At 70.4% G+C, this 112,924-nt stretch carries 109 protein-coding genes and 5 pseudogenes (1 of these 114 only partly in view); 49 read left to right on the top strand and 65 right to left on the bottom strand.

The annotated features are described in order from the left end of the window. Positions 1-670: 670 nt before the first annotated feature. Positions 671-1,432 (bottom strand): phosphoglyceromutase, encoded by a 762-nt coding sequence (locus tag ABZ915_RS22865; protein ID WP_361805964.1) that lies wholly within the window; start codon positions 1,430-1,432, stop codon positions 671-673. A 157-nt stretch (positions 1,433-1,589) separates the two neighbouring features. Here ABZ915_RS22865 and ABZ915_RS22870 point away from each other — a divergent pair, with 157 nt between their 5' ends. Then, a complete protein-coding gene (locus ABZ915_RS22870; protein ID WP_361805967.1) occupies positions 1,590-2,843 on the top strand; it encodes an MFS transporter in 1,254 nt (417 codons plus the stop codon). A 32-nt stretch (positions 2,844-2,875) separates the two neighbouring features. Here the strand turns inward: ABZ915_RS22870 and ABZ915_RS22875 are convergent, their stop codons facing one another. Then, the gene (locus ABZ915_RS22875) at positions 2,876-3,346 is read right to left on the bottom strand and encodes a DUF2000 domain-containing protein (protein ID WP_361805970.1); all 471 of its coding nucleotides are present in this window, start codon (positions 3,344-3,346) and stop codon (positions 2,876-2,878) included. A gap of 49 nt (positions 3,347-3,395) precedes the next feature. Here ABZ915_RS22875 and ABZ915_RS22880 point away from each other — a divergent pair, with 49 nt between their 5' ends. Beyond that, positions 3,396-4,193, top strand: coding sequence for an AraC family transcriptional regulator (locus tag ABZ915_RS22880; protein ID WP_361805973.1), 798 nt, complete (start codon positions 3,396-3,398; stop codon positions 4,191-4,193). On the opposite strand, the gene ABZ915_RS22885 is transcribed toward ABZ915_RS22880, so the two are convergent. Next, positions 4,172-5,827: a glycosyl hydrolase family 28-related protein gene (locus tag ABZ915_RS22885; protein ID WP_361805976.1), complete on the bottom strand. Its 1,656-nt coding sequence runs from the start codon at positions 5,825-5,827 to the stop codon at positions 4,172-4,174. The two genes, ABZ915_RS22880 and ABZ915_RS22885, sit on opposite strands and share 22 nt — an antisense overlap. A 255-nt stretch (positions 5,828-6,082) precedes the next feature. Here ABZ915_RS22885 and ABZ915_RS22890 point away from each other — a divergent pair, with 255 nt between their 5' ends. After that, positions 6,083-6,532 carry a hypothetical protein gene (locus ABZ915_RS22890; protein ID WP_361805979.1) on the top strand — a complete coding sequence of 150 codons (450 nt, stop codon included), beginning with the start codon at positions 6,083-6,085 and terminating at the stop codon, positions 6,530-6,532. A 19-nt stretch (positions 6,533-6,551) separates the two neighbouring features. Here the strand turns inward: ABZ915_RS22890 and ABZ915_RS22895 are convergent, their stop codons facing one another. Both ABZ915_RS22895 and mshA read right to left on the bottom strand, forming a co-directional pair. Continuing rightward, the gene (locus ABZ915_RS22895) at positions 6,552-7,061 is read right to left on the bottom strand and encodes a YbjN domain-containing protein (RefSeq protein ID WP_361805982.1); all 510 of its coding nucleotides are present in this window, start codon (positions 7,059-7,061) and stop codon (positions 6,552-6,554) included. Continuing rightward, positions 7,054-8,391, bottom strand: coding sequence for a D-inositol-3-phosphate glycosyltransferase (gene mshA, locus ABZ915_RS22900; protein ID WP_361805985.1), 1,338 nt, complete (start codon positions 8,389-8,391; stop codon positions 7,054-7,056). The genes ABZ915_RS22895 and mshA overlap by 8 nt, the downstream gene beginning before the upstream one ends. A gap of 357 nt (positions 8,392-8,748) precedes the next feature. On the opposite strand from mshA, the gene ABZ915_RS22905 reads away from it, so the two are divergent. From ABZ915_RS22905 to ABZ915_RS22920, 4 genes are all read left to right on the top strand, one after another. Then, entirely contained in the window at positions 8,749-9,486 is a 738-nt protein-coding gene (locus tag ABZ915_RS22905; protein WP_361805988.1) for an LAETG motif-containing sortase-dependent surface protein, read from the top strand. A gap of 97 nt (positions 9,487-9,583) precedes the next feature. Continuing rightward, complete coding sequence (locus ABZ915_RS22910; RefSeq protein ID WP_361805991.1) at positions 9,584-10,369, top strand: class I SAM-dependent methyltransferase; 786 nt, start codon at positions 9,584-9,586, stop codon at positions 10,367-10,369. Positions 10,370-10,631: 262 nt separating this feature from the next. Further along, the gene (locus ABZ915_RS22915; RefSeq protein WP_361805994.1) at positions 10,632-11,711 is read left to right on the top strand and encodes an NlpC/P60 family protein; all 1,080 of its coding nucleotides are present in this window, start codon (positions 10,632-10,634) and stop codon (positions 11,709-11,711) included. A gap of 296 nt (positions 11,712-12,007) precedes the next feature. Continuing rightward, positions 12,008-13,315, top strand: a complete 1,308-nt coding sequence (locus ABZ915_RS22920; protein ID WP_361805997.1) for a fused response regulator/phosphatase — start codon at positions 12,008-12,010, stop codon at positions 13,313-13,315. Positions 13,316-13,614: 299 nt separating this feature from the next. Here the strand turns inward: ABZ915_RS22920 and ABZ915_RS22925 are convergent, their stop codons facing one another. The 6 genes from ABZ915_RS22925 to ABZ915_RS22950 all read right to left on the bottom strand — a co-directional run bounded on the left by ABZ915_RS22925 (position 13,615) and on the right by ABZ915_RS22950 (position 17,920). Beyond that, positions 13,615-13,959 (bottom strand): DUF2516 family protein, encoded by a 345-nt coding sequence (locus ABZ915_RS22925; protein WP_361806000.1) that lies wholly within the window; start codon positions 13,957-13,959, stop codon positions 13,615-13,617. A 99-nt stretch (positions 13,960-14,058) separates the two neighbouring features. Continuing rightward, positions 14,059-14,664: a hypothetical protein gene (locus ABZ915_RS22930; protein ID WP_361806003.1), complete on the bottom strand. Its 606-nt coding sequence runs from the start codon at positions 14,662-14,664 to the stop codon at positions 14,059-14,061. Between the two features lie 77 nt (positions 14,665-14,741). Next, positions 14,742-15,221: a helix-turn-helix domain-containing protein gene (locus ABZ915_RS22935; protein WP_361806006.1), complete on the bottom strand. Its 480-nt coding sequence runs from the start codon at positions 15,219-15,221 to the stop codon at positions 14,742-14,744. A 126-nt stretch (positions 15,222-15,347) separates the two neighbouring features. After that, positions 15,348-16,406, bottom strand: a complete 1,059-nt coding sequence (locus ABZ915_RS22940; RefSeq protein ID WP_361806009.1) for an ROK family protein — start codon at positions 16,404-16,406, stop codon at positions 15,348-15,350. A 177-nt stretch (positions 16,407-16,583) separates the two neighbouring features. Further along, complete coding sequence (locus ABZ915_RS22945; protein ID WP_361806012.1) at positions 16,584-17,270, bottom strand: SDR family oxidoreductase; 687 nt, start codon at positions 17,268-17,270, stop codon at positions 16,584-16,586. Then, complete coding sequence (locus tag ABZ915_RS22950) at positions 17,267-17,920, bottom strand: hemerythrin domain-containing protein (protein ID WP_361806015.1); 654 nt, start codon at positions 17,918-17,920, stop codon at positions 17,267-17,269. Before ABZ915_RS22950 ends, ABZ915_RS22945 begins: the two co-directional genes overlap by 4 nt. Positions 17,921-18,026: 106 nt before the next feature. Here ABZ915_RS22950 and ABZ915_RS22955 point away from each other — a divergent pair, with 106 nt between their 5' ends. Then, on the top strand, positions 18,027-18,647 hold the full coding sequence (locus ABZ915_RS22955) for a TetR family transcriptional regulator (RefSeq protein WP_361806018.1): 621 nt from the start codon (positions 18,027-18,029) through the stop codon (positions 18,645-18,647). A 63-nt stretch (positions 18,648-18,710) separates the two neighbouring features. Here the strand turns inward: ABZ915_RS22955 and ABZ915_RS22960 are convergent, their stop codons facing one another. The 3 genes from ABZ915_RS22960 to ABZ915_RS22970 form a co-directional block, all read right to left on the bottom strand. Continuing rightward, complete coding sequence (locus ABZ915_RS22960) at positions 18,711-19,757, bottom strand: methyltransferase (protein ID WP_361806021.1); 1,047 nt, start codon at positions 19,755-19,757, stop codon at positions 18,711-18,713. 320 nt (positions 19,758-20,077) lie between these two features. After that, entirely contained in the window at positions 20,078-21,661 is a 1,584-nt protein-coding gene (locus ABZ915_RS22965) for a serine/threonine-protein kinase (protein WP_361806024.1), read from the bottom strand. 159 nt (positions 21,662-21,820) lie between these two features. Next, entirely contained in the window at positions 21,821-22,684 is an 864-nt protein-coding gene (locus tag ABZ915_RS22970) for an alpha/beta hydrolase (RefSeq protein WP_361806027.1), read from the bottom strand. 181 nt (positions 22,685-22,865) lie between these two features. Between ABZ915_RS22970 and ABZ915_RS22975 the strand changes: the two genes are divergently transcribed. Then, on the top strand, positions 22,866-23,813 hold the full coding sequence (locus tag ABZ915_RS22975; protein ID WP_361806030.1) for a helix-turn-helix transcriptional regulator: 948 nt from the start codon (positions 22,866-22,868) through the stop codon (positions 23,811-23,813). Here the strand turns inward: ABZ915_RS22975 and ABZ915_RS22980 are convergent. The 3 genes and pseudogenes from ABZ915_RS22980 to ABZ915_RS22990 all read right to left on the bottom strand — a co-directional run bounded on the left by ABZ915_RS22980 (position 23,776) and on the right by ABZ915_RS22990 (position 26,735). Further along, entirely contained in the window at positions 23,776-24,288 is a 513-nt protein-coding gene (locus ABZ915_RS22980) for an HAD domain-containing protein (RefSeq protein WP_361806033.1), read from the bottom strand. The genes ABZ915_RS22975 and ABZ915_RS22980 overlap by 38 nt on opposite strands. A 21-nt stretch (positions 24,289-24,309) precedes the next feature. Next, positions 24,310-25,936: pseudogene (locus tag ABZ915_RS22985) on the bottom strand (IS200/IS605 family accessory protein TnpB-related protein). A gap of 166 nt (positions 25,937-26,102) precedes the next feature. After that, the gene (locus ABZ915_RS22990; protein WP_361806036.1) at positions 26,103-26,735 is read right to left on the bottom strand and encodes an RraA family protein; all 633 of its coding nucleotides are present in this window, start codon (positions 26,733-26,735) and stop codon (positions 26,103-26,105) included. A gap of 155 nt (positions 26,736-26,890) precedes the next feature. Here ABZ915_RS22990 and ABZ915_RS22995 point away from each other — a divergent pair, with 155 nt between their 5' ends. Further along, a complete protein-coding gene (locus ABZ915_RS22995; RefSeq protein WP_361806039.1) occupies positions 26,891-27,766 on the top strand; it encodes a nitroreductase/quinone reductase family protein in 876 nt (291 codons plus the stop codon). Positions 27,767-27,811: 45 nt separating this feature from the next. Here the strand turns inward: ABZ915_RS22995 and ABZ915_RS23000 are convergent, their stop codons facing one another. The 3 genes from ABZ915_RS23000 to ABZ915_RS23010 form a co-directional block, all read right to left on the bottom strand. Further along, positions 27,812-28,948, bottom strand: coding sequence for a phosphotransferase (locus ABZ915_RS23000; protein ID WP_361806042.1), 1,137 nt, complete (start codon positions 28,946-28,948; stop codon positions 27,812-27,814). Between the two features lie 141 nt (positions 28,949-29,089). After that, positions 29,090-29,833, bottom strand: coding sequence for an HAD family hydrolase (locus tag ABZ915_RS23005; protein WP_361806045.1), 744 nt, complete (start codon positions 29,831-29,833; stop codon positions 29,090-29,092). After that, positions 29,833-30,711, bottom strand: coding sequence for a winged helix-turn-helix domain-containing protein (locus tag ABZ915_RS23010; RefSeq protein WP_361806048.1), 879 nt, complete (start codon positions 30,709-30,711; stop codon positions 29,833-29,835). The genes ABZ915_RS23005 and ABZ915_RS23010 overlap by 1 nt, the downstream gene beginning before the upstream one ends. Positions 30,712-30,859: 148 nt before the next feature. On the opposite strand from ABZ915_RS23010, the gene ABZ915_RS23015 reads away from it, so the two are divergent. Further along, on the top strand, positions 30,860-31,048 hold the full coding sequence (locus tag ABZ915_RS23015; RefSeq protein ID WP_361806050.1) for a hypothetical protein: 189 nt from the start codon (positions 30,860-30,862) through the stop codon (positions 31,046-31,048). 29 nt (positions 31,049-31,077) lie between these two features. Here ABZ915_RS23015 and ABZ915_RS23020 read toward each other — a convergent pair whose 3' ends face one another. Next, positions 31,078-31,992, bottom strand: coding sequence for a GntR family transcriptional regulator (locus tag ABZ915_RS23020; protein WP_361806053.1), 915 nt, complete (start codon positions 31,990-31,992; stop codon positions 31,078-31,080). 380 nt (positions 31,993-32,372) lie between these two features. Beyond that, positions 32,373-32,984 (bottom strand): aerial mycelium formation protein, encoded by a 612-nt coding sequence (locus tag ABZ915_RS23025; RefSeq protein WP_361806056.1) that lies wholly within the window; start codon positions 32,982-32,984, stop codon positions 32,373-32,375. Between the two features lie 156 nt (positions 32,985-33,140). Here ABZ915_RS23025 and dtd point away from each other — a divergent pair, with 156 nt between their 5' ends. After that, positions 33,141-33,566 carry a D-aminoacyl-tRNA deacylase gene (gene dtd, locus ABZ915_RS23030; protein ID WP_361806059.1) on the top strand — a complete coding sequence of 142 codons (426 nt, stop codon included), beginning with the start codon at positions 33,141-33,143 and terminating at the stop codon, positions 33,564-33,566. Between the two features lie 21 nt (positions 33,567-33,587). On the opposite strand, the gene ABZ915_RS23035 is transcribed toward dtd, so the two are convergent. From ABZ915_RS23035 to ABZ915_RS23060, 6 genes are all read right to left on the bottom strand, one after another. Continuing rightward, positions 33,588-34,553 carry a folate-binding protein gene (locus ABZ915_RS23035; protein WP_361806062.1) on the bottom strand — a complete coding sequence of 322 codons (966 nt, stop codon included), beginning with the start codon at positions 34,551-34,553 and terminating at the stop codon, positions 33,588-33,590. Between the two features lie 9 nt (positions 34,554-34,562). Then, positions 34,563-35,000: a transcriptional repressor gene (locus ABZ915_RS23040; protein WP_361806065.1), complete on the bottom strand. Its 438-nt coding sequence runs from the start codon at positions 34,998-35,000 to the stop codon at positions 34,563-34,565. A gap of 72 nt (positions 35,001-35,072) precedes the next feature. After that, positions 35,073-35,738: a hypothetical protein gene (locus ABZ915_RS23045; protein ID WP_361806068.1), complete on the bottom strand. Its 666-nt coding sequence runs from the start codon at positions 35,736-35,738 to the stop codon at positions 35,073-35,075. A gap of 263 nt (positions 35,739-36,001) precedes the next feature. Next, entirely contained in the window at positions 36,002-36,577 is a 576-nt protein-coding gene (locus ABZ915_RS23050; protein ID WP_361806071.1) for an FABP family protein, read from the bottom strand. A gap of 209 nt (positions 36,578-36,786) precedes the next feature. After that, positions 36,787-37,062, bottom strand: coding sequence for a DUF397 domain-containing protein (locus ABZ915_RS23055; protein WP_361806074.1), 276 nt, complete (start codon positions 37,060-37,062; stop codon positions 36,787-36,789). Beyond that, entirely contained in the window at positions 37,050-37,886 is an 837-nt protein-coding gene (locus ABZ915_RS23060) for a helix-turn-helix transcriptional regulator (protein WP_361806076.1), read from the bottom strand. Before ABZ915_RS23060 ends, ABZ915_RS23055 begins: the two co-directional genes overlap by 13 nt. A gap of 170 nt (positions 37,887-38,056) precedes the next feature. Here ABZ915_RS23060 and ABZ915_RS23065 point away from each other — a divergent pair, with 170 nt between their 5' ends. The 3 genes from ABZ915_RS23065 to ABZ915_RS23075 all read left to right on the top strand — a co-directional run bounded on the left by ABZ915_RS23065 (position 38,057) and on the right by ABZ915_RS23075 (position 40,233). After that, entirely contained in the window at positions 38,057-38,398 is a 342-nt protein-coding gene (locus ABZ915_RS23065) for a hypothetical protein (RefSeq protein WP_361806079.1), read from the top strand. A 157-nt stretch (positions 38,399-38,555) separates the two neighbouring features. Further along, the gene (locus ABZ915_RS23070) at positions 38,556-38,918 is read left to right on the top strand and encodes a DsrE family protein (RefSeq protein ID WP_361806082.1); all 363 of its coding nucleotides are present in this window, start codon (positions 38,556-38,558) and stop codon (positions 38,916-38,918) included. A 61-nt stretch (positions 38,919-38,979) separates the two neighbouring features. Further along, positions 38,980-40,233, top strand: coding sequence for a hypothetical protein (locus tag ABZ915_RS23075; protein WP_361806085.1), 1,254 nt, complete (start codon positions 38,980-38,982; stop codon positions 40,231-40,233). On the opposite strand, the gene ABZ915_RS23080 is transcribed toward ABZ915_RS23075, so the two are convergent. The 8 genes from ABZ915_RS23080 to ABZ915_RS23115 all read right to left on the bottom strand — a co-directional run bounded on the left by ABZ915_RS23080 (position 40,230) and on the right by ABZ915_RS23115 (position 45,525). Then, on the bottom strand, positions 40,230-40,493 hold the full coding sequence (locus tag ABZ915_RS23080) for a DUF3099 domain-containing protein (RefSeq protein ID WP_361806088.1): 264 nt from the start codon (positions 40,491-40,493) through the stop codon (positions 40,230-40,232). The genes ABZ915_RS23075 and ABZ915_RS23080 overlap by 4 nt on opposite strands. A 118-nt stretch (positions 40,494-40,611) precedes the next feature. Further along, positions 40,612-40,899 carry a DUF1416 domain-containing protein gene (locus ABZ915_RS23085; RefSeq protein ID WP_010351646.1) on the bottom strand — a complete coding sequence of 96 codons (288 nt, stop codon included), beginning with the start codon at positions 40,897-40,899 and terminating at the stop codon, positions 40,612-40,614. A gap of 48 nt (positions 40,900-40,947) precedes the next feature. After that, positions 40,948-41,793 (bottom strand): sulfurtransferase, encoded by an 846-nt coding sequence (locus tag ABZ915_RS23090; protein WP_361806091.1) that lies wholly within the window; start codon positions 41,791-41,793, stop codon positions 40,948-40,950. A 130-nt stretch (positions 41,794-41,923) separates the two neighbouring features. Continuing rightward, on the bottom strand, positions 41,924-42,004 hold the full coding sequence (locus tag ABZ915_RS23095; RefSeq protein ID WP_350751515.1) for an Ms5788A family Cys-rich leader peptide: 81 nt from the start codon (positions 42,002-42,004) through the stop codon (positions 41,924-41,926). Positions 42,005-42,201: 197 nt separating this feature from the next. After that, positions 42,202-42,939 carry a DUF2993 domain-containing protein gene (locus tag ABZ915_RS23100; protein WP_361806094.1) on the bottom strand — a complete coding sequence of 246 codons (738 nt, stop codon included), beginning with the start codon at positions 42,937-42,939 and terminating at the stop codon, positions 42,202-42,204. A 145-nt stretch (positions 42,940-43,084) separates the two neighbouring features. Next, positions 43,085-44,350, bottom strand: coding sequence for a hypothetical protein (locus ABZ915_RS23105; protein WP_361806097.1), 1,266 nt, complete (start codon positions 44,348-44,350; stop codon positions 43,085-43,087). Positions 44,351-44,353: 3 nt separating this feature from the next. Further along, entirely contained in the window at positions 44,354-44,608 is a 255-nt protein-coding gene (locus ABZ915_RS23110; protein ID WP_361806101.1) for a MoaD/ThiS family protein, read from the bottom strand. A gap of 80 nt (positions 44,609-44,688) precedes the next feature. Continuing rightward, positions 44,689-45,525, bottom strand: a complete 837-nt coding sequence (locus ABZ915_RS23115) for an alpha/beta fold hydrolase (RefSeq protein ID WP_361806104.1) — start codon at positions 45,523-45,525, stop codon at positions 44,689-44,691. A gap of 171 nt (positions 45,526-45,696) precedes the next feature. On the opposite strand from ABZ915_RS23115, the gene ABZ915_RS23120 reads away from it, so the two are divergent. The 6 genes from ABZ915_RS23120 to ABZ915_RS23145 all read left to right on the top strand — a co-directional run bounded on the left by ABZ915_RS23120 (position 45,697) and on the right by ABZ915_RS23145 (position 51,804). Then, entirely contained in the window at positions 45,697-46,476 is a 780-nt protein-coding gene (locus ABZ915_RS23120) for a response regulator transcription factor (protein ID WP_361806107.1), read from the top strand. 85 nt (positions 46,477-46,561) lie between these two features. Then, positions 46,562-47,584 (top strand): LacI family DNA-binding transcriptional regulator, encoded by a 1,023-nt coding sequence (locus ABZ915_RS23125; protein WP_361806110.1) that lies wholly within the window; start codon positions 46,562-46,564, stop codon positions 47,582-47,584. Between the two features lie 595 nt (positions 47,585-48,179). Further along, the gene (locus tag ABZ915_RS23130) at positions 48,180-49,289 is read left to right on the top strand and encodes a trypsin-like peptidase domain-containing protein (protein ID WP_361806113.1); all 1,110 of its coding nucleotides are present in this window, start codon (positions 48,180-48,182) and stop codon (positions 49,287-49,289) included. Between the two features lie 34 nt (positions 49,290-49,323). Further along, positions 49,324-49,533, top strand: coding sequence for a hypothetical protein (locus ABZ915_RS23135; protein ID WP_361806116.1), 210 nt, complete (start codon positions 49,324-49,326; stop codon positions 49,531-49,533). A gap of 85 nt (positions 49,534-49,618) precedes the next feature. Continuing rightward, a complete protein-coding gene (locus tag ABZ915_RS23140) occupies positions 49,619-50,353 on the top strand; it encodes a response regulator transcription factor (protein ID WP_361806119.1) in 735 nt (244 codons plus the stop codon). Further along, positions 50,350-51,804 (top strand): HAMP domain-containing sensor histidine kinase, encoded by a 1,455-nt coding sequence (locus tag ABZ915_RS23145; RefSeq protein WP_361806122.1) that lies wholly within the window; start codon positions 50,350-50,352, stop codon positions 51,802-51,804. The genes ABZ915_RS23140 and ABZ915_RS23145 overlap by 4 nt, the downstream gene beginning before the upstream one ends. 5 nt (positions 51,805-51,809) lie before the next feature. Here ABZ915_RS23145 and ABZ915_RS23150 read toward each other — a convergent pair whose 3' ends face one another. Next, positions 51,810-52,406 carry a Uma2 family endonuclease gene (locus tag ABZ915_RS23150; RefSeq protein ID WP_361806125.1) on the bottom strand — a complete coding sequence of 199 codons (597 nt, stop codon included), beginning with the start codon at positions 52,404-52,406 and terminating at the stop codon, positions 51,810-51,812. Between the two features lie 253 nt (positions 52,407-52,659). Between ABZ915_RS23150 and ABZ915_RS23155 the strand changes: the two genes are divergently transcribed. Further along, positions 52,660-53,421, top strand: coding sequence for a GNAT family N-acetyltransferase (locus ABZ915_RS23155; RefSeq protein ID WP_361806128.1), 762 nt, complete (start codon positions 52,660-52,662; stop codon positions 53,419-53,421). A 154-nt stretch (positions 53,422-53,575) separates the two neighbouring features. Further along, the gene (locus ABZ915_RS23160; protein WP_361806131.1) at positions 53,576-55,684 is read left to right on the top strand and encodes a pectinesterase family protein; all 2,109 of its coding nucleotides are present in this window, start codon (positions 53,576-53,578) and stop codon (positions 55,682-55,684) included. On the opposite strand, the gene ABZ915_RS23165 is transcribed toward ABZ915_RS23160, so the two are convergent. From ABZ915_RS23165 to tnpA, 15 genes and pseudogenes are all read right to left on the bottom strand, one after another. Continuing rightward, positions 55,671-57,050 carry a DUF6177 family protein gene (locus ABZ915_RS23165; protein ID WP_361806134.1) on the bottom strand — a complete coding sequence of 460 codons (1,380 nt, stop codon included), beginning with the start codon at positions 57,048-57,050 and terminating at the stop codon, positions 55,671-55,673. The genes ABZ915_RS23160 and ABZ915_RS23165 overlap by 14 nt on opposite strands. Continuing rightward, complete coding sequence (gene eccCa, locus ABZ915_RS23170) at positions 57,047-61,033, bottom strand: type VII secretion protein EccCa (protein WP_361806137.1); 3,987 nt, start codon at positions 61,031-61,033, stop codon at positions 57,047-57,049. The genes ABZ915_RS23165 and eccCa overlap by 4 nt, the downstream gene beginning before the upstream one ends. Next, a complete protein-coding gene (locus ABZ915_RS23175; protein ID WP_361806140.1) occupies positions 61,030-62,154 on the bottom strand; it encodes a hypothetical protein in 1,125 nt (374 codons plus the stop codon). Before ABZ915_RS23175 ends, eccCa begins: the two co-directional genes overlap by 4 nt. A 12-nt stretch (positions 62,155-62,166) precedes the next feature. After that, on the bottom strand, positions 62,167-63,549 hold the full coding sequence (gene eccD / locus ABZ915_RS23180; RefSeq protein WP_361806143.1) for a type VII secretion integral membrane protein EccD: 1,383 nt from the start codon (positions 63,547-63,549) through the stop codon (positions 62,167-62,169). 13 nt (positions 63,550-63,562) lie between these two features. Further along, positions 63,563-63,856, bottom strand: coding sequence for a hypothetical protein (locus tag ABZ915_RS23185; protein ID WP_361806146.1), 294 nt, complete (start codon positions 63,854-63,856; stop codon positions 63,563-63,565). Positions 63,857-63,888: 32 nt separating this feature from the next. Next, complete coding sequence (locus tag ABZ915_RS23190; protein ID WP_361806149.1) at positions 63,889-64,752, bottom strand: immunity 49 family protein; 864 nt, start codon at positions 64,750-64,752, stop codon at positions 63,889-63,891. Further along, a complete protein-coding gene (locus ABZ915_RS23195) occupies positions 64,749-67,346 on the bottom strand; it encodes a hypothetical protein (RefSeq protein ID WP_361806152.1) in 2,598 nt (865 codons plus the stop codon). The genes ABZ915_RS23190 and ABZ915_RS23195 overlap by 4 nt, the downstream gene beginning before the upstream one ends. Further along, positions 67,343-67,720 (bottom strand): DUF6507 family protein, encoded by a 378-nt coding sequence (locus ABZ915_RS23200; protein WP_361806155.1) that lies wholly within the window; start codon positions 67,718-67,720, stop codon positions 67,343-67,345. The genes ABZ915_RS23195 and ABZ915_RS23200 overlap by 4 nt, the downstream gene beginning before the upstream one ends. A gap of 39 nt (positions 67,721-67,759) precedes the next feature. Beyond that, a complete protein-coding gene (locus tag ABZ915_RS23205) occupies positions 67,760-68,071 on the bottom strand; it encodes a pore-forming ESAT-6 family protein (protein WP_361806158.1) in 312 nt (103 codons plus the stop codon). A 66-nt stretch (positions 68,072-68,137) separates the two neighbouring features. Then, the gene (locus ABZ915_RS23210; protein WP_361806161.1) at positions 68,138-68,470 is read right to left on the bottom strand and encodes a hypothetical protein; all 333 of its coding nucleotides are present in this window, start codon (positions 68,468-68,470) and stop codon (positions 68,138-68,140) included. A gap of 151 nt (positions 68,471-68,621) precedes the next feature. Continuing rightward, a complete protein-coding gene (locus tag ABZ915_RS23215) occupies positions 68,622-69,203 on the bottom strand; it encodes an RDD family protein (protein WP_361806164.1) in 582 nt (193 codons plus the stop codon). A 103-nt stretch (positions 69,204-69,306) separates the two neighbouring features. After that, the gene (locus ABZ915_RS23220) at positions 69,307-69,507 is read right to left on the bottom strand and encodes a DUF397 domain-containing protein (protein WP_361806167.1); all 201 of its coding nucleotides are present in this window, start codon (positions 69,505-69,507) and stop codon (positions 69,307-69,309) included. After that, positions 69,504-69,920, bottom strand: a pseudogene (locus ABZ915_RS23225) (DUF5753 domain-containing protein); the annotation flags it as partial. The pseudogene ABZ915_RS23225 and the gene ABZ915_RS23220, both read right to left, overlap by 4 nt. Before the next feature lie 39 nt (positions 69,921-69,959). Then, positions 69,960-70,151, bottom strand: coding sequence for a hypothetical protein (locus ABZ915_RS23230; protein WP_361806170.1), 192 nt, complete (start codon positions 70,149-70,151; stop codon positions 69,960-69,962). Positions 70,152-70,254: 103 nt separating this feature from the next. Beyond that, positions 70,255-70,683 (bottom strand): IS200/IS605 family transposase, encoded by a 429-nt coding sequence (tnpA, locus tag ABZ915_RS23235; protein WP_361806173.1) that lies wholly within the window; start codon positions 70,681-70,683, stop codon positions 70,255-70,257. 51 nt (positions 70,684-70,734) lie between these two features. Here tnpA and ABZ915_RS23240 point away from each other — a divergent pair. Then, positions 70,735-71,949 (top strand): annotated as a pseudogene (locus tag ABZ915_RS23240) (transposase). 33 nt (positions 71,950-71,982) lie between these two features. Here ABZ915_RS23240 and ABZ915_RS23245 read toward each other — a convergent pair. Further along, a pseudogene (locus ABZ915_RS23245) lies at positions 71,983-72,258 on the bottom strand (helix-turn-helix transcriptional regulator); the annotation flags it as partial. A 25-nt stretch (positions 72,259-72,283) separates the two neighbouring features. Between ABZ915_RS23245 and ABZ915_RS23250 the strand changes: the two are divergent. Then, positions 72,284-72,598, top strand: a complete 315-nt coding sequence (locus tag ABZ915_RS23250) for a hypothetical protein (protein ID WP_361806176.1) — start codon at positions 72,284-72,286, stop codon at positions 72,596-72,598. Between the two features lie 18 nt (positions 72,599-72,616). On the opposite strand, the gene ABZ915_RS23255 is transcribed toward ABZ915_RS23250, so the two are convergent. The 3 genes from ABZ915_RS23255 to ABZ915_RS23265 all read right to left on the bottom strand — a co-directional run bounded on the left by ABZ915_RS23255 (position 72,617) and on the right by ABZ915_RS23265 (position 74,821). Next, a complete protein-coding gene (locus ABZ915_RS23255) occupies positions 72,617-74,407 on the bottom strand; it encodes an ABC transporter ATP-binding protein (protein WP_361806179.1) in 1,791 nt (596 codons plus the stop codon). An 82-nt stretch (positions 74,408-74,489) separates the two neighbouring features. Further along, positions 74,490-74,612 carry a hypothetical protein gene (locus ABZ915_RS23260; RefSeq protein WP_361454236.1) on the bottom strand — a complete coding sequence of 41 codons (123 nt, stop codon included), beginning with the start codon at positions 74,610-74,612 and terminating at the stop codon, positions 74,490-74,492. A gap of 86 nt (positions 74,613-74,698) precedes the next feature. Continuing rightward, on the bottom strand, positions 74,699-74,821 hold the full coding sequence (locus ABZ915_RS23265) for a hypothetical protein (RefSeq protein ID WP_361806182.1): 123 nt from the start codon (positions 74,819-74,821) through the stop codon (positions 74,699-74,701). Positions 74,822-75,072: 251 nt separating this feature from the next. On the opposite strand from ABZ915_RS23265, the gene ABZ915_RS23270 reads away from it, so the two are divergent. The 12 genes from ABZ915_RS23270 to ABZ915_RS23325 all read left to right on the top strand — a co-directional run bounded on the left by ABZ915_RS23270 (position 75,073) and on the right by ABZ915_RS23325 (position 90,217). Continuing rightward, the gene (locus ABZ915_RS23270) at positions 75,073-75,384 is read left to right on the top strand and encodes a trypco2 family protein (RefSeq protein WP_361806185.1); all 312 of its coding nucleotides are present in this window, start codon (positions 75,073-75,075) and stop codon (positions 75,382-75,384) included. A gap of 37 nt (positions 75,385-75,421) precedes the next feature. Next, positions 75,422-80,296, top strand: a complete 4,875-nt coding sequence (locus ABZ915_RS23275) for a trypsin-like peptidase domain-containing protein (RefSeq protein WP_361806188.1) — start codon at positions 75,422-75,424, stop codon at positions 80,294-80,296. Between the two features lie 143 nt (positions 80,297-80,439). After that, positions 80,440-81,366, top strand: a complete 927-nt coding sequence (gene mshD, locus ABZ915_RS23280) for a mycothiol synthase (RefSeq protein ID WP_361806191.1) — start codon at positions 80,440-80,442, stop codon at positions 81,364-81,366. A gap of 109 nt (positions 81,367-81,475) precedes the next feature. Beyond that, complete coding sequence (locus ABZ915_RS23285; RefSeq protein WP_361806194.1) at positions 81,476-81,862, top strand: GntR family transcriptional regulator; 387 nt, start codon at positions 81,476-81,478, stop codon at positions 81,860-81,862. Further along, a complete protein-coding gene (locus ABZ915_RS23290; protein WP_361806197.1) occupies positions 81,859-82,749 on the top strand; it encodes an ABC transporter ATP-binding protein in 891 nt (296 codons plus the stop codon). The genes ABZ915_RS23285 and ABZ915_RS23290 overlap by 4 nt, the downstream gene beginning before the upstream one ends. Beyond that, positions 82,746-83,774, top strand: coding sequence for an ABC transporter permease (locus ABZ915_RS23295; protein WP_361806200.1), 1,029 nt, complete (start codon positions 82,746-82,748; stop codon positions 83,772-83,774). The genes ABZ915_RS23290 and ABZ915_RS23295 overlap by 4 nt, the downstream gene beginning before the upstream one ends. Next, positions 83,771-84,625 (top strand): hypothetical protein, encoded by an 855-nt coding sequence (locus ABZ915_RS23300; RefSeq protein WP_361806203.1) that lies wholly within the window; start codon positions 83,771-83,773, stop codon positions 84,623-84,625. Before ABZ915_RS23295 ends, ABZ915_RS23300 begins: the two co-directional genes overlap by 4 nt. A gap of 307 nt (positions 84,626-84,932) precedes the next feature. Next, positions 84,933-87,164 carry an RNA degradosome polyphosphate kinase gene (locus ABZ915_RS23305; protein WP_361806206.1) on the top strand — a complete coding sequence of 744 codons (2,232 nt, stop codon included), beginning with the start codon at positions 84,933-84,935 and terminating at the stop codon, positions 87,162-87,164. Then, positions 87,145-88,215 carry a CHAD domain-containing protein gene (locus ABZ915_RS23310; RefSeq protein WP_361806209.1) on the top strand — a complete coding sequence of 357 codons (1,071 nt, stop codon included), beginning with the start codon at positions 87,145-87,147 and terminating at the stop codon, positions 88,213-88,215. The genes ABZ915_RS23305 and ABZ915_RS23310 overlap by 20 nt, the downstream gene beginning before the upstream one ends. 58 nt (positions 88,216-88,273) lie before the next feature. Further along, positions 88,274-88,693 (top strand): NUDIX hydrolase, encoded by a 420-nt coding sequence (locus tag ABZ915_RS23315; RefSeq protein ID WP_361806212.1) that lies wholly within the window; start codon positions 88,274-88,276, stop codon positions 88,691-88,693. A gap of 352 nt (positions 88,694-89,045) precedes the next feature. Next, complete coding sequence (locus tag ABZ915_RS23320) at positions 89,046-89,933, top strand: hypothetical protein (RefSeq protein ID WP_361806215.1); 888 nt, start codon at positions 89,046-89,048, stop codon at positions 89,931-89,933. A 92-nt stretch (positions 89,934-90,025) separates the two neighbouring features. After that, positions 90,026-90,217, top strand: a complete 192-nt coding sequence (locus ABZ915_RS23325) for a hypothetical protein (RefSeq protein WP_361806218.1) — start codon at positions 90,026-90,028, stop codon at positions 90,215-90,217. A gap of 17 nt (positions 90,218-90,234) precedes the next feature. Here ABZ915_RS23325 and ABZ915_RS23330 read toward each other — a convergent pair whose 3' ends face one another. Further along, on the bottom strand, positions 90,235-90,567 hold the full coding sequence (locus ABZ915_RS23330) for a metal-sensitive transcriptional regulator (protein WP_361454274.1): 333 nt from the start codon (positions 90,565-90,567) through the stop codon (positions 90,235-90,237). Between the two features lie 206 nt (positions 90,568-90,773). Here ABZ915_RS23330 and ABZ915_RS23335 point away from each other — a divergent pair, with 206 nt between their 5' ends. Further along, positions 90,774-91,394, top strand: a complete 621-nt coding sequence (locus tag ABZ915_RS23335) for a DUF47 family protein (RefSeq protein ID WP_009326469.1) — start codon at positions 90,774-90,776, stop codon at positions 91,392-91,394. Between the two features lie 7 nt (positions 91,395-91,401). Next, complete coding sequence (locus tag ABZ915_RS23340; protein ID WP_361806222.1) at positions 91,402-92,400, top strand: inorganic phosphate transporter; 999 nt, start codon at positions 91,402-91,404, stop codon at positions 92,398-92,400. Positions 92,401-92,764: 364 nt separating this feature from the next. Here ABZ915_RS23340 and pstB read toward each other — a convergent pair whose 3' ends face one another. The 4 genes from pstB to pstS all read right to left on the bottom strand — a co-directional run bounded on the left by pstB (position 92,765) and on the right by pstS (position 96,933). Then, positions 92,765-93,541: a phosphate ABC transporter ATP-binding protein PstB gene (gene pstB / locus ABZ915_RS23345; protein ID WP_361806225.1), complete on the bottom strand. Its 777-nt coding sequence runs from the start codon at positions 93,539-93,541 to the stop codon at positions 92,765-92,767. Positions 93,542-93,609: 68 nt separating this feature from the next. Then, entirely contained in the window at positions 93,610-94,671 is a 1,062-nt protein-coding gene (gene pstA, locus ABZ915_RS23350; protein ID WP_361806227.1) for a phosphate ABC transporter permease PstA, read from the bottom strand. Continuing rightward, positions 94,668-95,675 carry a phosphate ABC transporter permease subunit PstC gene (pstC, locus tag ABZ915_RS23355; RefSeq protein ID WP_361806317.1) on the bottom strand — a complete coding sequence of 336 codons (1,008 nt, stop codon included), beginning with the start codon at positions 95,673-95,675 and terminating at the stop codon, positions 94,668-94,670. The genes pstA and pstC overlap by 4 nt, the downstream gene beginning before the upstream one ends. A 130-nt stretch (positions 95,676-95,805) precedes the next feature. After that, the gene (gene pstS, locus ABZ915_RS23360) at positions 95,806-96,933 is read right to left on the bottom strand and encodes a phosphate ABC transporter substrate-binding protein PstS (RefSeq protein WP_361806230.1); all 1,128 of its coding nucleotides are present in this window, start codon (positions 96,931-96,933) and stop codon (positions 95,806-95,808) included. Between the two features lie 293 nt (positions 96,934-97,226). Between pstS and ABZ915_RS23365 the strand changes: the two genes are divergently transcribed. Further along, on the top strand, positions 97,227-98,822 hold the full coding sequence (locus tag ABZ915_RS23365) for an FAD-binding oxidoreductase (RefSeq protein WP_361806233.1): 1,596 nt from the start codon (positions 97,227-97,229) through the stop codon (positions 98,820-98,822). A gap of 111 nt (positions 98,823-98,933) precedes the next feature. Here the strand turns inward: ABZ915_RS23365 and ABZ915_RS23370 are convergent, their stop codons facing one another. From ABZ915_RS23370 to ABZ915_RS23380, 3 genes are all read right to left on the bottom strand, one after another. Then, complete coding sequence (locus ABZ915_RS23370; protein ID WP_361806236.1) at positions 98,934-99,644, bottom strand: phosphatase PAP2 family protein; 711 nt, start codon at positions 99,642-99,644, stop codon at positions 98,934-98,936. Between the two features lie 243 nt (positions 99,645-99,887). Next, positions 99,888-100,832, bottom strand: coding sequence for a bifunctional lytic transglycosylase/C40 family peptidase (locus ABZ915_RS23375; RefSeq protein WP_361806320.1), 945 nt, complete (start codon positions 100,830-100,832; stop codon positions 99,888-99,890). 238 nt (positions 100,833-101,070) lie between these two features. Then, complete coding sequence (locus ABZ915_RS23380; protein ID WP_361806239.1) at positions 101,071-101,853, bottom strand: trypsin-like peptidase domain-containing protein; 783 nt, start codon at positions 101,851-101,853, stop codon at positions 101,071-101,073. Positions 101,854-102,108: 255 nt separating this feature from the next. Here ABZ915_RS23380 and ABZ915_RS23385 point away from each other — a divergent pair, with 255 nt between their 5' ends. Beyond that, positions 102,109-102,372 carry a DUF397 domain-containing protein gene (locus ABZ915_RS23385; RefSeq protein ID WP_361806242.1) on the top strand — a complete coding sequence of 88 codons (264 nt, stop codon included), beginning with the start codon at positions 102,109-102,111 and terminating at the stop codon, positions 102,370-102,372. Here ABZ915_RS23385 and ABZ915_RS23390 read toward each other — a convergent pair. After that, a complete protein-coding gene (locus ABZ915_RS23390) occupies positions 102,369-103,292 on the bottom strand; it encodes an oxidoreductase (RefSeq protein WP_361806245.1) in 924 nt (307 codons plus the stop codon). The genes ABZ915_RS23385 and ABZ915_RS23390 overlap by 4 nt on opposite strands. An 89-nt stretch (positions 103,293-103,381) precedes the next feature. Between ABZ915_RS23390 and ABZ915_RS23395 the strand changes: the two genes are divergently transcribed. The 8 genes and pseudogenes from ABZ915_RS23395 to ABZ915_RS23430 all read left to right on the top strand — a co-directional run. Beyond that, positions 103,382-103,984 carry a TetR/AcrR family transcriptional regulator gene (locus tag ABZ915_RS23395; protein ID WP_361806247.1) on the top strand — a complete coding sequence of 201 codons (603 nt, stop codon included), beginning with the start codon at positions 103,382-103,384 and terminating at the stop codon, positions 103,982-103,984. Between the two features lie 105 nt (positions 103,985-104,089). Next, positions 104,090-105,073, top strand: a pseudogene (locus ABZ915_RS23400) (transposase). Positions 105,074-105,746: 673 nt separating this feature from the next. Next, entirely contained in the window at positions 105,747-106,055 is a 309-nt protein-coding gene (locus ABZ915_RS23405; protein ID WP_355155411.1) for a hypothetical protein, read from the top strand. A gap of 186 nt (positions 106,056-106,241) precedes the next feature. Beyond that, positions 106,242-107,063 (top strand): hypothetical protein, encoded by an 822-nt coding sequence (locus ABZ915_RS23410; protein ID WP_361806249.1) that lies wholly within the window; start codon positions 106,242-106,244, stop codon positions 107,061-107,063. Continuing rightward, complete coding sequence (locus ABZ915_RS23415) at positions 107,053-108,378, top strand: hypothetical protein (RefSeq protein WP_361806251.1); 1,326 nt, start codon at positions 107,053-107,055, stop codon at positions 108,376-108,378. Before ABZ915_RS23410 ends, ABZ915_RS23415 begins: the two co-directional genes overlap by 11 nt. After that, positions 108,375-109,934 (top strand): SCO6880 family protein, encoded by a 1,560-nt coding sequence (locus ABZ915_RS23420; RefSeq protein WP_361806254.1) that lies wholly within the window; start codon positions 108,375-108,377, stop codon positions 109,932-109,934. The genes ABZ915_RS23415 and ABZ915_RS23420 overlap by 4 nt, the downstream gene beginning before the upstream one ends. A gap of 14 nt (positions 109,935-109,948) precedes the next feature. After that, entirely contained in the window at positions 109,949-111,373 is a 1,425-nt protein-coding gene (locus ABZ915_RS23425) for an ATP-binding protein (protein ID WP_361806257.1), read from the top strand. A 10-nt stretch (positions 111,374-111,383) separates the two neighbouring features. Continuing rightward, positions 111,384-112,924, top strand: partial view of a type IV secretory system conjugative DNA transfer family protein gene (locus ABZ915_RS23430; protein WP_361806260.1) — the 5' portion only. It continues 1 nt past the right edge of the window; 1,541 of the gene's 1,542 nt are visible here — the first part of the coding sequence; its start codon is at positions 111,384-111,386; the stop codon is cut by the window's right edge — 2 of its three bases fall inside, at positions 112,923-112,924.

Below are 112,924 nucleotides of genomic sequence, written 5' to 3' on the forward strand. Positions count from 1 at the left end.
CCCGGTACCCACATCTTCGACGAAACCGCAGATGGGTGAGCGAGGAGACGTCCCGATGGCCCCCACCCGCCCATCTGCCCGGGCGGCCGGGCGGCCGGGCGGGAGACCGGTCGAGTGAGCAGGCGGCCAGGCGGGCGGACTACGGCGAGCTCTGAGCAGATATCGGAAATTGCGGCACAGTGGGCCACCAGTGCGCTTAGCGTGACTCTGGCTGACCGCGAAGTCGCGATTATCGACGCGTTCCCCCCGGGGGTATCCGCCAACGATTTTGACGACTAGGTGATCCGTGGTTAAGTTCTGCTCGCGGATTGGAAAGGCCGCCCCCGTTGCAGCGGAGGCGGCCCTATCTCCATCCGTGCTCGCAAACCTGGGGAACAGATTCTCGAAACATCGGAGAGGACAAGCATGCCACGATTCGGCGTGACCATCGACATCTGCCCTCGCGGCCTACCGTTCTGCATGATCGGTGTGAGCGAGGCTGGGTACGGCTCGTGGGTCAACGTCCCCGCAGCGGTCTCGCTTCCGCTCGCCTTCCTGATGACCTTCCGAGTGACAGTCCGGTTCTGGCGCCACCAGCGTCCGTAGTCCCACGGCCCACGGACGGCCCCAGCCCGTGAAGAAGCCCCCTGCCGACGGGAAACCCGCAGGCAGGGGGCTTGATCGTTGCTGCTTACTTCTTCTTGCCCTGGTTCTTGACCGCCTCGATGGCTGCCGCGGCGGCCTCCGGGTCGAGGTACTTGCCGCCGGGGGTGACGGGGTTGAAGTCGGCGTCCAGCTCGTAGTAGAGGGGGATGCCGGTGGGGATGTTGAGGCCCGCGATGTCGGCGTCGGAGATGCCGTCGAGGTGCTTGACCAGGGCGCGGAGGCTGTTGCCGTGGGCGGCGATCAGGACCGTGCGGCCGGCCAGGAGGTCGGGGACGATGCCGTCGTACCAGTAGGGGAGCATGCGGACGACGACGTCCTTCAGGCACTCCGTGCGAGGGCGGAGCTCCGGCGGGATCGTCGCGTAGCGCGGGTCGTCCGACTGGGAGAACTCCGTGCCGTCCTCGAGCGGCGGCGGCGGGGTGTCGTAGGAGCGGCGCCAGAGCATGAACTGCTCCTCGCCGAACTCGGCCAGCGTCTGGGCCTTGTCCTTGCCCTGGAGGGCGCCGTAGTGGCGTTCGTTCAGGCGCCAGGAGCGGTGGACGGGGATCCAGTGGCGGTCAGCGGACTCGAGGGCCAGCTGCGCGGTGCGGATCGCGCGCTTCTGGAGGGACGTGTGGACCACGTCGGGGAGGAGGTCGGCGTCCTTCAGGAGCTCGCCACCGCGGACTGCCTCCTTCTCGCCCTTCTCGTTGAGGTTCACGTCCACCCAGCCGGTGAACAGGTTCTTCGCGTTCCACTCGCTCTCGCCGTGGCGGAGGAGGATCAGCTTGTACGGTGCGTCGGCCATGCCCCAGAGCGTAATCGACGTATTCGGACCCTCGCTCGAGTCGCCCGGAGGGTGGACGACCCCACCGCGCTCACTTAATTGAGTGGCTCGGCCCTACACCCTTCACGTAAGTTGTGCTCGCCACATGAGCCACTTACATAACGGGGGACCCCAGCCCATGACCGCCGCCAGTCTCAGACGCGCCGCCCGCGAGAGCGTCTCCGGTCTCCCCCGCGAGTTCTGGTGGCTGTGGACCAGCACCCTGGTCAACCGGCTCGGGGCGTTCGTGGCCACCTTCATGGCGTTGTACCTGACCATCGACCGCGGGTACTCGGCGTCGTACGCCGGTCTGGTCGCCTCCCTGCACGGGCTCGGCGGGGTGGTCTCCTCGATCGGCGCGGGTGTGATGGCCGACCGGTTCGGGCGGCGGCCGACGATGCTCGTCGCCCAGGTGTCCACGGCCGGATCCGTGGCGCTGCTGGGGTTCGTGAGCGGTCCCGTCGCCATCGCCGGCGTCGCCTTCCTCGTCGGCATGGCGTCGAACGCGTCGCGACCCGCCGTGCAGGCGATGATGGCGGACATCGTCCGGCGGGAGGACCGCGTACGGGCCTTCTCGCTCAACTACTGGGCGATCAACCTCGGCTTCGCCGTCTCCTCCATGGCCGCCGGCTTCGTCGCCGAGGTCAGCTACCGGGCGGGCTTCCTCATCGAGGCGGGGATGACCCTGGCCTGCGCGATCGTCGTCTTCGCCCGGCTGCCCGAGTCGCGGCCCGCGCCCACCGCCAAGGAGAGCGGGGCCGACGTGGGGCTCGGGACGGTGCTGCGCGACGGGCGGTACATGGCCGTCGTGGGGTTGTCCTTCCTCGTCGCGCTGGTCTTCCAGCAGGGCTCGGTCGGCCTGCCGGTGGCGATGGGCTCGGCCGGGTTCTCGCCCGCGGACTACGGCATGGCGATCGCCGTCAACGGCGTGCTGATCGTCGCGCTCCAGATCCCCGTCACGCGGTTCATCGAGCACCGGGACCCGCGCAGGCTCCTCGTCCTGTCCTCCCTCCTCGCCGGGTACGGCTTCGGGCTCACCGCCTTCGCCGGGTCGGTCGGCGTCTTCGCCCTCACGGTCTGCGTCTGGACGCTCGCCGAGATCGTCAACGCCCCCGTGCAGACCGGGCTCGTCGTGCGTCTGTCGCCCGTGCACGGGCGCGGCCGCTACCAGGGCATGTACACGCTGTCCTGGTCGGTCGCCGCGCTGGTCGCCCCGCTGATGTCCGGCGCGGTGATCGACCACCTCGGGGCGGAGTGGCTGTGGGGGATGTGCGCGGTCGTCGGTACGGCCGCGGCGCTGGGGTACGGGCTGCTCATGCGGCGGCTGCCGGAGCAGCGGCGGCCCGCGTCCCAGGTCTCGGCGGACACCGGGCGCGAGGTCTCCGCCGCCTGACGGCGCCCGCCCTCACCCACCCTCACGCCCCCTCACGGGTGCAGCCGCGCGCCCTTCACCACCTTGTCCACCGCGTTCCTCGGCCCGTACACGGCCAGCCCCACCAGGTCCAGATCGCCCGTCCCCACGGCCCGTACCGCCGCCCGGTTGTCGCGGTCGTTGCCCGTGGCGAAGAGGTCCGAGGTGAACGCGGCTCGCGGCAGGGCGCGGGACAGGGTCCGGCCGTGCGCCGCCGTCAGGGTCTCCTTCGTGGCCTCGAAGACCAGCACCGGCTGGCGGAACATCGGCAGGTACGGCACCCCGTCGGCGTCCTCGTACGGCTCCCCGATCACCTCGGGGACCGTCGTACCGAGGCCGCTGACCAGGAAGGAGGTGACGTTGAGGCGCTGCCAGGGTTCCAGGTCCTCGCGCAGCAGTACGGCGATCTTGGTGTCGAAACGGACGGGTTCGGTACTGATGGACTCGGTACTGATGGGTTCCGTGCTCATGGGTTCCGTGCTCATGGGATGAGACTGCCGACCGGCGCACGGCGGCGTCTTGTACGTTCTTTGCATGACCGCCCGGCAGGAAGTCAGCGCCTGGCGCCCCCGCGTCCCCGGCGTCACCGAGGTCTTCCACGCCCACTTCACCGAGTACGCCTACCCGATGCACGTCCACGACGCCTGGACGCTGCTCATCGTGGACGACGGGGCCGTGCGGTACGACCTGGAGCGGCACGAGCACGGCACGCCGCACGACACGGTCACCCTGCTTCCGCCGCACGTGCCGCACAACGGCTCCCCGGCCACTCCGGACGGCTTCCGCAAGCGGGTGGTGTACCTGGACAGCAGCCGGCTGGGCGAGGAGCTGATCGGGGCGGCCGTGGACGGGCCCGATCTCAGGGATCCGGTGCTGCGGCTGCGCGTGGGGCAGTTGCACTCCGCGCTCGCCCGGCCCGGCGACGAGCTGGAGGCGGAGAGCAGGCTGACCCTCGTCGGGGAGCGGCTGCACGACCATCTGCGGCGCGGGGGCGGGGTGCCGCGGGCCCTGCGGGATCCGGGGCTCGCCCGTGAGCTGCGGGAGCTGCTCGACGCCCGGGTCGTCGAGGGGGTGTCGCTGGAGGAGGCGGCGGGGGTGCTGCACGCCCATCCCGCGCATCTGGTCCGGGCGTTCAGCGGGGCGTACGGCATCGCGCCGCACCAGTACCTGATGTCCCGCAGGGTCGAGCGGTCCCGCCGGCTGCTGCTGGACGGGGTGCCGCCGGGCGAGGTGGCGGCGGCGGCCGGGTTCTACGACCAGGCGCATCTGACCCGGCACTTCAGGAAGCTGGTGGGCGTGACGCCGGGGCGCTACCGGCCGAGGTCGCGCTGAGCCTCGTACAGGTTGCGCGGGCGGACGGTGTCCGTCGTGGGGTACAGCTCCAGGCGGGAGTGCAGGTCCCCGGCGAAGTCGGGCACGTCGATCTGGTCGAACTCGGTGCACTCGTCGACGCCGACGGTGGCGCTGTAGGGAGCCAGGCCGTCGATCTTGACGAGGCCCGCGCGGTGGTTGGTGTCCCTGATGTTCCAGTGGGTGAAGCGGGCGCCGAACAACGGTCCGGCGTTGGCGTCGCCGCCGTGGCGGCCGTTGTTGTCGACGGTGATGTCGGTGCGGACGTTGGCGAAGGGCAGGCCGCGGTGGCTGTCGAAGGTACCCATCCGCATGTCGCCGCGTGACCAGACGTTGTACGACGACAGGCCCTCCACGTTGATGCCGTGCAGCTGGGTGTCCGCGGGCGCGGGGACCGTGCGTTCCTCGATCGTGAAGTCCTCGACGAGGTTGTCGTGCGAGCCCTCGCGGCAGAAGTAGGGGTGGTGTTCGCCCCGGCCGCCGACCCGGGTGCGGCGCAGGGTGCAGGAGGACGCGGCGACCAGTCCGAAGCCGTTGTCGACGTTGCGGACGGTGACGTCGTCCGCCCAGCAGTCGTACGCGCACTGCATGACGACCCCGTTGTAGCCCTTGTCGAGGAGGTGCGTGGACTGCGGGGTCTCCATCACCTCCAGGGTGAGGCCCTCGACTCCCGCGCCCGTCAACTCCCGCACGTGTGTGGTGAACTGCGGGTTCCACTCGGGTCGCAGGTCCAGCGGGAGGGGGCGTTCCAGGGTGACCCGGTGGCCGCGGACGTGGGTGATGCGGACGGGCCATTCGTAGGGGACGTAGGAGAGCAGTTTCGTCTTGTCGTCCCAGTTGTACGCCGCCGGGCCGGGGCCGCCGCCCGACATGTGCTGGAGCAGGGTGTGTGCGGTGTCGTCGGCGATGCGGAGCAGGACCAGGCGGCCGGGGCGCAGCCGTGCGGGGTCGGCGACGGTGACGGTCCAGTCGCCCTGCCGGGCGGGCTCGACGGCCGTGAGGGTCGTCCACTCGTCCCGTTTGTTGCCGGTCCAGCCCTCGAAGGGCCATGCCTGTGCCTGGATGGCGGCGACCAGGGAGTCCCAGCGTGCCGTGGGGGCGAGCCAGATGAGGCCGCCCGCCCATGACCAGGCCGACTTGGTGCCGCCGTAGCGGGAGCCGTAGACGCCGATCAGTTCGGTGAGGCTCTTGGTGGCGTAGAGCGTGGTGCGGGAACTGCCGGCGCCGCGCAGTACGACGTCGTCGTGGCCGATGTGGATCAGGCCGTCGATGCGGAAGGTGCCGGGCGGGATGGTGACCGTGCCACCGCCGGCCCTTCCGGCGGCGGCGATGGCACGGTTGATCGCGGGGGCGCAGTCGGTGGTGCCGTCCGGTACGGCGCCGAAGTCGGTGACGTCGGCCACGACGGGGTGGCGGGGGAAGCGGGTGGTACCGCGTCGGCAGCCGGCTCGGCCGACGTACGGGATCTGTGGGTGGGTGCAGGGGGTGCGGGTGAACTCCCGCCAGAGCGTGGGGACTTCCCCCGTCGTGGCGGTCGCCGTGCCGGTCGCCGCGGTGAGGGCCACGGCGGTGGCGCCGGCGAGGAGTGTTCGTCTGCTGACGTGCCCGTGGTTCATGACCAGCCACCCTCACATTCATGAATGTGAACGATATTCAGGATTGCGTCGGCGGTGAGCATGCCACTGCAATCTGGCGCAGGGAAGAGGTCATGCAGGGATCATCTGACCGGACTCTTGTTCATGTACTTGTACATGTCCCGCTGCTCGGGGAATCAGCGGAAGTCCCCCGTCCGGCGATCACCGCGGGCTAGCGTCCCCTCCATGGATGACACACAGAAAGCACAGGAACCACAGACTCCTCGCGATCCATCCATGAAGACCCGCTCACTGCCGGTCGGACGTCTCGCGACCGCCGTCGCGGGTGCCGCGGCCCTGGTCGCCCTCAGCGTCGGCGTGGCCCTGGCCGCGACCTCGGGCGACGGCTCCGGTCCCGGGCAGAGCGTCACGACCACCGCCGCGCCGGACCCGGGCTCCGCGGGCGTGTCCGACGGGGGCACGGACGGTGGGGCCACGGGCGGTGGCGGCACCGTGGGCGGCACCGGCGGCACCGATCCGAGCCCGACACCCACCTCTCCCGACGACCCGAGCGAGCCCACGCCCACTCCCCCGGGCGACCTGGACGAGCTGAACCGGCGCATCACGGAACTCGACAAGAAGGTCGACCAGTTGCCGACCAAGAAGGAACTGGCCGACGCCCTGCGGGCGTTCGCCGACGAACTCGACAAGAGCGGTGGCGCACAGCCCGAGCCGGACCCCTCCTAGCGACCCGCCGGGCCCGGGGTCAGTCGGCCGAGCGCCGCGTCAGGTGCGCGAACGCGTCGAGGTTCCGCGTCGACTCGCCCCGGGACACCCGCCACGCGTACTCCTTGCGGATCGCGGAGGCGAAGCCGAGTTCGAGGAGCGTGTTGAAGCTGCCGTCGGCGGCCTCGAGGACCTGGCCGAGCAGCCGGTCGATCTCGTCGGCGGTGACGGTGCCGAGGGGGAGGCGGGCGGTGACGTAGATGTCACCGAGCCGGTCGACGGCGTAACTCACGCCGTACAGCTTGAGGTTGCGCTCCAGGAGCCAGCGGTGGACGGCCGCCTCGTTCTCGTCGGGGTGGCGGATGACGAAGGCGTTCAGGGAGAGGGAGTGGCGGCCGACGAGGAGCGAGACGGTCGTCGACAGTTTGCGGGTGCCGGGGAGCTTCGCGACGTAGTTGCCGGGCTCGGGGTTCTCCCATTCCAGTTCGGCGTCCTTGAGGGCATCCTCGACGACCTGCGCCGCCCGTTTCTGTTCCGCGACCTCACCCATGGTGGGAGCGTACGCGACGGCGATGCGACTGGGTCGCGGCCGCGTACGCGTCGGCGGTGGCGGCGGCCGAGGCGTCCCAGCCGAAGGACCGCGCGTGCCGGGCGGCGGCCGATCCCATGTGGGCCGCGAGCTCCGGGGCGTCGGCGAAACGGCCGAGCACGCGCGCGTAGTCGGCCGGTTTGTGGCCCCGTACGAGGAATCCGGTCTCCCCGTCCCGCACGGCCACCGGAAGACCGCCGACCGCCGCGGCCAGCACCGGCGTGCCGGTTGCCTGCGCCTCTATGGCGACCAGGCCGAAGGACTCGCTGTAGGACGGCATGACCAGCACGGAGGCGGCCCGGAACCAGTCGGCGAGCTGCTCCTGGCCGACGGGCGGGCGGAACCGTACGACGTCGGCGATGCCGAGCCGCGAGGCGAGCTTCTGGAGGCCCTCGGGCTTGGCGAGGCCGCTGCCGCTGGGGCCGCCGACTATGGGGACGACGACGCGGGAGCGCAGCTCGGGGCGCTCGTCGAGGAGGGCGGCGACGGCCCGCAGGAGGACGTCGGGGGCCTTGAGGGGCTGGATGCGGCCCGCGAAGACGGGGATCACGGCGTCCTGCGGGAGGCCCAGACGGGCACGGGCGGCGGCCCGGCCGTCGGCGGGACGGAAGCGGTCGAGGTTCACGCCGGGGTGGACGACGGCGACCTTGGCGGGGTCGGCCGCGTAGTGCCGGACGAGCTCGTCGGCCTCCTCGGCCGTGTTGGCGATCAGCTGGTCGGCGGCGGCCACGATCTGGGTCTCGCCGATGACCCGGGCGGCCGGTTCGGGGGTGTCGCCGTCGGCCAGGCTGGCGTTCTTGACCTTGGCCATGGTGTGCATGGCGTGCACCAGGGGGACGCCCCAGCGCTGGGCGGCGAGCCAGCCGACGTGGCCGGAGAGCCAGTAGTGGGAGTGCACGAGGTCGTAGTGACCGGGGCGGTGGCCGGCCCAGGCCTGCATCACGCCGTGGGTGAAGGCGCACAGCTGGGCCGGGAGGTCCTCCTTGGCGAGACCCTCGTAGGGGCCGGCGTCGACGTGCCGGACGAGGACGCCCGGGGCCAGTTCGACGCTGGGCGGGAGGCCGCCGGCGGTCGCCCGGGTGAAGATCTCGACCTCGATGTTGATCGCGGCGAGGCGCTGGGCCAGCTCCACGATATAGACGTTCATGCCGCCGGCGTCGCCGGTGCCGGGCTGGTGGAGCGGTGAGGTGTGCACGGAGAGCATGGCGACGCGGCGGGGCCTGCGGTGCAGCCTGAGCCGCGAGGGGGCCGCCGGAGAGCGACGCCCGAGCCTGCTGACGTACTGGCTCACGTGGCGTTCCTCCTTGCTGCGGGCATGCCGTCCGGAGGACCGACCTCACCCTCCGAAGGGATGCAACAGCCGAGGGCTGCCCGCCATTTCCCGATCAAGCGTCTTTACTCAATCATGACCGTTCATCGCTCAACCGTTCGAGCGCCTGCTGCGTGGCCGACAGGTCCGCGGAACGGCTCGGGGAGCGGCTCGCACGAACCTCCGGCGGCATGCTCATGACCGCCGCTTGACCAGCCGGAAAGCAGCCGCCGACCACCCCTTCAACGGCTTTTGACCTGCGCCGATACAACCTTTGACAGCGGAGTCACAGGGCTTGTACACGTGACGGGCCTGCTCATCGAGACCGTAAGGACAAGCGTGTCCCTCTCCCGTCACGCCACCAGGGCGGCCCGCGTCCTGGGCACCCCGGCCGCCGCGGCCGCCCTCTCCGTCGCCGCCGCCCACACCGCGCTCGCCTGCACCATCGGCGACTTCTCCGCGGAACCCGTCTGCAACGGCAAGGACAAGGGCGTCATCCGCGTCACCGACAAGGACGCTTCCGGCACCCCGGCCACCATCACCCTCTACGTGCAGCTGAGCATGCCCGGAGGGGAGCGGTCGGTCGACACCAGGACCATCGAACACCCGACCGCGGAGGGCGTGAGCGTCGACCTCACCCCCCTGGACTGGTACCCCGGAGAAACGTTCCGGGTCCACGTCAAGGCGGGCGACCAGGTCGACGAGGACATCAAGCCGATGGTGGTCGTGCCGGACGTGACGTGCGAGGCATCCGCATCCGCCTCCGCCCCGGCTTCCGCCTCCGCCCCGGCTTCCGCCTCCGCCTCGGCGTCCGCCCAGCCCCCGGCGTCGTCGAAGCCCTCCACCGGCTCCGTCGCGACACCGACCCCGCTCACGATCCCCTCGCGGAGCAGCGGCGCCGCCCCCACGCCGGCGGCGAGCAGCGCCCCGTCGCCCGCGGGCGGCGGCACCCACCTCGCCGAGACCGGGGCGGGCAACGGCACCACGATGGTCGCGGGCACCGCCGCCGCACTGGTCGTGGCCGGCGGCGGTATCGTCCTCGCCCTGCGCCGCAAGGCGGCACACCGCTCGCGCTGACTCGCACCGAGTCCGCCCGCATACCCTCATAGGTATGACAACCCGCGCGGCATCCCTCCCCCGCCCTCGGCGTAGCCCGAGCGGGGGGACCCCCGTCGTGGGAACGGTGACGCGCGGGACGACCAACCCCAACCGGCTGCGCCGCATGGACCGCTGGATCGCGGCCACGCACGGCGCGGCACTGCGCCGGGCCGCCGACCCCGTGGCCGTCGACCTCGGCTACGGGGCGGCGCCCTGGACGGCGGTCGAGCTCCTCGGCCGCCTCCGCACCACGGCGCCCCGCGCGCGCGTCGTCGGCGTCGAGATCGAGCCCGCCCGGGTCGCGGCCGCCAAGCCGTACGAGCGGGACGGGCTCGCCTTCAGGCACGGCGGGTTCGAGATCCCCGTATCCGGGCGTCCGCAGCTCATCCGGGCCGCCAACGTCCTCAGGCAGTACGACGAGGACGCGGTGGCCGGCGTCTGGGAACGGCTGTGCGCGCGGCTCGCGCCCGCGGACGGGCATGCGCGGGGCGGGCTGCTGGTGGAGGGCACCTGCGACGAGATCGGGCGGCGGCACGTGTGGGTCGCGCTCGGCCCCGAGGGGCCGCGGACGGTCACCTTCGCGGCTCGGCTGGGCTCCCTGGAGCACCCGTCGGACCTGGCCGAGCGGCTGCCGAAGGCGCTCATCCACCGCAACGTGCCGGGCGAGCCGGTGCACGCCTTCCTGCGCGACTTCGACCGCGCCTGGGCCGCCGCCGCGCCCTACGCCTCCTACGGCGCCCGCCAGCGCTGGATCCGCGCGGTGCGGGACCTGGCGGCCGACTGGCCGGTGACGGACTCGCCGGCACGGTGGCGGCAGGGGGAAGTGACCGTGGCGTGGGGGGCGTTGGCGCCGCGCCGCTGAGCCGTACCGCCGAGTCGCGTCGCTGAGCCGTACCGCTGATTCGCGTCGGCCACCCGCAGGTCACCGGACGGTCAGCGGATGGTCAGCGGCCCCGGGGAACGATCTCCGTGAGTCGTACGTCACAAAGACCGGGAGATCGTCATACCGGGGCGGGGAGGGGGGCAGGCACCCCATCGGGCGTGGCCTCTGTCGTTTTGCGCCGCATCGTGGCACGATCCCCCAGGCGTAAGTTACTGACGGTAAATCAGTTTGGGGGCAGGGTATGGGGACGGGCAAGCGCGGTCTGCTCACGGCCGCCGTGACCGTTGTCTGCGCGGTCACCGTGCTGGCGGCGCCGGGCACGGCGTTCGCGAGCCCCACTCCCAAACCGAAGGCCTCCCCCAGCGCGCCCCCGGCCCTCCCGCCGAACAAGGACCTCGAGAAGATCCGCGAGAAGCTCGACGACCTCTACCACGACGCGGCCGTCGCCACCGACGCGTACAACGCCGCCGAGGAGAAGGCCGACAAGCAGTCCACCCAGATCGTCGAGCTGGCGAAGAAGATCGTCAAGGGCCAGAAGAAGCTGGACGAGCTGAAGGACCGCGCGGGAGCCGCCGCCCGCGCCCAGTACCGCACCGGAGGGCTGCCCGACGAGGCCCAGCTGATGCTCAGCGACAACCCGGAGCAGTTCCTCGACGGCGCCGGGCGGGTGCTCCAGGGCCAGCGGGCCACCAAGGGCCTGATCACGGAACTGACCCGCACCCAGGCCGACTTGAAGCAGTACGCGAAGGACGCCTCCGCCCAGTGGGACAAGCTGGAGGCGAACCGCAAGGACAAGGCCGCCGCCAAGAAGAAGATCAAGAAGCAGATCGCGGCCGCCGAACAGCTCGAGGGCCGGCTGGAGAAGAAGGAGAAGGAGAAGCTCGCCAGGCTGGAGCAGCAGGCCGCCCTCAAGGCGCAGACCGCCTGGCTGGACACCGGCGTCCTCGACGAGATCAAGGGCAAGGCGTCCGAGCAGGGCAAGAAGGCGGTCGAGTTCGCGACGAACCAGATCGGAAAGCCGTACGTCTGGGGCGCGGAGGGCCCCGGCTCGTACGACTGCTCCGGACTGACCTCGCAGGCCTGGGCGGACGCCGGGCACCCCATCCCGCGCACCTCGCAGGAGCAGTGGAAGCAGCTCAAGCACGTCGACGTGAAGGACATGCGTCCCGGCGATCTGATCATCTACTTCGACGACGCCAGCCACGTGGCGATGTACGTGGGCGACGGCGCCATCATCCACGCCCCGCGCCCGGGTCGGACGGTGACGCTCGCGGGAGCGGGGACGATGCCGATACTCGGGGTGGTACGGCCGGACGCGTGAGGCAGGATGCACGGAAAGCGCGGAATGCCCCAAGACTGGCGTGATGTACACCATGTGACCCAATGCACCCCCAACAGCCGCGCAAACCCCGGCGGGACGTGACCTTCGTCATCACCGCTCCGCCCCCACCCTGTCCAACTGCGGTACGGATCGCGGCATATGACTCCGGCGGGCTGCCAAGCGGCCCAGCTCACACCATTCCGTTGCGGTGGCGAGTACCGCTATGGTCCCCAGTCGGGTGGGTCGAGGTCCCTCGCCCCGCCACGCCCTCGGGGGGAGGGAAGGAACCCAGGACGATGCCCGCACCCATACCGCGGCAGAGAGCGATCCCGGCCGCGGAGAGTGGTCAGGCGCAGACCGCCGCGCCCAACGCCGGCGGTCCCCTCAAGGAAGAGGCCAACCGCGACACGGCCGCACACACGGCCGCAGCCGGCACCACTCTCACGCTGCTGCTGATCGAGGACGACCCCGGCGGCTCGCCGATCGTGCCCGAACTGCTGGACTCGTCCGGCAAGCCGATCCGGGTGCGCACCGCGCGCAACCTCACCGAGGCCGGGCGGCTGCTCACCGACGACGTCCACTGCATCCTGCTGGACCTGGCGCTGACCGCCCCCGGCGGCAGCGACGCCGACGACGAGCTCGCCGTGCTCAGGCACGTCCTCGAGCTCGCGCCCCGGCACGCCGTGCTCGCGCTCACCGCCTCCGGTGACGCCGAGCGCGGCGCCGAGGCCGTGCGCGTGGGCGCCCAGGACTACCTCTTCCGGGACGAACTGGACGGCCGGCTGCTCAGCCGCGCCATCCGCTACGCGGTCGAGCGCAAGCGCTCCGACTCGGCCGAGCGACGCCTGGCCGAGGGCCGGGTGCGGGCCCAGGAGAACCGCCGCCTGGAGCGGGGCCTGCTGCCCACTCCCCTGCTGGAGGGCTCCTCGCTGCGCTTCGCCGCCCGGTACCGGCCCGGCCGCTCGCGCGCCCTGCTCGGCGGCGACTTCTACGACTGCGTGCGCACGCCCGACGGCACCGTGCACGCCATGATCGGCGACGTCTGCGGCCACGGCCCGGACGAGGCGGCGCTCGGTGTGGAGCTGCGCATCGCCTGGCGGGCGCTGACGCTGGCCGGACTGTGCGGGGACGAGCTGCTGAACACGCTTCAGCAGGTGCTGGAGCACGAGCGCGCGGACGACGAGATCTTCGCGACGCTGGTCACAGTGGACATCTCCCCGGACGGCCGCCGCGCCGGCATGTGCCTGGCGGGTCACCCCTCCCCGCTGATCGCCCGCCCCGGCCGGCCCGCGGAGCTCCTCCCCTACGACAACAACGGCCCCGCACTCGGTCTGCTCCCCGGCGCCCGCTGGCCGCGGATGCAGGTGGAGCTGGGCTCCGAGTGGAGCCTGATGCTCTACACCGACGGCCTGATCGAGGGCCGGGTCGGTGAGGGCGGGGAGCGCCTCGGCCAGGAGGGCATGGTGGCGATGGTCCGCCGCCAGCTCGACCGGGGCCTGACCGGCGAGGACCTGCTGCGGACCGCGGTCAGCGAGGTCCGCGACCTCAACGGCGGAGAACTGACGGACGACGTCGCGGTGGTCCTGCTGGACCGCGTGCCGTAACGCTCGCCGCTGGGCCTGTTCATCTCGGCCGCTGAACCTGCTCCCGCAGGCTCAGCGGCCGCGTTGCGTGTCCTGTACGGTCCGTACGGCCTGGCGGCGGGGAGATCACGGACGACACGGCAGCGCCCCTGCCGGGCCGCGTGCCGCAAACCGACGGAAGGCCCAGCACCCGTGTCGTACGGACCGTACGGCCCAGCGGCGATCGCACGCCGCCCGGCTTGGGCAGGGCCTGACCGGGGAGCTCACGGATGACGTGACGGGGCCCTGCCGGGGCGTGTGCCGGGATTCGGTGGGAGGGGTCAGCGGCCGCCGTTGTACGGGCCGTACGGGCCGTCGCTGCTGCTGCCGCGGCGGCGGCCCCAGCCGTTGCCGCCGGAGACCTGCCGCAGCGCGGGGCGCACGTCGACGATGTAGACGATGCTGCCGACCAGGCCGGCGATCGGCAGGATGGACAGGATCGAGAACAGGTAGCTCACCACGAGCGCGATGCTCAGGATGATCAGCCAGAACACCTTGTTCTGCTTGTCGGCCGCGCGGAAGGCGTCCTCACGCCGGAGCGCGGCGTCGACGAGCCCGAACGCGGCGACGGCCATCAGGACGATCTTCAGCAGTCCCAAGAACCCCGCGAAGCCCAACATCAGCATGCTGCCCACCGCCCGTCGTCTGCCATCCCTACGCGGCCACCGTACCCGTAGAACGGGCCGGACACCCCAGGGGTGCCCGGCCCGTACATGCGCCGTCGGTCACTTGGCGGGCGGCGTGGTCCTCTTGGCGGTGGCGGTCTTGCGGGCCGGCGCCTTCTTCGCCACGGGCTTCTTCTCCGCGGCGGCCTCGGACGTGGCCTCGGCCGGCCTGGCGGGCTGCGCCGCGGCGGGCTTCGCGGCGGCCGGCTCGCTCTTCGGCTCGACCGCGATGGCGAGCTCCTCGATCTCCTCGGCGGCGTCACCGCGCCAGACGCGCACCGTCTGCTCGCCGTGCTCGGCGACCTTCTCGTAGGTCTCGCGGGCCTTCACGGCGTACTCGGCGGCGACGCCGACACCGCGCAGGGCGAGGTCCTGGGCCGACTCGCCGAGCTTCTTCAGGTCGCCGTCGATGGTGCCGAAGAACTCGGTGACCCTGGACTGGAGGTTCTCCTGCGCCTCCTTGGCCCGAGCGGCGGCCTTCTCCTGCACGGCCTTGGGGTCGGTGTTGCGCACGGCGTCCATGCGGGCCGGGGCTTCGGCGCGCAGCTGCTCGACCAGGGCGGGCACCTTCTTGGCCTGCTGGAGGGCCAGGTCGGCGGTACCGGCGGCGAAGTAGAGCGGGGTCGGGTCGCTGAGGGTCTTGCGCAGGTCGTCGGTGATGGCCATGGTGATGGTCCTCCCGGATTCACGTTCGGCTGAGGGTTTTGGGGTCCGCGGCAGGGCGGCCGGCGCCCTGGTCCGGTTCAACTGGCCGTCTGCTGCGGATCTGTGCCGGCATCGGCGTCATTGCCGTCGGCCGTGCGGGTCCCGCGCACGGCGGCGGCGCCGCTCGCTATGTCCTCGTCCGCGCTCTCCTCGCCCGCGGCGTCGATCCCGAATCCGTTCTCTTTCCGAAAGGACTCGTAGATCTGCAGGAGCACCTGCTTCTGCCGCTCGTTCAGCGTCGGATCGGCGAGGATGACGGCACGCGTCTCCACGTCGTCCCGATCGCGTTCGGCGTCGAGGATCCCGGCCCGCACGTACAGCGTCTCGGCGGAGATCCGCAGCGCCTTGGCGACCTGCTGGAGCACCTCCGCGCTCGGCTTGCGCAGGCCGCGCTCGATCTGGCTCAGATACGGATTGGACACCCCGGCGGCATCGGCGAGCTGCCTGAGCGAGAGCTGGGCGTTTCGCCGCTGCTCGCGCAGGTACTCACCGAGATTGCCGACGTTGAGCGATGCCATGACTCCACCTTGCCCCATTCGCGCTAACTATTGCAAGCACCTGCTTGCAATAGTGTGTCGTGTCACGTGACACGACATGTGCAAGGCAACTGTCGTGCAGCGCGACCAGCCCAGGGAACCCCGGTTTCAAGGACCGCCCGTACCGGAGGCAGGAGGCGGCCGCAGCAGCGAGGCGGCGCCGACCGCCGCGGCGAAGTCGCCCAGCTCGGCTCGGCGAACCGGCATCAGGGGCCGTGAACCGTAGGCCGCGCCGCTCGCCCGCACCTCGTTCTCCAGCGGTTCCATCAGGGGCGGTCCGAGCGTGATGAGCTCGCCGCCCACCACGACCACGCTCGGCCCGAGCGCCTTGACCAGCCCGGCCAGAACCCTGCCCGCGTGGATCGCGGCACGCCGTACGACCGCGTGGGCGGCTTCCTCTCCCGCGCTCAGCGCGGCCGCCAGCTGGGGCAGGTCCGCCGCGGCCCGGTAGGCGTCCAGCACCGCCGTGGTCGACGCCACCGTCTGGAGACAGCCCCGGCCGCCGCAGGAGCAGGGCGCGCCCGCGGGCTCGGCGAGGATGTGCCCGAACCCGCCCGACCCGCCATGAGCGCCGCGGTGCAGCGCGCCACCGGTCACCAGGCCGCCGCTGACACGCTCCGACAGTTCCAGGTACAGGACGTCCGTCAGGCCCTTGGCCGCGCCCCACACCGCCTCGGCCAGCGCTGCCAGCCGCGGAGCGTTGCCGAGCCGCACCCGGGTGCCGAAGCCGCGGCCGAGCATCTCGGCCACCGTCCGCTCGTCGTCAGTGGTACAGGAGTCGGCGGTGGGGTCCGTCACCGAGACCCCCACATCGCCGAGGACGTCCAGGCGGGGGACGGCACCGGTCAGCCCTGCGGCCAGTCGTCGCGCGATGGCGATGCGCTCGGGCCACCGGGCGGCGGGTGAATGTGTCGCGCTGACCGTGCTGATCTCGTTGTGCGCCGCCGTGATCGCGGCCAGCCGGACGTGGCGCCGGCCGAAGTCGATGCCCAGTGCGCGGCCGACCGCCGGATTGAGGGCGAGCTTCTCCGCCGGGCGCCCCCGTCCGCGCGGCTCGGTGTCCGGAACCGTGGCGATCACCAGCCCACGGTCCACGAGGACGCCGACGACCTTGTACAGCGTCGTACGTGACAGCGCGGACCGCGCGCCGAGCTCGCTTCGCGTCATGGGTCCGAACTCGCGCAGCAGTCGCAGCAGTTGATCTGCGTGCTGGCCGCGTGTGTGTGCTGTGCCGGGCATCTGCCGCATTCCGCGCGTCTGTGCGTGAGTTCGTGGCTGTCACGTCGGACGGGCCCCGGGGCCACTGCTCCGGGGCAGGTGGGTCCTTCTCGGGGTGTCGCGAGGTCAGGTGGCCATCAGGCCGCCGTCCATGTACAGGTCGTGCGCGTTGATGCCGGTGTTGCGGAGCAGGAAGTCGGTGGCGTCGGCGATCTCGGCCATGGTCACCAGCCGTCCGATCGGCGTCTGGGCCGAGTGCGGCGGGTCGGGGACGTCGCGCCACTTGGGGCTGTCGCCGATCAGGCCCGGGTGCAGGGCGTTGACGCGGTGCGGGGCGATTTCCACCGCGAGCGTCCTGACCAGGCCGGTGATGCCGGCGTTGAAGGTGGAGACGATGGTCGAGCCGGGGTACGGGCGCTCTTTGGCGAGTCCGCCGAAGAGGACGACGGACGCGTCCGGGGTGAACCGGTCACGCAGCACGCGGACGGTCTCCGCGTAACCGACGAGTTTCATGGTCACGGCGGAGACGGCGTCCGTGATGTTGAACTGCGCCAGCGTGTTGGCCGCCTGGCCGACGGCGGTGATCACGAGGTGGTCGACCTCGGTCACGTCCGCCAACGCGGCGCCGATCGTCTCGGGCTGGGCGAGGTCGAGGGCCAGTCCGCGGGTGCTGCCGCCGATCCGGGCGGCTATGGCCTCGGCCCGCGCCTTGTCCCTGCTGGTGACGATGACGTCGTCGCCGCGGCTCGCGAAGTGCTCGGCGATGACGCCGCCGAGCCCGCCGCTGCCGCCGACGATGAGTGTGCTGGTCATGCGGTGACCGTCCTTCCGTGCTCGGTGGCCTTCAGGCTGCTCAGAGTGGCCCTGGCCTGCTCGCGCATGGCCGGGACGAGGTCCAGGGCGGCTTGCGGCAGGTTCGCGGTGACCACCGCGAGTTCGGCGGGGGTGCCCACCTGCTCGAAGAAGCCGATGTTGAGGTGGGCGCCCACGGGCGGGGCCGAGGCGATCACCTCGTGGGAGAACCGCGACCAGGCCTCGTCGGACATGTGCGCCGCCAGCACCGGGAAGAGGAGCGGCTCCTCGTGCCCGAGGTGCGTGTGCACCAGATCGCGTACGGCGACCGCCGCGGCGATCAGCGCCGCCCGGTCGTCGGCGTCCCGCACGGGAGCGGCGGCCAGCGCGTCCAGCGCCGCGTCCAGTGCGTCGTGCTCCGTCGCGAGCTCCGCCAGCCCGGCGGCGACCGTGGGCTCCGCGGCGGTCAACTGCGGCCAGAGCACGTCGTCCTCGCTCTCGTGGTGGTGCCGCAGCGCCGCCACCAGGAAGTCACGCAGCTCTGTCAGTGCGGCGGACGGCGCGGCGCTGCTCTGCGCGGCCTCCGCCAGCAACGACGTCGCGGCCCTGTGCATCTTGTGCAGCAGCCGGGTCTCCACGACCGCCGCGCATTCCGACTCCTCAACGCTCACCACAGACTCCATCCCCGATCGTTGATATCCAAGTGGATACTAACGTAGCGGTGGCGGCGGACGATGCCCCGTACCGCCGTAGAGTGATCACATGGAAGGAGGTGCCGTGAACGACGCAGAGCCGGCCGAGGAGCCGCCGCGCAGGCGCCGGCGGGATCCCGAGGGACACCGGGCGGCCATCCTCGACGCGGCCCGCCAGACCTTCGCCGAGCGCGGCTACACCCGTACGACCCTCCGCGAGATCGCACGCCGGGCCGGTGTCACGCACGGCCTGATCACACGTCACTTCGCGTCCAAGGAACGGCTGTTCCTCGCGGCGGTGCCGGGCAACCGCGGCCTGGAGGACATCGCGGCCGGCGACCCGGAGACACTGCCCGACCGGATCGCCCACGCCTTCGTCGAGCGGATGGAGACCGACGCCGTCAACGACCCCCTCATCACCCTCCTGCGCAGTGCCGCATCCGACGAAAGCACCGCCGCCCACCTCCTGATCGCGATGCAGGAGCACAGCGCCACCGTCTACCGGTCCGTCCTGGCACCCGGTGCGCCCGGCACGCCCGGCACTACCGACGACGATCTGGACAGCCGCGTGGCGCTCGTGGGGGCGCAGATGATCGGAGTGGCGTTCAGCCGGTACATCGCGCGGACCGAACCCCTCGCCTCGATGCCGCCCGACCAGCTCGCCGAACACCTCACCCGGATAATGCGGCAGGTCCTCTTCGGCTGAGTACCGTCCTCCCGGTCACCCGGTCACCCGGTCACCCGGTCACCCGGTCACCCGGTCACCAAGTCAGAGCAGGCGCGCCTCGATGAAGGAGTAGTCCTCCTTCGTGGGAACGATCCGGTCCAGGGCGAACCCGGCGGTGGAGAGCAGCTGTTGCCACTCGGCTTCGCCGCGTTCCTTACCGGTCGTGAGGGCCAGCATGACGAGGTCGATCAGCTTGGTGGCGTGCGGCTCGTCGCCGGGCGGTACCACGCCCTCGATCACGACAAGCCGGGCACCGGGCGCCGCCGCCCTCTTGACGGACTGAAGGATGCGCACGCAGGACGCGTCGTCCCAGTCGTGCAGGATCGCCGCCATCACATAGACGTCGGCGGACGGCACCGACTCGAAGAAGTCACCCGCGACGACGTCGACGCGGTCGGCCATCCCGGTCTCCTCGATCTTCTTCCGCGCGCTCGGAAGGATTTCGGGCAGATCGAAGAGAATTCCTCGGCGTGCGGGCTCGGCAGCCAGCAGACGGCTCAGAATCGTGCCGTCGGCGCCTCCGATGTCGGCGACGACCTCACCCGCGGGAAGCCGATAGTCATCGAACATCCGATCGCGTATCCCGCCGACGAGCCCGGCCATGCCCCTGTTCTGGAGCTCGGCCATGTCAGGATCCGCGACGATCCAGTCGAAGAACGGCTTCCCGAAGTAATGCCGGGCGGCCGGCTCGCCGGTCCGGACGGTATGCAGAATCTCGCTGAAGGGCAGGTAGTGGGTTTCCATCCAGTACAGAGCGACGTCCCTGAGCGAGCCCGGACGCCGAGCGGACAGCGTGGCGCCCAGAGGCGTGAGCTCCACCGTGTCCTCGTTCGGCTGGCGGAAGACACCGAGGGGGGCAAGGCTCCGAATGAGCCGGCGCAGCAACTCGGGCCGCGCGCCGCAGTTCGCGGCCAGCTCGTCGATCGCCCTGGCGCCGTCGTCGAGCTGTGAGGCGACGTCGAGCTTGGCGATCGCATACAGCGCCTGCGAGAACTGGAATCCGGCGAGCAACTGAACCATGTGCAGCGACGGCGGCGGTCCGTCCGGCACGTCCGCACTGACGGTCTCTTGCGGTTCTGCCTTGTCCATGGTGATTCCCTCCCTGGGATTAAATGCGACGACACTTGGATTAATTCGCCGAACCGGAAAAGGTGCCTGAAAAGCCGCTACATTATTGACGTGGCCATTCCACAGAACCGGTCCCCGCCGGGAGTGTCTGGCCCACTGGCACGACGCGATGGATACACCGGCGAGGGGGAGGTGCTCTCGGCCGGCGGTATCGGCGACGCGCCCCCGGCACCGGACCCCGCCTGCTCCCCCCTGCAGCACGGGGTCCGGTGCCGATGCGTGCCCTGAACGCATACGACCGTCACGCCGCCCCGGTCCGCGCCCGAGCCGACGGCTGCCCGTCAACCTTGGTGTGTGACGCTCACCTTCACGGTCAGCGTGCCCTTGTCGTCCTGGGAGCAGACACCGGCGGCGTCGTTCATGCCCAGTTGCAGGGAGGCGTTCTCGGCCGCCCGGAAGGTCAGCCTCCGCCCGACGACGTGCACCGGGAAGTTCCCCTCACCCACGAGCCGGGCCAGCAGGGCGGCGAACGGAGCCGTGGCCTTGACCTTGCAGGCCTTCGCTCCGCGCTGCAACTTGTCGGTCTCCGCGTCGTAACCGGCCGGCCCGGTCATGGGCAGCGCCGAGCTGTTGGCCGTCCATTCTCCGGAGACGAACTGCACGGTGATCCGGTCGCCCTGCTGGACGGTCACTCCGGCGACCGGCTGCCAACCGGCCGTCGACTGCACGACCTTGCTGGCCGTCCTCGTCTTCGGGCCCTCCTTGAGCGGCAGCGTCCCGGTGACGAAGAGACCGCCCGCGACGCCCGCCGCCAGCACGGCCGTTCCGGCCAGTGCCCACCACAGCCGCTTCAGCCCCGCGGGGCGGGACGACCGCGGCTGCGGCTGGGACTGCGAGTGCGGCTGGGACTGCGACTGCGAGTGCGGAGGTTCGAGCGACGCGGTGTGCCGCGCCGTCGGTACGTATTCCCCGGCCGGGACGCTCCACTTCGGGCTACCGGTCACCGTTTCCGCCACGGCCGATGGGGCCGGAGGCCGGAACTCGAGCACGGTTGCCGGATGCAGCGGCTCCGCGTCCGGCTCGCCGGCCATGACGCCCCGCAGCGCGGACCGCACGGCGGCCGCCGAAGGACGCTCGTCCGGGGACTTGCGCAGCAACGCCTCGACGACCGGGCGCAGCGGACCGAGCCGCTCCGACAGGGCGGGTTCCTCGTACGCCACCGCGTGCATCGTCGCGGGCGCTCCCGGTCTGCGGAAGGGTGACTGACCGCCGCACACCGTGGCGAGGGTCGCGCCCAGTGACCACAGGTCGGAGGCCGGCCCGGCCTCCGTTCCCATCACGCGCTCGGGTGCCATGAACTCGACGGAGCCGACCACCTGACCGGTGCTCGTCAGGAACTCGCCGTCGTCGAGGGCCGCGATGCCGAAGTCGGTGAGGACGGCGCCGCCGTCGCCGCGCAGCAGTACGTTGGCGGGCTTGACGTCCCTGTGCAGGGTGCCGACCGCGTGGACGGCGTCCAGCGCGTCGATCAGTTGCAGGCCGACGACGGCGGTCTGCTGCGGTGTGAGCGGTCCGGTCTCGCTGACCCGATGGGCCAGCGAGGACCCCTCGACGAGTTCCATGACGATCCACAGCCGGTCCTCGGACTCGACCAGGTCGTGGACTCCCACCACGTGGGGATGCGGCACCCGGGCGACCGCGCGGGCCTCGCGGACGGCACGCCGTACCCGTACGCGGTGCTCCTCGTCGCCGTCGGTGAGGATGTGCAGTTCCTTGGCGGCGACCGGCCGGTCCAGCAGCTGGTCGTGGGCGCGCCAGACCGTGCCCATGCCGCCTCTGCCCAGGACGTCTTGCAGCAGATACCGTCCGGCGATCAGCCGTTCCGAACGCGTGGTCGCCTCGTGATCACCGTCTTCAGTCAGCACGCGCTCTCACGTTTCATATCTCGAATCGGTGCATCCTCTGCCGGGTTCGCCCGAGCCGAGGACTCGTTCACTCTGCCGTGCGCCAGGGCTAGACGTTAGAGCCGTGCGGAAAGCGGCAACAAGGCCGGACGGCGCGGATTAAATGCTCCGTCGCCGGGATTAATTCGCCCCGGGCTGGTGTATCGCCGTGTGTGACACCTGGATGACATCCGCGAGGGCGGCCGGCTGCGAGAGGAACGGTGAGTGCGAGGTGTCGAATTCGACGACCGTCGTCGGCCGAGCCGAAATGGAGTCGATCTCCTTGATGAACAGGCGCTGCAACTCCGGCCGTATCGCGTAGTCCCTGGCGCAGACGACGTAGCTGTGCGGGATCGAGCCGTACCGTTCGGCGGTCACCGTGAGCGGTTCGGCGGTGACACCGGCGGGTGCGTCCGGCGTCAGCAGCGAGATCGCCGCGTCCGCGGTCGCCTCGTCGACGTCGTTGTAGAACGCTTCGCGGATGGCGGCCCACCGGGCGCTGTCGCCCGTGTCGTAGCGCAGCGCGCCGACCGAGGCCGGGTCTGCCGAAAGCCCGCTCGCCACCCGTTCACCCGCGTTCTCCGGCATGAGGATGTACTGCCCCGCGGGCATCCCGCTGACCGGGGCGAACGCCGTCACGTACATGAGCTCGGCGAACAGTTCCGGGGCCTGTTCGGCCGCGGCGGTCGCCACGGCGCCGCCCATGCTGTGCGCCACGACCAGACACGGCCGGCCGTTTCCGATCCGCCGCACCTGCTCGACCAGGCTCTCCGCGGCGGAGGACGCCGTGATGCCGGCCACCGGCGAGGGCTCCACGGCGTACGCACCGGCATCGAACGGACGCCTCCATCGCGACCGGGGCGAGCGGCCCTTCAGACCATGCCCGTCGAGGTCCACGGCGACCGAGGGGACACCACGGCTCGCGAGGTGCTCGCCGACCAGGCTCCAGCACCAGCTTCCGTGCCAGAAACCGTGGACAAGAACGACAGGGGTCGTGAATTCCACGCTCTTCCTCTTTCCTCGCGCACTTCATCAACCAAGCGGTTCAGCAGGACGATAGGCGCGCGCAGGAGACGGGCAAACAGCTCAGCCACGTACTGATGAGCGGTGGATAAAACGGGCGGTGCGCTTGCCGCCGATCAGGCCGTCTGCACACAGCGCGGGCCCGGATGCGACGATGCCCCTCATGGAGCACCCTCTCGACGCGGCCCACGATCCGACCGCCGGTGCGGACCCGCGCTGGATGCCCTCCCCGGGCACCCAGGTGACGGACCGGGTCCAGTTGGGGGACTTTCTCCGTCGTCGCCGTGCGGCCCTGCGTCCGGAGGACCTCGGCCTTTCCCCTGGCACCCGGCGGCGGACTCCCGGGCTGCGCCGGGAGGAGGTGGCGGCGCTGGCCAACATGTCCACGGCCTACTACGAAAGCCTCGAACAGGCACGTGGCCCCCAGCCGTCGGCCTCGATGCTGGCGAGCATCGCGGCCGCCCTGCGACTGACACCCGACGAACGGCGCCATCTGTACCTGCTGGCCGGGCACGCGCCTCCGACGCCGGCGGAACCGCCGGACTACGTGGACCCGGGACTGTCGTACACGCTGGACGCGGTGGCGGCGACGACACCGGCGCTCATCTCCGACGACCTCTCCAACGTCGTCGCGCAGAACCCGTTGAACATCGCGCTGTTCGGCTCGTTCACCGACCGGCCCGGCCACGAGGGGAACCTGACCTGGCACTGGTTCACCTCGGCGACATGGCGTTCCGTGCTGCGCTCGGTGTCACCGCAGGAGGAGGAGGCGACCAGCCTGTCGTACGTGGCCGACCTCAGAGCCGTGATCGCCCAGCGCGGCCACGATCCCGCGGCCGCGGCACTGGTCTCCGATCTGCGCGACGCCAGCGTGGAGTTCGCCGGGATGTGGGAGCGGCACTCGGTGTCGACCCTGCGCTGCTCGACCAAGATCGTGTTCAACGAGCACGTGGGGCGCCTCGATCTGGACTGTGTCATCCTCGCCGGCTCCCTGTCCCGGCAACGGCTTCTGCTCCTGCAACCCGTGCGGGGCACTCGGACCGTGGACCGTCTGAGCCGCCTCCAGCTGTTGATCAGCGACTCAAGTCGTTTCGGCGGCGGATTCCGGTAGCCCGCAGCCACTCCCGCAGCACGCCGAAGTCGGCGTCCGTGAGCCCCTGGCGATGCTCGACGCGGTGCAGGAGCGCCCGCGCGGGGTGGTGGGCGGCGACCCAGGCGCGGTCGGTGCCGGTGAGTTCGTCGTCGAGCCAGACGAAGGGGCGGCCGGCGGCCCAGGTGACCAGGGGCCGGGTCTTCCAGTGGAGGGGGCCCGGGGGCTCGTCCTCGTCGGGCCAGTCCACCATGGGCAGCCGGGGCAGGCCGAGCCAGGGGGCCACGAAGGCGTTCGCGTCGTCCAGCCAGGTGGTGGCCCAGACCAGATCGCAGCCCAGCGCCGCGAGCCGGGGGCCGAGGGCCGGGTCGATCCGGGTCAGCAGGGGGTTGTCGGCGGCGGCCGCCGCGGGCACGGAGGACGACTCGTACACGGGGTACGGATCCTCCGCGCCGAACGGCAGCAGCGTCCCGTCGACGTCGAGGAAGAGCAGCAAGGATCAGCCCTCCTACCGTTCCTAATCAGTGAGCAGGAGTGAGTCCTGGACCCATACCTGGTCACTGCGGACATCCCGAACGGTTGTGGATGTCCTGGTTGCCCGCGTACTCGCCGCGTCCGGCGCCGACGGATCGTGTCCGTGGTCCGGGGATGCGGGGGCGGGTTCCCTCACGCCCCAGGGCACCTGATGCGGCCTGGACGGTCCGATGCCCCACCGCATCACTCCGGTGTGGTGGGGGCGGTGCCGTCCGTCGCCGGATCGGGTGTCCCAGGGCGCGTCTTCCGATCGCCACGGCGGCAGCCTCGTGGCGCGTGGTGGTGCGGGTTGTGGTGGTCAGGGGGCGTTGCCAGTGCTGGGCGCCCCAGCGGGAGGTGTAGGCCGGATCGACGGCGACCAGGGGGATGCCGAGTTCCGCGGCCATGGACACCAGCCGGGCGCGCAGCCTGGCGGTGGGCATCCCGGAGATCAGCCGACGGAACCGCTTGCGGCGCCCGTGCTTCTCCCGGGTCTTCTCCGCCTGGAAGTCCAGGTCCTCGATCGCGAGTGCCAGGCCGTGCCGTTTGGCCCAGTGAAGCAGGCGGATGAGGGCGTGGCGGATTTGGGCGTCGCGGTGTGGTGTGCTGCCGGTCAGGTCGTAGTCGAACCTGCGGGGCGCGCCGACCGGGTTGCCGTGCGGGTCGAGGCGCCAGGCGGCCAGGTGGTCGGCGTTCATGTCCACACCGGCCACCCCCGAGGCCAGGGCGGCCTCCAAAGGCACCGTCTGTACCGGTGGGTTCTGCCAGGAGGCGGTCAGGTACCAGCGCCCGCGGCCGACGTCGTGGTGGATGCGGTAGGCCACGGCCCGGTGGGCGGTGATCCGGTCGGCCCACTGCTCCCCCCGGTGCCGGAAGCCGACCCGGCACGCGAGTACGTACCGGCCGTGCGGGGCGTTCGCCAGGCCCGCGAGCGGGGCGGGGAGTTTGAGGCTCACCTCCCCGTCCGGGCTGACGCGGATGGTCTCGTTGCCGTACCGCTTGCCGGACTCGCCGTCGGCCTGGCAGAACCAGCGCTCCGCCTCCCACCGGCGCCGCCAGTCGGCCTCGCTCAGGTGGGCGGCCTGGAGGTTGTGCCGGGCGCGTAGCAGCTTCTTACCGCCGCGCACCACGCTCACGCGCCCGGCCTGACACTGGGCGCGTTGCTGTTCCAGCCGGTCTTCCAACAGGTGCAGGCGCCGGGACTTGGCGAACCACTCCCGCTGCGAGCGGTAACCGCCCGGCCGGCCCTCGGAACCCTTCGCCCCGATGGGCAGCGTCAGCCGGTACGTGATCGTGTCCACGCCTGCCTGGAGGTGGTGGATGTGGGCGAGCTGACCGCGCCGGGCCAGCGCCCACTGGTCATGCGTGGCCTTGGTGATACTGCCCGCCCAGCGCGACGAGGACTCCCCGGTCAAAGCACGCTTGCGCCCCGCCCACTGATCACTGTCATGAGCGAGCCCGGCCGCGCAGCGGGCCTTCAGATCGCGGGAGGCCAGCGAGCCGAGCAGGCCACCGACCAGGCGCAGCACCTCCTCGTCCCGCTCGGTCAGCCCCTTGAGGCTGTCCCGGACCGCCACCCCGGACGGGCCGGGCACCACGAACGAAGCCGCCACCACACGCAACCCGCCCACCGCCCCACCCCCTGCCCGAATCCGAAGAACCCGTCACCACGCTCAACGAACACCTCACGCGAAGGTCACGCATTCGATGCAGGAACTTCCGTTCCCCATACCTGGCGCACGTGCACGATGCGACCGAGACCCTCACTCATGCACACCAGAACGCGCCCAACAACTGTCAGCCAGTAGCAGTTCGCGACCCCTCCGTGGCGAGGATTTCGTCGATGCGGGCCCGGTGTGCCGCCTCCCACGCGTCGAGGGTCTCGGCGTCCTCCTTCGCCAGCCTGGCGCGGGCCCCCGCCAGCACCTCGGCCCGGCGGGCGGCCGGCACGACCACGACCCCGTCCTCGTCGGCGACGACCACGTCCCCCGCGGCGACCTCGGCCCCACCGCACCGCACCGGCCGGTTCAACGGCCGTACGACGGACTTCGCGCCCGGTATCGGGACGACACCCCGAGCGAACACCGGGAAGCCCATCTCCCGGATCTCGGCGATGTCGCGGACCACCCCGTCGGCGACGAACCCCGCGATGCCGCGCCGCCGGGCCACCGCGCACACGTTGCCGCCGGCCAGCGCGTACTCCAGGTCGCCCGACTCCACGACGATGACCGAGCCGGGCTCCGCACGGTGGATCGCGGCGTGCAGCATGAGGTTGTCGCCGGGCGGGCAGCTGACGGTGTACGCGGGACCGGCCAGGCGCGGGACCGGGTCCCACAGGGACCGGATGCCGAGATCCATGACCTGGGCACGGCCCAGGAGGTCGGCGAGGGTGGTGGTCGGGATGTCCTGGAAGTCGGTGGCGTCAGTCATGGGGGGACGATAACCTCCCGATCATGACTGCCGGGTCGGCTTTTTGCCGTGAGCGAGTTGGGTGCCCGGCCTCTGAGTGAGGCCGCGGCGGGCCAGGAGCCCGCCTCTTCCTCTGCGTCCGTGAACACCGACAGCAGAGGAAGAAAGCAGAGAGAGTGCCCGACGACTTCACTACACACGACTTCGATCCACACGACTTCAACCAACGCGTCATCGACGAGTTCCGCGCGAACCACGGCCGCGTAGGCGGCCCCTTCGAGGGCGGCCGTCTGCTGCTGCTCACCACCACCGGCGCCCGCACCGGCACCCCGCACACCACACCCGTCGGCTACCTCCCCGACGGCGGCGACCGTGTCCTGGTCATCGCCTCGGCGGGCGGCTCCCCCCGGCACCCGGACTGGTACCGCAACCTCCTCGCGCATCCGCAGGTGACCGTGGAGAGCGGTGTGTTCACCTACGAGGCGCGCGCCGTCGTCCTGGCGGGCGACGAACGCGACGGGGCCTTCGCGCGGGCGGTGGAGGCCGACCCGGGCTGGGCGGAGTACCAGCGCAAGGCCGGGCGGGTGATCCCGGTCGTCGCGCTGGAGCGGATCGCCCGGTCCGGCCCGGGACACATCGAGGCCCGTTCGCCGGGCGAGGCGATCCGGCTGGTCCATGACGCCTTCCGACGCGAACTCGCCCTGATCCGGAAGGAGATGGCGAGCGGCGGCAGCTCCCTCGGCGCGCAGCTGCGGGTCAACTGCCTCACGTTCTGCCAGGGCCTGCACAACCACCACACCGGCGAGGACACCATGATGTTCCCGTTCCTCGCCGAGCGGCATCCCGGGTTCGCCCCGGTCCGGGAGCGGCTGCGCCTGGAGCACGAGCGGATCGCCGTGCTCGTCGGCGAGCTGCGCCGGGCGGTCGCCGCCGAGGACCCGGCCGAGGCGCGCGCCGAGGTCGTACGGCTGACCAAGGAGCTGGAGGACCACCTCGACTACGAGGAGGAGCAGTTGGTCCCGCTCCTCGACGCCGCCGGCACCGACCGGTAGCCGCCGGGTCGGAAGGGCAGCGGCCGGGCGTGCACCACGGCGAGCCTACGCGGGGACGCGCCCGGAGCCCCTTGTGTGCTCGCGCTGCCAGCGCGCGAGCGCCGTGACGATCCGCCTGGGGCCCGGAACCGACTCGATCCCCAGCGGCGGGGCGGCGTGGGCGAGCACCGCCCGGAGCTTCAGTGCCGCCTGGGCCAGCTGGCGTTCGTACGGGTCCGGTCCGGGCTCCAGGGACAGAGGCTCCAGGGACAGGGGTTCCAAGGACAGAGCCACCCGGATCACATCGGTGAAGACGGACTGGGCCCTCTTGTAGCCCAGCAGCAGCGGCAGGTCGTGCCGCCAGCCGGCCGCGGCGCCGGGGCGGGCGCGTTCCACCGTGTCGGCCCACTGCCGGGCCACGGCGCGCGCCTGCCCCGGCGGGTACCGCATCAGGTGCAGATGGGTGGCCAGGTCGTAGAGGGGGTCGCCGACCATCGCCAGCTCCCAGTCGATCGTCCACAGCCGGCCTGCGTCGTCGACGATGAAGTTCTCGCGGTGCAGGTCGGCGTGGAGCAGGCGGAAAGGGCGTTCCCGCAGTCCCGAGACGTGCTTGCGCAGATGCTTGAACGACTCGGGATGCACGCCGAGGTCCGTGAAAAGCCTTTCGAAGGCCGCCAGGTTGCCCTGGTAGACGTGTTCCTCGGTGAAGCAGACGAGCCGTTCCAGGAAACCGTCGCTGTCACCGTCCTCCGGCCGGTCCTCGGGGGTGCACCGCCGGTCCACGGAAAGGTTTTCGGCGGGTACTTCGACCAGCTGGCGGAACAGGCCGACGATCTGCCGGAGAAACCCGTCGGGAACCGCGAGCCCGGATTCACAGACCGCTCCGAGAGTGCGCCCCTCGATGAATCTCTGGAGCTTCAGACCGTCGGCCTCGATGATGTCCGGAATGCCGTCGATCCGGCCGCGCAGGCCCTCTAGCAGCTGCTCCTCCGAGGTGAAACACCGCCGGTCGAACCAGAGGAGGCCGGGGCGCGGCTCCCGGCACTTCCATCGCGCCGGCGAGCCGGATCCCTGTTCGCCGGGCAGCGGAAAGACATAGGTCTCGTGGTGGTATCCGTGGAGCGGGCCCTCGACCGCGCTCTCGTCGCCACCACTTGCCCCGACCGCGTGCAGCCGGGCATGGGAATCCGATTCGGGTGACATTGCCCGTTTCTTTCGTAGGCCCCTTCCGGAGGATTCAGAAGTGGAAGCAAGGTACTCCCCCGACGCCTCCGTTTCGTGGCAGACGCGTTTTCTTCATGGAAACCGGTCCCGCTTGACGACGGCTGAACGCACACTTGTGCCTTACCGGCGGACAATTCGCAGCAGCGTCTCGAGCGTCCGGACGACATGCCCGGCGCCGGCCGCGCGCAGCCGCTTCTCGCCCGGGTCGTTGCGCGCGTAGCCGACGAACGGGATGCCGGCCCGGGAGGCGGCCTCCCAGTCCGTCGGGGAGTCACCGATCATCACGGCGTCCGCGCGGGCCACCCCGGTCGCGATCAGGGCGCGGTTGAGGCAGTACGGGTCGGGCTTGAGGAGGTGCAGGTCCTGGGTCCGGCCGTAGATGTGGGGGGCGAAGCAGCCGGTCAGGCCGCGCCCGGCCAGATAGGCGCGGGCCGCCCGCGCGGAGTTGTTCGTCGTGATGGCCAGCCGGGGGCCGACCGCGGACCAGGTCCGTATCAGCGGATCGGCGTACGCGGTGGGCATCGCGGAGGCGACGGCCTGGAGCTCCTCCTGGGTGAGACGTTCCTCCAGTTCCGCCACCAGGTCGGAGCCGGGGTGCCGGTGCTCCACGGCGCGCAGCAGGAACTGCGGATCCAGCGACTGGCGCTCCCGCTCCGTCAGCAGCCCGTGCAGCCCGCGGCTCTCCAGCCATTCCACCAGCTCGGCGGCCACCCGTTCCGCGCTGTGCCCGGCGAACAGGCGGCAGATCGGGCCGTCGAAGTCCCACAGCACCACCCGGGCCCGGGTGATCACGTCCCGGATCGCTTCCGCCGAGTCCTCGGTCCCGGCGGCCGCCGGTTCATTCCGCTTCGTATCAGGAGTCACTAGGAGAGTGTCAGGTCCGAGGTGATGGTTTCCCAGAGGGCGTCGAACCACTTCTGCGACTGCTGGACGAACGCCTCGTCCCGCTGGCCCCGCCGCTTCTCGAAGGAGAACAGCAGGGACTGCGATCCGAGCGTGTCGTACATCTCCAGCGTCCCGCTGTCCGTGGACTCCTCGCGGCGGGTGACCATGTAGTAGCCGATCAGCGCCTCCGTGCCGTTGAGGAGGTAGAGCTTCACCGGCGGGGTGAACGGCAGCGCGCGGAAGGTGACGCTGACGTCGATGTCATGGGTGCCGCGCAGGGCCTGGAGGTTGTACCTCAGGACCTGGCCCTGGGCGTTCCGCATGGCGAGCCAGCGCTGGTGGACCGGATCGTCCTCGCCGCGCCCCTCGACGGGGACCGGGAAGGCGAGGTTGATGTCCCGGGACGGCAGCAGGATGCGCACGTCGATGCGCTCGGGGCGGGCGCGGTCCTCGTGGATCATGCGGAGCGGTTCGCTCAGGGCCAGCATGAGGGTCTCGGCGGTCAGGCAGACCGCGTCGATGCGCACCTGCGGCGCCGCGAAGGCCTCGGCCAGGCGGGGGGCGAGGCCCACCATGGTCGGCTGGGGTTCTTCGCGGGCGGGGGCCGGTGCGGCGATCCGCGGGGGGCTGCCCCGGCTCACGCTGCTGAGCAGGCCGTCCTCCTGGAGTGCCCGCAGGGCCTGGCGTACGGTGCCGCGCTCCACGCCGAACTCCTCGGCGAGCTCGGCCTGCGTGGGCAGGCGGTCCCCCGCCCGCAGGTCCCCGAGCCGGATACGTTCCCGGAGGGTGTCGGCGATCTCCTGGGGCGTCAGCCTTCTGCTGCCGTTCACTGCCACGTTCTCCTGGGTCACGACCAAACGCTACAACTTGCATCTATCCACGGGCAGTTGTCCGTAGGTTGTTTATCTATGGGTACCAAGTGGGGACAACTTAATCAGAGTTGGTTGCCAACTTGGTCTAGTTGGCGGAAGTTTTGCTTCCTGGCAACCTGAAGGGGGAACCACTGTGCCTGCCCTCGCCCTCATCTCCGCGGTCTTCGTCGTCGGCTTCGAACAGATCGTGCAGTGGAAGTACGGTGCCACCGGCATCGTCGGTCTGCTGATGCTCAGCATCGGCCTCAAGGCCAAGAGCCCGGCCGTCAGCTCGGCCGGGGCCGTCCTGCTCGCGGTGCTGCTGGCCGGCCCCGTTCTCTGATCCGCTCTCCGGCCCACTCCCCGAACCACTCACGCCGTGAGCACGAGTTCCGAACTGATCGTCTCCCAAAGGGCGTTGAACCACAGGTTCGACTGCTCAACGAAGGTCGCGTCCCGCAGTCCGGCGCCCTGGCCGAAGGCGAACAGCATCGACCGCGTGCCCTCGGCGTCGTACAGCGCCAAGTGCTTGTGCTCGATCTCCCTCTCGCGCCGCGTGAGGGTGTAGTACGCGAACAGCGCCTCGCTGCCGTTGAGCAGATACAGCTTGACCGGCGGGGTGAACGGCAGTGCGCGGAAGGAGACGTGCACGTCGATGCCGTGCGTGGCGCGCAGTGCCAGCAGGTTGTGCTGGAGCACCTGCCCCTGGGCGTTGCGCTGGGCCAGCCAGCGCCGGTGCAGCAGGCCCGTGGCCGAGGCGTCCACCGGGGCCGGGAAGGCGAGGTCGATGTCCCGGCTGGGCAGCAGGAGGCGGACGTCGATCTTGGCCGGTTTCAAGCGTCCCGCGTGGATCTGACGCAGCGGCTCGCCGATCGCAAGCGTGAGCGAGACCGCGGTCAGGCACAGGGCGTCGATCTCGACGTGCGGGGCCGCGAAGGCGGCGGCTATCCGCGAGGCCAGGGCCACCATGGTGGGCTCGGGCGGGGCCGGCGGCCCGGCCGGGGCGCGGCCGTGACCCGGGTCCGGGGCCACGGTGGCGGGGCTGCCCTTGGTCACGTTGGTGAGCAGCCGCTCCGACTGGAGGATGCGCAGCGCCTGGCGCACCGCCCCGCGCTCCACGCCGAACTCGTCCGCGAGCTTGGCCTGCGTGGGCATGCGCTGACCCGGCCTGAGCACACCGGCCCTGATCCGGGCGCGCAGTTCGTCGGCCACCTCGGTGTGTGACTTCTGTGGCCGTGGTGCCCTCTTCCGTCCATTGGCGGAGGCGTGTTCCGGGTCCACGGTCAAACAGTACAACTTCCCGCCATCTTGCGGCAGTTCAGTGAAAGGTGGTTATGAGACGCATCCAAGCGGAGATAAGTACTGTGGAGTTGGCAGCCAACTTGGAGAACATGGTCAATCCCCCGGTTGGTTGGCCCGTCGGGTTCCCTTCCGGAGGGGAGCCGGGAGCCCGGCTCGCGCACAGCCACAACCGAACAGCGACAACTCAACACGTATGCGCACAGCCACAACTGAACAAGCACCGCTACGGATCACTCACCACGGTTCTCTTCAGGAAGGAGCTCAGAGAATGTCCGGGCACCACGGTCGCCTGGACGTACGCAGCAGGGCGTCGGCCACTCGGACGGCGCCCGCTCGGTTTTCCCGGCCCCGGCCGGCATCGTCCCTCAGGTCAGGAGGTCGTCCACCTGGGCCTCGCCGTCCCGGTAGCGGCGGGTGATCTCCGCGCTGCATTCGTCCGTCGTGCGCTGGAGATGCTGGCGGCGACCGGAGACCTGCTGTTCGTACCGCACGAGGCGGCCCATCGCGGTGCCCAGTTCGAGATCGGTGCGGGCCTGGAGGTCGGAGAGTTCGACCTCGGCGAGCATCTCGGCGGCCAGCCGCCGGTACTCCTCGTTGTGCGGGGTGCCGAGGGTGACATGGCGGGCCGAGGAACGCTGGCGGGCCGGGGCGTCGGTGAGGATCTCCGGGAGGCGGGACACCACGGAGGCGACCACCGTCGCGTCCCTGGGGCCGTCCACGGCGACCGGCTTCTCGCCGCCCCGGCGGGCCAGTTCGGCGCGCAGGATGTCGATCCGGCCCTGCAACAGCCGCCGTACGTAGCTGAGGTCCGCCTCGTCGCGCTGTGCGTCCCGGCGCAGGGTGCGCAGTTCGGGCAGGCTCAGCCGGGTCAGATCGTGCCCGGCCGGCTCCACGGGCAGCGCCGGACTGTCGCTGCGCTGCGTGGGCGGCCGTTGAATCCCCTGCAAGTCCAGCCGCTCAGTACTCGGTGTGCTCATATGCCTCTACCGTCCCCTCAACCGCGTAGGGAAGCATCGTGCCACCCCAAGTGGCCGCTATGTGACCGAGTGCCCCCGAACAGCCCCAGATGGGGGCTAAGGAACCATAATGGACCCCCTGTGTCCTGTTCCCCGCCACCCGGCATGATGGTCCGCATGCGAGCAGTGGTGCAGAGGGTGGACGGCGCGAGCGTCGTCATGGACGGGCAGACCGTGGGCGAGATCGACGGCGAGGGACTGTGCGTCCTCGTCGGGGTCACGCACGAGGACACCAAGGAGAAGGCGGCCCAGCTCGCCCGCAAGCTGTGGTCCCTGCGGATGCTGCACGACGAGAAGTCGTGCAGCGACATCGACGCCCCGCTGCTCGTCATCAGCCAGTTCACCCTCTACGGGGACGCCCGCAAGGGCCGCCGCCCCACCTGGAACGCGGCCGCGCCCGGCGACGTGGCCGAGCCGCTCGTCGACGAGGTGGTCGCCCAGCTGCGCGCCCTGGGCGCGACGGTGGCGACGGGCCGGTTCGGCGCGCGGATGCGGGTCTCGCTGACGAACGACGGCCCGTTCACCGTGCTGCTGGAGATGTAGCGGGCCCTGTGGAGCGGGAGCTCAGGGCTCGACCACGACCTCCTGCGCCGCCGCCGTGTCCCCGGCCACCAGCCGCGCGTCCACCGGCACGTTCCGCTTCAGCAGGGCCAGGGCGACCGGGCCGAGCTCGTGGTGCCGTACGGAGGTGGTGATGAAGCCGACCTTGCGGCCGTCCGGCCCGTCGTCCGCGAGGTGGATCTCCGTGCCGTGCGTCGGCAGGTGGACCTCGCTGCCGTCGAGGTGCAGGAAGACCAGCCGGCGCGGGGGCTTGCCCAGGTTCTGCACCCGGGCGACGGTTTCCTGTCCCCGATAGCAGCCCTTCTGGAGATGGACCGCCGTGCCGATCCAGCCCAGCTCGTGCGGGATGGTGCGGTGGTCGGTCTCGAAGCCGATGCGGGGGCGGTGGCTCTCGACGCGCAGCGCCTCGTGGGCGAGGATCCCGGCCGGCGGGCCCGCGGACTCGGCGTACGACTCCAGGTCGGCGCGCGGCAGGAACAGATCCCGCCCGTACGGCGTCTCCCGTACGACCACGCCCTCGGGCACCTCGGCGATGGAACCGGCCGGAAGGTGCACCACCGCGATGTCGTCCGTACGGTCGACGGCCTCGACGCGGTAGAAGAACTTCATCGACTCCAGGTACGCCAGCAGCGCCTCCTGGGTGCCGGGCTCCACATGCGCCCAGACCGTCTCACCGTCGTCCACCAGGTACAGCGCGTGCTCGATGTGGCCGTGCGCGGACAGGATCAGCGCCTCGGTCGCACGGCCCGGGGGAAGGTCGCTGACGTGCTGGGTGAGCAGCAGGTGCAGCCAGCTCAGGCGGTCCTCGCCGGTGACGGTGACGACACCGCGGTGGGAGAGGTCGACGAATCCGGCACCGTCGGCGAGGGCACGCTGCTCCCGGAACAGGTCCCCGTAGTGCGCGGCGACGCCTTCGTCCACGCCCTCGGCGGGGACGGCGCCGGGCAGGGACAGCAGAGGGCTCTTCATGCGCTAAGCCTACGACTCGGTATTTGAACTCTTGAGGGAGCAGTCCTTGCAGCGGCCGAAGATCGCGAAGTGCTTCATGTCCGTGTCGAACCCGAACGTCTCGCGCAGCTTGGCCCTGAACTCGGACGCCACCGAGACGTCCGCCTCGATCACGTTCTGGCAGTCCCGGCAGACGAGGTGGATGTGGTGGTGCCGGTCGGCCAGGTGATAGGTGGGAGCGCCGTGCCCCAGGTGGGCATGGCTGACCAGGCCCAGCTCCTCCAGCAGCTCCAGCGTCCGGTAGACCGTGGAAATGTTGACCCCCGACGCCGTCTTCCTCACCTCGCCGAGGATGTCGTCGGGGGTCGCGTGCTCAAGGGTGTCCACGGCTTCGAGCACGAGTTGCCGCTGCGGCGTCAGCCGGTAGCCGCGCTGCCTGAGGTCGCTCTTCCAGTCGGTGCTCACCACGGCGTCCAGTCTAGGGCTGTGCGCACCGGGCGTGCCGTGCGTATCTACGGCGAGAGCGGCCGCCCTTCTCCATCAGAATCGCGGCTGCCTGACGCCGCCCAGGACATCCGCCCGGCCGACGAGCACGGCCCGGAGCCGGTCCATGGTCTGTGCTTCCTTGGCCAGCTCTGGGCTGAGGTAGCCGAGCACGCGGTAGATGGTGTCATGGTCGGCTGCGAGGTGCCGGTGGTGGACCGGCTCGTGGTGCATGACACGGTTGCGCAGCAGCACCAGCGAGGTCAGATCGCGGTAGATGCGATCGCGACGGCCACGGTAGTGCGGAAAGGCCGAGTGCAGGACGGGCACCCAGAAGTGCCGGTCGTAGCCCGAGCCGTGGCTGAGCAGGGAGACCCAGAACCCGAAGGACAGCTCTGCCACGATGTCATCCGGTGTGGTGCTCCTCAGGCGGCGCCCACAGGAGCGGCGAGCGTCGTCCACGAGCTTGGCCCCGCGCTCGTTCAAGGGCGCCACCGTCCACCAGTCCGGTCTGCCGTGATGTCGGACGAGGGCATTGTGCAGGGCGTTACGCAGCGCCAGCTCCAGGCAGTGGAGGGAGCCGAGGAGGGCGGCTGACACCTCGATGTTCCACCAGTACAGCCGTTCCGCTGCACTTGCGTCGCCGTGCGTGGCACGGATATACCGCCGCAGCCGCGGGAGGGACAGGTCATGCAGCATCCATTCGGGCATTCGATTGGTCATGATTCCCCCCAGTGCATCCGAGAATGCACCGTGCTAACCTTCCTGGTGAACGCTCTGGGCCCGCCTCTGCATCGCAAGCCACCCAGGGCACAGCATCCGGAGCCCCGGTCGCACGCAGAACGCGACCGGGGCTCCGCGCATTCGCGAAGCTTCGCGCTCGCTCTACGTTGGCACTCGCTCCGGGGCGGCCAACACGTACAACGTCCCCCGGGCCATATCGGCACGGGGGACGTGGAGAAGGCGGCGGAGACGCCGGAGGACCTCTACTTGAAGAAGGCGATGCCGTCGTCCGGCATGTCGTCCGGGAGGGCCTTGGCCCAGCGTTCGACCTCCTCCGGGGTGACGACCTTCTTCAGGTGGGCCGACATGTAGGGGCGCAGCTCGACCTCGGGGGTCTGCTTCTCGCCGACCCACATCAGGTCGCTCTTGACGTAGCCGTACAGGCGCTTGCCGCCGTTGTAGGGGCTGGAGGCGGCCGTGCGGGCCACGGCGTCCGTGACCAGGTCGATCTGCGGCTTCTTGTCGGCCAGCTCGCCGTACCAGATCTCGATGACGCCGTCGTCGCGGGTCATCGTCACCTCGACCTTGCGGTCGGCGTCGATCCGCCAGAAGCCGGACTCCGACTCCAGCGGGCGGACCTTGTTCCCGTCGTTGTCCAGCACCCAGGTGTGGGAGTGGTACTCCAGGAAGTCCCGGCCGTCGTGGGTGAAGGTGACCTCCTGGCCGAAGTTGCACTTCTCCGAGCCGGGGAAGTCGTGCACGCCCGCGCCGGCCCAGTTGCCGAGCAGGAAGGCGAGCGGGACGAGGTCCTTGTGCAGGTCGGACGGGATCTCGATCATGATCGGCAGTTCCTAGGTGGGGATCAGCGCTGGCCCTGGTACAGCTTCTTCACGGTCAGCCCGGCGAAGGCGAGAACGCCGACGCAGACCAGGACCAGCAGGGTTTCGAAGAAGATCTCCACGGGTGCTCCTTGAGCGGGGGTGGGCGTACACAGAGCCGTCCCCCAGCTTACGCGGCCGGAACCCGGCCCTCTTGGCGAGGTCGCCCCTCAGCGCCGGGTGACTTCGTCGATGAAGGCCGACCAGGCCGGGGCCGCGAAGAGGAGGGGGGTGCGGGTGGTGTCCTTGCTGTCCCGGACGGGGACGAGGGAGGGGACGTTGTCGGCAACTTCGACGCACTCGCCGCCGTCGGAGTTGCTGTAGCTGCTCTTGCGCCAGTCGGCGGTGCGGAGGAGGTCGTCGGAGACTTCGACGCACTCGCCGCCGCTCGTGTTGCTGTAGCTGCTCTTGCGCCAGGTCACGCCGCTCAGGTCTAGGGCTCGCACGGCATTACCTCCAACATCCGCAGGATGAACTTGCGCGACTCGGCCGGTGGCAGCGCCAGGTCACGCATCGCATCGTACCTACGCTGCAGTAGCTCAACTGGGGTGTTTTCTTCGACGAGTTCGCCGCGTAGGTCATTCTCAGAATAGGCAATCGTGCGACCGTCCAGCAGCCGCAGAAACATCACGGACGTGTTCATCAAGCCGTGGGGGCCAGCGCTGAATGGCAGCACCTGAATGGTGATGTTCGGACGCTCGGCTGCCTCTGCCAGGTGCTCCAACTGCTCCCGCCACGCCCCCTCGTCTCGTAGCGAAGTACGCAGCACGGCCTCGGAGAGGATGACGCGAAACAGCGGTGGGTCGTCGCCCTCCAGTAACTGCCGTCGCCCTACGCGTGCCTCGACCTGCTGTTCCAGCTCGGGATCCTTGATCCAGCCCGCGGAAAGCGCCTCGCGGGCGTACCCGGCTGTCTGAAGAAGGCCCGGCGGTGCGCTCACGGCGTAGTGCCAGAGACTGGTCGCCTCCGCCTCAAGGATCATGTACCGGCGGTACTGCTCCCTGAACTGCGTCGGATCCCCTACGGCCAGTTCCCACAGAGCCAGCAACAGCCCCGGCGTCCCGTAATGCTGGTCCAGCGCCTCCACGACCTCCGGACTGCCCAGACTGCGCCCGCTCTCCATCTTCCCGAGACTCGACGAATCCCAGCCCAGATGGTCTGCGAGATCCCGGAGGCTCTCTCCCCTCGTGGTCCTCAGTAACCGCAGCTCCTCCGCGAACCGCACCCTGGGTTCATGGCTCCGCCCCGTGATCGCCCGCCTCTGCGGCACCGCGCCTCCCCTGCTGTGGAATTTGTGGAATTTGGACCGCCCACTGCGGAAGTTGCGCCCCTGAACAGCCTGAACGCCCCTTTCATGCGCCATGCTCGAAGCATTCGACCACGCAGCGTAGTCCAGCGATAGCGCTACGCACAGGCGTTCACGGAAAGGCATGGCGCTCGATGACAACGAAGTCGGAGCCCCTCGAACCCGGATCCCTCCTCTACGACCCGGCGACCGCCAAGGTCGGCGAGTACCAGGACAGATCAGGCCCGCACGCGCTGCTGCGCCCCGTCGGCGGGGGCCGGGAGTGGCAGGCCGACCCGGCGTCCCTCCGGCTCGCCACCGACCGGGAACGCCTCGCCGACGACCTGAGCCGTCCACCCCGGCCGGTCCCGGGCTGCCCGGCCTGCGCGGAGCTGGCGGGACGCAGGGAGGCCGCCCGCGCCGAGTGCGACCGCAGCGCGGAGACCGACGCCAACGTGCTGCTCCGGCAGCACCGGCGACGGGAGCACCAGGCGTGAGGGGCGGCCTGCCGTACGAGGAGTGCAAGCGGTGGCAGCACGCCGCGCCGCGGGACCGGACACCGCCGTACCCGGCCTTCGCCCTCCCGCCGTTCGACCCCCGCTCCCGGCGCCGGCGCCGGCGCCTGACGATCGCCGTCGCGGCTACGCTTCCGGCATGGCGAAGAAGCTCGTGATCAAGGTGACGGCGGGGGCCGATGCCCCCGAACGCTGCTCGCAGGCGTTCACGGTGGCGGCGGTGGCCGTGGCCAGTGGGGTCGATGTCTCGCTGTGGCTGACGGGGGAGTCGTCGTGGTTCGCGCTCCCCGGGCGGGCCGCCGAGTTCGAGCTGCCGCACGCCGCGCCGCTGCCGGATCTGATCGAGTCGATCCTGGCGGCCGGACGGATCACCCTGTGCACGCAGTGCGCCGCCCGCAGGGAGATCACCGAGAAGGACGTCATCGAGGGCGTACGGATCGCGGGCGCGCAGGTCTTCGTGCAGGAGGCGCTGACCGATGGGACGCAGGCGCTCGTCTACTGACCTCCCGTGCGCGACACTCCTCTCCTGACGGGCAGTTGACGCGGCAGGGGGAGGGCGCGTGATGACGGCGTGGGACGCGGAGGTCGACCGGCTGTTCTGGGCGGGTGAGGCGGCGCGGCGGGAGGGGCGGTCCGAGGACGCGCTGGCCGCGCACCGACGGGCCGAGGAGGTGCTGCGGGACCGGCTCGCCCGGGACCCCGCGGACACGGCGGCGCACGAGAAGCTCGCCGCCCTGCTGTACGTGGTGGGTGCCTCGCTCGTCTCCGCCGGGCGGCCGGAGGTCGCCGTCGCGGTGCTGGACGACAGCGAGGCCCATTACCGCAGGTCAGCGGCGGCCGGGAAGGATCTGCTCGTCGCCGACGTCCAGGCACGCCGGGCCGGTGCCCAGGCCGACGCGGGGCGACCGGTGTCCGCGCTGACCGACGTCGACCTGGCCCTGGAGGGATACGCCCAGCAGGGTGTCCACCTGGAGGGGCCACCCCGCTCCCTCGATCTGGCCCGCGTCCTCAGCCAGGCCGCCGTCGTGCACCGGACCCACGGCGACAGGGACCAGGCACTGGCCTGCGCCGCCCAGGCCCTGGCCCGCTACCGGGAGGCCGAGGCCGCCGTGAACGCCGATCCGGCGGGCCACCTCGGCTATGCGGTCGCCATGGCCGCGGACACCGCCTCGGCGCTGGAGGCGGCCAGAGGGAACTGGTCCGCGGCCCTGGCGGTCGACGACTTCGCGCTGAACGCCGCCGAGCAGGGGTGGGGCGGCCTCACCGGCGCGCTGGCCCGCAAGGGTGTGCACCTGCGCGCGGCCGGGCGTACTGCCGAGGCCGAGCCGTTCCTCGTCCGCGCCGCCGGGATGTCTCCCACGGCCGTGGAGCACGAGGAACGGATCCTCGCCGCGCCGCACCCCCGCTCCCTCGACGAGGCCCTGCGCACGGCCGGCGCGGCCACCGGTCTTGTCGGGGTTGCCGTGCTGCGCCGGACGCTGACCACGGAGGAGTCCTACTCCGTCTCCGGCCGGATACGCGACCGCGCCTCGGCCCCTACGCACGCCCGGCGTCTCGCGGATCTCGCCGCCGCCGTCGATCCCGGCACCGACGCCGACGCGGCCTGGCGGCTGGCGCTGGAGAGCCATCTGCTGCACCACGCCCTGTTCCGGAAGCGCACCGAGGGCTCGGCCGCCTGGCTCGACGCGCACGGGGACGCGTGGGCGACCGCCCTGCGCACCATGGTGCGCGTGACAGAGCGGTACGGCACGGCGGAAGCGCGGGACGACGCGGGGGCCGCCCTGGACCGGTTCAACGCCCTCCGGGCGGAGTCCTAGCGGCGGGGCCGCTTCTTGCCGTCCAGTTCGTCCCACCACTCGTCGGACTGCGGATCGCCCGAGGGGTCGTCCCACCAGCGGTCCTCGGGCCCGCGCCGGTTGGCGATCATCGCCGCGACGGGCGGGATGACCATGGCGACCACACACATACCGACCGCGGCGGGCACCGACCAGAGGCGTACTACTCCCCACGCCAGGACGAAGAGGGCGATGCACGTCCCCATCATGGCGAAGTAAACGTGACGTCGCCGTGCGTACATGACTCCAGGGTAGGTCGGCGGCCGGAGTCCGGCGCAACGGAAACGAAGCGGTACGCCGAAGGGCCGCACCCAGGCGTCCAACCCGGGGGTGCGGCCCTTCAGCCGGTACTGAGGGGGCTCAGACCGCGATCGCGACCTCCGCGAGGCCGCCCTGCTGAGCGACGACCGTGCGGTCGGCGGTGGCGCCGGGGACGAGGGCGCGGACGGTCCAGGTGCCCTCGGCCGCGTAGAAGCGGAACTGTCCGGTGGCGGAGGTGGGGACCTCCGCGGTGAACTCGCCGGTCGAGTCCAGCAGGCGGACGTAGCCGGTCACCGGCTCGCCGTCGCGGGTCACCTGGCCCTGGATCGTGGTCTCACCGGGCTTGATCGTCGAGGCGTCCGGGCCGCCGGCCTTCGCTCCACACATGTCTTTCTCCAGAGGGTTGGGGTCTGACCGGAAGGCCGGTCGGGTGGGTTACTTGTTGGCGCCGAGCTCGATCGGCACGCCGACGAGGGAGCCGTACTCGGTCCAGGAACCGTCGTAGTTCTTGACGTTCTGCACGCCCAGCAGCTCGTGCAGAACGAACCAGGTCAGGGCCGAGCGCTCACCGATACGGCAGTAGGCGATCGTGTCCTTGGCCAGGTCGACGCTCTCGTCGGTGTAGAGCTCCTTGAGCGCGTCGTCCGACTTGAAGGTGCCGTCGTCGTTGGCGTTCTTCGACCACGGGATGTTGCGGGCGGACGGGACGTGACCCGGGCGCTGCGACTGCTCCTGCGGCAGGTGGGCGGGCGCGAGCAGCTTGCCGGAGAACTCGTCGGGCGAGCGCACGTCGACCAGGTTCTGCGAGCCGATCGCGGCGACGACGTCGTCACGGAAGGCGCGGATCGAGGTGTCCTGCGCCTTGGCCTTGTACTCGGTGGCCGCGCGCTCGGGGATCTCGGTGCCGTCGACCAGCTCGCGGGCGTCCAGCTCCCACTTCTTGCGGCCGCCGTCGAGGAGCTTGACGTTGTCGTGGCCGTAGAGCTTGAAGTACCAGTAGGCGTAGGACGCGAACCAGTTGTTGTTGCCGCCGTAGAGGACCACCGTGTGGTCGTTGGCGATGCCCTTGCCCGACAGGAGCGCCTCGAAGCCCGCCTGGTCGACGAAGTCGCGGCGGACCGGGTCCTGGAGGTCCTTGGTCCAGTCGATGCGGATCGCGTTCTTGATGTGGTTCTTCTCGTAGGCGGACGTGTCCTCGTCCACCTCGACGATGGCGATGGTCGGGTCGTCCAGGTGCTCCTGGAGCCAGTCGGCGTCGACCAGGACGTCGCTGCGGCTCATGCTCTTTCTCCTCCGGGGCAGTTGCGGCGGGGCGTGCGAGTGCGTGGGTGCGCGGCCTGGTGCGGGCCGGCGCACGGATGCCCTGAACAGGGCAGGGCGAGGGGGGTGAGCGCGGAAGTCGGGCTTCCGCTCAGAAGGGGCGACAGAGCATGGCGGCAACGCGGCACAGGTCCACTGCCCGCCGCTTCGTGAGATCCGCCTGTCGCTTCATGCCGACGATCGTAGGTACGGACAGTGGGGCGTGTCACCGGGGTGTCGCATGTTGAGATGCGATCGTCCGCTATGTGGGACGCGATGCGAGAGAGAGACCCCGCCGCAGGGCTTCCGGGCGTCGGTCGCGGCCGGTGCTTCTGCGGTACGGACATGGGCGTCTCGCTCCTCGGACGCCCTTGTCCACCGCAGGTGGTCCTACCCGGCCAGCCTGACGTTCGAACCCTTCACCGTGATCTCGACGCCGTCCTTCGCCGCCCGCACCGAGTCCAGCTTGATGCCGCCGGGCAGCTGGTCGATGGCCTGACGGAAGTCGGTGATCTCGCGGACCCGGCTCTCGGCGATGTCGACCTTGCCGATGACGGGTATGGCGTCGGCGTGCACCTTCACCTCGTCTCCCTCGACGGTGACCGTGCTGAGGACGTAGACCGGCTTGGGCAGCTTGTTGCCGAGGACCGTCGCCTCCACCGCGACCTTGATCTTGCCGTTGCCGCCGTCGGAGAGGCCGACCACGCGAGCGGTGACCCCGGGGGCGACCTGGGTGGGCTCGGACTTCGCCGTCTTCAGCAGCTCCTCGTAGGAGACGGTCGCGGTGCCGGTGGCGGTGGACGCGGTGGCCGAGCTGTAGTCGCCGGAGAAGTCGACGCCCTTCATGTCGGCCTTCAGGTCGTCGATACGGATCTTCTCGGCGCCCTTGCCGGTGGCCGCCTCGTAGTCCTTGATCCCGACCTCGACGTCGTCCAGGGAGCCGCCCGCGACCTGCGTGAGGAAGGGGAAGCCCTTGATCGACACGTCGGGGGTGTCGGCGAGGCTCTGCGTCGCCTTCAGCTTGTCGGCGGCCTCACCCTCCGCGAAGTGCACGGCGACGCGGTCGACGATGACGAAAAGGCCGCCAAGGATCACGACGACGATCAGCAGTATTCGCAGGGCGCGCATTCGTTGTTTTCCCCCGGCTAGGCGGTTTCGTGGAGTTCGGTGACGTGTGCTGCAACTGGTGCAACCCGACGGTAACCCTGCGGGGCCGGGCCGTAGGGAAATTGTCGATCACCTGTGACAGGGGACGAGTTGCCCCTCTGCCCGGTTACCCCAGTGCCCGCCCCAGCACCCACACCACCGGTGCGGCCGCCGACAGCGGCAGGGCCACGCCCGCCGTGAAGTGGACGAAGCGGGAGGGGTAGTCGTAGGCGGCGACACGGTGGCCGATCAGGGCGCAGACCGCGGCGGCGGCGCCGAGGACGGCGCCCTTGGTGCCCAGGTCCGTCACACCGCCCAGCGCGATGCCGGCGCCCGCCGCGGCGAGCACGGCGACGGCCACGGCGGCCGGGGTCGGCAGCGGCAGGGCGCGGGCCAGGAGGGCGACCGCCACCGCCGCCGCGCCGACCGTCACCGCGTCGGGCTCGGCGCCCAGATAGCCGGTGGCGACGACCGCCAGCGCCGTCGAGACGACCGTCGCCATCAGGCCGTACATGCGCTCGTCGGGCGAGGCGTGCGAGCGCAGCTGGAGCACCAGGGTGAGCAGGACCCACACCCCGAGGGGGCCGAGGATCGCGGCGGGGGCGTTCTCCCGGCCGGCCGCCAGTACGGCCACGTCCGCGGTGAGCGCCCCGGCGAAGGCGAGGGCGATGCCCTGCCGGGCGGGCCACATGCCGTTCAGCCGGAACCAGCCGGCGGCGGTCACCGCCTGGAGCAGCACCAGCGGTACGACCAGGGCGTACGTGCCGATCGCCGCCGTACCGGAGAGCAGCAGGCCGAGCAGCGCCGTCAGCGCGGCGGGCTGCATGCCCGGGTCGATGATCGGGGAGCGGCCCTCCAGCCGGGCACGCTGGGCGTCGGTGATGCGGGAGTTGCCGGAGAGGGTGGCCGGTCCGTAGCCGGGCCCGGACTCCGGTGCGGAGGGCTGCTGCGCGGGCTGCTGCTGTGCGGGCTGCTGCTGCGCCGCGGGCTGCTGAGGGGCAGGCGTGGCGGGCGGGACGGGCGCGGCGGGCTCGTAGGCCTGCTGCGGCAGGTACGCCGTCTCGGCGGCCCCCACCGGCGGCTGCACCGGCGTGTGCAGCTGCGTCTCCCAGGTCTGGCCCTGCCACTGCTGGGTGTGCTGCTCCTCGTACCCGCCCTGCTGGCCGTACCCGGACTGGGCGTACCCGGACTGGTCGTAACCACCCTGGCCATGACCGCCCTGGTCGTACCCCGTCTGCTCGGGCCATGCCTGCGGCGCCTGCGGAGCCTGCTGCGGGTACGGCTCGTACCCCTCGTAGGCCTGCTGCTGGCCGTGCTGCCCCTGCTGTCCCTGGTACCCGTCGTACCCGTACCCCTGGTAGGGGTTCTGGCCCTCATACGGCTGATCGGTCATCGCTCACCCTCCTGCGAACGGCGGGAGCACCTCGACCGTGCCGCCCTCGGCCAGCCGTACCGTCTCATGCCCGCGGGTCCCGACGGGGTCACCGTCGACGAGGTACGAGCAACGCTGTAGTACGCGCACGAGTTCGCCGGGGTGTCGCTCCCGCACCGCGGCGAGCGCCTCGGAGAGGGTCGCCGCGTCGTACGGCTCCTCGGCGACCCCGGCCGCGGCCTTGGCGGCGGCCCAGTAGCGCACCGTGACCTTGGACATCTGGTTCCTCAATCGAAGGAAAGAAGACGGAAGAAGAAGGAAGAAGTATGGAAGAGAAGTGAGGGACGGATGAGGCCAGGCTAGCCCGCCCGGGTCACCGCCCAGTCCCCGATGCGGGCGAGCAGGGCGTCCTCGGCGGCGTGCTCGGCGTGGCCCATGCCGGGCTCCAGCCAGAGTTCGCCGTGGTCACCGGCCGCGCCGGCCAGCATCCGGGGGTGGTCGACGGGGAAGTAGCCGTCGCTGTCCCCGTGCACGATCAGCAGCGGGGTGGGGGCGATCCTCGGCACCGCCTCGACCGGGGAGAGGGGCACCGGGTCCCAGTCGCGGTGGTGGATGCGGGTGTGCAGGCCGTAGCGGCCGACCAGGCGGCCCTCGGGGCGGGTGACCAGCCAGTGCAGGCGGCGCATGGGGGCGGTGCCCCGGTAGTACCAGCGGGCCGGCGCGCTCACCGAGACGACGGCGTCCGTGCCCTCGTGCAGCGCCGCGTGCCGCAGCACCACCGAGCCGCCCATGGAGAAGCCGACGGTGACCACGCGCGCGTGCCCGAAGCCGCGGGCCCACTCGACCGCGGCGGCGAGGTCCAGCACCTCCCGGTCGCCGACCGTGGAGCGGCCGCCCGACGCGCCGTGCCCCCGGAAGGAGAAGGTGACGACGGCCCCGTACCCGGCGAGAACCTCCGCCACCCTGCGCACCTGCGGCCGGTCCGCGGCGCCGGTGAAGCCGTGTGCGATGACGAACACCAGGTCACGGGCGGGTGGCGCGGAGGCGTCGTATACGACCGAGCCCGGGTTGTATACGGAATCGATCGCAATCCCGTCCGCGGTGCGCAGAAACGTCCGCATAGCTGTACGTCTGCTCGTCTCGCAGTTCGGACGGATGGCGGAACGTGCCATATGACCTGCCGGACTGATGCTCATGTGGGCTATTCTGCTGGGCAGAGGACTCGGGCAGCGAAGCCCCCGGGTCCTTTTGTGCTTTCGGAAGCGTTGTATACGAAGCGGGAAACCGCAGGTGTACGGGGCCTTCGGGATCGCAGAGCAGATCCGTACCGCCCACGTCCTCGCAGGGACCGAGGAGGAACCAGACGTATGAGTTCTCTGCTGCTCCTGACCAACGCCCTCCAGCCGTCGACGGAGGTGCTCCCCGCCTTGGGCCTGCTGCTGCACAACGTGCGCGTGGCCCCCGCGGAGGGACCCGCCCTGGTCGACACCCCCGGCGCCGACGTCATCCTGATCGACGGCCGCCGTGACCTGCCGCAGGTACGGAGCCTGTGCCAGCTGCTGCGCTCCACGGGCCCCGGCTGCCCGCTCATCCTCGTCGTGACCGAGGGCGGCCTGGCCGCCGTCACCGCCGACTGGGGCATCGACGACGTACTCCTGGACACCGCCGGCCCCGCCGAGGTGGAGGCCCGCCTCCGGCTGGCCATGGGCCGGCAGCAGATCGTCGCCGACGACTCCCCGATGGAGATCCGCAACGGCGACCTCTCGGTGGACGAGGCGACCTACTCCGCCAAGCTCAAGGGCCGGGTGCTCGACCTCACCTTCAAGGAGTTCGAGCTGCTGAAGTACCTCGCCCAGCACCCGGGCCGGGTGTTCACCCGCGCCCAGCTGCTCCAGGAGGTCTGGGGCTACGACTACTTCGGCGGCACCCGCACGGTCGACGTGCACGTACGACGGCTGCGCGCCAAGCTCGGCCCCGAGCACGAGTCGCTGATCGGGACCGTCCGGAACGTCGGTTATCGATTCGTTACTCCCGAAAAGGGCGACCGCTCCTCGGACGAGTCGAAGGCCAAGGCGGGCCGGTCAAATCCGTCGGATGCGGACACCTTGCCCGCCCTGGACGACACCGAGGCCCACGCGGAGGCATAGCGGCACTCGGGCAGGGCGTTGCTCCCGCGCAGCCGAGCTGCGATACGCCCTGCCCAGAGCGGGTCTCTCCGCGTAGACTCCGCGCGTGGCCAAGGTGACTCGGGACGATGTGGCGCGACTGGCGGGGACTTCCACCGCGGTGGTCAGCTATGTCATCAACAACGGACCCCGGCCGGTCGCCCCGGCCACGCGCGAGCGTGTCCTCGCCGCGATCAAGGAGCTGGGGTACCGGCCCGACCGGGTCGCCCAGGCGATGGCCTCGCGGCGCACCGACCTCATAGGCCTGATCATCCCGGACGCCCGCCAGCCCTTCTTCGGGGAGATGGCGCACGCGGTCGAACAGGCCGCCTCCGAGCGCGGCAAGATGGTCCTCGTCGGCAACACCGACTACGTCAGCGAACGCGAGGTCCACTACCTGCGCGCCTTCCTGGGCATGCGGGTCTCCGGCCTGATCCTCGTCTCCCACGCGTTGAACGACCTGGCCGCCGCCGAGATCGACGCCTGGGACGCCCGGGTGGTGCTGCTGCACGAGCGCCCCGAGGCCATCGACGACGTCGCCGTGGTCACGGACGACCTGGGCGGCGCCCAGCTCGCCGTACGCCACCTCCTCGAACACGGTTACGAGTACGTGGCCTGTATGGGCGGCACCGCCGAGACCCCCGCCGTGGGCGACCCGGTCTCCGACCACGTCGAGGGCTGGCGGCGTGCGATGGCCGAGGCGGGCATCCCGTCCGAGGGACGGCTCTTCGAGGCGCCGTACAACCGCTACGACGCGTACCGCGTGGCCCTCGACCTCCTCTCCGGTCCGAACCGCCCGCCCGCCGTCTTCTGCTCCACCGACGACCAGGCGATCGGCGTACTGCGCGCCGCGCGCGAACTGCGCATCGAAGTGCCCGGCGAGCTGGCGGTGGCCGGCTTCGACGACATCAAGGAAGCGGCGCTGGCCGACCCGCCCCTGACCACGATCGCCTCGGACCGCTCCGCGATGGCCCGCGCCGCCGTGGACCTCGTCCTCGACGACGGCCTCCGGGTGGCGGGCTCCCGCCGGGAGCGCCTGAAGACGTTCCCGTCGCGGTTGGTGGTCCGCGGCTCGTGCGGCTGCGGGTGACGCGCCGCGCGCTTGCGGACCGTCTTTCGTAACGCGGCTGCGGGTGACGCGCCCTCCGCTTGCGGGCCGACCTGCGTCTCGGGGCTGCGGGTGACGCGTCCTGCCGCTGCGGGCCGACCCTCGTACCGCGGCTGCGGGTGACGCGTATTCCATGCCTGCGGGCGCTACCCACGTCCCTCGGCTGCTGGTGATGCGCTCCGCGGCTGCGGATGGCCCCCACCCCAGGACTGCGGGCGACCCACGCCGTGCGGGCTACGTGCGGCCCGCACCCTCGCGGCTGTCCTTGCCCCGCACCACGCGCCCCACGGCAAGGGGCGACCCACGTCCTGCGGCCGTGAAGCCGGTGGCATCGGCAGCGCCGCCCCGGGATGCCGTCCGCGACCGTGAGCCGCCCCCAGCCGGGAATGGCGTACCCCGTGGCTGTGAGCGGTCCGCGCCCCGCGGCTGTGAGTGACCTGTACCCGTCACGATGAACGTCCCCTGAGAACCCGCCCCGAGCTGCGAGGACGGTCTTTATATCGGGCATACGAGGTTCTGCCGGGCTTCTCAGGCAGCACTCAGCCAGCTCTCATGGTCGCGGGCGAAGCTCTATGCCATGACCGAGAGCCTCCGCCGCAGCGGCGCGTACGAGAACCCCCAGGGTGACGCCTACCAGGGCGCGTACCCCCAGCAGCAGCACGCCTCCTCCCACGTGGACCCGCAGTGGCCGGCCCCTCCGGCGTACCAGCCCGCGCAGCCGGTCGCCCAGACCGCCACGGACGGCGGGCACGGCGGCGGTACCGCTCTCCTGCCCACCGTCCCGGCGGACGCCGACCCGGCGCCGAAGAAGAAGCGCACCCGGGGCCCGTTCGCCCTGCTGGCCGCCGTGGCGATCGTCGCCGCGGCCGTGGGCGGCGGCACCGCGTACGCCTTCCAGGAGCTGACCGGCAAGGACACCGTGGCCACCTCCAGCACCACCACCAACGTGGTGCCCTCCAGCAAGAAGGGCGACGTCGCCGCCATCGCCGCCGCGGTCAGCCCGAGCGTGGTCGAGATCAACGCGACCCTCAGCAACGGCTCGTCCACCGGCTCCGGCGTGATCATCACCTCGGGCGGCGAGATCGTCACCAACAACCACGTCATCTCCGGCGCCTCGTCGATCAAGGTGACGACCAGCGACGGCAAGTCCTACACCGCCCAGGTCGTCGGCACCGACAGCTCCAAGGACCTCGCCCTCATAAAGCTCCAGAACGCCTCCGGCCTGAAGCCCGCGGCCCTCGGCAACTCCTCCGGCGTCCAGGTCGGCGACACGGTCGTGGCGATCGGCTCCCCCGAGGGCCTGACCGGCACCGTCACCAGCGGCATCGTCTCCGCCCTCAGCCGCGACGTGACCGTCTCCACGGACGAGAACCAGGGCCAGAGCCAGGGCGGGGGCGGCGGGCAGTGGCCCTTCCAGTTCGGCGGCCAGCAGTTCAACGGCGACACCGGCTCCTCCACCACCACCTACAAGGCGATCCAGACCGACGCCTCGCTGAACCCCGGCAACTCCGGCGGCGCCCTGATCGACGCCGGCGGCAACATCATCGGCATCAACTCCGCGATGTACTCGTCGAGTCAGCAGTCGTCCTCGTCCTCCGACGCGGGCAGCATCGGCCTCGGCTTCGCCATCCCGATCAACACCGTCAAGTCCGACCTGGCCAAGCTGCGGGCGGGCTCCGGCAGCTGAACCACCACCCCCCTGCGCCTCTAGGGAGTACGTCATGATCATTCAGATCTCGCACACGGTCACCGGCACCGACCCGGCCGGCATCACCCTGGCCCTCGAGGTGGCGTACGACCTCCACGCGCCGGTGCCCCCACCGCGCGCCCCCGAGGTCGCGACCCCCGAGCTGATGGGCCTGCGCATCCCCGCCACCCGCCCGCACCGCCACAAGGTGCCGCTGAAGCGCCTGACGACGATGCCCGGCTGACCCCGGCCTCGTGCTTACTCCGCAGCCCGCAATCATGCGACGCTGAAAGCGTCCCCACCCACCGCACCCCGAGGAAACGCGAGCGATGAGCCCCGCCGAAGGCGACCGTGACCCCCAGCGCATCCTGATCGTCGACGACGAACCGGCCGTACGCGAAGCACTCCAGCGCAGCCTCGCCTTCGAGGGGTACGGCACCGAGGTCGCGGTCGACGGCGCCGACGCCCTGGAGAAGGCGACCGCCTACAAGCCCGACCTGGTCGTCCTCGACATCCAGATGCCCCGCATGGACGGCCTCACCGCCGCCCGCCGTATCCGCGGCGCGGGCGACACGACGCCGATCCTCATGCTCACGGCCCGCGACACGGTGGGCGACCGCGTCACCGGCCTCGACGCCGGAGCCGACGACTACCTGGTCAAGCCCTTCGAACTCGACGAACTCTTCGCCCGTATCCGCGCCCTGCTGCGCCGCAGCTCCTACGCGGTGGCCGTCTCCGCCGAGGCCCAGGAGGACGAGGCCCTCACCTTCGCCGACCTGCGCATGGACCTCGCGACCCGCGAGGTCACCCGCGGCGGCCGCCAGGTGGAACTGACCCGCACCGAGTTCACGCTCCTGGAGATGTTCATGGCCCACCCCCGTCAGGTGCTCACCCGCGAGCAGATCCTGAAGGCGGTCTGGGGCTTCGACTTCGAGCCCTCGTCGAACTCCCTGGACGTCTACGTCATGTACCTCCGCCGCAAGACAGAGGCGGGCGGCGAGCCACGCCTGGTGCACACGGTCCGGGGCGTCGGGTACGTCCTGCGACAGGGCGGCGCCGAGTGAAGAGAGTCCTGCGCCGCTACCGTTCCCTCCCCATCCGCTCCCGGCTGGCCCTGCTGGTGGCGTCGGCGGTGGCGTTCGCGGTGGCGGCGGTGTCGGTGACGTGCTGGTTCCTCGTGCAGGGGAAGCTGTACGACCAGGTCGACGAGAGGCTCTCGAGCATCGGCGGCCGAGGAGGGATCCTGAACGCCGCGCAGGTTGCCGCCCTGGTGGACACATGTCCGCAGACCGCGGACGACTCGGACGGCCGTCCCTCATTCCTCTACCTCCAGGTCGTGACAGCGGACGGCAAGACCTGTGTCATGCCGGGGTCCGAGGGCGTGGTGAAGGTGACGGCCACGGACAAGAAGGCGGCCAAGAGTCCCAGCCTGCGAGAACGCACCTTCCACAACAGCGTCGACACCAACGGCAACGACGTACGGGTGGTGACCACGGCCGTCCCCGTCGGAGGCGGGCCCGGCGCCGTGCCGTACCCGGATGTCACGGTCATGGCTTCCATCTCCCTCAAGGACACCCAGAGGACCCTCAACGACCTGGCCCTGATCCTCCTCCTCGTCTCCGGCATCGGAGTGGTCGGCGCCGGAGCCGCCGGCCTCGCCGTGGCCCGCGCCGGCCTGCGCCCCGTCGACAAGCTCACCGAAGCCGTCGAACACGTGGCCCGCACGGAGGACCTGAGCATCCGCATCCCGGTCGAGGAGGACAGTGAGGACGAGGTGGCCCGCCTCTCCCGCTCCTTCAACTCCATGACCTCGTCCCTGGCCAGCTCCCGCGAGCTGCAACAGCAGCTCATCGCGGACGCGGGCCACGAACTCCGCACGCCCCTGACGTCGTTGCGCACGAACATCGAACTCCTCACGCGCAGCGAGGAGACGGGCCGCCCCATCCCCCCGGCGGACCGCAAGGCACTCCTCGCCTCGGTGAAGGCCCAGATGACCGAGCTGGCCTCGCTCATCGGCGACCTCCAGGAACTGTCCCGCTCGGAGGGCCAGCGCGGCGAACGCGTCCAGGTGGTCTCCCTGGAGGACACCGTGGAAGCGGCCCTGAACCGCGCCCGCCTGCGCGGCCCGGAGCTGACCATCACGGCGTCCCTGGAACCCTGGTACACCCGGGCGGAGCCGGCCGCTCTGGAGCGGGCGGTGGTCAACATCCTGGACAACGCGGTGAAGTTCAGCCCCGAGGGCGGCACGATCGACGTACAGCTCACCGATGGCGTCCTCACGGTCCGCGACCACGGCCCCGGCATCCCCGCCGACGAACTCCCCCACGTCTTCGACCGCTTCTGGCGCTCCCCCTCGGCCCGCGCCCTCCCCGGCTCCGGCCTCGGCCTGTCCATCGTGGCCCGCACGATCGAGGAGGCGGGCGGCGAGGTCTCCCTCTCCCCCGCGGACGGCGGCGGCACGGTGGCGACGGTACGACTGCCGGGAGCGCCTACGCCTCCGCCGGATTCCGCGTAGGGCCCTCAGCCGCGCTTCGGTCCGTTGATCGCTTCGCCGATCACGAATCCCTTGGCGGGGCCTTTGGGGATGACGACCTCGGTGCCGTAGGGCACTCGGTGGGACTCACCCCAGTCGGCCTTGTCGGGCTGAGGGTCGGTGAGGAGGGTGACGGTGCCGTGGTCGTCGTAGTCATCGATGACGATGTACACGGGGATGCCGGCGCGAGCGTACTCGCGGCGTTTCCTGACGCGGTCCCTTTCCTGGTTGCGCTTGCCGGGTGAGACGACTTCAAGGACCAGGCGAACCGCTGCGGCATCGACACCAAGCCCGTCCTCGTCCGCGTACGGTTCGAGATCCTCTGGCGCGACAAGGAGATCGGGAATCCACCCTTTGCGCCGGAAGATGACGTTGGTGTCCTGGTACGCCGCGTACTCGCCTTCCCCCAGATAGCGCACCAGCGCGTTGCGCAGGCGGTTGACGATTTGAGCATGGGACAGGCAGCCAGTGGGCGAAACCTCGATGGTTCCCTCGACGATCTCAGCACGGTAGCCCTCGGGGAGTTCCATGGCCTTCCATGCCTCCCACACGACCTCCTCCAGGTCAGGGCAGTTCTCGGTCATGGTGGCGGCACCTCCGGCCGGCGTGCTCGCGGCACGAGCAACGCGATCACGGTAGGTACGGCATTGCGGCTGACCAGGGGCAATGCCTTCGGATCACCCGATCGGGCGAGGACGGAACGCGCCACCGCTGCCGCTACCGCCCAGCTCGCCGTCCTCCTCCACCTCAAGCGACCTACAGCCCACACGACCGCTTGGGGACTTTCTGCGGGGCAATTCGAAGGCGGCCATGGTCACGGCTTCGTAGGCTCCCTCCATGCCGAGCTCCGAACTTCAGCGGATCAACGCCTTCCTGTCCGCCTTCGCTCGCCGCCAGGCCGCGCGCACCGTCGGCCTCCCGGGCGGGTTCGCCGTATACGACGACGCCTTCGCCCACTCCCGCGCGAACAACCAGGTCTTCATCGATACGGCCGTCGATTCCGAGGAACTGCCCGCTGTCGCGGAGCAAGCGCTGGGCCATTTGCCACACCGAATGATCTCCGTCCTCGACCACGAAGTCGGAATGGCATGCGCGGAGCCCCTGATCCGCGCCGGCTACAACCACTCCACCTATCTGGTCATGCGGCACGCGGGTCCGGTGCCGGCCGGCAGGCCCGCGGAAGAGTTAGACCTCGACGCGATACGCACTCCACTCACCCGGCGATGGCGTGGCCTCCTCCCGGACGTCGACAACGAGGTCGTACGCCACCTGGTCGACCGACGCGAGGCTCGTCGGCGCGGGGCCGACATCGTCCGCTTCATAGGTGCCCGCACGGAGGAAGGCGAGGTCGCCTCGTGGGCCGACCTCTACATGGACCCGGCAACCGGTACAGCCCAGGTCGAGGACCTGATCACTTCGGAGTCCCACCTCAAGCACGGGTATGCCGACGCCGTCCTGACCACCGCCCTGCGCTTGGCTGTCGCTGCGGGCTGCGGCACCCGGTTCCTGACCGCCGACGCGACGGACTGGCCGCGCCACTGGTACGAGCGGCGCGGCTTTTCCGTCATCGGCTACTCGCACTGCTTCGAACGCGGCTGATTGCGAGACAACAACGGTCCGGCCGGCCATGGCCGCGCCGCAGCCCCCGCGCCCGGACCGGCCCACCGGTCGTCCGAAAGTGGGCAACCTTCCCCCGCCCCGCGGCAACTCCAGGTCACCCCCAACCGGGAACGACCCGAACAGGAGCCGCCCCATGGCCACCCCCCACTCGAAGCCGCGCCACCGCAGACGCCGCACCGCCCTCGCGTTCGGCGTCCCCCTCGCGCTGACCACCGCCGCCGCTCTCACCTACGGAGTCACCGGCGCCCAGCAGAAGGCCTCGGCCGCGCCCGCGTCCGCCCCCGTCTGGGCCACCGCGACCGCCGACGGCTTCGCCTCCGTCAACGCACTGGGGCAGAACGGCACGTACGGCGGGCGGGACGGCAAGACCGTCACGGTGAAGACGCTCGCGGACCTCGAGAAGTACGCGACCTCCTCCGACCCCTACGTCATCGTCGTCGCGGCGGCGATCGACATGGATCCGGTCGGCAAGGAGATCAAGGTCCAGTCGAACAAGACGATCGTCGGCTCCGGCACCTCCGGCCAGATCGTCGGCGGCGGCTTCTTCCTCGGCCAGGGCGTCCACAACGTGATCATCCGGAACCTCACGATCCGGGACACGTACCAGGGCACCTGGAACGACAAGGATCACGACTACGACGGCATCCAGATGGACGGCGCCCACCACGTCTGGATCGACCACAACGACATCCGGCACATGGCCGACGGGCTCATCGACAGTCGCAAGGACACCACCTACCTGACCGTCTCCTGGAACAAGCTCAGCCAGGACAACAAGGCCTTCGGCATCGGCTGGACCGAGAACGTCACCGCGGACATCACGATCCACCACAACTGGATCCGCGAGACGGAACAGCGCAACCCGTCCACGGACAACGTGGCCCACGCGCACCTCTACAACAACTTCCTGGAGGACGAGGCCGGCACCACCATCAAGTCCTCCTACGGCGACTACTCGCGCGGCAAGACGAACATGCTGCTGGAGAACTCCTACTTCCAGGGCATGAACAACCCCGTGATCCGGGACAGCACGGCCACCCTGGTCCAGCGCGGCAACGTCTTCTCGGGCACGAGCGGCAGGAACGAGAGCGGCGGCACGGGCGCGGCCTGGGACCCGAAGACGTACTACGGCTACACCCTCGACAAGGCCGCCGACGTCCCCGCCCTCCTGAAGTCCGGCGCGGGCCCCCGCAGTTCCATCGGCACTACGTCAACCACCACGTCCACCACGTCCACCACGTCCACCACGTCCACCACGTCCGCCACGACCACCAAAGCGGCCGCCGCCACCACCCTCACCGTCGCCCAGGACGGCTCCGGCCAGTACAAGACCGTCCAGGCCGCGGTGAACGCCGTCCCCGCGGGCAACCCCTCCCGCGTGGTGATCAGCGTCAAGCCGGGCACGTACCGCGAGCTGGTCAAGGTGCCGTCCAACAAGCCGCACGTCACCATCCAGGGCACCGGCGGCAGCCGGAAGGACACGGTGATCGTCTACAACAACGCGGCGGGCACGCAGAAGCCCGACGGCTCAGGCCCGTACGGCACCGGCGGCAGCGCCACCGTCGCCGTCGAGGCCGACGACTTCCAGGCCCGCAACCTGACCGTCTCCAACGACTTCGACGAGGCCGCGCACCAGGACATCAGCCAGCAGGCCGTCGCCCTGCGCACCGCCGCCGACAAGGTGTTCCTCGACGGCGTGATCGTCAGCGGCGACCAGGACACCCTGCTGGTGGACACCGCGGCCAAGGAGAAGCTCGGCCGCGTCTACATGACGAACTCCTACGTGATCGGCAACGTCGACTTCGTCTTCGGCCGCGCGACCACCGTGATCGACAAGTCCGTCATCACCCTGAAGAAGCGCTACAACGGCACCTCGGCCGGCTTCGTCACCGCCCCGTCGACCGCCGCCGACCGCAAGGGCATCCTGATCGCCAACTCCACGGTGAACGGCGACGTGTCCGACCGCAGCTTCTATCTCGGCCGCCCCTGGCACGCCGGCGGCGACGCCACCCTCGACCCGCAGACCACGGTCCGCAACACCACCCTGAGCGCCGCGATCAAGACCACCCCGTGGACCGACATGAGCGGCTTCTCCTGGAAGGACGACCGCTTCGCCGAGTACAAGAACACCGGCGCGGGCTCCGGCGCGGCGAGCACCGACCGCCCGCAACTCACCGACACCCAGGCAGCGAACCAGGAGGTCGCGGACTGGCTGGGGGACTGGACGCCTACGGCTTCCTGATCTCTCTCGTTTCTCCCGTCTCTCCCGTCTCTCCCGTGCTCTCGTCCAGGCGGTAGTGGAGCGCGGATCCGAGCCGCACGGGCGTGACGTCCGGGTGCGGGTGTTCGGCACGGTCCCGGCCGACGCGCCGGACCTCGTCCTGGCCGAGCGTGAACGCGACCGGCACGGGCAGGGGCTCGGCCTGCGCGGGCACCGTGAGGTCACGGCGCGCGGACCGCAGTGCTGTGAGCAGGGTGACGAGCCCGTGCCCGGTGTCGAGTTCGGCGGCCAGCGCCTCCAGGGCGTCCAGGGGCGGTGCCTCGTCCGGGCCGTATCCGAGCGTGAGGGTGATGTCCTCCTCGACGCCCGCCGGTGTGCGCAGCACCCGTACGGTCGCGAGCGCGGGCCGGTCCGGGTGCCCGACCGCGATCAGCCAGGTGGGATGGGGCGCGCGTGTGCGGGCCAGGTCGGTCAGCTCCCGCTGGTTCCAGCGGAGGTTGACCGGCTCGGCCGTGCTCCAGCCGGCGGGCGGGGCACCGGTCAGGTGCTCGAACGCCGTTTCCAGGGCGCCACCGAGGACGAGGTTCTCGGCGGCGGGATGCCGTGTGCGCAGGGTGAGGATCAGCTGGCGGTCACCGCTGTCGGCGACGGCCGTGAAGTCGTCGGCGGCCCGTGCGGCCCCCTGTTCGTCGCGTACGGGGGTGAAGGTGCCGTTCTTCCAGTGGAGCACGGCGCCGGACAGGCCGTCGTAGTAGCCGTGCTCGGGGTCCTGGACGACCCAGCGGTTGGGGAGGCCGCGCAGGGCCGCGCGGGTGGCCAGGGTCAGACGCGTGGCCGGCGGGGTGACGATCTGAAGGGCGCGGTCGGCGGCCGTCGCGGCGCGCAGTGCGTCGGAGAGCCAGCTCGTCATGGCGACGAGGGGGCGGTCCTGGATGACCACGGCCGTCGCGGCGGTCAGGACGTCCACGGCGGGGGTTCCGGTGGCCGGGACCGGCACCGCGGAGACATCGGTGGTGAGGGGCACGACCTCGGTCGTGGCGGCCTGCGGCGGCCAGACGGTGCCGCCGAGGACGGTGGCCAGACGTCCGGCGAAGGAGCCCGCCAGCCGCCCGGCTTCGGCGACGGCGGTGGAGGCGCGGGCCTCGGTCCACCACACCGGCTCGTCGGAGACCGCCTGGTCCAGCAGCCGGGCGGTCTCGCCTGGAACCTGGACCAGGATGGGTGCCTCCACGGAGACGAGAGGGCGGCCGTCGGGGGCGCAGAGTTGTAGGACCGCGCCGTCGGCCGTGGTGTCCACGCCGAGGTCGGGGCCGCCGGCGTAGAGGCCCGCCAGCAGGGTGCGCAGGTCCGGCATCTTCGGGGTGAGCGCTATGACGTCCTTGGTCACGGGGTGTCTTCTGCTTCTTCCGCTTCTTCTGCCGTCATGGCGGTCTGGACGAGCTGGTGGGGGCGGCCACGGCGGACGAACGTGCCCCGGCCGGGTGGCTGCGGGGAGGCGTAGAGCCCGGGGAAGAGCTGGCCCTCGGTGCGTTCGCCGGTCATGACCAGGGCGGTGGTGCCGGTTTCCCGCAGGGTGGTCAGCAGGGGCTCGTACAGGGCCCGTGAGGATCCGGCGGCCCGGCGGGCGATGACGAAGTGCAGGCCGATGTCCTGGGCGGAGGAGATGTACGGCAGGAAGGGTGCGAGTGGCTGCTGGCCGGCGGTGGTGAGGATGTCGTAGTCGTCGACGAGGATGACGATGCGCGGACCGGTGAAGGAGGGTTCCGTGGAGACCGCGTCGGGATCGGCGGTCTCCGGCAGGCGCTTGTCCAGTTCGGCGGCGATGCCGGTGGACAGGGCGGCGGCCAGCTTGGGGTTGTGGGCGTAGCCGCCCCGGTAGGGCTCGGGGATCACGCCGCGCAGGCCGCGGCGCGGGTCGAAGACGCCGAAGACGAGTTCCTCGTCGGAGTGGCGTGCGACGAGCTGGGTGGCGATCAGCCGCAGCAGATTGGTCTTGCCGCATTCGCTGTCGCCGAGGACCAGCAGGTGCTGGTCGGTGCCGAACAGGTCGAGCAGGACCGGTGCAAGGGCGTCCTGGTCGACGCCCAGGGGAACGCGGTGCGGTTCGGCCGCCGGGGAGGGCAGCCCGGCCGCGGTCAGCCGGGTCGGCAGCACACGTACGGGTGGGGCGATTTCGCCGTGCCATGCGGCACGGATGGTGCGGGCCGCGCTTTCGAGGGCCTGTCCCAGGTCGTCCGGAGCGGGCCGGTTGTCGATACGGGGCAGCGCGACCTGGGCGAACAGCTTGCCGTCGGTGAGCACCCGGCCGGGGGTGTCGGCGGTGAGGGTCTCGGAGAGCTTGCGGTCGATGGAGGAGTCGGCCGGGTCGTTCAGGCGCGACTCGATCCGGATGCCGAACATCGACTGGGTGGCGATGCGGACGTCGTTCCAGCGCAGCATGCCGGCCACGACGTGGATGCCGTATCCGCCGCCGCGCTTGAGCAGGTCCGTCACCGCCTCCTCGAGGTCGGCGAACTCGTCGCGCAGGGCGCCGAAGCCGTCGATGAGCAGTACGACGTCGGTGGCCCCCAGTTCGGGCAGTTTCGCCTTGGCTCTGAGCCGGCGCAGCTGGTCGACGGAGTCGATGCCGTGCTCGCGGAAGAGTTCCTCGCGCCGGGCGAGCGTGGCGCGTACCTCGGCGACCGTGCGGGCGGCACGCTCGTGGTCGGCACGGCCCGCGATGCCGCCGACGTGAGGCAGCCGGGCGAGCGTGGACAGGCCGCCACCGGCCAGGTCGAGGCCGTACACGGCGATGTCGTACGGCGTGTGGGTGAGGGCGAGCGACAGGGCGAGCGTGCGCAGGAGCGTCGTCTTGCCGGACTGCGGGCCGCCGATGACCGCGGCGTGCCCGCCGGCGGTGGTGAGGTCCAGCAGCCAGGGTTCCTGCCACTGCCGGGCCGGGTCGTCGAGGACGCCGAGCGGCACCCGCAGGGGGCCGTCGCGGTGGGTGAGGCGGAGGCCGTCCGTACCGGCCTGGAGGGGGCCGGCGGCCTGGTCCAGGGTGATGGTCCCGGGCAGCGGGGGAAGCCAGATGCGGCGGACCGGGGGCGCGGCGGTGGCGAGCCGGCCGACCATGACGGACAGGACGGTCGGGCCGGTCTCGCGCCGGGTCGCGGCGGGCACTTCCGCCGGGTCGTCGGAGGCGTGCTGCGGGAGGTTGTAGACCGGGTAGGGCCTGAGCGACGGCTCGTCGTCATGGTCCTTGCTCAGGACGGGTCCGCGGTAGGCGCCGGAGACGTAACCCGCCTTGAACCGCTCGTAGGTGGAGGTGTCGACCTTCAGGTAGCCGAATCCCGGCAGCGGCGGCAGGTGGAAGGCGTCCGTGGTGTCCAGGACCGTACGGGACTCGTCCGCGGAGAAGGTACGCAGGCCCAGCCGGTACGACAGATAGGTGTCCAGCCCCTTGAGCTTGCCGCCCTCGATGCGCTGGCTGGACAGCAGCAGGTGCACGCCGATGGAGCGGCCGATGCGGCCGATGGACAGGAACAGGTCGATGAAGTCCGGTTTGGCGGTGATCAGTTCGCCGAACTCGTCGATGACGACGAAGAGGTGCGGCAGCGGTTCCAGATCCGGGCGCTCGGTGGCGCGCAGGACGGCGTAGTGGCCGATGTCGGCGACGTTCCCGGCGTCCTTGAGCACCTGCTGCCGCCGCTTGACCTCGCCGGCCAGGCTCGCGTGGACACGTTCGACGAGCCCGGCCTGGTTCTCCAGGTTGGTGATCACGCCTGCGACGTGCGGGAGTTCGGCGAACGGCGCGAAGGTGGCACCGCCCTTGTAGTCGACCAGGACCAGGGCCAGGTCCTCCGGGGAGTGGGTGGTGGCGAGCGCGAGGACGAGGGTTCGCAGCAGCTCGCTCTTGCCGGAGCCGGTGGCGCCCACGCACAGCCCGTGCGGGCCCATGCCGAGTTGCGAGGACTCCTTGAGGTCCAGCAGCACCGGCTCGTGGCGGTCCGTCAGTCCGATCGGGACACGCAGGAAGTCCCGGTCGCCCCGGGGTGCCCACAGGCGGTGCAGGTCGAGGTCGGCCGGGTCGTCGATGTCCAGCAGGGCGGGGAAGTCGACGGGACCGGACACCGGGGTGCCCTCGGCCGCGGACTCCGCGGACAGCCGCAGCGGGGCGAGCATCCGGGCGATGCCCTCGGCGCCGGCCCTGGTCACTCCGTCGACGGTGCCGCGCGCGAGAGTTCCGCGCAGATCGTCGACGACGACCCGGTCGCCGTCGACGGTGATGCGCACACTCACCTCGTCCGGCTCCTGCACCCGCTGTTCGAGCAGGTGCAGCACGGTCACGCCCATGTCCGCCAGATCCACGGCCGTGTCCGGCCGGGGCAGTTCGGCCGCGACATCACCGTACGAGTCGCTGACCACGAGCAGCCGGCTCGCGAGCCCAAGGGCCTGGCCGCCGGACAGTCCACGGCGCACCTCGGCCGCGTACGCGGCACGCTGCCGCAGGTCGGGGGCGCACAGCCGGGCCAGTTCCGTCAGGTCGGGCGCGATCCGGCGAGCGGCCACCGGGCCGTCGTACGTCTGCGGGTCGAGAACGTGGGGCAGCCACTTGGCCCACGCCCACTCCTCCTCGTCGGGCGTGCCGAGGGCGACGGCGACGTCGTCCGGCGCGTGTGTGACGACGGTCTGCAACAGCAGGGTCCGGGCGACGCGGAGGACTCCCTCCCGGTCTCCGACGACGCTGACGTTCCCGGCCCGGTCCAGGGGGACGGTGAGCGGGAGATCCGTGGCGGTGCCGAAACGGCCCTGAAGGGCGCGGGCCTCGTTGAGCATGAACGGATCGGGCGGGGTGAGGACACCGCCGACGTTGTTCTGCGCGATGGACAGCTCCTGCACGGGCACCTCGCCGGTGCCCAGGCGCGGTCGCAGGAAGTCGGCGTCCTGACGGCGCCGCTCCCACAGCCGCGCCGGGTCCCTGACGAGGTCGTAGAGGGCCTCGGGCGGCGGGTCCAGCTCGCGCGCCGCGTGCCGTCGGTCCCGCTCGGCCGCGCCCAGTTCCTCGCGGAGTTCCTCCAGATACTCCAGGTACCGCTCGCGCTGCACGCGCCGGGTGCGCTGGGCCTTGCCACGCTGCGACAGGAACAGCGCCACCCCGCCGAGCAGTGCCACGACCAGCACGATCGCACCGAGCGCGGCGAACTGGCTGTTGCGGATGATGGTCATCATCACGACGGAGCTGACGACACCGGCCATGGGCAGCAGGGCGGTCGCCGCGTTCCCGACCTTCCCTTCCGGGAGGTTCGGGGGTGCCTCGACCGTCCGGGACGGGCCGGCCTCGAGGGGACGGGTGCTCCGGGCCGGCCGGTGGACCATCTGCTGGGTCATCGCACCCTCACCGCCCGGTGCATCGCCTCGGCCGCCAGACGGACGGCCGCGTCACGGGTGTTCCGGCCCAGCATGGCGGTGTGGATGGGGCCCCCTTGGGCGAGATGACGGTCGTAGGGAAGCGCGACGACGGGCACGCCGGTCTCGCGGAGGTGCGCGACGGCGGTCTTCGGGTCGAGGGTGGCGTCGGGGGTGTTGGCGCTGAGGGCGACCACGGTGGCGGCCAGGGCGGAGTGCGGCAACTGGCCGAGCCAGTCCAGGACCTGCCGGGTGCCGTGGATGCCCTCGGCGGTCATCGGAGCGACGACGACCCGCGCGTGAGCGGTGTCCATCGCCGTACGCGCCACATCGCCGGGCAGCGTCTCGCAGTCCACCACGGTCACCGCGAAGTAGCGGCGCAGCGCCAGCGTCACCGTCCGGTAGGTGCGCACGTCCAACGGAGCGCCGACCCTCCCCTGGCTCGCGGGCAGCAACCAGCCGCCGTCCGCCACCGGCACGAGATAGCCGGTGACGTCGGTCAGTTGCATGGCGGGGGTCAGGATGCGGGCGAGGTCACCGCACGACCAGCGCACGCTGTCCGCGCCCATCCGCACCGGGAGCGTGCCGAGGGCGGCGTCCGCCTCCAGGGTGAGCACCGGGTCGTGACGGTAGTGGTTGAAGGTCCGGCCGAGCAGCGCGGCGACCGTGGACTTGCCGACGCCGCCGCGGATGGAGGTGACGGCGATGACCCGTCCGGTGGTGACGGGTTGCTGCACCTCCTTCGCGAGGCGGGATTGTTCGGCCACTTCCTGGGTGGCGGATGCGGTGAGCCGGCGCAGTGACGTGCCCGCCCGACGCGTGACGGAGTCACCGTGCTGGGTGCGGCCGAGCGCGAGGGCGAGTCGTGGGTCGACCGTGGGCAGGGATTCGGGGGCCGGGGCCGGGACGCGGGGATCACGCGCCTCACGGGGGGCCGGGGGCGAGGGCGAGGGCGGGGACGGTTGCGGGGCGGGCCGAACCGCGGGCTCGGGCTCGGGTTCGGGTTCGGGTACGGGTACGGGTACGGCACGAGCAACCGGGTCCGGGCGGGCGTCGGCCAGATCCCGCAGCACGTCCCGCTGCCAGTCCCCTCCCCCGGTCATACGCCCCACTCCTTACGCGAAGGTGCCGAGCAGCCGCCCGTACACCCCGAACACGCCGATCACCAGCGGGAACAGGGCGATCACGGCCGCCGACTCCAGAGCGTCCCCGGCACGACGCAGCCGCACCCGCACATGCTCGGCCGGCTCCACGGCCAGCACGACGAGAGGTACGACGGCCAGAAGGCCGAGCGCGGCGACGGGCCCGGCCGGCGAGGCATGCCCGCCCCACACCTCCACGAGCCGCACGGCCACGACGGCGGCGGCGGCGAACAGCACCACGACCTCGGCGGTGAGCGGGAAGGCACGGGCCCGCAGCGCGAGCACCACCGCCACCACGACTCCCAGCGGCACCGTCCACGCCGAAGCCGTGCGCAGCAGGAACACTCCGGCCGCGCCCGTGGACCCGGCCAGGACGACGGTCGCCAGGACCAGACCGCGGTGGGTGGCGGCGAGTGCGGTGGCCACCTGGTAACGGCTCACCGACGCTCCGCCCGAACGCCGGTCGTCCAGCCCGGTCAGCCCCGAGGCCATCAGCGCGAGCCGGGGCAGCACACCGAGGGCGACGACGGACACGACGGCGAGCAGCGCGCCGGTCCTCGCCTGCTGGGCCGCGGTTGCCGCCCCGCCCTGGAACCCGATGGCCGCCTCCCACACCGCGAGGCACCCGGCGACCGCCCCCGCACCGATCGACGCGGCCCGCTTCAACGGCGTGAACCACCCGGCGAGCAGCAACGCGAACGCCACGGTTCCCGCGACACCGGCCAGCCGCGCGGCGCCGTTCCAGCCGTAGGCCTCAGCACAGCTCCACATGCCCAGGACGGCCAGGACGGCGCCGGTGGCGAGCAAGGTCGCGGCGAGGGCGTGCCGCCGTGCGCGTCCGCAGAGGAGACCGGCGAGAGCCGCCCCCAGCGCTGTGACAAGAAGGCCCGCACCGGCCGCGGCCGGGTCGAATCGGCTGACGGCCAAGACGCCGGCGGCCAGAGCCCACAGGACGGTCGCGCTTCCGGCGACGACCCGCCGCATGGCAGGCCGCCACCGCCACGCCCGCACATCGAGGTCACCGGCGACTTCGTCAGTGACGTCATGGACCACGGGAGCGGAGGGAGCGTCCTCCGCGCGCACGAGCCGCAGCACGGTCCCGTCGGCCACACCGGCCGACTCCAGGGTGCTGTCGTGCGCGAGCACGGACCCGTCCGGGTTGACCAGATACCGCAGCTCGGGCCGGTCCCCGACCCGGTCGTCCAGCAGCCGCATGACCTCCGGCAGCAGCACCCCGACGGGCTCCCGCGAAGGCACTACGAGGTCGACCCGACGTCGCTCACCGACCAGGGTGACCCGGCTGAGCGCGGTCCGAGTGCCGGCCGCCGTACGACTCAAGGACCCCGTGGATATCACGCGTTCGAACCTATCATCGAGAAGAAAGGGCAGATGGGGTAGAAGCGGCCGGAGAGGCCGGACCGGAGGGCACCGTCGTGACCCCGCCGTACGGGCTCTTCCCGATGACCCGATGCGACACGAACGACCACCCCACACACCCGGCACACACCACCGCCGCGATCACCACCCCGGCGAACACCTTCCCCACCCGCTCATCGAGCGACCGCCGCTGCCGCTGCGCCCCGAAGAGCACGGCATCACGGAGACGCCGACGGCGGACGGAGACCGATTCGAGGAGTTGGTTGTCGTAGTCGTGGGCGGTCATGGTGTGGGGTCACCTGTCCATGGATGCGTCGATCAGGTAGGGAACTCGCCCAGCCAGTCTCGCTGGAGGAGGTGTTTGGGGAGGTAGTCGGACTCGACGCCGATCGGGATCTCCCCGTCGTAGGCGAGGCAGGCGATCGCGAGGGGGCCAAGAGCGATCACGCCGTCGAGTTTGGCCTGCCGATCCTCATCCAGGGTCCAGTACACCTTGTGAAGCTTTAGCGCCTCTGCCAAGGCCGGGCTGAAGCCCTCCTCGTCCTTGCGCACGAAGTGGTAAAAGAGGTTGATCGGCGGATAGAGCTGAGCATCCAACAGGTCCCGCGGAGCGATCCGCGCCTCGGAGGGATGGGAAGTCTGCAGTGTGACGGTGAGCTTCTCCACCAGACCCGGCCGTCGTAGCCAGTACGTCTGCAGCGTGTCCACCCAGTGGTAGATGTACTCGTCGTACTGCCCCTCCGGCGCTCGCAGCCGCTCCAGGGGGATCTCACACAGCTGTGTCATCCGCTGTTGCTCACGGCAGATGATCGCCAGCCAGAACGCCGTCAGCCAGGTTCCCGCACTCGCAGTCGAAAGGGGGCCGGCGGCCGGGAGGCTGCGCACCTTGCCGTTGATGCGGCATTCGACGGTCCCCTCACTGATGCCCGTCACCGCGAAGAGCGCGGAGCCCAGTTGCATCGCGTTGACCGCGGCCTCCCATGTCTCCACCGCCGCACCTCGGGGGTCGACGACGCACCGAGCACGCAGGTTCATGACCGCGGTGTTGAACGTCGAGTCGATCACGGCAGTCGACTCTTCAAGACGGTCGATGCTCTTCAGCAGGTGCGCGTTCAGGCGCTCGGAATACCGCTCGGCTTCCGGCCTCGCCGGCAGTTCGTGCCGAGCAACGTGTACGGTCACGGAAGAGTCCCCTTGCTTATGTCGAACCGGCGATATTGAAGACCGGCGTACATCCCTGCGTTCTTCTCACCCTTGACGACGACATATTCTAGCTTGTTGTCGACGAGAGCTTGCTCCAGGGTGTCTACGACATCGAATTCACCACGCGCTTTCATGGCTTCCACGATGTCAAAGAAATACTCCCTACTCCCCTGCGAGACCTGCCGACCGTCATCAAGGGTTCTCCTGCCGAGTTCCGTGCTGGTACTACTTTTGGCTTCGACGACGACAACCCGACCGTCCTCATGCGTCCAGACCTGATCGAACTGATCATTTCCGCTCTTCGGACCAAGAAGCGTCTCCTTGTCGAAGCCCGGATACCGCTCAGCGATGTAGTGATACTCAGCGGCCTTCTCGCCGAACTCCTCCGCAGCATCACCCATCGCGGCGTGAGACTCCTTATAGGTGCCCTTCGCTTCGCCCCACTGCGCGGCTGAATCGACAGTTCCGTGGACATCGTGGGCTCGCCCGGTCTCCGCCTTCCAATCCGAGACCATATTGTCCCACCTAATTGCAAAATGGCGCTTCCGGGCGACTTCTTCGAGTGCCTTCAGCCGAGCTGTATCCGTGACGCCGTCCGCACCGAGGCTCTTGTAACTGTCATCCAGATAATGCGGCTTCGGAGGTGCTGGAACGCTCTTGGCGCGAACGAGCGAGTCACTGCCCGATAGTTTCGTGAGCTGCGGCGGGGTATAGCCACTTTCGTCGTAAAGTTCGAGGCTTCTGCGCGTGCCGTCCTTGCGGTAGTAGTGCTCGAAGTACCCGGGCTCATGGTTGGCGCGATAAACCTGGATCTCCTCGACCTGTTCCCGCGAAAGAGACCCACGGGAACCATAGGGATTGCTGCCCTCGCGCATGAAGTGGGGGCGCGCTTCCGCTGCATCCCGCCCGGGCGCGCCGTCGCCCGCTCCGTGCGCAGCGTCCGAGTTGTCGCCCAAGCCGTCATCACCGGCCCGGCCAAGGTCGTCCAACCCCTCGCCCCCACGGCCACCGGCACTGGTCCCGACATGACCATTGCGACCTGCTCCAGAACCTTGCCCGCGTACGTCGGAGCCGACGCCATGCCCGGCTGCGGCACGTCCGGACGCTTCTCCGGCGCTGCGAGGTGTGTCCTCACCCCCTTGCCGCAACGGTGTATCGCGGCCGACCTGAGGGGAATGGGCGTCCCCCGCATGCCCAGTAGCCTCAGTGTGACGCGAGGTCGCGCCGACCGGACTGAGTTCCCGCTCCCGCGATGGCACCTGCTCCGGCGCAGCCTCTGCTTTGCCGGATCGTTCCTGCCCAGGCACGTCGTCGATGAGATCGCCGTGCTTGTCGTACGCGACGAATTCCCCGTCCTTGATGACGACCTTGGAACCGTCCTCAAGCTCGATCACGCTGTGCACGCGGCCCGCGTCCGCCGGCGTGCCCGCCCCGGTGAAGATCTTCGATGTGAGGTCGGACAGCTTGGGCAGCTTGCCGACGGCCTTGCCGGTTGCACGGAGGCCGACCGCGACCGGGTCGATGAAGTCGCCGACCTTGGCGGCGATCCCGGCGGTCTTGGCCACCGCGCCCGCCTCACTCGCCTTCGACGCGGCGCCCAGCGGGCCGGCTCCGAGTGTCAGACCGTTAAAGAGGACCGTCGCCGAGGCCCGGGCGGGGTTCTCGCTCCACATGTCCCAGGCGACCAGCGACTTGGCGAACTCCTTGGCGGCCTTCTTCTGCCGGACCTCGTCAGGGCTGTCCTTCACCGGGCCGAACGCCCAGTCCATGAGCTTGTCGTACGGAGTCATGGTGTACAGCCCGATGCCTCCGACGATGTCCTTGAGGCCGCTCCAGGCATCCCCGGCCGCCTTGGAACCGTGACCGCCGAACAGCGTGTACAGCCCGTCGAGACCGCCCTTGATGTTGTCCTTGTACAGGCCGTCCCAGACGAAGCTCTTGGCCCCGTGCCCGAACCAGTCCAGGCTCCACGCCTCGTAGGTCTGCTCCTCCGCAGTGCCCCAGGGCAGTTCCTTGGCCTTCTCCAGCACGCCGAGGTCGTAGCCGTACATCACCTTCTTCTTGTTGACGGTGTGACTGCCGTCGTCCGTCACGAACTCCGGGCCACCGACGATCGCCGAGATCTTGGTCGCGGCCCTGCGCTCCGCGTCCTGGAAGGCCGCCTGGGCGGACGTCACCCCGTCGAGCAGTTCCTGGTGCCGGTGGACCTTGTCCTCGTCCTCGGTCCAGTCGTCGTCGCCGTCGACGCTGTCGACGAACGCGAACGCGTCCGCCTTGAGTTGCGCCAGCTTCTTGGCCAACGGACGCGCCTCGACGGAGTACGTGTCCAGCGCGTCGGCCACCGTCTCCAGCTTCGTGGCGAAGGTGTCGGACCTGTCCATCACCGGCTGGGTGGTGGCGAACAGTTCGTCCGCCTCCGGTGCGGTGTAGTAGGCCTCCAGCATCTGGAAGCGGGAGTGCACGTCCATGCCGCTGTTGCGGATGCCGATGGCGTCGCCACGCAGTGCCGAGACGTCCTTGTCCAGCTGGTCGAAGTCGCCCGTGAACTGCGGTATTCCGGACGGGCTGATCACTTCTTCCCGCCCTTTCCTGGCAGGTCGATCTTCGGCGCCGCCAGGGCCTTGTGCTGCGTCCTGGCGGCCATCTCCGTGTCCCCGACGACGTAGTACGCCGTGGCCTCGCGTGCGCCGTTCACCGACTTCGCCGCGCGGGCTCCGAGGAACATCACGTCCCCCAGGGTCTTCTCCACGAAGACCGACAGCGCCGCCCCGACGGGCCCGGTCGGTGCCATTCCGCAGTAGGGCCCGCTGATGGTGCCGGCCGAGCCGGCCGCGCTCTCCACGTCCTTGCCGTACGCCTTGACGTCCTTCGCCATGTCGTCCATCGCGTCCTGCACCAGCGAGGTCACGAACTCGACGCCGGACGACGAGATGTCCCAGCTCGTCATACCGCCCTGCCCCCGTCAGATCCCCGTACGTACCACTGCTCAGCCGATGTTGTCGACGGCCGCCTTCGCCTTGGCGAGCGTCGACTGTGCGGTGCCGTCGTTCTGCTCCAGCGTCGTGCGCACCAGCCGGATGATCTCCCGGACCTCGCTGGCGGCCCGGTGCCAGCGGACCTCCTTGCCGTGGTACTCGTCGGCCACGCCGTCCGCGGTGAAGTCGGCCATCGCGGCCTTGACCGCACGCTCACGGTCGGTCAGCACGCTCTCCAACTGGCCGATGACGCCCTGGAGGCTGGTCTGCACCTCGGTCGAGGCACCGGTGTCGTACGAACGGCGGTCCTGGTTCTGACCCATGATCGGTTTCCCCCTGAAAACAGAAAACGGTTGCACTGACGGCGGCTTCAGCTGCCGTGGGGGCGCCTATCGCGCGCCGAACCGAGCCGCGTCGAAGTTCGCGGCGCCCATGTTCTGGTTGGCGTTGTCCTGAAGCTCCACGTCACCGCCGCCGAACGCCGTGTCCATCCCGGACTGACCGCCCAGGATCGCGTTGAGCGAGCCGTTCAGATCGCTGGTGATCTCGTCGGCATGCGCCTTGAACGAGTCGAACGCGGCCTTACCGGCCCCGTTGAACTTCCCCTCCAACGGCTCCGCCGCCTGGATCAGCAACTTGATGAGCGTGCCCAGGCCGTCGACCGAGCCGATGGTGCTCTTCCCCAGATCCGACAGGGTCGTCGAGCCCATGTCGAACTTCATCCGCGTACCCCCGTACGTCACTTGCGTCGCATGACCTCGAACATACTCTCGCACAAGAGGTTGCAGACGCAACGCAGTTGAGGCGAAGTGGCGAGATCCCGCCCGCACCGGCGGACTGCGCAACCTCCGATGCGGCACGGCGCCGTTGGTCCTAGCGTGCCACCGCCATGGTGTCGGCGACCTTGTCGTGCAGGCACTGCTGGAACGGCTTGTCCCAGACGCACCAAAGCGAGTTCAGCAGGCCGAGGACGGGGATGAAGCAACTCACAGGCCAGAAGACCTCCCGCCCCAGCGCCCGCCAGAATCCGAGGCGTCGGCCCGTGATACGGTGCACGACCCGCACCTTGCAGATGCGCTTGCCCAGCGTCGAGCCGAACCGCCAGATGGCGAAGGGGAAGTAGAGGGTGCCGGAGGCCAGGATCCACGCTACGAGCAGCGTTTGAGCGGTGGTGCCGCCGCCCGCGTCGATCCACATGCTGAGCCAGAGTCCGCCGGTTGCCGTGTAGCCGACGAACCAGAAGACCAGATCCAGAACCCTCGCACCGAGTCGGGCCCCGAGGTCGGCGAGGCCGGGAGGTGCCCCGATGCCCGCGTTGTATGACGCCTGGTAGGGCGCCGCGTACCCGTGGAGGTGTCCCGCGTAGGACTGAGAGGCTGCCGGGTACGGCTGGGGCGAATCAGCAGGGTGCTGCGGCCAGTTGGAATGGCTGGGGTACTCGGGGAAGCTCGACATGCTTTCCTTTGCGGGGCGGACTGTGCACTGTGTGTTGATCCTAGAGTGCGCTCTGTCATGGCCCTGCAAAGTGCTTAGCTTTTTAGTCACATGCCGGCGGGCCTCATTCACCCGCCCCCTTGACCCCGGCGACGAACGCCGCCCAGGACGTGGTGGAGAAGACCAGCGGGCGAGCCGTGGGGGTCTTGCTGTCGCGGATTGTGCCCAGTTGGCCGTCGGCGACTTCTACGCAGTCATTGGCTCCCCCTTCGCTGTAGCTCGACTTGCGCCACAGGGCCGTGCTGAGCTCGGGGGTGCCCGTCATGGTCTGTGCTCCTCCAGTACGTGCCTGATGAACTCGAGCGATTCCGATGGCCACAACGCCAGGTCCCGAAGCCGATCGTAGGACAGTCGTTGTTGCAGAACCTCGTCCGAATCCTCGATCAACCGGCTGCAACCGTTGCCTTCCTTGTAGGCGACGGCGGTTCCATCTCTCTGCCAGAGCAGAGTCAACGACCCGGTCATATGGTGGTGCGCTCCCGCAGCGAACGGCAGTACCTGAAGCGTGACGTTGGGACACACGGCGGCAGCCTGGAGGTGAAGCAGTTGGTTGTTCCAGGTCTTGGCGTGGGTGCTGGGGCGCCGCAGTGCGAACTCGTCCATGATGATGCGGACGTCGGGCTCCGGCTTCTGCCGTAGGACGTACTGCCGTCCCAGCCGTGCCGCCACCTGCTCTTCGACAGCCTCGTCGCCGTCAGCCGTTGTCTGAGCCCCGGACTACACCCCTCGCGCGAAGTCCTCGGTCTGCAAAAGCCCGGGAATGCCTGGTGTGAACACCCACATGATCCGGGCCGTCGCCTCCAGCTTCATGTACTCCTTGTACTGGCCCTTGAACGCATCAAGCCGCGCCACCTTCCAGTGGCTGACGAACAGGTCCCCGGCCCCGTAATACCCGTCCAGGTCCTCCATCCCTTGTTCTTCGCAGGGAATCCCGGCCTTCCGGCCGGGCGGGAATGCGATCCTCGGCCCGGAGGCGCGCAGCGCAAGAGATCTCTGCTCTTCGGGGTGACGGTCAGGCTGGCCGCTTCTGGCTCTCGATGTAGTCCTTGACGATGCTCAGGGGGGCGCCGCCGCAGGACCCCGCGAAGTAGGACGGGGACCAGAACGCGGATCCTGTGCCGATCCGGTTGATCCGGCCGGTGTACTCCGCGCGCAGATACCGGGAGCTGACGCCCTTGAGGCTGTTGACGAGCTTGGACAGGGCGACTTTCGGCGGGTAGTGCACGAGCAGGTGGACGTGATCGCCCTCGCCGTTGAACTCCCGCAGATCCGCGCCGAAGCTCTCGCACACGTCCCGCGTGATCTCCTCGCAGCGCGTCAGCATCTCGTCGTTGAAGATCTCCCGCCGGTACTTCGTGACGAACACCAAGTGTGCGTGGAGGTTGAAGATGACATGATTTCCTCGTCGGATGTCGGGATCCGGCTCCCAGCGCGGTGACATACACCAAGTGTAGTAGGATCAGGTGAGCCAGACCGGAGGGGGGTAGGCTGGATGATCCGTGCGTACAAGTTCCTCCTGCGGCCCACCACCCGCCAGGAACAGGCACTGTCCGAGATGCTGCGGGATCACTGCTCCCTCTACAACGGGGCCTTGCAGGAACGCCGCGACGCCTACCAGCGCGCCTCCAAGACAACCGTCAAGTACGGCGACCAGTCGGCGCAGCTCAAGGAGATCCGGGCGTTCGACCCGGAGCGTCAGGGCCGCTGATCGTTCAGTTCACAGCAGGCCACCTTGCGCCGTCTCGACAAGGCGTTCGCCGCGTTCTTCCGCCGCATCAAGCCCGGTGACACGCCCGGCTATCCGCGTTTCCGCGGGGTGAGCTGGTTCGACACGGTGGACTTCCCCAGGGACGGTGACGGCTGCCGGTGGGATTCCACCCCGCACGACCCGACCACCCGCGTCCGCTTCCAGGGTGTTGGGCATGTGAAGGTCAACCAGCACCGCCCGGTGGCTGGCCACATCAGGACCGTCTCGGTCAAGCGCGAGGGCCGAAAGTGGTTTGTCGTGCTGACCGCCGAACAGGACCAGCCCGAACCGCTGCCCGCGACCGGATCCGTGGCCGGGATCGATCTGGGCATCACGAACTTCCTCGCCGACTCCAACGGCGATTTCGTGCCCAACCCGCGCCACGGGCGCAAGGCCGCCGCGAAACTCCAGGCCGCGCAGCAGGCCCTGTCCCGGTTCCCACGATGCAAGGCCAAGGACCGCACCGCCAACCACCAGCGCGCAGTGGACAAGGTCGCCCAACTGCACGGCAAGGTGCGGCGCCAGCGCCTCGACCACGCACACAAGACCGCCCTCGCACTACTGCGCGCACACGACTTCATCGCGCACGAAGACCTCAAGATCCGCAACATGAGCAAGGCCCCCTCGCCGAAACCCGACCCCGACCTGCCGGGCGCGTTCCTGCCCAATGGGGCCGCCGCGAAGGCCGGGCTCAACACGTCGATCAACGACGCCGGATGGGGGGTGTTCCTGACGATCCTGCACGCCAAGGCTGAAAGCGCCGGACGGGAAGTGATCGCCGTGAACCCCTGCAACACCTCGCGGACCTGCCCCGAATGCGGGCACACCGCCAAGGAGAACCGGCCCACACAGGAAAAGTTCCGCTGCGTCGCCTGCGGCCACCACACGCACGCCGACACAGTGGGAGCCATCAACGTTCTACGGGCCGGGCTGGTCCGTCGCGACGCCAACCCGGCATAGCGAGAAGCCCCCGGCTCCAGCTGGGGGAGGAGTCACGACCGTCACCTTGGACAGCCGCTCCCCCGACTCGAGCCGGCTCAGATAGCTCTTGTCGTACCCGGTCTCGTCGGCCAGTTGCCCGAGCGACTTGCCCGCCTTCTCCCGCAGGAACTTCAGGGTCCGCCCCAGCACGGCTCGCCCCGACTCCCGGTCTCCGTCGACGACTTCGCCCATGTCACTCCCGCCCGTTGCCTGGGGTCGCGGACAACATCGACCCCCTTTCGCAGCGTACGCGCAAGCAGTGACCATACGGATGCGAAACGTAATCAACGCTTGTCACGCCGGGAGAGATGACATGAACAACGCCGAGAAGCGAGCGGCAGCCCCCGGCACCCTCCGTCTCCTGCCCTGGACCACCCCCGAGGGCAAGCCCTGTTACCTCAGCGCCGACAGCGACCACAGTCGTCTCCCGCTCCTCGCCGACGACGTGGAAGCGGGCCAGTTGGACTCCGCCCAGCAGGTGCTGGGCGGTGCCAGGGCCGTGCTCGCCGACCCCGGGGCCGGGGAACAGGCCCTGCGGTTCGCGCTCGTCAGGGCGGTGGAGTCGCTGACGGACGCGCTGCGTATCGCGGCAAGCCGGGGTGCGCGCCTGTGTGCGGGCGAATCCTGATCGCTCCCGACATCGTGCTCACCACCGCAGGATCATCGTCTCGTCCGGCACCACCGCCGGCGTCTGCTCCGCGATCGCCCCCGGCAGCGGGGTCGCCAGCCGCGCGTACACCCCGCCCCGGGCGACCAGTTCGGCGTGGGTGCCCGCCTCCACCAGCCGGCCGCGGTCCACGACGAGGACGCGGTCGGCGTCCGGGGCGAGGCTCAGGTCGTGGGTGATCATGAGGGTCGTACGGCCGGCCATCAGGCGGCGCAGGGGCTGGACCACCTGGCGGGCGGCCACCGCGTCCAGGCCTGCCGTCGGCTCGTCGAGCACCAGGACGGGGGCCGAGCGGAGGATGGCGCGGGCGATGGCGACGCGCTTGAGCTGGCCGCCGGAGAGGGCGGCCGTGCCGGGCGCGATCCCGGTGTCGTAGCCGTCGGGCAGGGCGGCGATGAAGTCGTGCGCCGCCGCGTCCCTGGCCGCCTGCTCGATCTCGGTGTCGGTGGCGCCGGGGCGGCCGCAGCCGATGTTCTCGCGGATGGTGCCGTTGAGGACGAGGGTCTCCTGGGGGAGGAGGGCGATGTTCTCGCGCAGGAATTCGAGGGGGACGTCCGGCAGCGGGACGCCGTCCAGGCAGATCGCGCCCGTGGACGGGTCGTAGAAGCGGGTCAGGAGCTTGGACAGGGTGGACTTGCCGGCACCGCTCGCGCCCGTCACCACCACCAGTTCCCCGGGTCCGGCCGTGAAGGTCACGTCGCGCAGGGACGCGCGGTGGGACTCCGGGTAGCGGAAGGACACGCCGTGGAAGCCGACCCAGCCGCGTACCGGCCATGCGGGGACCGGCTCGGCGGGGTCGGTGACGGCCGGTTCGGCGTCCAGGATCTCGGTGATGCGTTCGGCGCCGGCGGTGGCCGCGGTGGCCGTGAGGCCGAGCTGTCCGAGGCCCCGGATCGGAGGGTAGAGGTAGCCGAGGAATGCGGCGAAGGCAAGGAGCTGACCGAGGGTCATGCGGCCGGCCGAGATCTCCCACACGCCCAGGCCGATCACCGCGAGCACGCACAGCGTCTCGACGACCTCGACGAACTGCTCGTACATCTCGCTCAGCCGCGCCCCGCGCACACTGGCCCGCATCCAGGCGCGAGCCTCGGCGTCGAGGCGCTTCTCCTCGTCGCGGCGCCGGTTGTAGGCCTGGGTCAACACGATGTTGCCCAGGGACTCCTCCACCACCGCGGTGATCGCGCCGTCGGCGGTCCGCTCGTCCTGGGAGGTCTGCTTGATGCGGCCGGAGAAACGGCGGGCGGCGAGGAGGAAGAGGGGGGCGAGGACGAAGGTGGCGAGGGCCAGGTCCCAGCGCAGCCAGAAGGCGGCGCAGGCGTAGAAGACGGCGGAGAAGGCGGCGGAGACCGTGCCGACGGCGCCTGACACGACCATCTGTTCGATGGCTTCCACGTCTCCGGTGAGGCGTTCCACCAGGTCGCCCTGGCGGTGCTTCTGGAAGAAGTGCGGTGGGAGGCCCTGGACGTGCCGGAACACGCCTGCGCGCAGGCGGAGTACGAATCTCTCGGCGGTCCAGGTGGCCAGCGAGTTGCCGAGGTAGCCGACGAGCGCGCCGAGGGCGGCGACGCCGAGCCAGGCGGCGGCCGGGCCCCAGAAGGCGGAGAGCGAGCCGGCCTTCAGGGCGTTGTCGGTGAGGTCGGCGAAGAGCAGGATCGCGGCGGTCTCGGCGAGCGCGGACACCACCACGCAGGCCACGATCGCCACCAGCCACCTGCGGTCGCCGCGGGTCAGCGGCCAGAAGCGGCGGAAGGCCGCGAGGGCTTCCCTCATGTCAACAACTCCTTGTACATGGCCGAGGCGGGGCCACCGGTGCGACCACGCTGTAACCGGTGACCCCGCCTCACGGCGTGCCTCAGCCCTGGTGCCCCACCGGGCGGCGCTTCGGCGCGGGCGCGGGCTTCTTCGGCGCCGGCTTCTTGGGGGCCGGGGCGGGCTTGTGGTGCTTCTTGACGGGGGCGATCCTGTGGAAGCTCATAGGGATTTCCTTTCCGATTCTCAGGTTTATCTGTGTTTATTCGGACTGGCTATTCAGTCTGGTTTGCTCGCCGCTTACAGCGGCGTCTACTTATGGCCCACCGGGCGCTTGAGCTCGGGCTTCTTCGGCTCGCGCTTCCTCGGGGCGGGCTTCGGGGCCGGGGTGCACTTGTGGGCCTTCTTGACCGGGGTGATCTTGCGGAAGCTCATTGGCTTTGCCTTTCGTCGTCGTTCGCTTTCGACATGGAAAACGTTACGGCACCTCGGCGCACAAGAAAGCCAATTTCGCTGAGACCTCGATGAATTGCGGCTGAGTGAAATTTTCAGCAGCGACCTGGAACCAGCCCGCCTCTCACACAGAATTTATTACAGCCCTCACATGGAACTTACCGAGATCATTGCCAGGTTTATTCACGCGCCGCTACCATGACGGCACGTCAGGCCGGATGTGGGGGGAAGCAATGCAGATCGGGCTCGCGGAGGCTCTCAGGGCGCTGCGCAACGAACTGGCGCAGGCCGCGCTGGAGGCTGAGGGCCAGCCGGTGCGGCTGCGTGTCGAGACGGTCAACCTGGACCTCCAGGTCGCCGTCGAGGGCAGTGTGGAGGCGGGGGGCGGGGTGAAGTTCTGGGTCCTGTCGGCGAACGGCAAGGCAGCGGCCTCCAAGGCCGTCACCCACACCGTGTCCCTCCAGTTGAAGGCCGAGACGGCTGACGGCAACCGGGTGCTGACCGGTTCCGACCCGGCCAACCGGGTGCCGCTGGCGGACGACTGACCGCCTGCGGGCCGCGGCATACAGGGGCAGAGCGCGGATGGTGAGCCGTCTGGACCGCGTCGTACAGGTCGTCCGCCGGGAACGCGACGGTCACACCTACTTCGAGGCGTCCGGATTCCTGCTGGTGGGCGACCTGGCGATCACCGCCGCCCATGCGGTGCGGGACAAGCCCGCCGGCCTCGAGGTGCGCGGTCCCGGCCGCGGAGTCCGGGCGGTCGTACAGCGGGTGGTACCGCACCCCGACCGGGACGTGGCACTCCTGGTCCTGGACACGGAGTGCCTGACCGTGCCGCCCATCCGGTTCGCCCTGCTGCCTCAGGAGATGGGGCAGATCGCGGTACACGCGGTCGGCTATCCCTGGTTCACCGAGGAGGACGGCCGGCCGAGCGGCCACCAGATCGACGGCACGATCCAGCTCGGGTCGGACCGCCGGGCCCATCAGCTCCAGCTGTCCGTGCACAGCTCGGATCCGCGGGCATCCGGCCCCAAAGGATCACCGTGGGAGGGCTATTCGGGCGCGGGCATCCTCACCAAGGACGAGGGACTGCTCGCCGGGGTCGCCACCAGCCACCTCCCCGGCCGGGACCGGCGCAACGTCACGGCCACGGACCTCTGCGACCTGGGAGACCCGGACTTCCTGTCTCTTCTCGCCGCGCACCGCGTCGAGGCCGAGCCCGTCCCGCTCCGGCGGACCGCCACCGCCGCCGATGCCGTGCACCACTGGCTGGAACCGCCCGTGCGAGCGGTGCTGGACCGGCAGCGCGAGGCCGCGGACGAGCTTCCGTACCGCTTCCACCAGGACCGCCGCACACGCCGGCTGACCACGGTGTACATCCGGCAGGTACTGAGCAGGGGACTCGCGCCGGACGACCCGGCGGACCTGGAGCAGCTGGAAAAGGCCACGGAGGAGCTGAAGGAGCACCCCGCCGGCCGGGAGGGCAGACCCAGGCGCGGCGCCTCCCACCGGCCGGGACAGGCCCCGGCCAGACCCGCGGGCCCCAGCCCGGCGAAGCAGGCCGGCCCGCCTCGCCGCCTCGAGGACGTGCTCGACGAGATGCTCGGGCAGGGCACCGGCGGCCATCTGCTCGTCGAGGCCGGCCCGGGCACCGGGAAATCGACGCTCCTGCACAACTGCGCCCTGCGCTACGGCCGGGAGGCCCTGGACTCCGCCGTCGCCGACGGCAGGTTCGTACCGGTGTGGGTCGCCGCGGCCAGGCTCGCCGGCGCCGGACATTCGCTGGAGAGCGCGGTGGCGGCCGAGACCGGGCTCGGCCCGGGGGACGGGACCCTGCCCCGGTTGCCGGAGGGCGTCCGCTGGCTGCTCCTCGTCGACGCCCTGGACGAGGTCCACCACGATCAGCGCGGCCGCGTCATCCGGCGCCTCGCGGATCAGGCCGGACAGGGCACGCGGTCACCGATCCGTATGGTGCTGACCACCCGGCCCGACCCCGAGGCCATCGAGGAACTGGTCGCAGCGGGGTTTCACCATCACCTGCTCGACCCCTTCGACCGCAAGCGCCTGGAGGAGTTCGCCGGGACCTGGTTCAAGGACTCCGGCCACCCGGGGCTCGCCATGGACTTCCTGCGGCAGATCGACGACGCGGGGCTGAGCGATCCGCTGCGCAACCCGCTGCTGGCCACCGTCACCGCCATCGTCTTCGAGAACGCTCCCGGTGACCGGCTTCCGGACAACCGACGGGGTCTGTATCTGCGGTACCGAGCGCTGCTGCGCGAGGCCCGATCCGGCCAGGTCGAGACCATGTGGCGGAAGCTGGAGCAGCGCGCCTCGGTCACTTCCCGCGGGCGCGACGCCGTGGCCTGCCTGAGGGACGGCGTCGAGACGCTGCTGGCGCACCTCGCACACGCGCAGGTCGTCCGTGGTGAACAGGATCTCCCCGAGGTCGCGCGGCGCTGGTGGGAGGAGACCGCGGCCGACGGGGCGGGGCGGCGCTTCGGAGCGGACGAGCCACTGGCGGGATGGCCCAACGCCGTGACGGACGCACTGCTGGGGACCGGCCTGCTGGTACGCAAGGGACACGATCTGGAGTTCCTGCACACGACGTTCGCCGAGCACCTCGTGGCCGAGCACCTCGTGGAGGAGGAGCTGACGGAGTCGTTCGACATCGCACACCCACGGTGGCGAGCGGCGATCCTGGCCGCGTCAGGACGTACCGGACACCATCTCGAACACATCTACCGCCTGGCCCTGGCCCACTACTGCCATCGGCACCGCGCCGGGGGACGGAAGCTGCTGGACTGGCTGCAGGCGGGCCTGGATCCCCACCAGCTGCTCGCCGGGGAACTGCTGGCGGCCCGGTGCCCGGCCGAGGAGATCCACTATCGGCGGCTGCTGGCGTCCGTCGACTCGCTGCGGGTCTCGGCGCCCGAGGGACGGATCTGGGATCTGCTGAGCCGAACCCGGCACGAAAGAGTCCAGGAGTATCTGCACCGCATCGCCCATCAGCCGGACGCCCCCAGCCGGATGGAAGCCGTGGTGGCGCTGTTGCCGCATGACTCGGTGGCCGCCGCCCGGATCCTCGTCCAGGTCGCCGACCTGCCGAGCGTGGAACCGCAGGCTCTGCAGCGGGCGGCGGAGGCCCTCGCCGGATCCCTGAATCCGGCGGAGGCCGCGACGGTACTGCGGGCCGTCACGCGGCACCGGCACGCCTCCCCGACCGAACGGCTGTCGGCGGCACAGGAGCTGGCCGAACTCGGAGAGGAACACGTCGAGTCGGCCGCCCGGGCGTTGCTGGCTCTCGTCGACGAAGTGCCGCCGCCCCCGCTGTCGTCCGACCAGGCCAAGGCGCTGCAGAGCCTGGTCGAGCTCGGTGGTGACCATGCACGGCAGGCCGAGCGACGGATCGAGCGACTGGCGTGCACCCTGCTGCGCGGCACGTACCAGGAGATCGACCTGGCCAGGGGCATGGCGAAATCGGGTGGGCGGTCCGTGGCGGCCGCGGCCCGGATCCTGCACGCCGTGGTCGAGGCTCCGCTCACCCGTGACTTCTACCGCAGCATGGCGTTGGAGGAGCTCATCGCACTCGGCGGACCCCATGTCGAGGAGGCGGCGCGGTGCATCCGGGCCCTCGTCGACGACACCGGCACGAGCCCGCGCGAGCGACGCGGATTCGCCCGGATGCTGGAAGAACTCGGCGACGAGTACCAGGACCTGGCGGCCGACGCCTACCGAGCCGTCCTCCATCGTGCGGATGCCGGGTTCACCGACCGTCTGAGCGCCACACAGGGACTGCAGCGCCTCGGCGGCACCTACGCGCAGGAGGCGCAACAGAGCGTGGGGACGCTCCGTTCGAGCCCGCGACGCGTCGGCTCCGTCGGACACGGACTGGCCCGCCGATTCCTGCGCCTGAAGGTCGGATCCGGCGAGGACGACGCTGTGGAGCGTTGGCGACGCTACGTCACCTATCCGCGATCCCATCCGCTCTACCTGGCCGTGGGAGTGGCCGCGAGGTTCGGCCGCAAGTACCCCGCCGACCCGGTGGCGGCCATCTGTGTGGTGCTGAGCGAGCCGGACGGCCCCACCCGGTACTACCTGGCCGTGGTGGAGCAGCTGCGGAAGCTGGGTGGGCCCCTCATCGGGGAGGTCGTCGAGGAGTTGCGCACCAGGCTCACCGTCCCGGACACCGGCCGGGCGGCCCGGCTCGGGGCGACGCGGGCCATGCTCGCCCTCGGCGAGCTCCGGCCCCCCGTGGACACCGCGCTGCTGCGGACGCTGGTCACCGACCCGGACACCGACACCCGCATCAGGGAGAAGGGCGTCGAGGTACTGACCGCCCTGGGCGAGGAGCAGCTGAGCCACGTCGCGTCAGAGCTGCGCACCCGCCTGACCGACCGCCGTACGGACCGGCGGCACGCCGCGCGGACGCTGCGTGAACTGGGCGAGTCGTACGTCGAGTCGGTCGCCGCGTCGCTGGCGGCCGACGCCACGCGTCCGGAAGCGGACGCCGGAGCCCGGCGCCTGGCGGCAGGGGGACTGCTGCTGCTGGGCGGCCCGCACGTGCCCGTCGACGGAGACCGGCTGTACGACATCGCCGTCCACCGGGAATGCAGCCATACCGAGCGGCTGCACGCCCTGGAGGTGCTGCTCCTGCTGCAACCGTGGAGGGCGGCGGAGCTGGCGGGGCTCGTGTACTCCGTCGGCTCGGGGACCCTCCGCACGGTGTTCAGTGTGGAGGCGGCACGCCTGCTTCTCCAACTCGGTGAGAAACACCGGCCGACGGCCGTCAGGGCGTTCCGGCAGATAATCCGCGCCAAGTACCACCTCGTCGGCGATGTGGCGCGGACCATCGCTCTCCTCGGTGAGCCGTATGCCGGGGTCATCGCCCGATCCGTACCCCGCAGGCGGTCCCTCCGACGGCCCGGCGTCGGCGAGCGACTGGCGGTGGGGGAGTTCCTGCTCGGTCTGGGACGGGAGTACCGGGGTTCCGCCGTCACGGTCCTGCTCGGTGTCATCCGCGGGCGGCGATCCCACTCGTACGAGCGGACGTATGCCGCGAAAAGGCTGGCGGCCCTGGGCGGCGAGCACGCCGACACCGCTGTCAAGGCGCTGAGAGAGGCCGGCAGACGGACGCACTGGGACCAGCGCATGCCACGCACGGACATGGCCGAGTTCCTGATCGCGCGGGGCGGAGAGTACCGGTCCGAGGCGGCCGAGCACCTCGTCGAGATCATCCTCCGCCAGGACGCCGAAGACCTGGGCCTGGCGGCCGCGCTGCTGGCGGGTCTCGGCGAGGAGTTCCGTGCGCGTGCCGTCTCGGCGCTGCGGCAGGTCCTGCGCGAGGACCCGCCCGAGTGGCGGTTCCAGCGGCGTGGGGCACGGTGGTACGCCCGCAGGGCGCTGGCGGCCTTGCAGGCTGCCGACGCCGAAGCCCCTGCCACGAAGGCATCCGCCTGAGGGCGGGCCTGGCACGGCCCGGGGTCGACGCGCGGTTTCCCTTTGCCGTCTTCTTTGCCGTCTTCTTTGCCGTTTCCTTTGCCGTTTCCTTTGCCGTTCCACCTTTCGGCGACGGACCGTCGCCGCCCCGTACCCTCATACGCATGACCAGCGACGACACCGCACGTCCCGCCCGCACTCGTTCCATCGAGACCTACTCCGCGCTCTCCCCGGACCAGGCCGAGGCCGTGCTCGGGCTGCTCGCGGAGGCCGCCCGCGTCGACGGGCAGCAGCCGGTGTCCGAGCAGGGGCGGCTGCAACTCTCGGGCGGTGCCCGCGAGGGCGTATCGCATCTGCTGCTGCTCGCGGGCGACGAACTCGTCGGCTACGCCCAGCTGGAGGACACCGACCCGGTGGAGGCGCCGGCCGCCGAACTCGTCGTCCACCCGGCGTACCGCGGGCACGGGCACGGCCGGGCGCTGGGCTCGGCCCTGCTGGCGGCCTCGGGCAAGCGGCTGCGGGTGTGGGCGCACGGCGGGCACTCCGCGGCCCGGCACCTCGCCCAGGTGCTCGGCCTGACCCTGTTCCGCGAACTGCGCCAGATGCGGCGGTCGTTGGCCGATCTGGACCTGCCCGATCCGGTGCTGCCCGAGGGCGTGACGGTACGCGCCTTCGTGCCCGGCGCCGATGACACGGCCTGGCTGGCGGTCAACGCCGCCGCCTTCGCGCACCACCCCGAGCAGGGCTCCCTGACCCAGCGCGACCTCGACGACCGCAAGGCCCAGCCGTGGTTCGACCCGGCCGGCTTCTTCCTGGCCGAGCGGGCGGGCGAGGTCGTCGGCTTCCACTGGACGAAGGTCCACGCGACCGAGCAGCTCGGCGAGGTGTACGTCCTCGGCGTGGCCCCCGGCAAGCAGGGCGGCGGCCTGGGCAAGGCGCTCACCACGGTGGGCCTGCGCCATCTGGCGGCCCAGGGGCTGCCGACGGCGATGCTGTACGTCGACGCGGACAACAAGGCGGCGGTGTCGGTGTACGAGCGGCTGGGGTTCACGACGTACGAGACGGACCTGATGTACCGCACCGAAACCTGATGTACCGCACAGAAACCTGACGTATCTCCCATAGGGGGCGGCGATCTTGACGCCGCCCCCTTCCTTGTACCACCCTTTCACTACTCAATTAGTGAAAGGGTGGTTGCGAGTGGTCGAGTATCGCATCGACCGGCACAGCGGCGTGGCCACCTACGTCCAGATCGTCCAGCAGACGAAGCAGGCCCTGCGCCTGGGGCTGCTGGAGCCGGGGGACAGGCTGCCCACGGCGCGGGAGGTCGTGGAAGCCACCGCGATCAATCCGAACACCGTCCTGAAGGCGTACCGCGAGCTGGAACGCGAGGGACTCGTGGAGGCCCGGCGGGGGCTCGGGACCTTCGTACGGCGCTCGCTGGGCGCCGCCCCCGTCGACTCCCCCCTGCGCGCCGAACTGGAGGAGTGGGCGGCGCGCGCCCACGACGCCGGGCTGGAGCGTGACGACGTGGCCGCACTCTTCACTGCCGTACTCGAGAAACACTTCCAGGGAGACCCGTCATGACCAACACGGCGCTGAGTGCCGACGCGCTGGGCAAGCGCTACGGCAGGCGGCGAGGGTGGGCGCTGCGCGACTGCACCTTCCGGCTGCCCGCCGGACGTGTCTGCGCCGTCGTCGGGCCCAACGGCGCGGGCAAGTCCACGCTCCTCACCCTGAGCGCCGGGCTGCTCGTCCCGACCGAGGGCACGCTCACCGTCCTCGGGACGCGGCCCGCCGAGGCGCGCGGCCGCGTGGCCTACGTCGCCCAGGACAAGCCGCTCCACCCGCAGCTCACGGTCGCCGAGACGCTCCGCATGGGCGCCGACCTCAACCCGGGGCGGTGGGACGCGGCCACCGCCGAGCGGACGACGGCCGCCGGCGACCTGGACCCGAACGCCAAGGTCCGCACGCTCTCCGGCGGTCAGCGCACCCGGGTCGCACTCGCCCTGGCCCTCGGCAAGCAGCCGGAACTGCTGCTCCTGGACGAGCCGATGGCCGACCTCGACCCGCTGGCCCGGCACGAGCTGATGGGCGTGCTGATGGCGCAGGCGGCCGAGCACGGCACCACGATCGCGATGTCCTCGCACGTGGTCGCCGAGCTGGAGGACTCCTGCGACCACCTGCTGCTGGTGGGCGGCGGCCGGATCCGGCTGGCCGGGGAGATCGACGACCTGCTGGCCGCCCACACGCGCGTCAACGCCGCCGCGGACACGGCCGACCTCGCCCCGCACACGGTCGTCGAGTCCCGCGTCACCGGCCGCCAGCTCAGCGCCCTCGTCCGCCCGGCCGGCCCACTGCCCGCCGACTGGCGCACCAGCACACCGTCCCTGGAGGAACTGGTCCTCGCCCACCTGCGCAACCCCGAGGCCCCCGCCCTCACCCCGGCGACGACCGAGGAGGCCGCCGTATGAGTGTCATGACCGCGTCCACTTCGGCGGCCTCGCGGCAAGGCGCGGGCGCCCCGCGGCTGAGCCGGTGGCTGGTGCGCCTGCACCGTCCGGCGCTGCTCGTCTGGGCGGGACTGGTGGTCCTCGGGACCGCCCTGCTGCTGTGGCTCGCCGGGCCGGTCACCGACGCGGCGGCGAAGGGGTGGCGGCAGTGGGAATCCTGCGACTCACCGATGTGCACGTACGACCAGAAACCGATCCTGCTCTTCAACGACACGTACTCCTACCTCACCTACGCCATGGCCGCGCTGCCGTTCCTGGCGGCCGCCTGGGCGGGCGCCGCGCTCGTCGGGCGCGAGATGGAGTCCGGCACCGCGCAGCTGGCCTGGACACAGGGGGTCGGCCCGGCCCGCTGGCTGACGACCAAGCTGGCACTGCCCGCCGCCGCGATCACCGCGGGAACGAGCCTGCTGGTGCTCCTGCACCACCGGGCCTGGTCGACGGCCCGCGGCCGCGTCGGCAGCCTCGACGCCTGGCACATGCTCTGGGCCTTCCACACCAACGGCCCCACCCTCGTCGCCTTCGCCCTGGCCGGCCTGGCCGCCGGCGCCTTCGCGGGCCTGGTCCTGCGCCGCACCCTGCCCGCGCTGGCCGGCGCCCTGGTCCTCACCTCGGGCGTCTTCGGCCTGGCCCAGTGGCTCATGCCGCACCTGTGGCCCGCCGTCACCCGCGTGACCAGCTTCAAACAGGGTTACGGCGATCTCTACAACGGCATCGAGGTCGACACGGGCCTGGTCACCGCCACCGGCGGGCACATCCCCCAGCCCGCCTGCGACGCGGACTCGGCCGAAGCGTGCCACCGGCTGTACGAGAAGCTCGGCGGGGTCGGCTACTACAACACCTACCACCCCTACTCGCACTACTGGCCGCTCCAGCTGACCACCACGGCCCTGGTGCTGGCCCTGGCCGCCCTGCTCACCACGGGCGCGTTCCTCGTCCTCAGGCGGCTCACCGGAGCGTTCCGGCTCACGAAGGCAGCCGCCGCATGAGCGCCGCCGCCCTCACGGGCCTGCCCCGCGCGGTCCTGCGGCTGCACCGCTGGGCCCTGCTGGCCTGGGCCGCGTTCGTGGCCTGCCTGATCGGCTGGCTGGTCTGGCTGACCGAGGTGACCGCGGTCGGCGCCCGCGCGGACGACCTGTCCTGCCACAACGCCCCGGCCTGCAACATCTCCCGCCTGCTCGCCTACACCGAGCAGGTCGGCTGGATCGGCACGCTGACCTGCTACAGCTTCCTCGCCGTCGCCGCCTTCGCGGGCGGCGCCCTGATCGGCCGGGAGCTGGAGTCCGGCACCGCCCAGCTGGCCTGGACGCAGGGCGTCACCCCGACCCGCTGGCTCACCGCCAAGCTGGCCCTGCCCGCGCTGGCGGTCACGGCCGGCGGTACGGCCCTGGTGCTCGTGTTCCGCTGGGGCTGGGCGGCCCACCGGGACCTGATGGGCGACGACTGGACCTTCGCCGACGTGTTCGTGGCCCGGGGCCCGCTGACGGTGGCGTACGGCCTGTGCGCCCTCGCCCTCGGCGCGCTCGCCGCGCTGCTGCTGCGCCGCACCCTGGCCGCCCTCGGCACCGCGTTCGCCGCGATGTGGCTGGTCAACTTCCTGCTGGAGCGCTACCGGGCGGACCTGTGGCCGGCGGTGACCCTCACGTCACCGAAGCGGCTGGTGCTGCCCGGCGGTGCCTGGCAGGTGAACCGGGGCCGGAACGCCGACGGCCACTTCGCCGTCTACCACCCGGAGTCCCACTACTGGCCCCTCCACCTGGTGGAGACCGGCATCGTCCTCACCCTGGCGGCCGCCGCGACCATCGCGGCCTACACGGTGCTGCGCCGGCGCACCGCGTAAGGGACCGGCGATCCCGTACGTCCTCCCACGGGGGGAAGGACGTACGAGATCGTCATTTTCGCGGCCTCCGTACCGCACTTTCCCGGGCGCCGCACCGGAACGAACGCCCGGGAGCCGCCCCCAGATATCCCGCACGTCATGTCTCCGTAACCATCGATTCAGACGACCTTGCGACGCTCAGCCAATGAAGCCCGCTGTGCCAGAGCCTTCGCCGCCCCCCGAGGGGCCCGCGGGGAACGGGGTCGTGAAGCTCCCACCCGCACGTTCCGACGCGCCCGTATCGCTCCTGGCGCGGAACAATGGGGTCATGAGCCAGCCAGACACCCAGGCACAGGTCCAGCACGCGCAGCCCTCCGTGGGCTCCATAGCCGCGCACCGCCCGCACACCGTGGCGGCCGTGGTCTCCGACCTGGAACCCGACATCGATGCCGACCTCGACGCGTACGAGGAATCGCAGGTTGACGGGGTACAGCTGCCGCAGGGTCGATTCCTCGACCGGGAACGCAGCTGGCTCGCGTTCAACGAGCGGGTCCTCGAACTCGCCGAGGACCCGAACACGCCCCTCCTCGAACGGGCGAACTTCCTGGCGATCTTCGCCAGCAACCTGGACGAGTTCTTCATGGTCCGGGTGGCCGGTCTGAAGCGCCGGATCGCGACGGGCGTCGCCACCCGCTCGGCCTCCGGACTCCAGCCCCGTGACGTACTGGAGATGATCTGGGCCCGCTCCCGCGAGCTGATGGCCCGGCACGCCGCCTGCTACCACGAGGACGTCGCCCCCGCACTCGCGGAGGAGGGCATCCACCTGGTCCGCTGGAACGAGCTGGCGGAGAAGGAGCAGGCGCGCCTCTTCACGCTCTTCCGGCACCAGATCTTCCCGGTCCTGACCCCCCTGGCCGTGGACCCGGCACACCCCTTCCCGTACATCTCCGGCCTGTCCCTGAACCTGGCCGTGGTCGTACGCAACCCGGTCAGCGGCCACAAGCACTTCGCCCGCGTGAAGGTGCCGCCGCTGCTGTCCCGCTTCCTGGAGGCCGCCCCGGGCCGGTACGTCCCGCTGGAGGACGTCATCGCGGCCCACCTGGAGGAGCTCTTCCCGGGCATGGAGGTCCTGGAGCACCACGCCTTCCGGCTCACCCGGAACGAGGACCTGGAGGTCGAGGAGGACGACGCCGAGAACCTGCTCCAGGCCCTGGAGAAGGAGCTCATGCGGCGCCGCTTCGGGCCGCCGGTGCGCCTGGAGGTCGAGGAGTCCATCGACCGCGAGGTCCTCGACCTGCTGGTGCGCGAGCTGAAGATCAGCGAGGCCGAGGTGTACCCGCTGCCGGGCCCCCTGGACCTCACCGGCCTCTTCCGCATCGCCTCCCTGGACCGCCCCGAGCTGAAGTACCCGAAGTTCGTCGCGGGCACCCACCGGGACCTCGCGGAGGTGGAGTCCGCCTCGGCGCCCGACATCTTCGCGGCCCTGCGCGGCCGCGACGTGCTGCTGCACCACCCGTACGACAGCTTCTCGACGTCCGTGCAGGCCTTCCTGGAGCAGGCGGCCGGCGACCCGGACGTCCTCGCCATCAAGCAGACCCTGTACCGCACCTCCGGCGACTCCCCGATCGTCGACGCGCTCATCGACGCCGCCGAGTCCGGCAAGCAGGTCCTCGTCCTCGTCGAGATCAAGGCCCGCTTCGACGAACACGCCAACATCAAGTGGGCGCGCAAGCTGGAAGAGGCCGGCTGCCACGTCGTGTACGGCCTCGTCGGCCTGAAGACCCACTGCAAGCTGTCCCTGGTGGTGCGCCAGGAGGGCGAGACGCTCCGTCGCTACTGCCACGTCGGCACGGGCAACTACCACCCGAAGACGGCCCGGCTGTACGAGGACCTCGGTCTGCTCACCGCCGACCCGCAGGTCGGCGCGGACCTCTCCGACCTGTTCAACCGCCTCTCCGGCTACTCGCGCCGGGAGACCTACCGCCGGCTGCTGGTGGCCCCCAAGTCCCTGCGCGACGGCCTGGTCTCACGGATCGACAAGGAGGTCGTGCACCACCGTGCCGGGCGTCCGGCCTTCGTCCGCATCAAGGTCAACTCGATGGTGGACGAGGCGGTCATCGACGCCCTGTACCGCGCGTCCCAGGCGGGCGTGCCCGTGGACGTGTGGGTGCGCGGCATCTGCGCGGTACGCCCCGGAGTCCCGGGCCTCTCGGAGAACATCCGCGTCCGGTCCGTCCTCGGCCGCTTCCTCGAACACTCCCGCGTGTTCATCTACGGCAACGGCGGCGAGCCCGAGGTGTGGATAGGCAGCGCCGACATGATGCACCGCAATCTCGACCGCCGGATAGAGGCCCTCGTCCGGGTCACCGACCCCGCCCACCGGTCCGCTCTCAACCGGCTGCTCGACACCGGCATGTCCGACACCACCATCTCCTGGCACCTGGGCCCGGACGGCGAGTGGACGCGGCACGCGACCGACGGGGACGGCCAACCCCTGCGCAACGTCCAGGAGATGCTCATAGACGCCCGGAGGCGCCGGCGTGGCACAGCAACACCTTGACCCGACGGACCCCGCGGCCGGGGCGGTGACCGGGGACACCCTCGCGGGCTACCTGCGCGCCCAGGCCACGGAGTTCCTCCGCGCGCTGCGGCTGCACCGGGAGACCGGGGGCAGCTCCAACGGCACGGAGGAGTCCGTCGACGCGGCGCGCGCCCTGCGTCGCTCGGCCCGCCGCATCAGCGGCAGCCTGCACACCTTCCGCCCCCTGCTCGACACCGCCTGGTCGGAGGAGATCCGGCCCGAACTGGCCTGGCTGTCGGGCACCTTGGGGCTGGAGCACTCGTACGAGGCCCGGCTGGAGCGGCTGCTGCTGGCGCTGCACCGGCTGTCGGGGTCTTCGGCGGTGCCCGCCCAGACGGTCGGCGCGGCCGTGGGCGGCCCCACCGACGGCGCGGCGCCCGCCCCGCTGAAGGCGACGCCCCCGAACGGCAACCTGACCGTCGGCGCGGCGAAGGCGGGCGCCCTGCTCGACCGCCAGCTCACCCTCGCCCGGACCCGCGCCCATTCCACGGCGCTCCAGGCCCTGGGCTCCTCCCGCTTCCACGCCGTCGCCGACAAGGTCGCCGTACTGGCCAGCGAGGTCCCCCTCACAGCCACCGCCACGTCCACCGACCTGCTCCCGATGGCGGACGCCGCCGAGGAACGCCTCACCGACGCGATCACCGCGCTCCCCCTGGTCACCGCGGGCCACCCCTACAACGCGGAGGCCCTCATCCACGGCCTGTCCCCGGACCCGTCCTCCCACCCCCAGGACGGCCCGTGGCACCAGGTCCGCCTGCTGCTGCGCCTGTACCGCTACGCCCGCGAGGTGCTGCTCGGCCGGGGCGCCCCCGTGGACCTGCGCCTGCTCACGGCCGGCCAGGCCCTGAACCGGCACCGGGACGCCTCGGAGGCCGCCTCGGCGGCGGCACAGGCGGCCCGCACCCCGCGCATCGCCCCGGCGACGGCGTACGCCCTCGGCGTACTCCACGCCGACCAGCGTCACGAGGTGGAGGCGTCGCGGTTCGCGTTCCAGCAGTGCTGGCAGAAGCAGACGGTCACCACCCCCTGACCTTTTCTTACCTTTTCTGGACTTTTCCGACCCTTCGACGCGAGGCGGTGAAGCACCGGTGACGACCGCGAACGACACCCCCGTCCAGGCCGCGGGCTGCGTACTGTGGCGTCGCTCGCCGGTGGACGGCGGCCTGGAGGTCTGCCTCGTCCACCGGCCCAAGTACGACGACTGGTCCCACCCGAAGGGCAAGCTCAAGCGCGGCGAGGAAGCGCTGCCGGGCGCCCTGCGGGAGGTGGCGGAGGAGACCGGGTACACCGCCGAGCCCGGCTCCGAGCTGCCCACGGTGTGCTACTACGCCAACGGCCGCCCCAAGGAGGTCCGTTACTGGGCGGCCGAGGCCGTCGCCGGCCGCTTCACCCCCAACGACGAGGTGGACCGCATCCTGTGGCTGGCACCCGGCCCGGCCCAGGCCCGCCTGACCCAGCCCCGCGACCGGGACCTCGTCGACGCCCTGGTCTGCGACTCGCCCGTGTGACCCGCGAGAAGCCTCCTGTGTGACCCGCGAGCCCGTCAGCCCGCCGTCGCATGCCCCTCCGCGTCCGCTCTCGCCTGGCTGCGGGCCCGGCGGGCGGGACCGCGCCAGCCGCAGGTGCACCGGGCTACGCAGAAGCGACCCTGCTCGCTCGTCGTCGTGAGGTGTTCCTGCCCGTGCCGGGTCCGTTCGGGACCGCCCTGCTGCGCCACACTGACAACGTTACCCACTTGAAGTAGAGCGTACGTCCGCCCCCGCCCAAGCTCCGCCCGCGCGTGACGGCCGCCCCCTACTCGTCGTTAACCGGATCGACAGGGGGCCCGTGACGGACGTACCGGCTGGGGGTAGGCAGGCTATGGATCGGCGGCAGTACAGGCGGGGCGGGACGGCCGGCAGAGCGGGATTCGCGGTGGGGATCGCGGCCGGTCTGGGCCTCGGTGTCACGGGCTGCTCCTTCAGCGGTGCCGCCGCCGAGGACGGGCGCGGCGCGGGCGACCCGGTCACCACGCTGCACCGCGCCGCCGACATCCTGCGCGAGGCGGGCAGTTCAAAGGCCACCACCTCGATGGAGATGGCCACCGGCGGCACCCGGGTCACCATCCGCGGCAAGGGCGTCTACGACTTCCGCGGACAGCTGGGCCGGCTCACCGTGCAGCTGCCGCAGGACCCGGCCGGAAACGCAGAGCACCGCCCGATCACCGAACTCCTCGCCCCCGGCGCCCTGTTCATGAAGAACCGCGGCGCCGGGGTGCCCGCCGACAAATGGGTACGGGTGGACACCACGACCCTCTCCGACGGCAACCTGGTCACGGGCGGGGCGACGGACCCGTACGCCGCCGCGGAGTTGCTGCGCGGGACGCGAACGGCGACGTACGTGGGGCGTACCGAGCTCGGCGGGATCGAGGTGCGGCACTTCCGCGGCACCGCCGACCTGGTCAGAGCGGCGAGCGACGCCTCGGCGGGCAACCGGGAGGCACTGGCCGCGGCGGCGAAGGGGTTCGCCACGGCCGAGGTTCCGTTCGACGCCTACCTCGACGACGAGGGCCGCATCCGCAAGCTCCGGCAGAGCTTCGGATTTGTCAACGGCCGCCGGAAGGCCGCCGTGGCGGTCGCCTCCACGACGCTGCTGTACGGCTTCGGCACCCCGGTGGACGTCCGGCTGCCGCTGCCGAAGGACATCTACGCGGGCCGGATCGCCGAAAACCAGCCATCCGACGAATCGGCCCGCGAACCGGGGCACTAGTCAGCGCGGCGGCCGGTGAACTAGCCCGTCCGTGCCATGCGCGGTGTGTAGAGCCCTGCCTACTCTAGGAAGTCGGTAACGGCAGAGAAGAGGTGACGCACGTGGCTCCGGTCGGCGGTACGGCAGTTCAGGACCACGTGGCCCTCGCCGAGATCGAGCTGTGCGGAGAGCTGATCATCGCGGCGTCCGCCGCCGAGGACCGGCTCAGCCTGGAGAGCATCGACGAGGTGCTGCGCGTGGCAGAGGAACGCGACACGGCCGAGCACCGACCTCGGCGCCGCTGACCTGTGGGAAAGGGCACTCAGGTGCGCAGCAGGCGGCCGATCGCCTTCGTGGCCTCCTCCACCTTGGCGTCGATCTCCGTCCCGCCCTTGACGGCCGCGTCCGCGACGCAGTGGCGCAGGTGCTCCTCCAGGAGTTGCAGCGCGAAGGACTGTAGGGCCTTGGTGGAGGCGGACACCTGCGTGAGTATGTCGATGCAGTAGGTGTCCTCGTCGACCATGCGCTGAAGGCCCCGGATCTGGCCCTCGATCCGGCGCAGCCGCTTGAGGTGCTCGTCCTTCTGCTTGTGGTACCCGTGCGTGGTGCCGCCCGCCTCGGAGGGCGCCGTGGCACCGGCCTCGGTCGTCGTCATCGCGCCCCTCCAGTCACTACGGAGCTCAGGACAGATACCCCTACTGGGTATATGGTAGCCAACTTTGCTGGGTATAGGCGTCTTGGTACGCCCCCGTGATGATCAGTTTGACTGATGGGTGACACTGGGGGACGGCCCATTAGCCGTGGCCGGATGATGCGCCTAGCATCACCCTGACCGAAACCGAAGCACCCCGAGGACCCCAAGTGCGCTTTCGTCTGACCCCCAGGGAGACGAGCTTCTACGACATGTTCGCCGCTTCCGCGGACAACATCGTCACCGGCTCGAAACTCCTGATGGAACTGCTCGGGGCGGACGCTTCCGCCCGAGCCGAGATCGCAGAGCGTATGCGGGCCGCGGAACACGCAGGTGACGACGCCACGCACGCGATCTTCCACCAGTTGAACTCCTCGTTCATCACGCCCTTCGACCGCGAGGACATCTACTCCCTCGCGTCGTCCCTCGACGACATCATGGACTTCATGGAGGAGGCCGTCGACCTGGTCGTCCTCTACAACGTCGAGGAACTGCCCAAGGGCGTCGAGCAGCAGATCGAGGTCCTGGCGCGGGCGGCGGAGCTGACGGCGGAGGCCATGCCGAACCTCCGCACGATGGACAACCTCACCGAGTACTGGATCGAGGTCAACCGCCTCGAGAACCAGGCCGACCAGATCCACAGAAAGCTTCTTGCGCACCTCTTCAACGGCAAGTACGACGCGATCGAGGTGCTCAAGCTCAAGCAGATCGTGGATGTGCTGGAGGAGGCGGCGGACGCGTTCGAGCACGTGGCGAACACGGTGGAGACCATCGCCGTCAAGGAGTCCTGACCTCTTCATGGACACCTTCGCTCTGGTCGTGACCATCGCGGTCGCGCTCTTCTTCACTTACACGAACGGATTCCACGACTCGGCGAACGCGATCGCGACGTCGGTGTCGACGCGGGCCCTGACCCCGCGGGCCGCACTGGCGATGGCGGCCGTGATGAACCTGGCCGGTGCCTTCCTGGGCTCGGGCGTCGCCAAAACCGTCAGCGAGGGCCTGATCGAGACACCCCAGGGCTCCTCGGGCATGGCCATCCTCTTCGCGGCGCTGGTCGGCGCGATCGCCTGGAACCTCGTCACCTGGTACTTCGGCCTGCCCTCCTCGTCCTCCCACGCCTTGTTCGGCGGCATGGTGGGCGCGGCGCTCGCGGGCGGCGACGCGGTCCACTGGGACGGCGTGCTCAACAAGATCATCATCCCGATGTTCCTGTCCCCGGTGGTCGGCCTGATCGTCGGCTACCTGGTCATGACCTCGATCCTGTGGCTGTTCCGCCGCTCTAACCCGCACAAGGCCAAGCGCGGCTTCCGCATAGCCCAGACGGTGTCGGCGGCCGGCATGGCCCTCGGCCACGGCCTCCAGGACGCCCAGAAGACCATGGGCGTGGTGGTACTCGCCCTGGTCATCGCCGGCCACGAGACCTTCGGCGACCCGATCCCGGTGTGGGTCAAGCTCGTGTGCGCGGTGATGCTCTCCCTCGGCACCTACGCCGGCGGCTGGCGCATCATGCGCACCCTGGGCCGGAAGATCATCGAACTCGACCCGCCCCAGGGCTTCGCCGCCGAGACCACCGGCGCGTCGATCATGTTCGCCACCGCGTTCCTCTTCAAGGCGCCGATCTCCACGACCCACGTCATCACCTCCGCCATCATGGGCGTGGGCGCCACCAAGCGTGTCAACGCCGTCCGCTGGGGCGTCGCCAAGAACATCGTCCTCGGCTGGTTCATCACCATGCCGGCAGCCGCCCTGGTCGCCGCGGCGGCCTACGGCGTCGTGCACCTGGCGTTCCTGTAGGCCGGACACCCACGAGGGGCGTCCCCGCGGACCGCTCTCCCGCCCCCACCGCCCCTACCCTTTCCCGTCCCCAGGGGCTCCGCCCCTTCAACCCCGCCGGGGGCTGCGCCCCCGCACCCCCGCCAGGACCCAAGCCGCAGCCCGCAGGGGTGCAGGGGACGCAGTCCCCGCCGGGGTCTGGGGCGGAGCCCCAGGGGGCCGCACGGAGACCCGGCGAGCGTGCAAACCCCGGGAGGCAGAAGAAACAGCCCCCCAGCGGAGCGGAACGGCGAGGGGCCCGCCCCCGGGAGCCAGGGGCGGGCCCTCACATCCCCGCGGTGGCACCGCCATGCAGCACCGCGAGGGGTCTCGGAAAACCGCCGGATCAGCCGAAGCGGCCGGAGATGTAGTCCTCGGTCGCCTGCACCGACGGGTTGGAGAAGATCCGCTCCGTGTCGTCGATCTCGATCAGCTTGCCCGGCTGCCCGACCGCCGCGAGGTTGAAGAACGCCGTACGGTCGGACACCCGCGCCGCCTGCTGCATGTTGTGCGTCACGATGACGATCGTGAACCGTTCCTTCAGCTCACCGATCAGGTCCTCGATGGCAAGCGTGGAGATCGGGTCCAGCGCCGAGCAGGGCTCGTCCATCAGCAGCACCTTCGGCTCCACGGCGATCGCCCGCGCGATGCACAGCCGCTGCTGCTGACCACCGGACAGCCCGGACCCCGGCTTGTTCAGCCGGTCCTTGACCTCGTTCCAGAGGTTCGCGCCCTTGAGCGACTTCTCGACGACGTCCGCGAGCTCGCTCTTCTTGTAGCTCCCGTTCAGCCGCAGCCCCGCCGCCACGTTGTCGAAGATCGACATCGTGGGGAACGGGTTCGGCCGCTGGAACACCATGCCGACCTCACGCCGTACCGACACCGGGTCGATCCCGGCCCCGTACAGGTCCTCGTCGTCGAGCATCACCTTGCCCTCGACCCGCCCACCCGGCGTGACCTCGTGCATCCGGTTCAGCGTGCGCAGGAACGTCGACTTGCCACACCCCGACGGCCCGATGAACGCCGTCACCGAGCGCGGCTCGACCGTCATCGAGATGTCCTCGATCGCCTTGTGGGAGCCGTAGTAGGCGGTGAGCCCGCTCACATCGATTCGCTTGGACATAACTACTTCACTTCCAGACTCTTCGGTCGCTGAGAGGCCGCCACGCGGCGGTAGCCGCTAATTGATGCTTAGCGACCGGTCTTCGGGGCCTTCCAGCGGGCAATGCCCCGGGCCACCAGGTTGAGGATCATCACGAAGGCGATCAGCGTGAGGGACGCCGCCCACGCGCGGTCGTACGCCGCGTTGGCACCCGCGCTCTGCGAGTACTGCTGGTAGATGTACAGCGGCAGCGACGACTGCGCACCCTCGAAGGGGTTGTTGTTGATGAACGGGTTGCCGAACACCAGCAGCAGCACCGGCGCGGTCTCACCCGCGATACGGGCGATGGCGAGCATGACGCCGGTGGTGATGCCGCCGATCGAGGTCGGCAGGACCACCTTCAGGATCGTGCGCCACTTGGGCACACCCAGCGCCAGGGACGCCTCGCGCAGCTCGTTCGGTACGAGCTTGAGCATCTCCTCGGTGGAACGGACCACCACCGGCATCATCAGGATGGCCAGGGCCAGCGAGCCCGCGAAGCCGAAGGGCTGCATGTCGAAGATCAGCATCAGGCTGAGGATGAACAGACCCGCGACGATCGACGGGATACCGGTCATCACGTCGACGAAGAACGTGACGGCCTGGGCGAGCCTGCCCCGCCCGTACTCGACCAGGTAGATCGCGGTGAGGATGCCGATCGGCGCGCCGATCAGGGTGGCGAGGCCGACCTGCTCCACGCTGCCGATGATGGCGGCGTAGATACCGCCGCCCGGCTCGGAGTCGGCGACGACCCCCATGGAGTGGGTCAGGAAGTAGACGTCGAGGACCTTCACGCCGCGCGCCACGGTCACCCAGATCAGGGAGACCAGCGGGATCACGGCGAGCAGGAAGGCGACCCAGACGAGGGAGGTCGCGACGCGGTCCTTGGCCTGGCGGCGGCCCTCGACGCGGGCGGCGATGCCGAACGTACCGAGGACGAAGAGGATCGCGGCGATCAGGCCCCACTGGACCTTGTTGTCCAGGCCGGCGGCGAGGCCGATGCCGACCGCGACCACGAGGGATCCGGCGGCGATGGCCCACGGGGACCACTTCGGGAGGCTGGCGCCGCGCAGCGTGCTGGGGCGCTTGTCGGCGAGGCTGGCGGTGCTCATGCGTTGGCCCCCGAGTACTCCTTGCGGCGGGCGATGATCGCGCGGGCCGCGCCGTTGACCAGCAGGGTGATGACGAACAGGACCAGACCGGAGGCGATCAGCGCGTCACGGCCGTCCTGCGTCGCCTCGCTGAACTTGCTGGCGATGTTCTGGGCGAAGGTGCCGCCACCCGGGTCGAGCAGGCTGGCCTGGATGTCGAAGGTCGGGGAGAGCACGGTGGCGACGGCCATCGTCTCGCCGAGCGCGCGGCCGAGGCCGAGCATCGAGGCGGAGATCACACCGGAGCGGCCGAAGGGCAGCACCGACATGCGGACGACCTCCCAGCGGGTGGCGCCGAGGGCCAGCGCGGCCTCCTCGTGCATCCGCGGGACCTGCCGGAAGACCTCACGGCTCACGTTGGTGATGATCGGCAGGATCATGATCGCGAGCAGGATGCCGACGGTGAGCATCGACCGGGGGGCGCCGCCCTCCCAGGAGAAGATGCCGGTCCAGCCGAGGTACTTGTCGAGCCAGCCGTAGAGGCCGGTCATGTGCGGTACGAGGATGAGCGCGCCCCACAGGCCGTACACGATGGACGGCACCGCGGCGAGCAGGTCGATCACGTACGCGACGGGGCCGGCCATCCTGCGCGGCGCGTAGTGCGTGATGAAGAGCGCGATGGCGACCGCGATCGGGACCGCGATGGCCATGGCGATGATCGAGGAGACGACCGTGCCGAAGGCGAGGACCGCGATGCCGAAGGAGGGCGGCTGGAGGTTGGTGTTCCACTCGAAGGTGGTCAGGAAGTTGCCGTGGTCCTTGCTGATCGCGAGGGAGGCACGGTAGGTGAGGAAGACCGCGATCGCGGCCATGATCACCAGCAGCAGGATGCCCGAGCCGCGGGACAGGCCGAGGAAGATGCGGTCGCCGGGGCGGGTCGCGCCACGGGCGTTGCGCTTCTGCTCGGCCATGGTCGGCTCGGGAACGGGGGGAGGTGCGTCTGTCGTCTGCGTCGATATGTCCATCGGGTTCTCCGGTCTGCGGAGCCGCTTGCGGGTGGGCGGCTCGGTGGAGCCGTTCACGTGGGGCGGCTCCTGGCGGCGGTGCACCGGACGGTGCGGTCCGGCCCCGGACCGGGGCCGGACCGCACTCGGGTCAGCTCAGGCCCTCGATGGTGGTGCGGACCTTGGCGATGATCGCGTCGGGGACGGGGGCGTAGCTGATCCCGGACAGGACCTTCTGGCCGTCCTCGCTGGCGATGTAGCGGAGGAACGCCTTGGTGGCGGGCAGGGTGTCCGCCTTGTTGCCCGAGTCGCAGACGATCTCGTACGTGACCAGGGTGAGCGGGTAGGCGCCCTCGGCCTTGGTCTTGTAGTCGAGCTGGAGCGACAGGTCCTTGCCGGTGCCGATGACCTTCGCGGCGGCGATGTCGGCGGTGGCGGACTCGGTGGACGGGGCGACCGGCTTGCTGGCGCCCGTGTCGATGGAGACGGCCTTGAGGCCGTCCGAGACGTAGGACAGCTCGAAGTAGCCGATGGCGCCGGAGGTCTGCTTCACCTGCTGGGCCACACCCGCGGACTGCGGAGCGGACTGGCCGCCCTTGGCCTGCCAGGCCTTGCCGCCGGAGTACTTCCAGTTGTCCGGGGTGGTGGCCTTCAGGTACTTGGTGAAGTTGTCCGTGGTGCCGGACTCGTCCGAGCGGTGGAACGCCTGGATCTTCAGGTCGGGCAGCTTCGCACCCTTGTTCAGGGCGGCGATCGCCGGGTCGTTCCACTTGGTGATCTTGCTGTCGAAGATCTTGGCGAGGGTCGGGGCGTCCAGAACCAGGTTGTCGACACCCGGGACGTTGTAACCGACCGCGATCGGGCCGCCGACCATCGGCAGGTCGATGCCCTGGCCGCTCTTGCAGACGCTCTTGGAGGCCTTGACCTCTTCCGGCTTCAGCGCGGAGTCGGAGCCGGCGAAGGCGACCTGACCCTGCGTGAACGCGGTGACACCGGCGCCGGAGCCGCCGCCCTTGTAGTTGATCTGCACGCCACAGGCCTGGGAGAAGCTCTTCACCCACGCGTCGATCGCGTTCTTCTGCGCGGAGGAGCCGTCGGCGAGGAGCTGACCCTTGGCGTTGTCACACTTGATGGAGCTGGCGTTCGCCGTGGACGAAGAACCGTCGCTCGCCTTCTTGCCAGTGTCGTCGGAGCCGCACGCCGTCAGGGCCAGGGCGCCGGAGACGGCCACAGCACCGAGGGAGAGGGCGCGGAGCCGGTTCTTGCGCTGAAGCTTCACTTTCGGGAGTTCCTTCCAGGAGCCGCCACCGTCGGCGGCGTGCGAAGTCGTGAGTACGGCAGCGCGTCCGCAAGACCGCACACCGCACCGGGTAAGGCCGAAATTAGGCAGAACAGGTGAAGCCGCCGATGGCCGGAAGTGAACGGCGGGTGAACCCCTGCCGTCGGCCCGGTGAGGTCACGGAATGCTTACGGGGAGGCCACACATAGGTTCCGACGGCTGGGTTACGCAGCGTGGAACCTTTGGCCCCAGTGCGTACGTCTCGTTCCAGGGGAGCCGACGAAAGGCACGACATGGAACGGCGTACGTTCATCTCAGGCGGCGCGGCCGCGGTGGCCGCGGTCGCGGTGGCCGGCTGCAAGGGGAGCGGCGGCTCGGCCGCCGGAGCCGCGAAGCACTCGACGGGCACCACGGACTCGTCGACACGGGCACTGACGTCGGCAGCCTCCCGTACGCCGAGGAAGACCGCCACCGCGGCCGTCGCCGCGAACTGGGCGGCCCTCGCCCGCGACCTCGACGGCACCCTGGTCCGCCCCGGCGACACGGCCTGGAAGACCGCCCACCAGCTGTACAACACCCGCTTCGACGGCCTGAAACCGGCCGCGGTCGCCTACATCGCCCACGCCGACGACATCCGGACGACGCTGGCCTACGCCCACGCGCACGACATAAAGGTGTCGATACGCAACGGCGGCCACTCCTACGCGGGCTGGTCCTCCGGCGACAGCCGCCTCATAGTCGACGTCTCCAAGCTCAGCCGGATCCGGGTCAGCGGCCAGGAGGCCGTCGTCGGCGCCGGTTCCAAACTGATCGACGTCTACCGCGCGCTCGGCGCCAAGGGCGTGACGATTCCCGCCGGTTCCTGCCCCACGGTCGGCGTCTCGGGCCTGGTGCTCGGCGGCGGCCACGGCGTGGCCTCCCGTGCGTACGGCCTGACCTGCGACAGCCTCACCCAGGCGACCCTGATCACCGCGGACGGCAAGCAGGTCACCGCCAACGCCACCACCAACAAGGACCTCTTCTGGGCCCTGCGCGGCGCCGGCAACGGCAACTTCGGCGTCGTCACCGAACTCCACTTCAAGACCCACCCCGCCCCCCAGGCCGTCACCGGATACCTGACCTGGCCCTGGGCGAAGGCCGCCGCGGTGGTCAAGGCCTGGCAGGAGTGGGGCCCGAGCCAGCCCGACGAGATCTGGTCGTCCCTGCACCTGTCGAACTCCCCCGGCCACACCCCGACGGTCGCCGTGGCCGCGTTCTCCATGGGCACCTACGGCGAGCTCCAGAACGCGGTGGACCGCCTGGCCGACGCGGTGGGCGCCAAAGCGTCCAGCGTCTCCCTGCGCCGCCGGGGCTACGAGGAGGCGATGGAGGGCTACGCCAACTGCACCCGGTTCTCCACCGACGCCCAGTGCCACCTCCCCGGTTCGACCCCCGGCCGATCCCCGCAGGGCGCCCTGGGCCGCGAGACGTACGCCGCCCGCTCCGACTTCTTCGACCGCTCCCTCTCGGCGGCCGGCATCCAGAAGCTGCTGGCCCAGCTGACCTCGGTCCGGGGCGGCGCGGGCAGCATCGACATCACCGCCCTCGGCGGCGCCGTCAACCGCGTCGCCCCGACCGCGACGGCCTTCGTCCACCGCCGCTCCCGGATGCTGGCCCAGTACATCGCCTCCTGGGGCGCGGGCAGTTCCGGCACGACGGCCCAGGCCTGGCTCACGTCGGCCCACAACGCCATGCGGCCCTACGCCTCCGGCGCGGCCTACCAGAACTACACCGACCCGACGCTCACCAACTGGCGCAAGGCGTACTACGGCGACGCGGCGACGCGACTGGCCCAGCTGAAGAAGCAGTACGACCCGGAGAGGTTCTTCAGCTACCCGCAGGGGTTGTAGACCGGGGAGCCTGACCGCCCGCAGCCATGCGACCGCGCGGCCGCGGGCGGTCGTGCCGCTGGGGACAGCCGTGCGACAGGGGGGCGGCCCCGGTCCGCTCGGGCTTGGGGCCTACGCGGCGAGATCCCGCTCCTCCGAGGCCACGGACGTCCGCGACCCGGGCACGAACGCGTCCCCGCCCTCGGCCCCCGCTGATCGGCGCCGGACGACCCACCCCACCCGAGGCGACCGCTCCACCGCCTTCATCACCGGCGTGAGCAAGGCCATCGCCACCGGCGACAGCAACAGCGCCACGGCGGTCCCGAGCGCGAACCCGCCGACCACATCGGTCGGATAGTGCACGCCCATGTACACCCGGCAGAACCCCTCGAACAGCGCGAGCCCGATCCCGAGGAGCCCGAACTTCCGGTTGGCGACGAACAGTCCGACCGCCATGGCCATGGTCAGCGTCGCGTGATCACTCACGAACGAGTAGTCGCTCTTCCCGGAGACGAGAACGTCCAGCCCCTGGTGATCGACGAAGGGACGGGGCCGCTCCACGAACCCCCGGATGGGCACGTTCACCAACACGGCGATCCCGGCGGCCAACGGCGCCCACACCAGCCCGGCGACGGAGGCGGCCGCCTCGTCCGCGCCGGCGGAGCGCCTCCGCACGGACCACCAGCACCACAGCACCACCAGCACCATGGCGAGCAGCAGCCCGTACTCACCCACGAACTCCATCACCCGGTCGACCCACCGGGGCGCGTCCTTGGCCAGTCCGTTGATGTCGTACAGCAGGTCGACGTCGGGGTTCGATCCGGAATCGGCGAGTACAGCCATGGTGCTGCGGCCCCTTCGTCGTTCTCCGGGCGCACCTCGCGTGCGCCGCTCCTACCACCCCCGTGGCTTCGTAGATCCGCTTCCGCCGCACTGACGCACTGGCGTCCGCTCGGCTACATCCACGGCTACGTCAACAGGAACGCACGTCCCCCGTCACAACGTTCCACTCTCCACCGAAAGATCACTCAGACGTTATCGAAGAGAGATTCATAGCCGCAGCTCAGGGGGCGGGTTCACGCTCGGTCACACCTTTGTGGGCAGCGCTTTCGCGCCATCTTCGGTCACCCGGGTGGCCCCGAAGTAGTCGGGGGTGTCGACCGGGTCGAACCGGATGACGGCCCCCGGCCTGGGCGCGTCGATCATGTATCCGCCCCCCACGTAGATTCCGACGTGCCGGATGGCCCGAGAGTCGGTCAGATCATCGGAGAAGAAGACCAGATCACCCGGCAGCAGCTCCTCCCGCTTCGGGTGCGGCCCCGCGTTGTACTGATCGTTGGCGACACGGGGAAGCGTGACCCCGACGCTCTCGTACGCCGCCTTGGTCAGCCCGGAACAGTCGAACCGTCCGCCCTGGTCAGCGGTGCCGTTCCCACCCCACAAGTAGGGCGTCCCGAGCTTCTTCTGCGCATAGGCGATGGCAGCGGCAGCCTGCCGGCTGGGGTCGACCCGGGTGACGGGGGCGGCGAAGCTCTTCTCCAGCGTGCTGATCGTCTTCACGTAGTTCCGGGTCTCCGAGTACGGCGGCACGCCCCCGTACTGGATGACCGCGTACGCCCCCGCGTTGTAGGCGGCGAGCATGTTGTCGGAGACGTCGCCGGGGACGTCCTTCACGTACGAGGCGAGCTGACAGTCGTACGAAGCGGCCGACGGAATCGCGTCATTCGGGTCCCACACATCCCTGTCCCCGTCCCCGTCGCCGTCGACACCGTGCGTGGCCCACGTCCCCGGGATGAATTGCGCTATCCCCTCCGCCTTCGCCGGGCTCTTGGCGTTCGGGTTGAATCCGCTCTCCTGGTACAACTGGGCGCCCAGCAAGGCAGGGTTGAGGGCGGGGCAGAGGTTGCCCCACTTCTGAACGAGCGTCTGGTACGCGGCCGGCACGGCCCCCTTGGCCAGCGCGACGGCCCCTCCGCCCACCCCGTTGGCGAGGTTCCCGGCGACGACGTACACCCCGACCACGAGCAGCATGACGAAGCTCAGCCCGAGCCCGGCCGCGGCCGCACCGACCACCCATACTTTCCGCACGGCTCAACCCTCCCCCATCCGAGCCCGCTTCAAGTCCGCTTCCGCCTCAGACCGACCGACTCAGCCAGCATTTCGGCCTATTCGCACCACCGAAATCGCCAGAGTACGTGAAGAAACGCCGCCACCAGCCCCCGTCTGACCATCCATCAGCGCCAGGCCTGACCGGCCACCCTCCCAGACCTCACGGATCGCTCGCCGCGTCCGCATAAAGCTCGGCCGCCTCCGCCCCCAGCACCACGCTGTACGAGATGTCGGCGGTCTCCCCGCCCTGCTCGTGGCCGCCCAGGATTCCCACGACCTCGTGGTCCCCGTTGACCCAGGGGCTGCCGCTGGTCCCGCCGGTGAAGTCGGGACAGGAGATCCGCTGCTGGGTGTCGCTGTGCACGCTGGGCTTGTTGGTGCAGCTGATGGGGGTTTCCTGGGCGTTGGGGTAGCCGGTGACCGTCACAGCGGTGGCCCCGGTCGCCGTTCGGGGGGCGAAGTGGTTGCCGCCGACGATGTCCTCGATCCGCTTTCCCCGTTCCCCGCCCACTCCCTCGACGACGGCGAACGCCACATCGCTGTCCTCGTCCTGCTCCTTGGACCAGCCGTCCGGCAGGAACCGCCGCGTCACCTTCCACACCCCGTACGGCGCCTTCCCGTCCCGGTAGCCCGGCACGAACACCACGTCGCCGCCGTCGTCACCGTCGACACAGTGCGCGGCGGTGGCGATGAGGTTGCCATGAGCGCTGTGCACGACCGAGGCGGTGCAGAAGTGCCCCCCGGCGAGCTTGCCCACCCGGTCCGCGTCGAAGAGCGCCCCGACTCTCGCGCTCTCCCGGTTCACGGCGTCCACGACGGTGACCCCGAACGGGCCGGGGCCGTCGTCGGCGGCCGCGACGGAGGCCGACGTCAGCGCCAGCAGCACCACGACACTGAGCAGGGAGGGACGTGAGGTGACCGAGACGCGTGAGGTGCGCTTCATCAGGCCCACTTTGTCCCACGAAGGTGAGAATCCGTTCCCGGCTTCTCTGAGTTTTGACTGTGAATCGCGCTTACCCCTGGCAATCGGTCCCAACAGCTTCCCGTCCCTGGAAGCCCCCAACTCCCGCAACACACATACCCCTCACGGGACGGCGCATTCCCGCACCACGCGCGCCCCCGCTCCGAGCCGGAGAGAGCCGGTGGGTGTGACCCGTGGCAGCGATACGGTGGGCATCCCTCAAGAAGGAGCCGCAGGATGCCTGAACTCCCCCCGGACCTCACCTGGGAACGCGCCGCCCCACCCGACGCGACCGGGCCCGGGCCCTGGATCGAGCTCGCCTTCGGTGAGGGGGAGGGCGGGGAGGCCCCGGTCTATATCCGGGAGACCAGCGACCCGGACAACGTCGTCACCACGAACCGCCGCAAATGGGACGCCTTCGTACTCGGCGTGCAGGCGGGCGAGTTCGACCACTTCGTGGAGGGCGTGGAAGGCGTGGCGGGCGAAGGCCGGAAGTCCTAGGCCACCGGCACCAGCGGATACCGCACGCCCGTCAGTTCCTCCGACAGCGCCCACAGCCGCCGCGCGGCCACCGGGTCGCTCGCCGCGGTGTTGCGGCCCACGAGATGCGGGGCGCCCCGCATCTCGGCCGGGCCGTCGGGGCCGACGTAGCTCGCGCCGGGGAGGTCCTGGCTCGCGGCGTAGAGGGTGGGCAGGGCGCCCGCCTTGTCGTCCTGGGCCAGGATCCGGTTGCCGATCTGCATGAGGACGCGGGCGACCGGGTTCGCGGTGTGGCCCTGGAGGTTGGTGGCCGCCCAGCCGGGGTGGGCGGCGAGGGCGCGTACGGGTGAGCCCGACTCGGTCAGGCGGTGCTGGAGTTCCAGGGTGAACAGGAGATTCGCCAGCTTGGACTGGGAGTAGGCGCGCTGCGGGGTGTAGCGGCCCGTGAGGTCGGGGTCGTCGAAGGAGATCCTGCGGTCGCCCATGCGGTGGGCGCCGGAGGAGACCGTCACCACCCGGTCCCTGACGTGGGGCAGCAGCAGGTTCGTCAGGGCGAAGTGACCGAGATGGTTCGTGCCGAACTGCATCTCGAAGCCGTCCTTGGTGCGCTGCTCCGGGAGCATCATCACGCCCGCGTTGTTGATCAGCAGGTCGATCGTCCCGCCCTGCCAGGAGTCGGCGAACTCCCGGACGGAGGCCAGGTCGGCGAGGTCGAGCCGGCGTACCTCCGTACTGCCGTTCACCCGCGCGGCGGCGGCCCGGCCGCGCTCGGGGTCCCGTACGGCGAACACCACGTGCGCGCCCGCGCGGGCCAGCGCGTCGGCGGCGGCGAAGCCGATGCCGCTGTTGGCGCCGGTGATGACGGCGGTGCGGCCGGAGAAGTCGGGGAGGTGGGTCGCGTTCCATGTGCGCGCCTCGGGCGCGTCGGTCTTTTCAGCCATGCCCTCAAAGTAGGCGCCGACAACAATGCTGTCAACGACAACAATGGTGACGTCGACAACTATGCTGCCGTCGACAACATGCGGATACGATGGTCCGCATGCCCGAGAGCCGCCCGTATCACCACGGAGACCTTCGCGCCGCCCTCCTCACGGCGGCCGAGCGCACGCTGCGCGACCGGGGAGCCGGCGCGCTCTCCCTGCGCGAGCTGGCCCGCGAGGTCGGGGTGAGCCACGCCGCCCCCGGCAGGCACTTCAAGGACAAGCAGGCGCTGCTCGACGCCCTGGCCATGGCCGGGTACGAGCGGCTGGCCATGGCACTGGAGTCCGCGGACGACCCCGGGCTGCCGCTCGAGGCACGGCTGTCAGGGCTGGCGAAGGCCTACGTGGGCTTCGCCGTGGAGCACGACGCGCTGCTGGAGCTGATGTTCACGCGCAAGCACGACCCCGAGATCTCCGCGCAGCTCTCCGACGCCGTCGACCGCTCCGTCGGGTCCTTCGAGCGGCTGATCACGGACGCCCAGGCGCGGGGCGAGATCGTCACCGGCGATCCGGCGCAGCTCACCCTCTTCGCCGGCGCGAGCATGCACGGGCTGGCCGCCTTCGCCGCCAACGGCAGCATCCCGGCCGACCAGGTCCTGGCCGACCTGGACAAGCACGTGCACCATCTGCTGCACGGCCTCAAGCCGCGGTGAGGCCACACCCGGCAGGAGCGGCCTCACATCGGCGCTTTCACCCGGTCGGGTGAGGTGTGGTGAACGTACGGCGGGCTGTCGTACGCCTGTGTAGGTTTGCTGGTCGTGAAGCTGGTGGTGCAGGTGAAGCTGCTGCCGACGCCCTTGCAGGTGGCGGCACTTGAGGCGACCTTCTGAGGGCGGGAAACCTGGGCAAGCCCGGCTCGAAGCGGTTCCGGAGGGCCACGGGCAAGCCGATCGTCTTCCGGACGTACAGCGCGCAGCCGTACGACGACCGGCATTCACCGCCTCCCCGGAACAGCTGGCCACGCTTGCCCTGTACCGCAAGGGAGAGTCGGACCTGCTGTGCCGGGACGGCATGTGGTTCCTGCTGGCCACCTGCGAGGTCCCCGAAGCACCGCTGAACACCGGTCCGGTCGACTTCCTCGGCATCGACCTGGGCATCGTCGACATCGCAACCACCTCGGACGGCAAGATCATGGCCGGACGGGAGATCAACCGGGCCCGGATCCGGGAGCGCACACTTCGGACCAAACTCCAGAGGAAGAACACCCCGTCCGCCAAACGCCGACTGAAGAAGCGCAGGCGCAAGGAGGCGCGGCGGGCGCGGGACATCAACCACAAGATCGCGAAACATGTGGTGGCCGAGGAGGAACGCACCGGTCGCGGAATCGCCCTGGAGGACCTGACGGGCATCCGCGAGCGGGTACGGCTTCGCAAACCCCAACGGGCCACTCACTCCAGCTGGGCCTTCGCCCAGCTGGGGCAGTTCATCGCGTACAAGGCCCGCAGAGCGGGGGTGCCGGTAGTGTACGTCGATCCGGCATACACCTCGCGCACCTGCGCCGAGTGCGGGCACATCGACAGGGCGAACCGGGTCTCGCAGGCCCGGTTCGCGTGCCGGAACTGCGGCGTCGTTGCGCATGCAGACCGGAACGGCTCCCGCAACATCCGTGCCCGCGCGCGGGGGTTGTGGAGGCGCGGGGCCCCGTCAACGGCCCCAGCCCCACCCCGCGCCAGCGAGGTGGGGCTGGACGAAAACGCAGCACCACAGCCAGTGATGCCCGTTGTGCAAACCCGTCGCTCTAGCGATGGGTAGTTGGCTAACGCGGTAGTCAGGATTCCGCCACTTGCCTTACTGTCGCGCGCCCGACAGGGCATTGTCGTCGGACGGCCGCCCAACTCTTTCCGGGTGACCGGCGGTACCACCGCCTTCCAGAAAGCACAGGCCAAGGAGACCGGCGAGGCCGCCGCCAGCTCCGCCAGTCCCGCAAAATTCGGCCCCACCGACCCTCGGGGCGCCATGGCCTGATCGACGCCGCATCGAACGGCTCCTGCTCCACCACCCATCTGTGCACCGCCCAGTCGGGCTACGACGGCCCGACCGGCCGGGGCACCCTGGAGGGCGTCTCGGCCTTCACCGGCTGAGCACCGACCCGGCAATCGAAGGGGCTTCGGCAACCGCCGGGGCCCCTTCCTCGTGAGACCATCGTGACGGCACCTCACCCGACCAGCCGTCAGAAAGTGCGCGGGGTCATAGAGGAGCACAACGACGGAACCACACGACAGGTTCCGCTCAGGCCTCATTGCCCGGCGTGACCTGCCGTGATACACAGAGTGACCGTACGATCCCTTCGTACGAAACCCGCCATTCAATGACGCCAAGTCGACATACGGCGGCGCCATCGTCGGCGACAATGAGGCCTGACCTCTGCACACCGCAGGGGGACTGCGGAAATACCCACCAGGGGCGGTGACTTACGTGTTCTTTGCGGCCGACAAGGGAGACATCAACACCATCATCGGCGGAATCGCTCCGGACTGGGGGCCCTTCGGCAGCCTGGGCAACGAAGCGAAGGTGATGATCGAGGTGGTGATGGCCGTCGCCATCCTGCTCTGCCTCGGCATCGCCGTCTGGGGTGCGGCCAAACAGCGCATCGGCGCGACCGCCCTCCGGGACACCTTCAGCGCCGAACAGGGCAAAGGCCTCATCATCGCCGGCCTGACAGGAGTCTTCATCATCGGCTCCCTGGGCACGCTGTTCACCATCGTGTACGGCATGGCCGTGTAGCGGTCCCCCACTCCTCCAGTCCTCCGGGCACGCCCGGTCCCCACCACCCCACCCGCCCGTCGTGCCCACCGGCTGAGGTTGCGCTTCCCTGATGTCGAGTCACCACACCGCGCCCGCGCGGGAGCCAGCACGGCTACCGTCGTACATCTACGCGTTCCGGTACGAGGTCGAGGGGGCGTACGCGGCATGAGTCTCGGAGACGAGCAGGGTTACGGCGGCGCGGGCGAGACCAGAACCCGGCTGCCCGAACGTGGCGGCGACCCCTACGGCGGGGCCCGCCGAGGCGGTCGGTCATCCTCCCGGAGCCTGGTCACGGTGGTCGGCGTCGTCGTCCTCCTCATCGCGGCCATCGCCTTCGCGAACCGGGGCGACGACAGTGCCTCCGGCGGCGACAAGGCTTCCGGAAACAAGCCGAAGACGGCGGCGACGGCAGCGAGCGGCACGAAGCCGGTCACTTCGAAGGCCGGGGGGATTCCTACGGGGTTCTCACGGGACCAGCAGGGGGCGGAGAGCGCCGCGGCCAACTATTCCGTTGCACTGGGCTCGGCCGAGATGTTCAGCAAGACGCAGCGCGACGCCATCCTGCAGACCATCATCACACCCTCCCGTGTCACCAGCTTCGAGACGTCCCTCGACCAGGCGTACACGCCTGCGTTCAACAGGACTGTCGGCCTGAACGACGACGGCACCACCCCGAAGGGCTACACGTTCGTCTCGCGGACAAGCCCGATCGGTACCAAGGTCACAGAGTTCACCACCAGCACCGCTACCGTCGAGATCTGGTGCGGCGGCCTGCTCGGACTGGCGGGCGACAACTCCACCAACCCGGTCACCAACAGTTGGTTCACCATCACCATGAAGCTGGAATGGACCAGTGGTGACTGGAAGATCGTGACGCACTCTCAGAAGGAAGGCCCGGCGCCCGTCCCCGGTGACGACAAGGCCTCCAGCGCTGATGACATGGCGAAGGCAGTCGAGGAGTACGGAGGCTTCACCTATGCCCGCTAGCCGCGTGCTCAAGCTGACCGCCGCCGTTACGGCCGTACAGACCGCGGCGGTCCTCATGGCCGGCCGTGCCTTCGCGGCACCCAGTCCGTCACCGTCCCCGTCCAAGAGCAACGACCCGTGCGACCTGATCCACGGGCCTGCCAAGGACTACTGCGAAAAAGGCAGCGCCGGCTCCGGCGGCAAATCCGGCCTGACCAGCAACGACCCCGTCTCCGACACCCTCGACCCCCTCGCCTCCCTCGCCAAGGGCTGCGCCGACGCCGCGTCGTGGACCATCGACAAGCTCAGTCACGCGGTGAAGGAGACGGCGAACGTCGACTTCACGAACGAGAAGTTCCTGAAGCAGTACGCGGTCGTCTTCGCCGCGTCGACGATCCTCACGCTGCTGCTGTGGCTGCTGGCCGTCGCCAAGCGAGCCGTGCGCGGCGTCCCCATGACCACCGCCCTGTCGGAGGCCGTCGGATTCCTCTGGCTGACGGTGCTCGCCTCCGCGTTCACGCCGCTGATCCTGTACACGGTCGTATCCGCCACCGACGGAGTCACGGACGTACTGGCCAAGGCCACCGGCGACCAGACCGACACGTTCTTCGGCACCTTCTCCGGCGCTCTGGGCAAGGGCAACGACATCGGCGGCGGGCCGATCATGCTGATCGTGGTGTCCCTGGTCAGCATCCTCGCCGCCGGCGTCCTCTGGCTGGAGCTGGTGATCCGCGCCGCCCTGCTCTACGTCGGCGCCCTCCTCGGCACCGTCGTCTACGCGGGCCTGGTGGACAAGAACCTGTGGGGACACGTCCGCCGCTGGGCCGGGATCATGATCGCCGTCATCCTGGTCAAGCCCGTCATCGTCATAGTGCTGGGCCTGGCCGGGGCACTGTCCGGCGACAACGGCCCGGACTCCTTCTCGGCCGTCGTGTCCGGCCTCGCCATCATCCTGCTCGCCATCTTCGCGAGCGCGATGATCTACCGTTTCGTCCCCGGCTTCGGCGACGAGATCGCGAGCGGCCGCAACAACCGCATCATGCAGGGCGCCGAGGGCAAGGCCGCCGCCGTCATCAGCTCCCCGGCGACCCTGGTCGCGCAGGGCATCAAGACGCACAGCTCCCGCGCCGACAACAACTCGGGCGGCGGCCAGTCGTCCGCCCGCCCGGCCAACCCGGCCTCCGGCGGAGTCGCCGCGCACAGCACCCGTTCCCCGAACGGAGGCGGCGGAGCCGTCCCCTCCGCCGCGCCCGCGCCGCGCGCCCCCAGCCCGGCCAACACCCCGCACGCCAGCAACACCCGCAACAGCAACCGCTCGGGAGGTGATGGGCGTTGACGACCGAGTCCCACATGTCGCATCCGGTCACGCCCCGCCGTACGTATCTGATCGGCCGCGCCCGGCCGAACGGGATCATCGGCCGGAACCGCGAGTCCGGCGAGATCGCGCTGATCATCCTGGGCGCGTTCCTCGGCATGATGTGCGGTCTCCTCGTCCCGGTCCTGTCGCTGCGGATCGTGCTGCTGACGGGCTTTCCGATGCTGGCGCTGGCGGCGGTGTACGTGCCGTACAAGCGCCGTACCTTCTACAAGTGGTTCGAGATCAACCGCAGCTTCAAACGCACCGTCAAGCGGGGCACCGCCTACCGCTCCGACGTCATGGAGGCCGGTACACACATGGACGGCCGTGAGGTCGAGATCGGGCCGCCGCCCGGCATCGGCCGGATCAGCTGGCTGGCCGCACCCTTCGGGCCGGACGAGATCGCCGTACTCCTGCACGCCGACCGCAAGACCGTCACCGCGGCCATCGAGATCGAGGGCCCCGGCGTCGGCCTGCGCGACTCCGAGGACCAGGAGGCCCTGGTCGACCGGTTCGGCACCCTGCTCAAGCACGTGGCGAACGGCGACGGGTTCGTCACCCGCCTCCAGATGCTCGCCCGCACCCTGCCCGCCGACCCCGACGCCCACGCCAAGGACGTCGCCCAGCGCGGGGACGACCGGGCGCCGGGATGGCTCAGCCAGTCGTACGACCAGTTGCAGTCGATGGTGTCCACCAGCAGCGAGCAGCACCGCGCCTACCTCGTCGCCTGCATGCACTACACGCGCGAGCTGGCCGCCGAGGCGCAGGCCATGGCACGGGCGGCCCGGCCGCAGGGCGGGCGGAAGCTGGACCGGGACGCGGGGCTCGCCGTCGTCATGGCGCGTGAGCTCACCGACATCTGCTCACGGCTCCAGGAAGCCGACATCAGAGTGCGCCAGCCCCTGGGACAGGGGCGTCTCGCCTCCCTCGTCCACTCCATGTACGACCCCGACCACCCGATCGACCACATCCAGGCGATGACCAAGCGCAACGCCTGGCCGGCCGAGCTGGACGCCATGGAGCCCACCTACCTCCAGGCCAAGACCCGGGAGTCCGCCACCCGCGCGCCCTGGTGCCATGCCACGGCGTGGGTCAAGGAGTGGCCGATGACGCCCGTCGGCGTGAACTTCCTCGCGCCGCTCCTCGTCCACACCCCGGACGTCATCCGGACCGTCGCCGTGACGATGGACCTGGAGCCCACCGAGATCGCCATCGAACGCATGCTGACGGAGAAGACCAACGACGAGGCCGAGGCCTCCCGCTCCGCCAAGATGAACCGCACCGTCGACCCGCGCGACGTGGCCGCCCACAGCCGCCTCGACCAGCGCGGCGAGGACCTCGCCAGCGGCGCCGCCGGAGTGAATCTGGTCGGCTACATCACCGTCTCCTCGCGCACCCCCGAGGCGCTGGCCCGCGACAAGCGCACGATAAGGGCGTCGGCCGGAAAGTCGTACCTGAAGCTCGAATGGTGCGACCGCGAGCACCACCGCGCGTTCGTGAACACGCTCCCGTTCGCCACCGGAATCCGAAGGTAGGAGTTGATGCGCTGATGCGGGACCCGCTGTCCGCCATCACGGACGCCTTCACGTCCTTCCTGTTCGGGAAGATCGAGACGACCCGGCTGCCGGTGCGCACCTCCACGGGCCAGGCCCAGGCCGTCTACCTGCCGACCGCCGCCCCCGGCCTCGGCGACTCAGGCGTCATCATCGGCCGCGAGGTGTACTCCGGGAAGGGCTACATCTACGACCCGTTCCAGCTGTACGGCCAGCAGCTACCCGCCCCGCACTGGCTGGTCCTCGGCGAGTCCGGCAACGGCAAGTCGGCGCTGGAGAAGACGTACGTCCTGCGCCAGCTGCGCTTCCGCGACCGCCAGGTCGTCGTCCTGGACGCGCAGGGCGAGGACGGCGTCGGCGAGTGGAACCTCATCGCCGAGGAACTGGGGATAACCCCCATCCGGCTGGACCCGACGGCGGCCCTGGACCACGGGATCCGCCTGAACCCACTGGATCCCTCGATCACGACCACGGGTCAGCTGGCGCTGCTGCGGACCATCATCGAGGTCGCGATGGGGCACGGCCTCGACGAGCGTTCCGGCTTCGCGCTGAAGGTGGCGCACGCCTACGTCAACGAGACGATCGTCGAGCGCCAGCCCGTGCTCACCGACATCGTCGAGCAGCTGCGGCACCCGGAGCCGGAGTCCGCCGAGGCGATGAACGTCGCCATAGACGACGTACGGGCCTGGGGTCTGGACGTGGCGCTGGTCCTGGACCGGCTCGTCGACGGTGACCTGCGCGGCATGTTCGACGGCCCGACCACGGTCGGCATCGACCTGGACGCCCCGCTGATCGTCTTCGACCTCTCCCACATCGACCGCAACTCCATCGCGATGCCCATCCTGATGGCGATCGTCGGCGTGTGGCTGGAGCACACCTGGATCCGCCCCGACCGGAAGAAGCGCATCTTCCTGGTCGAGGAGGCCTGGCACATCATCAACAGCCCCTTCGTGGCCCAGCTGTTCCAGCGGCTGCTGAAGTTCGGCCGACGGCTCGGTCTGTCCTTCGTCGCGGTCGTCCACCATCTGTCCGACGTGGTGGACGGCGCGGCGGCGAAGGAGGCCGCGGCGATCCTGAAGATGGCGTCGACGCGCACGATCTACGCCCAGAAGGCCGACGAGGCGCGGGCCACGGGCCGGGTGCTGGGACTGCCCAGATGGGCGGTGGAGATCATTCCCACCCTCACCCCGGGCATCGCCGTCTGGGACGTCAACGGCAACGTACAGGTGGTCAAGCACCTGGTCACGGAGACGGAACGTCCGCTGGTCTTCACCGACCGCGCGATGACCGAGTCCTCCTTCGACCTGGCCGCCGACGACGCCCTGCGCGCCGCCGAACTGGAGGCGGAGCAGCGGGCGGCGGCCTTCGTGGAACAGCACATCGGCGACCTGGACGGGTCGTCGGAGTCTACGGTGGCGTAGGGGAGGCGGCGTGAGACCCGACGACCGCGACCACGGGCGATACGAGGACGGGCAGGGGCGGCGGGACGGCCAGGGCGGCATCCCGGACGGCCTGCTGATCGGCATCCTCGCCTTCCTGCTCGGCATGACCCTGCTGGTGTGGTCGGCGACGGGCCTCGCGGGCCTGTTCTCGGGTGGCGCCTGGCCGTCCGGCGTCACCTTCACCGGCACCCCCGTGGCCATGCGCCACCTCATCGGCCATCCGCACGACATGACGGGCGCCTGGCCGGACACCCCGGCGGCACAGCTGTCGGGGTACGGACTGTTCTGGGGGCTGTTCATAGGGCAGCTGATGGTGCTGTTCGTACTGACCGTGTTCGTGATCGGGACGGTCGCGCGATGGCGGGCGGGGCGGGCACGGCGGCGCCTGGAGAAGCGGGCGGCGACGGCTGCTCCTGCTCCGGCAGAGGTGCCGGCACCGGCGCAGACACAGGTACAGACACAGGTACAGGCGCAGGCACAGGCGCCTGCTCGGGCACCCGAGCCGCTGCCCGCGGTGCCCGCGCCTCGTAGTGAGCCGGCACCCGTGGAATCACCCGCCTCCGTCGCGGACGATGAAGGGCCGGGTGCGTGGGAGACGAAGCCCGCCGAAGGCCCGGTGCTCTACGGCGCGCCCGCAGCCCGCCAGACCACGGCGGGTCAAGCCATCCGCGACGCGGCAGGCCCCCTCGTCGTGGTCACGTCCAACGCCGCCCTCTGGCAGGAGACCAAGGACGCGAGAGCCAAACTGGGCCCGGTCCTCCTCTACGACCCGACCCACCTCTGCGACACCCCGGCGCGACTGCACTGGTCCCCTGCCACGGGCTGCCAGGACAAGCAGACGGCGGTACAGCGGGCAGCCGCCCTGCTCGCCCCGGTGAAGCCGACCGCCCGGCTGGACCAAGCGGTCGGCGACACCGCCGAGACACTCCTCCGCAGCTACCTCCACGCCGCCGCCCTCGACAGCCGCAGCATCCGCCACGTCCATCGCTGGGCCCAGGGCACACAGATCCAGGACGCGGTCCGTGCCCTGCGCACGAACCCCAAGGCCGCCCCCGGCGCCGCGGGCGAACTGGAGGCCGCGCTCACCTCGCATCCCGAGCGCCGGGACATGGCCCACGAGCTGACGAGCCGCGCCCTGGCCGCGCTCTCCACGGTCAACATCCGCGAAGCGTGCACTCCAAACCGAACTGATGCCATCGCCTTGGATTCCTTCGTCGACGAAGGGGGCACGCTTTATGTGGTCGGTGAATCCATCGAGGACCCCAGGACCAACCCCGGCGCGATGCCGCTCCTGACGGCCCTCGTCTCCAGCGTGGTCGAGCGCGGCCGGCGCATGGCCGAACGGTCATCCTCCGGTCGGCTCGACCCACCACTGACCCTGGTCCTGGACGACATCGCTGCTGTGGCCCCACTCCCCCAGCTCCCGGACCTGCTGTCCACGGGAGCGGACCGCGGCCTGCCGACGCTGGCCCTCCTCCGCTCCCGCGAACAGGCCCGCAGCCGCTGGCCGCACGACGAGCTCCCGGTGTG

Source organism: Streptomyces sp. NPDC046915 (genome assembly GCF_040644935.1).
GTDB lineage: Bacteria > Actinomycetota > Actinomycetes > Streptomycetales > Streptomycetaceae > Streptomyces.

Coding starts and splice junctions, on each gene's coding strand:
- ABZ915_RS22865 (WP_361805964.1), bottom strand. CDS start 1,432: ATGGCCGACGCACCGTACAAGCTGATCCTCCTCCGCCACGGCGAGAGC.
- ABZ915_RS22870 (WP_361805967.1), top strand. CDS start 1,590: ATGACCGCCGCCAGTCTCAGACGCGCCGCCCGCGAGAGCGTCTCCGGT.
- ABZ915_RS22875 (WP_361805970.1), bottom strand. CDS start 3,346: ATGAGCACGGAACCCATGAGCACGGAACCCATCAGTACCGAGTCCATC.
- ABZ915_RS22880 (WP_361805973.1), top strand. CDS start 3,396: ATGACCGCCCGGCAGGAAGTCAGCGCCTGGCGCCCCCGCGTCCCCGGC.
- ABZ915_RS22885 (WP_361805976.1), bottom strand. CDS start 5,827: ATGAACCACGGGCACGTCAGCAGACGAACACTCCTCGCCGGCGCCACC.
- ABZ915_RS22890 (WP_361805979.1), top strand. CDS start 6,083: ATGAAGACCCGCTCACTGCCGGTCGGACGTCTCGCGACCGCCGTCGCG.
- ABZ915_RS22895 (WP_361805982.1), bottom strand. CDS start 7,061: ATGGGTGAGGTCGCGGAACAGAAACGGGCGGCGCAGGTCGTCGAGGAT.
- ABZ915_RS22915 (WP_361805994.1), top strand. CDS start 10,632: ATGGGGACGGGCAAGCGCGGTCTGCTCACGGCCGCCGTGACCGTTGTC.
- ABZ915_RS22920 (WP_361805997.1), top strand. CDS start 12,008: ATGCCCGCACCCATACCGCGGCAGAGAGCGATCCCGGCCGCGGAGAGT.
- ABZ915_RS22925 (WP_361806000.1), bottom strand. CDS start 13,959: ATGCTGATGTTGGGCTTCGCGGGGTTCTTGGGACTGCTGAAGATCGTC.
- ABZ915_RS22930 (WP_361806003.1), bottom strand. CDS start 14,664: ATGGCCATCACCGACGACCTGCGCAAGACCCTCAGCGACCCGACCCCG.
- ABZ915_RS22935 (WP_361806006.1), bottom strand. CDS start 15,221: ATGGCATCGCTCAACGTCGGCAATCTCGGTGAGTACCTGCGCGAGCAG.
- ABZ915_RS22940 (WP_361806009.1), bottom strand. CDS start 16,406: ATGACGCGAAGCGAGCTCGGCGCGCGGTCCGCGCTGTCACGTACGACG.
- ABZ915_RS22945 (WP_361806012.1), bottom strand. CDS start 17,270: ATGACCAGCACACTCATCGTCGGCGGCAGCGGCGGGCTCGGCGGCGTC.
- ABZ915_RS22960 (WP_361806021.1), bottom strand. CDS start 19,757: ATGGACAAGGCAGAACCGCAAGAGACCGTCAGTGCGGACGTGCCGGAC.
- ABZ915_RS22975 (WP_361806030.1), top strand. CDS start 22,866: ATGGAGCACCCTCTCGACGCGGCCCACGATCCGACCGCCGGTGCGGAC.
- ABZ915_RS22990 (WP_361806036.1), bottom strand. CDS start 26,735: ATGACTGACGCCACCGACTTCCAGGACATCCCGACCACCACCCTCGCC.
- ABZ915_RS23000 (WP_361806042.1), bottom strand. CDS start 28,948: ATGTCACCCGAATCGGATTCCCATGCCCGGCTGCACGCGGTCGGGGCA.
- ABZ915_RS23025 (WP_361806056.1), bottom strand. CDS start 32,984: ATGAGCACACCGAGTACTGAGCGGCTGGACTTGCAGGGGATTCAACGG.
- dtd (WP_361806059.1), top strand. CDS start 33,141: ATGCGAGCAGTGGTGCAGAGGGTGGACGGCGCGAGCGTCGTCATGGAC.
- ABZ915_RS23035 (WP_361806062.1), bottom strand. CDS start 34,553: ATGAAGAGCCCTCTGCTGTCCCTGCCCGGCGCCGTCCCCGCCGAGGGC.
- ABZ915_RS23045 (WP_361806068.1), bottom strand. CDS start 35,738: ATGACCAATCGAATGCCCGAATGGATGCTGCATGACCTGTCCCTCCCG.
- ABZ915_RS23050 (WP_361806071.1), bottom strand. CDS start 36,577: ATGATCGAGATCCCGTCCGACCTGCACAAGGACCTCGTCCCGCTCGCC.
- ABZ915_RS23065 (WP_361806079.1), top strand. CDS start 38,057: ATGACAACGAAGTCGGAGCCCCTCGAACCCGGATCCCTCCTCTACGAC.
- ABZ915_RS23070 (WP_361806082.1), top strand. CDS start 38,556: ATGGCGAAGAAGCTCGTGATCAAGGTGACGGCGGGGGCCGATGCCCCC.
- ABZ915_RS23075 (WP_361806085.1), top strand. CDS start 38,980: ATGACGGCGTGGGACGCGGAGGTCGACCGGCTGTTCTGGGCGGGTGAG.
- ABZ915_RS23080 (WP_361806088.1), bottom strand. CDS start 40,493: ATGTACGCACGGCGACGTCACGTTTACTTCGCCATGATGGGGACGTGC.
- ABZ915_RS23085 (WP_010351646.1), bottom strand. CDS start 40,899: ATGTGTGGAGCGAAGGCCGGCGGCCCGGACGCCTCGACGATCAAGCCC.
- ABZ915_RS23090 (WP_361806091.1), bottom strand. CDS start 41,793: ATGAGCCGCAGCGACGTCCTGGTCGACGCCGACTGGCTCCAGGAGCAC.
- ABZ915_RS23095 (WP_350751515.1), bottom strand. CDS start 42,004: ATGAAGCGACAGGCGGATCTCACGAAGCGGCGGGCAGTGGACCTGTGC.
- ABZ915_RS23100 (WP_361806094.1), bottom strand. CDS start 42,939: ATGCGCGCCCTGCGAATACTGCTGATCGTCGTCGTGATCCTTGGCGGC.
- ABZ915_RS23105 (WP_361806097.1), bottom strand. CDS start 44,350: ATGACCGATCAGCCGTATGAGGGCCAGAACCCCTACCAGGGGTACGGG.
- ABZ915_RS23110 (WP_361806101.1), bottom strand. CDS start 44,608: ATGTCCAAGGTCACGGTGCGCTACTGGGCCGCCGCCAAGGCCGCGGCC.
- ABZ915_RS23115 (WP_361806104.1), bottom strand. CDS start 45,525: ATGAGCATCAGTCCGGCAGGTCATATGGCACGTTCCGCCATCCGTCCG.
- ABZ915_RS23120 (WP_361806107.1), top strand. CDS start 45,697: ATGAGTTCTCTGCTGCTCCTGACCAACGCCCTCCAGCCGTCGACGGAG.
- ABZ915_RS23130 (WP_361806113.1), top strand. CDS start 48,180: ATGACCGAGAGCCTCCGCCGCAGCGGCGCGTACGAGAACCCCCAGGGT.
- ABZ915_RS23135 (WP_361806116.1), top strand. CDS start 49,324: ATGATCATTCAGATCTCGCACACGGTCACCGGCACCGACCCGGCCGGC.
- ABZ915_RS23140 (WP_361806119.1), top strand. CDS start 49,619: ATGAGCCCCGCCGAAGGCGACCGTGACCCCCAGCGCATCCTGATCGTC.
- ABZ915_RS23150 (WP_361806125.1), bottom strand. CDS start 52,406: ATGACCGAGAACTGCCCTGACCTGGAGGAGGTCGTGTGGGAGGCATGG.
- ABZ915_RS23155 (WP_361806128.1), top strand. CDS start 52,660: ATGCCGAGCTCCGAACTTCAGCGGATCAACGCCTTCCTGTCCGCCTTC.
- ABZ915_RS23160 (WP_361806131.1), top strand. CDS start 53,576: ATGGCCACCCCCCACTCGAAGCCGCGCCACCGCAGACGCCGCACCGCC.
- eccCa (WP_361806137.1), bottom strand. CDS start 61,033: ATGACCCAGCAGATGGTCCACCGGCCGGCCCGGAGCACCCGTCCCCTC.
- ABZ915_RS23175 (WP_361806140.1), bottom strand. CDS start 62,154: ATGACCGGGGGAGGGGACTGGCAGCGGGACGTGCTGCGGGATCTGGCC.
- ABZ915_RS23185 (WP_361806146.1), bottom strand. CDS start 63,856: ATGACCGCCCACGACTACGACAACCAACTCCTCGAATCGGTCTCCGTC.
- ABZ915_RS23200 (WP_361806155.1), bottom strand. CDS start 67,720: ATGACGAGCTGGGACATCTCGTCGTCCGGCGTCGAGTTCGTGACCTCG.
- ABZ915_RS23205 (WP_361806158.1), bottom strand. CDS start 68,071: ATGGGTCAGAACCAGGACCGCCGTTCGTACGACACCGGTGCCTCGACC.
- ABZ915_RS23210 (WP_361806161.1), bottom strand. CDS start 68,470: ATGAAGTTCGACATGGGCTCGACGACCCTGTCGGATCTGGGGAAGAGC.
- ABZ915_RS23215 (WP_361806164.1), bottom strand. CDS start 69,203: ATGTCGAGCTTCCCCGAGTACCCCAGCCATTCCAACTGGCCGCAGCAC.
- ABZ915_RS23220 (WP_361806167.1), bottom strand. CDS start 69,507: ATGACGGGCACCCCCGAGCTCAGCACGGCCCTGTGGCGCAAGTCGAGC.
- ABZ915_RS23230 (WP_361806170.1), bottom strand. CDS start 70,151: ATGGAGGACCTGGACGGGTATTACGGGGCCGGGGACCTGTTCGTCAGC.
- tnpA (WP_361806173.1), bottom strand. CDS start 70,683: ATGTCACCGCGCTGGGAGCCGGATCCCGACATCCGACGAGGAAATCAT.
- ABZ915_RS23250 (WP_361806176.1), top strand. CDS start 72,284: ATGAACAACGCCGAGAAGCGAGCGGCAGCCCCCGGCACCCTCCGTCTC.
- ABZ915_RS23255 (WP_361806179.1), bottom strand. CDS start 74,407: ATGAGGGAAGCCCTCGCGGCCTTCCGCCGCTTCTGGCCGCTGACCCGC.
- ABZ915_RS23260 (WP_361454236.1), bottom strand. CDS start 74,612: ATGAGCTTCCACAGGATCGCCCCCGTCAAGAAGCACCACAAGCCCGCC.
- ABZ915_RS23265 (WP_361806182.1), bottom strand. CDS start 74,821: ATGAGCTTCCGCAAGATCACCCCGGTCAAGAAGGCCCACAAGTGCACC.
- ABZ915_RS23270 (WP_361806185.1), top strand. CDS start 75,073: ATGCAGATCGGGCTCGCGGAGGCTCTCAGGGCGCTGCGCAACGAACTG.
- ABZ915_RS23275 (WP_361806188.1), top strand. CDS start 75,422: ATGGTGAGCCGTCTGGACCGCGTCGTACAGGTCGTCCGCCGGGAACGC.
- mshD (WP_361806191.1), top strand. CDS start 80,440: ATGACCAGCGACGACACCGCACGTCCCGCCCGCACTCGTTCCATCGAG.
- ABZ915_RS23290 (WP_361806197.1), top strand. CDS start 81,859: ATGACCAACACGGCGCTGAGTGCCGACGCGCTGGGCAAGCGCTACGGC.
- ABZ915_RS23295 (WP_361806200.1), top strand. CDS start 82,746: ATGAGTGTCATGACCGCGTCCACTTCGGCGGCCTCGCGGCAAGGCGCG.
- ABZ915_RS23300 (WP_361806203.1), top strand. CDS start 83,771: ATGAGCGCCGCCGCCCTCACGGGCCTGCCCCGCGCGGTCCTGCGGCTG.
- ABZ915_RS23305 (WP_361806206.1), top strand. CDS start 84,933: ATGAGCCAGCCAGACACCCAGGCACAGGTCCAGCACGCGCAGCCCTCC.
- ABZ915_RS23320 (WP_361806215.1), top strand. CDS start 89,046: ATGGATCGGCGGCAGTACAGGCGGGGCGGGACGGCCGGCAGAGCGGGA.
- ABZ915_RS23330 (WP_361454274.1), bottom strand. CDS start 90,567: ATGACGACGACCGAGGCCGGTGCCACGGCGCCCTCCGAGGCGGGCGGC.
- ABZ915_RS23340 (WP_361806222.1), top strand. CDS start 91,402: ATGGACACCTTCGCTCTGGTCGTGACCATCGCGGTCGCGCTCTTCTTC.
- pstB (WP_361806225.1), bottom strand. CDS start 93,541: ATGTCCAAGCGAATCGATGTGAGCGGGCTCACCGCCTACTACGGCTCC.
- pstA (WP_361806227.1), bottom strand. CDS start 94,671: ATGAGCACCGCCAGCCTCGCCGACAAGCGCCCCAGCACGCTGCGCGGC.
- pstC (WP_361806317.1), bottom strand. CDS start 95,675: ATGGACATATCGACGCAGACGACAGACGCACCTCCCCCCGTTCCCGAG.
- ABZ915_RS23365 (WP_361806233.1), top strand. CDS start 97,227: ATGGAACGGCGTACGTTCATCTCAGGCGGCGCGGCCGCGGTGGCCGCG.
- ABZ915_RS23370 (WP_361806236.1), bottom strand. CDS start 99,644: ATGGCTGTACTCGCCGATTCCGGATCGAACCCCGACGTCGACCTGCTG.
- ABZ915_RS23375 (WP_361806320.1), bottom strand. CDS start 100,832: ATGCTGCTCGTGGTCGGGGTGTACGTCGTCGCCGGGAACCTCGCCAAC.
- ABZ915_RS23380 (WP_361806239.1), bottom strand. CDS start 101,853: ATGAAGCGCACCTCACGCGTCTCGGTCACCTCACGTCCCTCCCTGCTC.
- ABZ915_RS23385 (WP_361806242.1), top strand. CDS start 102,109: ATGCCTGAACTCCCCCCGGACCTCACCTGGGAACGCGCCGCCCCACCC.
- ABZ915_RS23390 (WP_361806245.1), bottom strand. CDS start 103,292: ATGGCTGAAAAGACCGACGCGCCCGAGGCGCGCACATGGAACGCGACC.
- ABZ915_RS23395 (WP_361806247.1), top strand. CDS start 103,382: ATGGTCCGCATGCCCGAGAGCCGCCCGTATCACCACGGAGACCTTCGC.
- ABZ915_RS23410 (WP_361806249.1), top strand. CDS start 106,242: ATGAGTCTCGGAGACGAGCAGGGTTACGGCGGCGCGGGCGAGACCAGA.
- ABZ915_RS23415 (WP_361806251.1), top strand. CDS start 107,053: ATGCCCGCTAGCCGCGTGCTCAAGCTGACCGCCGCCGTTACGGCCGTA.
- ABZ915_RS23425 (WP_361806257.1), top strand. CDS start 109,949: ATGCGGGACCCGCTGTCCGCCATCACGGACGCCTTCACGTCCTTCCTG.